We start from the raw sequence: 115,343 nt of genomic DNA, 5'->3' as shown, positions 1-115,343 counted from the left end.
CCGTGCCGGGCAAGCCGGCGGGGGCGGGCGTCGTTTGCTGCGGCGTATCGTTCCTCCGGTGGAACTGATCTTCGAGACGCGCCGATCGCACTCGCCGTGGGTCGACTGTGTGTGGACCTGTACGAGCGAGCAGGTCACGGCGATGACGTCGATCGCGGGGGTGCGATGGGGCCTGGTTTTCTGGGAGCGGGACGGCCGTGCGTACGCGGGCGTCACCGGTCCCGAGACCCGGGCCACGGTGGCGCCGGTGCCCGAGGGCGCGATCTTCACGGGCATCGAGTTTGCCGTGGGCACCTCGTTGCGGGCCCTGCCCACGCCGTCGTTGGTCGACGGCGGTGTCGAGCTCCCCGACACCGCGCGGCGAACGTTCCGCCTGGACGGTGCGCGGTGGGAGACGCCTGATTCCGACGACGCCGAGGCGCTGGTCGAGCGTCTGGTCCGGGTCGGGAGCGTGGTGCGTGACCCGCTCGTCGCGGAGGTGCTGCGGGGGCACCGCCCCGCTGTCTCCACACGCACGGTGGAACGACGGTTCCGCGCCGCGACGGGGCTGACATCGGGCGCCGTTCGACAGATCGAGCGGGCGCGCTCGGCGGCGGCGCTGCTGGTGGCCGGCGAAACGGCCGCCGACGTCGTCGCCGAGCTCGGCTACTTCGACGAGCCGCACTTGGCCCGGGCGCTGCGCACCTACGTCGGGCGCACCGCCGGGCAACTGCGCGAGCGCGTCGGCGGCGCGCTCGCCCTCCTGTCGGATCAGCGCCCGACGTCGTAGATCAGCTTCAGGATCCCGTTCGGGTAGCTCTCCGACTCCCGTAGCTTCAGCATCTGCTTGTCGCGGTCGGCCCGACCGAACAGGCTCTTCCCGGCGCCGAGCAGCACCGGGAAGACGAGCAGGTTGTATTGATCGATCAGGCCCGCGTCCGACAACCGCCGGGCCAGCTCCGCACTCCCGTGGATGAAGATCGCGCCGCCCTCGCTCTCCTTGAGCGCGGCGATGTCCTCGATCGAGCGCAGGATGGTCGTCTGTCCCCACCCGTCGACGAGGGCGTCTTCGGACAACGTGCCGGACACCACGAACTTGGGCAGGTCCTTGTAGCCGGCATGGTCCTCCGAGCCGGGCCAGACCGGCGCGAACGCCTCGTAGCTGCGGCGGCCGAACATCAGCGCCGTAGTATCGGCCAGTTCCTCGTTCTTCAGCGACCAGGCTTCCGGGACGAACTCGAGGTCCTTGAACACCCAGCCGCCGCTGCGGTGCTCCTCTCCCGGCCCGCCGCCGGGCGAGTCGAGAACGCCGTCGAGCGACATGAAACCGGTGTAGACCAGGTTGCGCATGGTGCCGTCTCCTCAAGATCATCGCGAGCTGTCGCAGACACGTTAGGCCGTCGCCGCAGAGGCTGTCTTGGACGGAAACGACATCCGCTCGCAACGGTCCGGGACGTCGGGGCCGCTCGGAGCGTGGAGACGGTGGTTCCGGTCCGAGGCGAAGCGTCGACGGCGGGCGGTCGCGTTTCGTCGAGACGAACATCCGCGAATGCGTCGGCCACCACCCGATGTGTCGTCCTCTCGCCGGCAGGCACAGGGCAGGCCGTGGTCGACGCCGGCCGCTACCGGGCCTCGGTCGCCGGTTCCTCCGGTCGTGGGGCGTCCTCGGCGGCGCCGTCGCGCAGCAGGATCCCGACGAGGAGTGCCGCGCCGGTCAGCAACACCGCGCAGACCACGGCGGTGATCCGCATCTCCCGGGTGAAGGCGTCGAACGCCGCCCGCCGCAACGCGTCGCCGGTGCCTCCCGGGAGGTTCGCGGCGGTGTCGACGGCGGCGCCGAGGGTGTCCCGGGCGGTGTCGAGGTCGCCGGGCGACAGGCCGTCCGGTGCCTTGTCGGTCAGCGTCGTTCGGTAGATCGTGGTGCCGATGCTGCCGAGGATCGCGATGCCGAGGGCACCACCGAACTCGGCGGCGGTCTCGGTGATCGCCGACGCCGATCCGGCCCGTTCGGGCGGCGCGCAGGACAACACCACGTCGGTGACCACCGCGACCATCGCGCCGATACCGAGGGCGACCACGGTCAACGCGGCGACGAGGTGGCCGCTCCCGGAGTCGGTGCCGATCGGCGCGAGCCCGACGAAGCCGAGCACGGACACCGCCAACCCGATGACGATCACGTTCGGCTTGCCGATGCGCGGGGCGAGCGCGGTGGCCGCCGCGATGCCCGCCGGCATCACCAGGAATGTCGGCAAGGACCACACCGCCGACTCCAACGGCCCCATCCCGTGCACGAGTTGCAGGTACTGCGAGGTGAACAGGCTGAAGCCGACCAGGACGAACGAGCCGAGCCCATCGGTCGCCAACGACACGCCGAACCGGCGCGAGCGGAACAACGACAGGTCGATCATCGGGTGCGCGACCACTCGTTGCCGGTACAGGAATCCGCCGCCGACCACGAGCCCGGCGGCGATCCAGCCGACCGGTTCCGCGCCGAGACCGTGCTCCGCGCTCCGCTTGATCCCGTACACCACGGCGACCACGGCGACGAGCGACAGCACCGCGCCCAGCACGTCGAAGCGGCCGGGCACGGGGTCCCGGGACTCGGGGAGCAGCAGCGGCCCGAGCACGAGCAGCAGGACCATCACGGGCACGTTGATCAGGAAGACCGAGCCCCACCAGAAGTGTTCGAGCAGTACGCCGCCGATGATCGGGCCGAGCGCGGCACCGCCCGCGAAACCGGACGTCCACACGCCCACCGCGGTGGCCCGCTCGCGTTCGTCATGGAACATGTTCCGGATCAGGGAGAGCGTGGACGGCGCGAGGGTGGCCCCCGCGACACCGAGCAGCGCGCGGGCCGCGATCAGCATGATCGGACCGGTGGCCAGAGCCGCCAGGACCGAGGCGACGCCGAAGCCGAGCGCACCCGCGAGCAACAACCGGCGCCGGCCGATCCGGTCGCCGAGCGTGCCCATCGTGATGAGCAGTCCGGCCAGGAGGAACCCGTAGGCGTCCATGATCCAGAGCAGTTCCGAACCGCTCGGATCGAGATCGGTGGTCAGGAACGGGAGCGCGATGAACAGGACGGACATGTCCATCGAGACCAGCACACAGGAGAGCACCAAGACCGCGAGTCCGACCCACTCCTTCGTCCCGGCCCTGTTGCGTGTTTCCGTCATGTCCACCGTTCCCGCAGCCGTTCGCATCGTCGATTTCGGCTCGATGCGTACGTGCTACGCATCGGCCGCGTACAAGGTACCCATCACTTCGCCTGACCACCAATCTTTATTCACAGCGGCGTATGACCGGCAGATTTCCACACGGAGCGTTTCTCGATTAGGATTTCGTCACGAAGTTGTGCGTGTGACGAAAAGGAGATCCGTACGATGGCGACCTGCGCCCGCTGCGGCAATGCGCTGGAGTCGGCCGTGCGCGGCAGACCCAGGCGCTACTGCTCGCGGGCCTGCCAAGCGAAGGCGTATCGGGCCCGGACGGCGGGGGAGCCCGTGATCGACCCGACGGCCTCCGGCGCCGAAGTCGCCCCCGCCACGGCCGGCGAGACCGACCCGCCCCACCTGACCGTCGAGCGCATCGTGCGCGCCGGCATCGCGATCGCCGACGCCGAGGGGCTGGACGCGCTCTCGATGCGCGCCGTGGCCTCCCGCCTCGACGCGGGCACCATGTCCCTGTATCGCCACGTGACGTCCAGGGACGAGTTGGTGACCCTGATGGTGGAGGCCGCGCTGACCGAGGCCCCGCCTGCGCAGCCGCCCCCGCTCGACTGGCGCGAGGGGCTGGAGCGGGCCGCGCACCGCGACTGGGAGCTGTACCGCCGGCATCCGTGGATCCTGCCGAACGTGATGATGGGCACCCGGTTGCGCCCCAGCCCCGCGATCGCGGCGGACAACGAGTACACGTTCACGTCCTTCGACGGACTCGACCTCGAACCCGGCGAGGCGTTTCGCTACGTCTTCATGGTCACCGCGTACGCGCAGGGCGTCGCCGTGACGCTGGTCGACGAGATCGAGAACGAGCGTCGGTGGGGCCCGGCCCCGGCACGGCGGCGCACCTCCGCCGACCCCTCCTGGGAAGACCTGTACGCGACCGGCGCGTATCCGCGGCTGACCCGCGCGATGCGTGCCGCGGGCGAACCCTGGGACTTGGACGCCCTGTTCCGGTCGGGCCTGGCCGGCGTCCTGGACGGCATCGCGGCGTCCCTGGCCCGGCGCCGGACGTAGCGACGGCCCGGGGGAGTCCGGTGTGGTGCCGGCTCTCGGGGTCGTCGTCCCGACCGGATGGCCGCCAGGGGCGCGGACGTGGCCGAGGAGATCCAGGACATGGCCGGGGTCGGTCGATTCGGCCGGGTCACCGATCCCGAGGGCAATCGCGTGGAACCGTGGCAGCCCGCCTGATCCCACACCGGATCGGGAGTTCGCACCGGCGACCGACGACGGCGTCGCGGCGTTCGGCCGCGGTGTGCCGCAGGGCCCGTTGACGACCATCTCGGATGGTAAAGTTTTCGCCAAGGGAATCGATCGCGCCCTCCGGGCGGAGGGGAGTGCGTGTGCCGCAGCGAGCGAATCGCCTGTCGGTTCCGGTCGTTGCGTTGCTCTTCGTGTTGTCCCTCGTGTCCGCCTTCGCCGCCGGGTTCGGCCGAGGCGAGGGGGCCGGGGGATCGTTGCCGGTGGCCGCGGCCACCGTGCACGCGACGCCGGTGTCCGGCGGGCCACACGGACTCGAACGCCCCCAGGACTGTCGGCCCGCCTCGTCGACCTCCGCACCGGTGGCGACCGCCGGTGAACTCGATCGCCCCGATCCGCACACGCATGTCGACGCCGCGGGCATCGCCACCGACGAGCGCATTCCGCGCGTGCGGTGTGCGCCGCCGGTGGCCGGGTCGGGGATCGACCCGCTCGCAGGATACGGACCGCGTCCACCGCCCGCACGGGGGCCACCGGAGCGCCCCGGGACCTGACGTTCGGCCCCTGCCGACGTCAGCCGTCCCCGACGACGCCCGGATCCGACCACCGCCCCGGAAGGACGGTGATCTTCGTGCATCTCGCGGAGGCCCTGATCGCGCTCGGCGGCGCATTCCTCGCCGCCGGAATCCTCGCCCGTGCCGGCGCCCGCATCGGGCTGCCCACCATCCCGCTGTTCATGCTGGCCGGCATCCTGTTCGGCCCCAACACCCCCGGTATCGCCCTCGTCGACAACCCCGGCGACCTCAAACTGCTCGGGGCGATCGGCCTGGTGTTCCTGCTGTTCTATCTGGGCCTCGAATTCCACACCGACGACCTGGTCGCCGGTGGGCGCCGACTGGTCGGCGTCGGTGCCCTCTACCTCGCGCTCAACGTGGGTGGCGGCTTCCTGTTCGGGCTCGCGCTCGGCTGGGGGTGGCGCGAGGCGCTCGTGCTCGCGGGCGTCATCGGCATCTCCTCGTCGGCGATCGTCACGAAGGTACTGGTCGACCTGGGGCGACTGGGCAATCCCGAGACCCGGTTGATCCTGGGCGTGATCGTGATCGAGGACGTCTTCCTCGCGCTCTACCTCGCGATCCTGACCCCCGTGCTCGGCGAAGCCGATGGCATCGGTGCGGCGGCGCTCGACGTCGGCAAGGCGTTCGGATTCCTGATCCTGCTCGCCTCGATCGCACGCTGGGGAACGCGGCTGGTCGGCCGGTTGATCGCCACCAAGGACGACGAACTGCTCGTGGTGATCTTCACCGGTCTGGCGATCCTGACCGCCGGAGTGGCCGAGGAACTCGGTGTATCGGACGCGATGGGCGCGTTCATGATCGGTCTGATCCTGGGGGCAACCAAGAGCGCGCCGCGGATCCGGGAGTTGGTGCATCCGCTGCGGGACGCGTTCGCCGCGATCTTCTTCTTCTCCTTCGGTTTGTCGATCGACCCCGGCGACCTGGCGAAGGTGGCCGTGCCGGTGGCGCTCGCGGTGCTGCTCACGTTCGTACTCAACGGCGTCGCCGGCTCGGCCGCCGCGCGGATCTGCGATCTGGACCGATCGCAGGCGTCGAACGTCGTGTTCACGATCTTGTCCCGGGGCGAGTTCGCGTTGGTCCTGGCAGCGCTCGCGGCGAGCGCCGGCGGTCTGGACGCGCGACTCGCGCCGTTCATCGCCGGGTACGTGCTGGTGATGGCGGTGCTCGGGCCGCCGGCGGCGACCCAGGCCCGACGACTCGAACGAGTGTTGCCCGCGCGGTTGTTCCGGGAGCGGGACGAGGACGCGAAGGAGCAGGACGACGCGGGCGTCCCGACGCCGGCGGGGACGCGGGCGCACACCGACTGAACAGCGCAGGACGCGGCTTGTGGCGATCGTCGGCCGACGCCCGCCGGCCGCGTCCGGCGCGCCGACGGGCCGGCCGTGATCGAACACCTCGTCCGAGGTCGACCGCGCCAACCGCCCCCGGGCCGGCCTCCCGTCCTCGCGCCGGCGAAGTGTCGGCGGATGGCGGTACGTTGCGCCGACGTATGCGATGCGACATCGAGGAGCGTTCGTCGTGACTGCCGAGGCGGCTCTGATGACCGGCCCTGCCGACGTGAGCGGGCGCCTCGCCGAGCCCGGCGCCCGCACGAACGGTGGGGGAGACCCGGAGCGCCCTCGCGGCCCTGCGCATACGCGACGGGCATCGCGTACGGCTCGCGACGTGGTTGTGTGACGCATGCTCGGTATCACCGTGTCCCGGGCACTCACCATCGCCGATGTGATGGCCGTTTTCGGGGAGTTGCTCCCGCGCGGCTTGCGGTCGGTGGTGCGGCCTCCGGGAGCCGACGTCCCGGACGACACGGGAAACCTCTGGGCGAGTCTGGAGCCCACCCATGATCCGGCGTGGCCGCTCGGTCTTGTGGTGCATGTGTACGAGTTCGACCTCGGGCCGTACCCCGACCTGCGCCTCGCGGAGCACATCGCGACAAGACTCGGCACGGACGTCCTGTGCGGCGTCGATCCGTCCCTCGCCGACGTCGACCCCTGGGATCCGTACTACGCCCTGGCGCTGGTCGACGGCCGGTGGCATCTGGCGAGCACGGCCGGTTCGCGCCTCATGGGACCGTATACCGTGTGCGACGTCGACGGGGTCCGAGAGGAGCCCGGCGACGAGCCCGTCAGGCTCCTGCGACGGATCGGGGTCGACACGCGCTGAGCCGTGATCGACGGCCTTCCCGGACGTGCGCGGAATACCAACACCCTTTCGCGCCAAGGCGGTTCGATCCGCCTGTGGTTCGCTCGCACCGAGCGGCATCGGATTCAGAACACGTCGCGCAGGGTCTCCAGGAGGCGGGCGATGTTGGCCTCGTCTCGGCGGTAGTAGGTCCACTTGCCCCGCCGGGTGGCGATCACGAGACCCGCCTGTCGCAGAATCGTGAGGTATTGCGAGGTGGTCGACTGACCCACGCCGGTGCGCTGCTGGATGTCGCTTACGCAGACGCCGATCTCGACGTCCTCGGGTTCCTGGCCGGGGAAGCTCATCGGGTCCTTGAGCCACACCAGCATCTGCCGGCGGGTCGGGTTGGACAGGGCTCGGAACACCGCCGACAACTCCGCCTCCGAGAACATGCGGTGATCGTAACGCACGCTCATATTGACGATTCGCGATATGTCAATCTAACGTTGCCGCATGACGACCTCGATGCGTGTGGTGGAACTCGTCCGCTTCGGCGACGCGGACACCTCGTTCGCCGGCCGAGAACTGCCGAAACCCACCCCCGGGCCCGGCCAAGTGTTGGTACGCGTGCTGGCCACGTCCGTGAACCCTCTCGATCTGCAGACCCGGCGCGGCGACTACCGCGAAGAGGTGGCGCTACCGGCCGTGATCGGCAACGACGTGTCCGGCGTGGTGGTCGCCACCGGGCCGGGGGCGGACGACTTCCGGCCGGGCGACGAGGTCTGGTACCTGGCGCCGATCTTCGCCGGACAGGGAACCTACGCCGAGTTCCACGTGGTCGACCAGGCCCTGGTGGCCCGCAAACCCGCGGGGTTGTCGCACACCGAGGCCGCCGCTCTCGCACTCGTGGGCGTGACGGTGTGGGAGGCCCTGGTCGAACGCGCCGGGACGCGGGTCGGGGAACGGGTCCTGGTGCACGGTGGAGCGGGCGGGGTCGGCTCGGTGGCCGTCCAGGTCGCCGCCGCGTTGGGGGCCGAGGTGGTGACCACGGCGCGGGCGGGGGACCACGAGTTCGTCACCGGACTCGGAGCCGACCTCGCGATCGACTTCTCGGCCGGCGACTACGTGCCGCAGGTACGCGCACTGGGTGGCGTCGACGTCGTGTTGGACACGGTGGGCGGGGACACCCTTGCCCGCAGTCCCGAGGTCCTCGCGGACCGGGGCCGGGTGGTGTCCATCGTGGACACCCCCGAGCCCCAGAACCTGCTTGCCGCGTGGGGTGTGAACGCGACCTACCACTTCCTCTTCGTCAGCCCCGGCCGGGCGAAGCTCCAGGCCCTCGGCCGACTGGTCGACCAGGGCAGACTCCGGCCGGTGGTCGGCGCCGTGCTGCCACTGGCCGACGTCGCACGGGCGCACACACTGCTGGAGGGCGGCGGCTCCGCCGGCGAGGGCCGCAGGCGACCGCGCGGCAAGATCGTCATAGACGTGCACTCGTCGGTGGTGGAACCGGTCGCGGGATGAACCCAGTGAGGGCGCGGTGGGTGCGGCGTGGGGCGAGGCACTGCGGCCGATCCGCATATTCCGGCGAACGCCGGACGACGACGGCACCCCGGACGGTGGAGCGCGGACCCGACGCGGGGCGAATCTCCCTCCGCCGCAGAAGAGTTGCCCGGATGATCCGGATCCGGATCCACATGGCGACCGCTCCCCGATGGGCGGCGGGACCCGCGAGAGCAACGACGGGCACGGTGCTGTCGTCGTCAAAAGTCGCATGAGAATAGGGAATTACCTTTCGCCGGGTGGTTGAATTCCACTCCGAAAACGGGCAGGAAATGATTCCCCGGCCCTAGGGTGGGCATCGTGGCGACGCGAGGAAAAGACCATCGGTGGGCGCCACATGCGGTCGGCGCCCTCCTTCTCGGCCTGCTGACCGCCTACCTCGTCACACAGGGATTCAACGCCCTTCCCGATCCCGACTTCGGTGGGGCCATTACGTGCGACGACCGGGTCATGGGTCCGGGTGACGTCTGCCGGACGATCTCATCCCGCGGCAGCGGTGAGCAAACCTACGCGGAACTCTTGGATACGGAACGGCGGGGCGCGCCCGCCCTCGCCGCCGTCATGTTCGGTCTCGGCGCACTGTCGCTCGTGGGGGTGGCATTCCAGGCGCGGAAGGCGTGGAACGCCGCGCCGGTCGACGCCACGGTCGCGATCGGGGTCGGTGTACGCGAGCGGTGGTCGCGGAGCCGCGAGGCTCGCCGCCAACAGTTTGCCCTCGCGGCCCGCATGCGCACCACGACGGCGATCGTGGCCGGAGTGAACCCCTCGCTCGACTGCCCCGTGGAACTGGTGCTCGGGCGCTACTCCGAGCGTGGCGGGACGCTGGGCGTGGCCGCCGTCGTCCCGGTCGACGACCCCGACGACGTCGAAACGCTCACCGGATTGCTCGGCGCCCCTCCTGCGGATCACCCGTGGCGGCCGACCCGGTCCGGGGCGGGGCGGACTCCGCGCGCCGATCCCCGCTTCCGGGTGGATTGCGTCACCGTGAATCCCGACATCGTCGTCGAGATCCGAGTCGACCCGGACACGCTGAGCCGAAGCGGCCGTTGGCAGCACGCGGAATTGGTCAAGCTGCGGCACGATCTCGCCCCCGACCGGGTTCCGAGGGGGAAGCAACTGACCGCCCAGGACCACCCGACCCCACGTTGACGACGACGTCCGCACGACCGGCCATGCGGCCAACCCCGATTCGCCCGATCTTCGGGTGGATCGGGGCTTTTTGACATGAAGACTGTGTCGTGCGCCATTTCGCATGGATATCTGCCCCAACCTGGAGCGCGGGGGTGGTTCCGGGACGAGGGAGACAGGTGCGCGAGGAAGACATCACGGTCGTCGACGCCAAAACCGTGGACACCGCGGTCAAGGCGACCATGCTCGGCAACGCCATGGAGTGGTACGACTTCGGTATCTACGCCTACATGGCGGTCACGATCGGGAAGGTGTTCTTCCCCTCGGGGAACGACACCGCGCAGACGTTGTCCTCGTTCGCGACCTTCGCCGCCGCCTTCCTGGTCCGGCCGCTCGGCGGCTTCTTCTTCGGGCCGCTCGGCGATCGGATCGGGCGCAAGAAGGTGCTCGCGATCACGATGCTGATGATGGCGAGCGGCACGTTGTGCATCGGGCTGATCCCCGGCTACGGCACGATCGGCTTCGTCGCGCCGGTCCTGCTGGTCCTGTTCCGGATGCTCCAGGGATTCTCGGCGGGCGGCGAGTACGGCGGTGCGAGTACGTTCATCGCGGAGTACGCGCCGGACAAGCGGCGCGGGTTCTACGGCAGCTTCCTGGAGTTCGGCACGCTGATCGGCTACATCCTGGCGGCGAGCCTGGTCACGCTGCTGACTGCGGTGCTCAGCGACCACGAGCTGCGCACGTGGGGATGGCGCATCCCGTTCCTGGTGGCCGGCCCGATCGGGGTGATCGGGCTGTATCTGCGGTTGCGGCTGGAGGAGTCGCCGGCGTTCGCGAAGGTGATGGAGCAATCGGCGGCGACCGAGGCGGAAGCACAGGGGGGCGAGCACGGGAACGAGACGGTGCGCGAGTTCAAGCGGATCTTCCTCGGCCAACGGCGGGCGATGGTCATCTGCATCGCGCTGGTCGCGGCGTACAACGTCAACGACTACATGCTGCTGTCGTACATGCCGACCTATCTCTCCGACACCCTCGGCTACGACGAGACGCACGGCCTGCTGCAGATCGTCGTGGTGATGATCGTGCTGCTCACGGTGATCCACCCGCTGGGCGGGCTGACCGACCGGATCGGGCGCAAGCCGGTGATCATCACCGGGTGCGGGGGCTTCATGGTGCTGCCGGTCCCGTGCTTCGTGCTGATCAAGCAGGGCGACCTGGTTCCGATCTTCATCGGCCTGCTGATCCTGGGCCTGGTCCTGGTCTGCTTCCTGGCCACCATGTCCGCCGCGTTGCCCGCCCTGTTCCCGACCGAGATCCGCTCCGGGACGTTGTCCGTCTCGTTCAACATCTCGGTCTCGCTGTTCGGCGGCACCACCCCGTTCGTGGCCGAGGCGCTGGTCGACGGAACGGGCAACGACTACATGCCGGCCTTCTACATGATGCTCGCGGCGGCCGTCGGCCTGGCCGCCGCGCTCGCGATGACCGAGACGGCCCGCAAGCCGCTGATGGGTTCGCCACCGGCGGTGGAGACGGTCGAGGAGGCTCGGGAACTGGTCGCCGCACAGCGGTGACCACGGCCGGCGGCGCCATGCGGTGTGCACGACGTCGCCGCCGACCGCGACGATCTCGCGGACCGTGCCGCAGATGTCGGCCGACGCCGGAGGCGGTGCCGCGCGCCGTCGTCACGGTGCCGGGAGTCGAGGAGTACGGGGCGGCTCCGTTCGGCGATTGCCCGTCGCCTCGAAGGCGGCGGCGAGGGTGAGCAGGGCGTTGTCGTCGTAGGCGCGGCCCGCGAAGGTCAGGCCGACCGGCATGCCGATGTCCGCCATGGTGCCCATCGGCACGGTCACGGTCGGAATGCCGAGGTGACGGGGCACCAGGTTGCCGTTGGCGACCCAGACCCCGTTGCGCCAGCCGAGGTCGGCGGACGCCTCGTCGACGTCCATGTCCGCCGGTCCCACGTCGGCGACCGCCGGGAACACCACCGCGTCCAGACGCAGGTCGTCCATCCAGACCTCCAGGTCGACCCGGCGGGTCTCCTCCAACCCGCGCATGCCCTCCGCCAGGTGCGGCATGTCGGTGAAGGACGTGTACGGGCGCTCCCGCACAAAGCGTGGGTAGTCGCTGATCGAGTCTTCGAACCCGGGGTAGCGGTCCGGGAGTTCGCCCTCGTGCTTGGGCCAGATGCGGTCGCCGTCGACCCGGGTCAGGGTGTCGAGCGCGGGGTCGCCGTTGGCACGCAGGAAGTCGTCCCACGCCCAGGCGGACAGGTCCTCGATCTCGACCGTGAGGAAATCGCGGCCGACCAGCCCTCGGGTGAGCAGGGAGGGCGCGCCGGGGCGGTCGGACTCGTAGTTCGTCACGACGGGGAAGTCGACCTCGACCACCTCGGCGCCGGCAGCCTCCAGATCGCGGCGCGCCGCCTCCCAGAGGGCGATCACCGAGGGGCGGGTGTCGATGGGCTGCCCGGTCTGGCCGCCGATGCCGCCCTCGGGGTTGGTGCCGGCGTCGGGGTCGGCGTTGATGTACATCCTGGGCACCCCGACCCGCTTGCCGGCGAGCGCGGCACGGGCGGCCGTCGCGTCGGCGGGCGCGAGCGCCGGGTAGGAGGCGGGACGGACCTCGGAGGCGGGGGGCAGCGCCACCCAGGGCTGGGCGCGCCACAGGTCACCGCGGGTCTGTGGGTCGTCGGCCACCACGACGTCGAGCAGTTCGAGCAGGTCGGCCATGGTCCGGGTGTGCGGCACCACGACGTCCATGGTCGGCACCAGCGGCCAGTTGCCGCGCACGGAGATCACGCCGCGGCTGGGCGTGTAGGCGCACAGGGCGTTGTTGGAGGCGGGTGCCCGGCCCGACGACCAGGTCTCCTCGCCGAGGCCGAACGCGCCGAACGAGGCAGCGGTCGCGGTGCCGGAGCCGTTGGAGGAGCCGGAGCCGTAGGCGCTGGTGAGCCAGTCGGCGCTGTACGGGCTCTCCGCGCGGCCGTACACGCCGCGCTGCATGCCGCCGTTGGCCATCGGCGGCATGTTGGTCAAGCCGATCAGGACCGCCCCGGCCCCGCGCAGTCGCTCGATCGCGAAGGCGTCGCGCTGGGCCACCAGGTGCTCGAACGCCGGCGAACCGGACGCGGCGGTGAGCCCCTTGGCGAGGTAGCTGTCCTTCGCGGTGTACGGGATGCCGTCCAGCGGGCCGAGCGTCCGGCCGCGCGCGCGGCGGGCGTCGGAGGCCTCGGCCTCGGCACGGGCGTCGGGGTTCATCACGACCATCGCGTTGAGCGCGGTGGGCGTGCCGGGCCGGTCGTAGGCATCGATCCGCGCGAGGTAGGCGTCGAGCAGTTCGACCGCGCTGGTCTCACCCTTCTCCAATGCCGCGCGCAGGTCGGCGATACCGGTCTCCACAACATCGAATCCGCGCGTCATACGGATGCCTCCTGGGTGTTCGGGTGGGCGAGGCGACCCGACGGACGTCGGGCCGTTCCCTCCTCACCCTGCGCTCACGCCTTCGAACGTCCGGAGCGGCACGCCGACGACCGTTGCCGGAACGTTCCGGCGCGGGCATCCTAAACGCAGCCGGAACGATCCGGCAATGTCCGCGTACCACGGACGGGGTAACGCGCGGCCACGCCCCGCCCGCCTCCGGGCCGCGGCCGGCCGCCCCGGGCCCGATCGACGCCGCCCGGGCGGCCGGGGTGTCCACGAGCACTGCCTCCCCTGCGTCGGGCGGCTCCGGCCGGGTCTCCGAGACCACCCGTGAACGCGGCCAGGGCGCGGCACGGGAACCCGGCCACCGAACCGACACCGCGGCGGGGTCGCCGACCGTGCGCACACAGTCCATCCGTGGTCGCGCTCATCGCGTCGGGCAGGGCGGTGACGGCGTCGGATGTCGGGGCGAGTTCGGCGGCGGGGCGGCGTTCGAGGTCACGGGTGAAGACCGGGAGCACGGCGGCGATGCGCACGCCGTGGTCGTCGCACCAGCCGAGCAGGTCGACGACGCGGTCGGCGCCCGCCCGGTCCGCGAGCGCGAGCCCACCGCCGGTTGCCGTCGGCGATGTGCGCGGGCGGCGGGCCGAACCGGCCGTCGTCGTGCCGGGCGACGCGGGGGCGGAGTGCGGGATCGGGCTGCGGCACGCGAGCGACGCCGCCGAACGCGACCCCCTCGGAATGTCACCCGGCCGTCGTTTTGCCGACACCGCGCCGTCTCTCGGACGCGCTCCAACGGATACCGCGCGGCGCCGTCGGGTGGTGGGGCCCTGCGTGCGGACCCGGGCACCGTCGCCGGCGGCAAGAGCATCGGAGCCCTGTCGACGGCGGGCAAACTCGCCCATTCTGCGAGAGCGCTGATCTTCAGCCCGGGCGGCGGGGAACCGGCCGCAGCGTGAGGCATGGCGAGGGTCGAACTGTCGCGCGTTCGACCGTAGTTGAGTCCTGTGCACACCAACAGGCCCGGCCATCGCGGCCACACCCGGCGCAGCGGTAACGCCGTCGGGATCGGACCGTTACGAGAGCCCAAAGGCCCGTGGAGGCCGCGTCTTCGGCCCGGGTGCCTCGGCGGTGCCGCGATGCCGGTCGTGGGCCCGCCGCGCCGTGGTATCCGCGTATGGGCGGGTGGCGCGGCGGGTGTTCGTCGTCAGGGGGCGTACAGGTCGGCGATCAGCGGGGCCAGGTCGGTGTTGATGCCCCGGACCAGGGCGTCGATCGCCTCGCGGGCCCGGCTGTAGACATCGGGGTCCTCCCTTCGGGAGAGCTTCGGCAGGTCCCAGCCGCCCGCGGGGACGACGACGGTCGCGGTCGCCACCACCACCGGGGTCTTGTGGCTCGGTTCGCCGACGGCCCGATACGGCCCGGCTCCGGTATCGTGCGCGTCGACGGCCCAGTCTCCGGCGCGGGGCCGGCGGGCCAGCGCCTGGTGTCGGATGGGCACCACGGCCACCGCGATCGGTCCGCCGTCCTCGTAGTCGACCTCGATGCGGATCTGCGCGATGTCGGGGCGGAGCCGGACGTACCCCGGCTCCATGATCGGCTCGGTGGCCACGCGCCATGCCCAGGCGACGAACTCGCCCGCGTCCTCGACCGCGTCGTCCAGTTCGGGCAGGTTCTCTCGCAGGTACGCGTCGTACCCGAGTCCGTCGGCGGTCCGGACGCGGTCGTCCTCCGCGTCGATGCGCACGATCGTGTGGTCGTTCCACTCGTGGCTGGTCGTCACTTGCTTCCCTTTCCATCGGATGGCTGTTCCGCCTCGGCAGCGTGTGGTGCGGGGCGGATCGTCCGCCGACTCTCGTCGCAAGGCGCCAAGTGTGATGGAACGGAGCCGGGAGGCACAGGAGTTCGGGAGCACAGTCGATTCTTGGCAAGTACGTCATGGCGTCGAGAGAGGCCGTCCCGCGAGCGAAGAAGCGCGGTTCGGCGTCGTCCGCGTGGATGCGCGGGTCGCGGGGGCCACGACCGGCGGCCGACACGAGACACTCCACCGCATCGCCGCGGCCCGGATCCGGCCGCGTCACCGCAATCCGAGCCCCCGGGCCCCGGGCCCGGCCCGAGTGGCGAGACGGCGAGTGGAGTCGACCTGTCGGCGCAGGTGTTGTCGCGGTCACCCGGGTACCCACCGTCCGAGGTGAACGACAAGGCTATTCGTCCGGATCGTCCTCGCCCGGGTCGGCATTCATGAGTGCCAGGTCCGGCGGTGCGAGAGTGGTGGACCCGACCAGCCCCTCGAGCAGGTTGTGCAGCAGGACGTTGTCGCTGGGAACGGTCTCCGAATCCCGGTCGTGCAGCAGGCGATACGGGAATCCCGCCTGGTCGAGTCGGCGGCGTACCAGCTCGACGCGGTACTCGATCCTGCGCGCGTTCCAGCCGTTCTCGGGCCGTAGGTAGGCGAGTTGCTCCGCCGCCCGACGGTACGTCAGAGGTCGAGGGTTGCCCTCGTAGAGTAGATAGTGCTGCCCGAGGACGACCAGCAGCAGGCGTTCGTCGTCCTCCAGCGGCCAGATCCTGGGCGGGCACGTGGGCGCGCCTCGGCGCGGTGTCGACCCCCGTGCGTCCCACCCGGTCACGTGCAACTCGACCACGTGCAGCCGCCGACTCGAACCGTTGACGAACACCGGCGTATAGCCCGTATCCAAAGGGATCGGGTCCGTGCTGTTGTGCATCATCCGCCCACCGGGCAGTCGCACGAGTTGCCGTCCGACGTTGCGCAGCCACCATCGGCGCCTGTGGTAGGTGAGTTCGCCGTGTCGCCGGCTCACCCACTGGTCGTGCTCGCCGACGGGCAGTTCGACCTCGGGTCCACCGCCGCGCCCGAACCGGACGGTCAGGCCACGTTGCGGCGCGGCCTTGAATCCGCCGGTCAGTGAGCGCATGTGGAGTGTCCCGGGCGGATCGCCCTCCGCGTCCTGTGGCCTTCGGCCGACGCCGCCGCCCAACATCGCTTCCCCTTCGCTGTGCCGTGTCCGGTGGTGGTGGAGACAACCGTCAACCGGGCGGAATTCGCAGGGCGGCCGAGCGGGCGAGGGCTTGCGCCAGATCGCAGGACCGGTTTGTCGGCCCGTTGCCGCCGACGGCGATGGAGACCAACTCGACCGCCTTCTTGCCGGATTGGTCGCTATAGGTCGGGCCCGTCACCTCGACGGTGCACGTGCCCTTCCCGTCGTCGTCGGGGAGCACGATGCTCTGGCGTCCGTCGAGCTTGACGACGCGGCCGTCCGCGGCGTCCGGCAGCTCGGGACGGTCGAAGCGCAGACCCACCTGGATGTCGTCGGTCGTGCTTCGCCAGTCGCAACCCCAGCCACCGAACGCGGTATCCGGGTTCCTGGCGTCGATCCCGGGAACGACACCGAGTGCCTTGGCGTCAAGCATGGCGCAGGCGTCCCGATACAGGAGGGAGTTCTCCGGCGGTCGCGGCGAACGCCTGGCGAGTTCGCCGCGATTGAGTCGGTCGACGGCGACCTCGGTGGCCACGTCGGCGATCTCGCACAGGGGAGCCCCGACCGTCTCCAGCAACTTCGCCTCGACGACGATGGTGGTGTCGCGGACACCGTCCACGGTCAGGAGACGATCGCAGTTACGGCTTTCCGCCGGCTGGGGTGTGACCCGGACCCGCCCCGTGGTCCTGGTGGCCGGCACCGGATTCGCCGCGGGCGTGCTCGTGAACAGGATCTCGATGTCCACCGTCTCGGTGTCGTTGGCGGACAGGATGACGTCACAGCGGGCGAACGAGCCGTAGTCCCGGTCCAGTTCGGTACGTCCGAACCGTTGGAAGGCGGAGGCGTCGGTCAGCGCACAGGGGTCCACGGTGCGGTGATCGCCGATGACGGATATCGGCTCGTTCCGTGAAGCGGACTGCGCGGCGGTGGATCCGTTCGGCGTCGCAGCCGGAGTGCCCACCGGGCGAGCGATCGGGGTCCGCGACGTGCCGGTCTCGGTGGATGAGCCCGAGGAGATCGGCCATGTGTCGATCGCCATCACGGTGGCCACAACCGCCGCGAGGAGAACCGCGCTCGTTCGCGCGACGGCCCCCTTCCACCACACAGGGGGGTCTGTCGGAGGGGAGGAGGGCTCCGTCTCCCGGGCCGGAAGTGTCGGGAGCTCACGGGGGTCGCCCGCAACCTCGGCCAAGGCCCGTCGTACCTCACCGAGATCGGGGCGTTGCCGCCAATCCTTGCGAAGCATGGCCTCCAGCAGGTCCTGCAGTGGTCCGACTCGGGCGGTCATCTCGATTCGACCGTGCGTGGCCCGGCGCGCGGCGACGAACGGATCCTCTTCGCACGATTCGGAGCACTCCGACGCTTCCGATGGTTCGCCGGATAAGGACGACGCGGCGGTGTCCTTCGCCACGTTCCCCGCACCTGGCCCGCGGCGGCCGGGTGGCGCCCCGGCGACGAGCGCGTACATCGTGGCGCCGAGGGAGAACACGTCCGAGCGAGGTGTCGGTGGCTTCCCGTCGAGCACCTCGGGGGCGGCGAAGCCCAGGGTGAAGCCGCTCTGCCCCCGAGGCGTCACCGACATCCCGTCGAACCGGTACACGGCCCCGAAGTCCGTCACCTTCACGGACCCGCCCCCGGCGTCGACGACGTTGGCCGGTTTGATGTCGCAGTGCAACAGCCCTTGTGCGTGCAGGGCTTCCAGTGCCTCGGCGATCTGCCCGCCGATGTGCGCGGCGAGTTGCGGAGACATCGGCGCCCGGCGGTCCAGGCTCCCCCCGTCCACGTACTCCATCACGAGCCAGGACTCGGCCCGTCCCCACAGGCGCTTCTCGCGGAACACGTCGTGCATGGTGACCACACGCGGGTGGGTGAACTTCGCCTGAGCGCCGGCCTCGGCCCCCACATCCCCGGCACGTACGCGCTTGAGCGCGACACGGCGGTTCAACTCCTCGTCGTGGGCCACCCAGACCTCGCCCATGCCACCGCTGATGGGCCCCTTTGTCAGCCGATAGCGCCGGCCGATCCGCATGCCTGAGCGCACCGCGCCTCCCTCATCCGCGACCGAACCCCTGGGCGCGGCCGGGTCGCGAGGCCCACGCGTCCCAAACGTAGCGCTCGCGTACCCGCACACGGGGCCGATCCCGACGCCTGCCATGTAGCTCGATCGGGTGAATCACGTGATGCGGCGCGAGGCCGTTGCCACCATCATGCGATTCCGGCTGATCCGACGAACTCCCTTGCCCGCGGCCCAGGCTCGCGCTGGAGCCGGCACACGAGGGAGCCGGGTGGGTGCCCGCCGGCGGTATCGGCACCGCGTCCGGCCGGTTCGGGAGGGGTCCCGACGGGCCTGGCCACAATCCTCGTATGCGTGAGAGCACCAGAACCGAAGTCCGCGACATCGCGGAAGCCGTCGTAAGCCGGATCGTCGTGCGCTACGCCGATGCCCTGGCCAGATCTCCCTACGCCCTGCGAACCATGGAAACGACGGCGCGGAACGTGGCCGCTTCGGTCGCGCGCGCCGTGGCCGACGAACACGTCGCCAACGCCGACGAGATCGTGCGCGCCGCCGAGCTGGCGGCCGGGGAATCGGCCAACGACACCGCGCGTCGGGTCGCCGAGAACACGGCCGCAGAGCTGGCGGAGGCGACGGCGTCCCAGGCGCTGAGGAGCGCGCGGGCGGCGGCCGAGGAGGTGTTGGCGCGGGCGCAGCACGAACTGCGGGCCGTGCTCGGGGCGGCACGGACGGAGCAGGAGGAGACACTGGGGAAACTCCGACGGGAATTCGACAACATGTGCGCGGACGTGGCGCAGTTCGCCCATGACGAGGTGGCCAGGGTGGTCGCCGCGACCGTCGTGCAGCCCGTCGTGGAGGTCACGGTGGCGAGCGCCGACCCGGTACGGCTCACCGGCCACACCCACGCGGTACTGCCGGAGGTACTGCTGGCGCTCGGCGCCGGCTGCCATCTGCTGCTGGTGGGGCCGGCCGGGACCGGCAAGTCGATGATGGCCCGACAGGCGGCGGAGGCGCTCGGCCAGGAGTTCCACGCCCTCTCCCTGGGCCCGACCACACCGATGAGCAAGATCTTCGGCTACTACGACGCGCACGGTCACTACCACGGAACACCCTTTCGCCGCGCCTTCGAGCACGGCGGGCTGATGTTGCTCGACGAGTTGGACAGCGGTCATCCCGGGCTGTTGGCGGAGCTGAACCAGGCGTTGTCCATTCGATCCTGCGCTTTCGCCGACGGCATGGTCAGCGCACACCCCGCCTTCCGGCTGATCGCCACCGCGAACACCTACGGCACCGGCGGGGACCGACAGTACGTGGGCCGCCAGGCCCTGGACGCGGCGACGTTGGACCGCTACGTCTTCATCGACGTACCCGTGGACGAGGGCCTCGAGGAACGTGTCGCCCTCGCGCACGCGCCTTCGCGGCCCGAGGAGGCCCGGTACGTGATCGAGGAGGTGCGGCGGTTGCGCGCCGTCGCGGCCGAGAAGCGACTCCCGGTGATGTTCTCGCCCCGAGCCTGCATCGACGCGGCGAAACTGCTTCAGGCGGGAGCGAGCGTGGAGCAGGCCGTGCAGTGGCGGGTGGTGCGGGGCCTGTCGGCGGCCCACCGTTCGGCGCTGGACCTGGACGTGAGGCGGAGCAGCGGGGAAGGACAGGCATGAGTTCCCGTGACCCCAAGCCGGAGGACACCGTCCTCCGCAAGCCCCCGATGTGGTCCTGGCAGGAGTTCGTGGACCGCGCCACCGAACCCGACACCATCGACGACGGAAGCGGACGCAATGGCGACAACGACTGGCCGGGCGCGTCCTGGGAGGAGGCACTGCGTCTCGCACAGGACGGGTGGACCACCGTGCTGCCGGAAGTGAACGTCGAGTTGGCCGAACTCCGCAAAGGAGGAAGGGATGACGTCCTGGCGACCGTACTGGTTCCGACCTGGGACACGACCGGCAGCGAGGTGGACGTCGGCGCCTACCTGAGCGGTGAACCCGAGTGCATGGTGGACGTGGTGCCCCAGCGCATGTCGAAGCGGGGCCGGGTGGTGACGTTCCTGGTCCCGGCCGCGTACGACCACACGACACCGCACTCCGTCGTCCGCCACCGGGGGGTGGCACTGGCCGCGCTGTGTTCGTCCATCATCGCGACCGGACACAGCGTCGAGATCTGGTCGGGTTACTGCTTCTACCTCGAGGACGACGGTACGGACCGCTTCGCCTGGGCGGCACGCGTGATCTCGGCGGCCGAACCGCTGGACATCGGCCGATTGATGTTCGCCCTGGCGCACCCCGCGATGCTGCGCCGCCTGTGGTTCGGGGCGTGGGACAGTGCCCAGGCGCCACTGGCCCGCCGCGTACACGACCATGCCTACGGCATCCCGACGAGGTGTTTCCCCGAGGACTTGCCGGAGGGCATCAACGATCCCTACATCTTCCCGTATCTGTCGCCGGACGATCCCCAATGGCAGACGGAAAGTACCGCGTTGGCATGGTGCCGGGAGACGTTCGTGGCTCTGGGCCTGCTACGGGACCGCTGAACCGCGCGGCCCGGCGCTCGGCACGGGCGGATCCGGCTTTTCGACCCTGGACGCGCAACACAGCTGGTTCCCCTGCATGGCCCCGCTCGAGCCCGACCAGGAGCCGACCGCCGACCGCCGGGCCCGGCGGGGCCGGTTACGGCGAAGCGCCGGCGACGGCCGAGGTTGCCGACGCGCTCCGCAGCCAGGGCGAGCGCCGCCTACGTGCGGTTCGGTAGCGACGCGCCACCACCTCCGGTGGGCGATCGCCGTCGACGGCCTACTCGTCTGAGTCACCGGAGTCTTCGCCAAGGGAGGGTTGTTCGTCGCCACCGGGCACGCGGTCGCGCGGCTGTTTCGGGCGCGGCCCGGGTGGTTGCCGCGGGGGTGTTCGCGGCGGCGGCCGTGCATACGGCGGTGCCGGACGCCACGGTCGTCCTGCCGAGACCCGTGGTGTTCGCGACGGCGGCGGGGGCGGCGCACGAACTCGGCCGCCCGCCTACGCCTGCGCACACCCGATCGGCTCGCGAGCGGGTTGTCGCTCGGCCGGTTCGGGTGTTGTCGGCGCTGCCGTGGGCGGTGGTCCGCCGCTGCTTCCGGGTCGTCCAGGATCAGGGGTTCCCCGCCGCCGTGACGCGCTTGGCGGTGGGAGCCGGAGGCCCCCACCGCATCCGGTACGCGCGACCTACGGGGCCCTTACCCGAACTGTCGGGTGATGGTCGGATCGGTGATGAGGTCGTCTCGTGCCAGGAGCATCGCCTTGCTCAGGATGATCGACAGGGTTGTGTCCCCTTCATATGGCAGGTAGGTGCCCGCCGGGACGGTTTCCGCGTCGGCCTTCGGAACGATGCACAGGTAGCGGCCGTTCGGGCTCATCAGCACATTTCCCGACCCGAGGTGGATCGCGTAGCTCCGCAGTGTGCCGGTGACGCGGAGGTACCTGCCGTCGATTCGGCACCGCGCGCCGATCGCGAGCCTGGGCAGCAGTCGGGCGAGCACGTCTCGCCGCGCCAATGCGCCGGCGGTGAGTTCGCCCATGTTGTAGGCCACCCAGTAGTCGCGGTGGCGGCCCCGTGGCCCGCCGTCCTCCCAGGTCGGGTCGTTGCCGATGCCGGCCACTCCCACGAACAGGTCGGCGTCGCGCATCACTTCGCTGAACACCACGGGCGGTATGTCGGTCAGCGGCAGCGGCGGCACCTCGCCGGTTCCGAGGCCGCGGTTCTGCTCGTAGCCGCCGGAATCCGCGTGCGCACGGTTGACCGGCGCGTCGATCGGATAGAACCGCACCTGGTCGGTGGCGAGGTGCAGATAGCTGCCCGAGCCGGTCGTGTCGTCGCCGTGGCCGGCGACCCAGAATTCGGCGCGCAGGCCCCACTCGGGCAGGGGCCGCGTGGTGGGCGGAAAGTCGGCGTCGACGGACAGCCGCAACGTGTCCGACCAGCCTCGGACGGCCGCGAGCGCGTGAAACCGGTGCTGATGCAGCACGTGCCCCGCGTACCGGTTGGAGTACGTGCCGGTGGTTTCCTCGGCGACCGTGATCGGGTAGATCTCGCGGTGCGCCTGACGGAACGGCTGGGTGACGAGGTGCCGTTCGAGCCAGTCCCGGGCGGCCACGACCTCCTCGGCGGGACTGTCGATCGGGTGCCAGAGCCCGACCCGCGCATCCGGAGCCGGGGAGGCCGGCGCGTCGTCGAGCGTACGCAGTTCCCCGTCGGCGAACCCGTGGATCCGCCCGTCGACGGTCCACAGCAGGCGGCGCGCGAGAGTGCCCACCAAGGGATGGTCCAGGAAGCGTTCGCGCCATGGGTCGAAGCGCCAGGTGCGCCGGGCGAGGAACAGGCGGTCCAGACGCTCGGACTGCGCGGTGAGCATCTTGGCGACGTCCTTCGCGGCGGCCTTGAACTCGGCGACGCTCTCCGCGTGTTCATGGCGCACCTCGGCCGGCGGCGACTTGACGGTCTTGCCGGCGGCGTTGCGCCAGGAGAGGACCACCGTCCCGGCGGACACCGTGAGTTCCGCGGCGGCGCCACCGAACCGCTCGACACGTCGGCCGACTTCGACCAGACCGTAGGCGGGTATCGCCGTCTCCTCCACCTCGGCACGGCTGACGCCGAGCGCCGAGGCGCGGGCGTCGAGGGCCGCCTCGACCTCCTTCAGAGTGCCGCGGTAGGTCAACCGGGTGGCGAGTCGGGCAAGTTGCGCGACGGACGCCTCGCCACCGAGCCGGGACAGCGCGTACACCGCCGCGTTGGCCACCTTCGGGCTCACCGGGCCGATCCCCGTCACCTTGCGCAGCGCGGTCTCGGCGAGGCGACCCAACGCCCGTGCGGTCTCCGGTGATTCCGGGGTGAATGCCAACAGCCAGGCGATACCGCGCAGGGCCTGCGCGTTGTACGGATCGTACTCGCCGCGGTCCCAGCCCTCCTCCAGCGCGAAGGTACGCGGGCGCCCCACCAGCGCGAGCCACCGCACCAGGACCGCGGAGGCCGCCTCGGCGCCGATCTCGTCGAGGATGTCGCGGCCCGCGCGCTCCCACGTCGCGGTCGGTTTGGACGACTTGGCACTCCGGGCGTGGGCGAGCAGCCGCTCCCACATTTCGCCGCCGGTTTCGGCATCGGCGATGGCCTGGTCGGCCCACGCCTCGCCCGGGCTGAGCAGGGGACGTTCCGTGCGGGCGAGCAGGGCGCGGAGCGGACCCCGTCGCAGGTACGACAGGGTGTCCATGCGTCGGAGCAGGGCGACGACGTGGCCCGATACGGGGCGCCCGTGTGCGAACGACGCCTCGACGGTCTGGAAGACCTGGTTGCTGTATGGGAATGTCCACGTGCGCTCGGCTCGGGCCAGGACATCGTCGAGCAGCGCGAGTGGCGCCTCGAGCTTGAACTCCCAGGCCAGGAAGAGCGCCAGATCCGAGACCAGATTTCGCTCGCGACCCTCCGGAGCCGCGCCGATCACGGCGACCAGGGCTTCGACGAGGCTGCCGCGGTCGGCCTCGGGGAGTTCCTCACGGAGCGCGGCGACGATGTCGGTGGGGCCGAACGTCCAGTCGCCGTGGTCGATTTGCCGGGCCAGGGCCGCGAGGCACCCGGCGAGGCCGCCGGTGTCGCCGGATGCGATGTACGCGCGGACTTCGTCTGTGTGGGCCGGTCCCATCGTGCGTGTCGGTCCCATCGGTATCAGCCACCCACCAGGGCTATAAGCCGCAGGAACACGATCTCCGTGTCGCCGGCCAACGTGACCGGTTCGTCGAGGTCCTCGACTTGCCGGTCGCCGACCAGGACGACGAAGCCGTTGCGTTCGAACGCCTCGATGGCGAGGGCGCACTGCCGTTCCGGGTCCTGGAACCGGGCGGACTTCGGGCCCCGATCCATGTGCTCCTCGCCGGACGCGGGCCGGAACACGCCCTCGAACACGGCTGCGGTTTTCGCGCGACGTTCAGCGTTCATGCCGCCTGCGCCGTCCGCGCCGTCGGAGTCGAGGGCATCGGCCTCGAACCGGGCGACCTCCTGGAACACACGGCGCCGGATGATCTCGCGAAGCGTCGGGCAATCCCCCTCGAAGGAAAGCTCGCCCGCACCGACCCGCGCGCCCGAAGTGGTCTCGTCCACCAGCACTGCCGTTCTCATGCCGGGCAGCGTAGAACACGACTCCGACGCCACCGGGCACCGCGAACCTCGCCTGCTCCAGGTGAACGCCCGCCCCGACACGCGGGTCCGAGTATCCACCTCCGTCGTCGGTCGAACCGGGGCCGTGAAGTGTCTCCGGCTCCGGCAACCCGAACGTTTCCATCGGCGATGGCCCTGCTGGTACCATAGGGGCCATGAGTGATCCGAAGGCCATCAATCTCCGTTTCCCCGACCCGGGGCAGCGGGCCGCGATCGCGGCCGCGGCCAAGGCCGAGGGTGTGAGCATGCAGGAGTACATCCTGGGCGCGGCGTACGCGCGCGCGACCGCCCTCGAAAACCGCTTCCTCGACGCGTTCCGCGCGTCCATGACCCGCAGCGCCGACGCGTTCGCGGCCGAGGCCGGCGACGTCGACCCCACGCCCGAGTACCGCGCCGCCGAACACGAGGCCGCACGCGAACTCGCCGCGCCCGAGCGGGACCACGCCGCGTGAACGACCCGCACCCCCGCGCGTGGACGTGGCGTTCCTGCTCCATGCCGCCGAACTGTTGCCCGGTGATCCACAGGTCGACGACCTCGGTCCGCTCTACGCCGCGCTGTCCCGCGTGCAGGCCCGTGCGATGGACCGGGGCGTGTACGGTTCGGACCACCTCAAGGCGGCGGCGCTCCTTCACACGCTGGTCCGGCTGCCGTGTCTCGAACACTCCAACGAGGCATTCGCCTGGCACGCCACCGAGGCGTTCCTGGCCCTGTACGGACACCGTCTCGACTATCCGCCGAAGGAAGCCGTCATCCTCGTCCGCGAAGCCGCCCGGGGTGTCGTCGGCGTCCGACGCATCGCACGCCGACTCCGCGAATGGACCACGGACTGACCGTCCCGTACATGTACCCGCGGCTGCGACAGCGGCCGTCGGCGGCAACACTCACCGACGCGCGTTCGTCCCACACGGACGCCGCCGGCCTGCAAACAGGTACTCGGCTTGACGCGCCCGCCCACACTCGCGGCCCCGGCAGGCCGGCACCGAGCAGGCCGCGGACCCCATGGGCTCCCGGATCGCTCTTCGAGGCGGCGCACAACGCCTCGGCGACCGCGTCGTTCCGGCACACCCCGGTGCGCTCGACGCACAGTCCCGCCCCCGCGCGCCTGGACGACGGACCCGCATGCGGTGCCCGGGTCGACGGGATCGGGAACTCGCCCGGGGCTCCGGCTCGCAGGCGCTCCGCTGTCGAGCGGTGGCGTCACCGTTGCCGATCTTCTTTCTCCATAGTCGTTTGCCGTATCGGGGTCACGCGAAGGACGCGGGCGACGGGTGCGGGCATCCACCAGTTGAGCCGACCGAACAAGGACACCAGGGCGGGGGCGAGTACTCCTCGGATGAGTGTGGCGTCGAGGATGATGCCGGCGGCCAGCCCGGTGGACAGGATCTTGACGTCGGTCTGTGGGACGCCGCCGAGTGCGACGAACGCGAGGAAGAGGATGAGTGCGCCGGAGGTGACCAGACGGCCGGTGCGCCCGATGCCTCGGATCACCGCCTCGTCGGGGGAATGGCCGTTCTCGTACTCCTCGTTGATCCGGGTCAGGATGAACACCTCGTAGTCCATCGACAATCCGAACAACAACGCGAAGACCGCGAGGGGAACCCACAGGGTGATCGCGCCCGTGGCCGGACTGGAGAACAGTGCCCGGGTGCCGTGCCCTTCCTGCCAGACGAACGTGAGCACCCCGTACGCCGCCGCGAGGGACACGACGTTGAGCAACAGCGCCTTGATCGGCAGCCATACCGAGCGCAGCGCGCGGGTCAGCAGCAGCATCGTGACGATCACGATGGCGGCGACGATGATCAGCAGATCGGGGCCGTAGAGTGCGTGGACGAAGTCGCCGTCCTGGGCGGGCGATCCACCGACCCGGGCCCCCGGTACCCGGCCCGCCGCGTCGCGAATCGCCCGCAACGCGTCCTTGCCGGCGCCGCTGGTGGGCTCGGCCGCCGACCAGGCGTCCACCACGCGGGAGGCGTCGTGTCGCCACGCGTCGGGCGCCGTCGCCGAAATGCCGTCCACGGCGGGCAGGTTCGCGTCGACGGGCAGCAGAAGCTCGGTGGGCCGCAGTACGCCCGGGCCGATTCCCGAATCGGTGAGCGCGCGCAGACCCGCCCGGGCCTCGACGTCGGCGGTGGCCGCCGTCGCACCGGCCTGGGGCTCTCCGAGATTGAGCGAGAACACGGGCACGATCAGCAGCGCGAGCACCGCCAGGGACCCGACGGTTGCCGTGATCCGGTGCCCCACCACCCACCGGGCGACGCCCGTCCACAGCCGGCTCACCGTGCCCGCCGGCTTCTTGCGCGGCCATTCGAGCCGGGGACCGATCGCGTCCAGGATCACCGGCAACAACGTCGTGGACACCGCGACGCTGACCAGCGGAATCAGCAGTCCCGCGTAACCGATGCTGCGCAGGAACGGAACCGGCGTCAGTGCCAACGCGGCCAGACTGACGGTCACCGTGATCCCCGAGAACACCACCGATCTGCCCGCCGTGGCCGACGACTTCAGGACCGCCGCCCGGTTGTCCGCGCCGAGGCCGCGTTCCTCACGCCATCGGGTGACCACCAGCAGGGCGTAGTCGATGGCCACGCCGAGACCGACGAGGGCGACGATGTTGCGGGTGATCGTCGACATGTCGGTGACGTAGGTGAGCGCGTAGATCCCGACGAACGTGGTGGGAATCGCCACCACCGCGATGAGCAGCGGCAACAGCGCCAACAGCGACCCGAATACGATCGCCAACACCACCAGTGCGGCCGCGCCCGCGGCCAGCGTCTCCACCAGCACACCGCTGCCTCCGCTCGCGCCCCCCGACGCCAACACGCTCGCACCGGTGACATGGACGGGGGAGCCGGCGACCGACGCCCCGGCGACGGCTCGGGTCAACGCCGGCAGCGCCTTGGCGTACGGGTCCGAGGAGGTGTACTCGGGAATCGGATAGAAGAGGGCGAACGTGGTGCGGCCGTCGGCCGAAACGAACGCCTTGCCACCGTCGGTGAGCAGCGAGGCCGTACGCGCGCCGGGAACACTCGCCGCGGCCCGGTCGAACACACCGGCGAGTTCGCCGCGGACACCCGGCGAGTCCACCGTGGTGCCCGGCGGCAACCGCACCACGGCGACCAGCGGCGGATTGTCGCCGCCGGATCCGAACCGTTCCACGATCGCGGAGTTGGTCTCGTAGGCGGGCTGCCCGGGCAGATCGAACCTGAAGGACAACCGATCGCCCGCCCGCTCCGCGGCCAAACCGCCGGCAAGGGTCAGCACGACCCATCCCACGACGACGACCCAGCGATGCGCGATCGACCACAGCGCCACGCGCGTGGTCAGGCCCGGCGCCGTCACCGCGGACGTGTCCGTCCTTCCTCGTACATCGGTCGGCTCTGCTTGCATCGGCCCGCCGCTCCCTTCGAGTCCCCCCGAAATTCGCCGTCTCCGGCCGCCCGGGACCGCACCCGCATCGGCTCGGGCACGCCGGTACCGAGTCCCGCGACGTCAATGTTCGTAGCGGTGCCCGCTACGGATGGGTTCGAACTCGCCAACCGCCGCGGTGCCTCCGCCGCGGCGTCGGTGGGACGGGCCCGCGCCGCGTCCATGCTCGCCGCCGGCGTGTTCCGGAGCGTTTCGCAGCCCTGGTTCGAGCAAGGCGTGGGGCGAGGTCCAGCGATGGGCCCGATCGCCGGCTGCGCGCCCCTGGGGGTCGCGTGGTAGGTCCGAGCCGGTAAGTCGCCATGACGGTGCCGAGCGGCATCGGGTCCCGCGAGGGGGCGGTGTCGGTGCGCGCGGCGAAACGATGCGGGGACCGTTCGTTCGGGGTTGCGGCCGGCGGGGGCGGGTAGCGGGCCATGGTCACTCCCCAACCGTTTTTTCGGAAAGAGGTTCGACGATGATGAAGATGCTGCACGACAAAGGTCTGCGTTCCGAGCACGCCTACATGGCGGGATTCGCCTCGATCGGGCTGTCGGTGTTGTCGTGGATGGGTTCGATGAAGGTCGAGCCGCACGGCGTCGATCGCGCGGATCGCTGGGGTTTGTTCGTGGGTGAGTGGGCGCCCACGTTCTTTGCGATCGGTGTGGCCCTCAAACTCGAGGAGGATCGGGACTGAACCGTCGCGAGCGACGAGGCACGCCCGGGGGACGGAATGCTTGCCGAGCACGGCCGGCAGGGTCCCCGTGGCTGTGTCCCGTGATCGCGGGCGTGGGCGTCGTGTCCCGGGCCCGGGGGCGGTCCCTACTTTCGGTTCGTGGTTCCCGAGTGCGCGGATCGCCCCCGAGGAGGAGGACGGGGGTGTCCGGCGCGTGGGCTTTTCAGTCCAAGGTGTGGTCGGGGTGGCCGCGGGTGCGCAGGCGTTGTTTCATCTCCGCTTCGTACAGGTGTCTTCTGCCGCCGACGAGGTCGTCGCGCAGGCGTTGTTCGGCGTCGGCGAACGGCTGGTAGTAGGTGCGGTCGTAGCCTTCGACGATCTGGAACGTCCAGTGTCCGGGGATGACGTTGCGTCCGGCGATCTCGGTCTCCAGAAGGCGGGCGGCGTCGCGGTGACCGGCGCGCCGGAGCATGTCCACCGCGTCGTGGAGGATGCGATCGGCGCTGCCGGTGAGTTGGTGGAACGCGTACAGGTGCCCGCGAGCGCGGGCGGTGTACTCCCATGCCTCCGACACCCGCCCCACGGCGGCCACGGTGGCGTCGTCCACTCCGTCCGGGCGACGGTGGGCGTCGTCGAAGGACGACGGGTTCGAGTCGGGCACGGGGGAGTCCTCTCGCCTGGCGGCTCCGGTGGAGCCGCTGCGGTTCCCGTTCCCTGGAGCGGCGTCGGGTATGAGCGCCGATCCGGTGGTTCCGGCTCGGCCGCGTGTCCGACCCGCGCCTGTGTAGCGGGGTACGCGAACCGCCCCCACGTACGGCTCGACGCGGCACCGCGGCGCGCCTCCGGTCGAGGAAGTGGCCGCGTACGGTGGTCGCCGCCTGATGAGAGAGACGCGGACCCCTGGGCATCCGAATCGGCGTCGCGGTCCGCGTCCGGCGCCGCCGACCACGCGAGCCCCGACCACGCGCCGGCCATCCGACGGCGAATCTCGGCTGGGGTGTGGGCGGTTCGCCCGGAGGAACTCGGTGCGCCCGTGCCGTCGGTCGCCGGGAGAGGGATATACGGCGGCCGGTGGCCGTTCTGGGCGCGTGCCGTTCGAGGTCCCGCCCGAGCCGGCGTGGACGAGCCCGGCGGTGGTTCCGGCCGCGAACCCCGTGCCCCGGTGGCCCGCGACGCATGCTGCCCGCCTTGAATGGCCCCTTGGTCGGCGCGGCCGCCAGGGCCGTCGCCGACCTGCGCAACACCGTCCACCGGGCCGTCCCGGGGGCCTCGTCCGTCCCCGGCGACGCACCGTGCGCCGGGTGTTCGGGGCGTACCCCGTACGAGTGATCCTCGTATGCCCCACTGCGTCGTTGGAGAGGACGCGGCCACGGCTGTCGTCGGTCCCGGTTCGGACGAATCCGAGTACGACGACTACGGCTCCGCCTGGCAGACCCGGGACACGCCGTTTCGGCGATGGTTGATCGACAGACTCACCGAGGCCGGCTCCGAACTCCCTGCCGAGGGCAGTCTCCTGCCCTGCCCCTGCCAACCGCTACAACGGACGAGGCGCGCGTCGCGCACAACGCCGACCTCGAGGACTGGGCGCGAGCGGCGATTGCGAGATCACCCGGATCTCGTCACCCGCGACGCACACTTGGACAGCATCCGACACCGCTCCTCAGCCGCGCCCGGGCGGATCAGAAGGCGTAGCACTTCACGGTGTTCCCCTGACGCGGGGCCTTGCTCAGGTCGCAGGTGACGGTCTTGCGTCGGTTGTGGGTCTCGTCGTGACCATCGATGGTCACGATCACGTCGGAATCCCACCACCACCCCTTGGCCAGGGTCCAGTCGTTGGGGGTGTTCCAGGTGTGCATCACCGGATCTCCGTGCTGGTTCTTGCCCACCACCCGGACCCAGTCCGAGTACTTGGTGTGGATGTTGATCTGGTAAAACCCCTTGGCGGCGCTCGTCCGCGACTCGCCGGTGTGGGCCTCGCTCGCCTGGGCCGACCCCGTGGCGGTCAGCGCCAACGCGGCGCCCGCGGCGAGTGCGCCGGCCCTGGTCATGATGCTTCCCCCGATACGCACGATGCGCTCCTTCCGTTCGCTCTCCGGACGTCTCCTCGGAACGGATTCTCCGAACCGCCTCCCCGGATGCTCCCGAACGCTATGGCGGCGGACGTGTGCCGCGACATCAACCACGGGTCGAGATTCGTCTCCAACGTGCGGTGCAGCGACGCCGGGCCGTGGTACCAGCGCGATAGGCAACCCACGCGCGTCGAGGTCTTTCGGGTCGGACGGACTCGGACGGGCTCGGACGGGCCACCTTGCCTCGGCGGCTCGGCCGGCGCCGCGCAGCGAAGAGCACCTCGGCGGACGTGGACCCGTGGTCCGCGTCATCATGAGACCCCGGAACGGCCACCGTGTCCTGGAGTTGGGCACCGGTACCGGCTGGAACGCGGCGCCCTGATCGCCCACCGTACCGGCTCCCAAGACCGCTCGATTGCCGCCTGCGCCGTCGAACGCGTCCCCCGCGCCTGGACCGAACACACCACACCCTGGCGGTCGGCTGCTCGGACATTCCGTCGCGCGGCGCTATCGTGACGTGTTCGCCGGGGTCCGTTCCGAGCGCGGCGGAGGCCACACGACGTCAATGGCGTCGGTCGGGCGGCGGACGGTTGTGCCGTCGCGACTCGAGGAGTACGTCAGTGGGCACCATTCGCAAGGCGGTTATCGCTGCGGCGGGGTTGGGAACGCGCATGTTCCCGATCACCAAGGTGATCGAGAAGGCGATGCTGCCCATCGGCCGCCGGCCGACGATCGACTACATCGTCCGTGAGTGCGCTGCCGCAGGCGTCCATGAAGTCGCGATCGTGGTACGCCGGGGAAGCACCCAGATCCAGGGGTATTACGGGGACGACACCGAACTGCGCGCGTTGCTCGGACGCCGAGGCTGGGCCGAAAAGGCCCACGCACTCGACGAACTCGCCACGGTTCCGTCGATCACCTTCGTCGAGCAGGACCCGGAGGACCGGTACGGCACCGCCGTCCCGGTGATGCTCGCACGAGACTTCATCGCCGACGACGCCTTCTACTTCCTCTCCAGTGACGACCTCCTCGTCGAGCCTCCGGGGCAATCGACGCTCGCGGAACTGGGCCGCGACGCGGGCGACGGAAGCGGATACGCCCTCGTGGGACAACCGTCGCCGGCGAGTTCCCTCGACCGCTACGGCCGCCTCGAAACTGCCGAAACCGACGGGCGACTGCACCTGACGGACCTCGTCGAGAAGGACGCCGTCGCGGCCCGATTCGACGGGGGAAAGGTCCTGATCAACATCAGCAGGTACGCGTTTCCCGGCCAGTTCCTTCACGTCCTCGCCGCAGTGGGCGAACACGAGGAATCCGGGGAGTACCGCCTCACCGACGGGTTGGTGGAAATCCTCGGGTCCACACCGATCTCCGTCACCGTCGGTCGTGGCAGCTACTTCGACCTCGGCAACGAGCAGGGCTTGGCGGAGGCGTCCCGGCATGTCGTCGTCGGCCGGCAGTAGATTCGCGACATCGGTTTTTCCACGAGGAGCAATCGTGGAGACGGCGTGGTGCCGTTGTCGCGCGCATCGTCCGGTACGGTCGGCGCACCCCGACCGCGCAGCGGCTGCCGGCGCGTGTCGTGCCGGCACTCGGCGACCGGGTCGGTGAGAGGCCGACCACGCACTCGGCGGTCGCGACCAGCGGGTCGACACTGTCGCGGGCCATTCACCGACTCGACGTTCCCGCGGAGCACCCCGAGGAACAAGGTCGTGCCGAGGAGGGCGACGAGCCGGCCTGCCACGCCCTAGCGTTCCGGCAGCGCCGTGCATGCCCGTGCCCACGCCGACCACGAACCGGGGGCGGCCCGGCTCGCGGCCGACCCGCACGCGATGCATCTCCGACACTTGAACCGGCACGCCGCTCTCCAGCCGTCGGCCGAGGGTGCCGGCCGCCCCGGCGGGCACGGCGGAGGTCTTCCACTCCTTCAACCTGGCCCCGGTTTTGGCCGTCGAGGCCGCCGGCGATGACCTGTACGCCCTGGCACGACGCGCGGCCACCGGCGACCGCCCCGAGTACCGCGACGTCCTGGCCCCGGCGGGGCGCCCTGGCGGAGATCACCGCCGGCCGCCCCGGGCGCGCCGCGTGGACCCCGGTCTCCTGCGGACCTGGGCGGCGACCGGCCTGCCGCCGATCGTCCTTCACCACCGCGACGCCCGCGTCCGCATCCTCCGCCGGATCCGACTGCTCTGCGGAGCCCCCAATCGGATGGGTTCGATGCCCGAGCAACTCGTCTATCGGGAATCGTCGGGCCCCGCCCGACATGGACACCAGGATCACCCTCGCCCTCACCGACCCCGACTTCCCCGGACGCCGGCATGTCCGACGGCAGTGGTCGACGGCAACTCCGCCGCACGGGTGCTGTGCAAGGCATCGAGCCGGCGCCGTCGTTCGGCCGGTGGACCCGGGGCGAATGTGTTGTCGGCTTCGGGTGGACGCGTTCGACGCGGGGTCGGGGACGGGTGTCGTGTCGCGGGGGCGTGAGCGCCGTGACGGTTCAGTCCGTCTTTCTGGCGGTGATTCGGATGCTCCATTGATAGGAGTCGAAGTAGCCTCGGCCGCACCAGGTCGTCACCCAACCCTCGTAGAGGGTCTTCCCGTTCTCGAACCATCTCTGGTTCCCGGGAACGAGCTGCACGTAGCAGCCCTCCCATCCGGAATCCTTGATCTCGATGGTGAACGGTTTTCCCCTCCCGTCGGCGGTGAATTCGTGCTTCTTGGTGGGCCAGGTATCCCCGTCGTCCTTGTCGACTTTGTATTCCTCTCCGTCGAAGGAGATCGTGAACGGATTCTGGGTGCTCCAGATGACGGTGTTCGTCCACTGCAGCTCGCGGATTTCGAGTGTGGCGTCGTAGTGGCCCTGGTCCTTGTAGATCCACTGTTCCGCTGCGTATTGGATCTTTTCGCTCATCCGGGCGACCTTCATGGGCTCCAGTTGCTTGAGGACGTAGCCGATGATGGAGTATTCCTCCAGTTTCTGTTTCTCGCCGAAGTATTCGGAGATGTTTCCGTCGACGAGTGCCTTCCGTACGAGCTCGGGTGTTCCGCCGTGGCTCTTGATGGTGATCTCGGACTTCTGGAGGATGCTCTTGTAGTGCGTCTTCAGTTGTCCTTCGATGTTGGCGAATCCTGTCCGGCTCGCCTCGACGGCGGCGCTGAGGTCCGTCTCGCTGCACTCGGCGTTGATGAAGACGGTCAGGACCCGCCCGTAGATCACGGAGGCAACGAGCAGGGGTGGGTTCTCCTTTCCGATGGCCTCGTAGTTCTCCAGCTTCTTGAGTTCTTCCTCGGTGAAGTCGTCGTTGATGAGGGAGTTGGCGTCCTCCAGCCCTGTCGCGGTGGCCGTGAAAGCTCGTTCGCGCATGTAGATGGCGACGCAGTTCTTCGAGTTCTTTCGGTTGAACTCCGACGAGATGCTGCCCGAGAAGCCGCCGAACTTTGCGGACACGCCCATTTCGATGGCGAGATCGTATTCCGAGTACGCGATGGTCTGCCGGAACTCGATGTCGGGCGATTTGTTTTCCTGGCCGGACACGGCTTTCCTGACGGCCGCGAGCACGGATCTCCCGTCCGGTTCCTTGACCGGCTCGATGTCGTGGGCGGACAGGGCGTCGATGGCGAGCTTCACGGGCGCGCGATGTTGGGTTCGGATGCCCACCGGTACCAGGGAGCCGTCCTTGATCGCCTGCTTCGATTGCACGACGGCCCCGGGCCACATGACGTTGACGTCCGGGTCGAACGTGATGATGTCGTGCGGTGTCCGGGTCGAGATCATGGTCTTTTTGATACCTTTGACGAGCGTTTCCTCGTCGTAGATTTCCTCCGAATTCAACTCCTCGTCCTCGGATTTCTCGTGCGGGGCGAGTTGGTCCCAGGTCTTCCAGCTCTCGAGTTTCGCGCGCAGGTCGACCTTGCCTTCGGCCGCACCGGTGCCCAGGATCGAGTGGCGAACGGGTGCGCCGTCGCGGAAGGCGTACACCAGGTACGTGTCGGGGTCCGGCCTGTCGCCGTCCGGGGGGATCACCAGGTCCTCTGGTCGGGCGGCCCGGTCGATCGATTGCGGCTCGGAGGACGGGGAGGTCCGGCGCATCAGCTCGTAGGAGTCCGCGGTGACCTCGGGGCACCACTTCACCCGCCACGTGCCGTCCCCGTCCCGCACGGCCCAGGCGGGCGCCGGCATGCCCTGCCGATCGCCGTCCGAGGACGGGACGGAGGTGGTGGGGGTCGGTTCTGGCGTGGGCGGATGTGCCATGGCGTTTCTCCTTCTTCGGGGTCCTCCGCGCGGGACCGGCGTGCCGGACCGGCGGCGACGGGACACCGCAGATCGTGCCGGCCGAGCGGGCCGAGGCGCCGCACCGCGAACGCGGGGCCGTCGGGGTGGCGACCCACAAGGGCGCCTGACCGCTACTCCTCACTGAAAACGACGAGTTGGGGGCGGTTGGTGGTGCGAGGCTTGCGACGGGCGCGCCCCACGGCGCTCGAATGTGTTCGAGCGCCGCCCGGATCTTGGGAATCACATCCGCGGTCGCACCCGTGGCAGGCCACCATCGCCGGCGTCGGCTCGACGTCGCGCCGGGACCGGCTTCCGCGTCGCGGGTGGTGTGTCGGGTGATCGGGTGCGGCGGTGCGCAGGACGGCCGGCCACTCGGGTGTGGTGTTCACCTGGGCGGGGTCCCGGTGGTCCGGGGCACGGAGGAAGCGGTGGGATATCGCCTGCGAGACCAGACCGACGCGGTGCGCGGTTCGCCGAGCCGATCGCGGCCGAGGCGTGGAGAGGTGGCGAAGGATGGATGGGCGCGTGGTGGACCCGACGACGGACGAAGACCCGCCGCGCCGTCTGTGGCGAGCGTGAGCCGCCGTGTCCGGGACGGGGCGTCAGTGGCCCGGCGGGCCGCGGTCTGCCCGGCCGTGGATCCGTCGGGGTTGAGACCTTGTGCGGATCCTTGCCCTTGTGGGCCCGAGCGGTGGCCGTGATGCAGGGATCCTGGTCGAGCCGCCGGTCAACACGATCTGGTCGAGCTGTTTGGGGTCGACGTCGGCTTCGCTGCAGACCTTGCGCAGCACGGCCGGGCACCGCTCGATCAGGGACTCGGTCAGTTGCTCGAACCGGGCTCGGGTGCGTCGCTCCTGCGGGTGCGGTGCGCCGGGTGCGTTGCCAAGTCGCCCACTTCCCCGTGGACACGAGCCGCTTCCCCGGCGCGGCCCGCCACGTCTCGTGGGCGGAAGACGCGCCGCCTGGTCGGCCGGGGCCGGGCGCTGCCATCGCTGTATCGCTGTGCCGCCTGTCGCAGACGGGACTCGCCGATGTCGGGGTTGCTCCGGGGCGGCCGTTGGTCGGTGTCGACCAGCGTTACAGGTAGACCGGGTGTGGGCGGGCCGACAGGGCCACGTTGAGGCGCTCGTCCCGGCCGGCGCGGGTGACGGCGGTGACCAACTTGCCGTCCACGGCGCCCAGGCACAGGTCGTGGCGCAGGTTCGAGTCGGGCGGGGTGGCGGGTGGGCGTGCGGTGGGGACGTATTCCTGGACGAGCCAGGCGGATTCGAGGGCGTGCTCCACGGCGGCGGTCCACTGGGCGGGTGGGGTCTCGCGGCCGATGAGGACGCCGCGGCCTCGGGTGTCCAACGGCCGTTTGAGCACGTAGCGTTCCCGGTCGCGGGCGATGGCGCGCAAATCGGCGTCGTCGCACAGCGCGATGTTGCGCGACCAGGGGATGGTCGGGTGGACGCGGCGGTGGTCGGCCGCCGGGAACAGATCGGCGAACTGCGGATCGGACAGGACGGCCAGGCAGAGTTTGTTGTCGCCCAGGAATCGGCCGCGGATTCCGTTCTGGACGAACAGGGCCCGCTCGCGCACCGCCCGCAGGTAGGGAAACGCGTCGGCGCCCATGTCCAGCAGGTCGCGGGTCGAGATCTTGGCGTAGGCGTGGCGGATCGACGTGCCCGCGGCGACGACGGTGTCGTCCGGGGCGATGTGCAGGTCGCGGGGGTCGGCGTGCAGCACGCGGAGGCCGATCGCGGTGAGGCCGGCCTCGTAGTCCTCCAGTTCGTTGCGATTGGCTCCCCGCGGGCACAAGAGGGCGATGGTCCGCGGTCGGATCCCGGTGTGACGCCGGGCGAGATCGGTCAACCAAGTGCCGGGCCAGGTGGGGGTGTCCGTGGGTAGCGACGGGGGCAGCGCGATGCCGTGGCGGGTCAGCAGCGGGCGCCAGGCGGCCCGGCCTCGGCCTGCGGTCATGAATCCGCCGGGGCAGTTCGCGTTCGTCTCCAGCACGCGCAGCCCCCCGTCGGGATGGGGCAGCAGATCGAGACGCATCACATGGACGCGGTGGTCGCGGGCCGCCGCGATCTCGCCGCGCAGGGGTTCGGGCACGGTGAGCACGCGGCGCAGGCGAGGATCGTGGTCCCAGGCGCGCAGGATCGTCTCGATCATGCGGTGGTAGGCGGCGACGAACGCGTCCAATTCCCCCCGCAGTCCCGCGCGCAGGCACAACGGCAGGCCCATGGGGAGGCGCCGCTGGGAGGCCCCCTCCTTGAAGGTCAGGGAACGGGTCAGTTCGCGGCCCTGCGGTGTGCGTGCCACGCGCATGACATGCCGGACGAACGATTCGTCGAATCCGGGCCATACGTAGGATCCGGGTGTGTGGTCGAGGGGGCGGGGCGTTGTCGCGGGCATGGTGCCGTTCTCCTGACCTTCGTGGTCCGGGTGCCGTGGTCGGGCATCCGGTGGTCGGGTGTCTGTCGCCGGGGCTGGGCGGCGCGCCGTGACGTCGGCCGTCGTCGTGTCCCCGAGGACGCGAGTCTCTGGTGGCGGTGCGGACGCGGACACGCGCCGGGTGGGGGCTCGGGCGGGAGCCGGCGCTACCGTCAACTGCCCAGCAGGTCACACAGCAGGTCTGCGTACGCGTGGGTGATTCCGTGGGGCGAGCGGTCGTGTTCGGTGCGTTCGATGGAACTCCACGCCGAGAGGCTGGGGTTCACCTCGATGATCACCGGGCCGTCCGGGCCTTCGAGCAGATCCAGGGACGCGACGTCGAGACCGAGGGTCCTGGTCGCCCGGAGCGCCAGTTCCTCGGCCCCGGGCGGGAGTTCGGCCGCGGCCCAACCGTGTGGATAGAGCGGGTGATGGGTGTTGCCGTCGGGCGCGGTGTTGACGTGGTAGTAGCAGGCCACGACCCGCGACCCGATCACCACGATCCGTAGATCGCGGCCGGGGTTGGCGACGTAGCGCTGCACACACAGTGCCCGGTGGCGTTGCAGCAGGTGCCAGACGAGAATGCCCGTTCGGGTGCCGAGCCCACCGGGGTGCGGGCTGTCGGGGCCCGCCGCCCGCAGGCGCAGGATGTCCACCGACGCGTGGCCGTGGGGCGGTTTGACCACGACGTCCCGCCACTGCGCGAGGCAGGCGTCCACGTCCTCGGGGGTTCGTGCCACCCGGGTGGGTGGAACGGGCAGTCCGACCGCGGCCAGTGCGGCGACCTGGCGAATCTTGTTGTGGTAGGCGCCGAGGCCGCGCAGCGGGTTGACCAGGCGGGTGCCGGCTTCGTCCAGAAGTCCCAGCCAGGCGAACTCGTCGGCGAGGTGCCCCGGGGCGTGGCGGGTGAGCACGCGCGAGCACACCACCGCGAGCCGGGGCACCTCGAACCGACCGTCCTGCCGCAGCACGCCGGCGGGAAGGCAACTGGGGGTGAGACTCTCCCAGTCGACCGCCTCGACGCGCAGGCCGCGTTTCGTCAATTCGGCGCCGAGCGCCCGCGTGCCGTCGGTGGTACCGACGCTGTCGGTCCGGTCGAGGATCCACACGTCCGCCGTGCGCGTGACGTTGCCGCCCTCCACCCACGAGGTTCCCGGGTTCACCATCGGCGCGCTTTCCGCATCGACGTCATTCCGCACCCTTCGCGAGACGAGATCGTGTATCGCCGCCGATCGCGACTCACCCGTTCGCGTCGGCCGAGTCCTCGAACATAAGGCGATCCGGTTACTTTACGGGGTCATCGCGTCTCATTCGGTCATGACGGTGCGGACGGGCGCGCGGCTCGGTGCGAAGGGTGGGGCGCTCGGCTCATGGCGGATCGCGGGGAGTACGTCCGGACCTACGCCGAGGAGATCCTCGACGTCCTCGGCGAGCACCCCGAACGGCCGGTTCTCGTGCACGCGGGGCGGCGGGTGACGGCGGGGGAGATGCGCGATCTCGTCCATCGCTCGGCACGGGTGTTGCGCGACCTGGGTCTGGGGTCGGGGTTGTCCGTGACGCTGTTGGGCGGTGGCCCCGAGTTCCTGGTCGCGCGTTGGGCGGCCCACCTCGTGGGCTGTCGCGTGGTGCAGGTCGACCCCCGTCTGTCGGTCGCGTTGCAGGCGGCGATCGTCGACGACGTCGACACCGCCGCGCTGATCGTCGAACCCCGATACGCGGCGCGCGCCGCGGGGATCGCGGCCGTCGCCCCGGTGGGACGGGTGCTGACCCTGGGCCCGGCGGGGATCGGCGACGACCTGCTCGATCAGGCCACGCGCCGCTCCGCCGCTCCCCTCCGCGGCACGGCCCGCCCCCGGGACGTCTGCGCGATCCGATACACCAGCGGCAGCACCGGACGCCCCAGGGGCGTCTGCACCACCTACGCGCAGGAAGCCGCCCTGGGCCCGAAACGATCGCGCTTCGGCGCGCACCGACTGCTCGTGTGCACCACCCTGGCGCACACGGCCGGCCGCATGACGGATCGCACCCTCGCCGCCGGCGGGACCGCGGTCATCCTCGACGACTTCGACCCCGCCGAGGTCCTGGCCACGATCGAACGCGAGCGGATCACCAGGATGTTCCTGCCACCACCGCTGCTCTACCGACTCCTCGACCACCCCGACATCGCACGCCGCGACCTGTCGTCCCTGACCAGCCTGCCCTACGGAGCCTGCCGAGCCTGCCCGCGCCGCCTCGTCGAAGCCGTGCGGAAACTGGGTCCGATCCTGTACCAGGTGTACGGGCAGACCGAGATCGGCGGCATCACGATGCTGACCGCCGACGATCACGACCCCGCACGCCCCGACCGGCTGAGGTCTGTCGGTCGAGCGCTGCCCGGCAGGGAACTCGCCATCCTCGACGAGGACGGCCGAGCGGTCGCCACGGGCGAGGTCGGGGAAGTCTGCGTACGCTCCTCCAAGGTCATGCGCGGGTATTGGAAGCGCCCCGAGGAGACCGCGAAGGCGCTGCGCGGAGGGTGGCTGCACACCCGCGACCTCGGCCGGCTCGACGCCGACGGATACCTGACCCTGGTCGACCGCGTGGAGGGCATCATCCGAGGGATGGACGGTGACGTCTACACCGCCGTCGTGGAACGCGTCCTGGAATCCCACCCTCTCGTGCGCGACGCCGTCGTCCTCGGCGTTCCCGACGCCGACCTCGTCGAACACGTGCATGCCGTGATCGTGCCCGCCCCCGGGGCACGCGTCGGAGTACGGGGATTGCGCGAGCTGGTACGCGCCGAACTCGGCGACGTGTACGTGCCCACCGGGATCACCCTCACCACCGAACTACCGCTCACTCCCACCGGAAAACCGGACAGGACCGAACTGCGCCGCCGGATCGATCGACCACGAAACCCGTCATCTCGCACCGGCCCATGAACCCCCACGCGGATCCGACACGGACCACGCACAGGGCCGCACCACGCGCCACTCTCGAACCATGCGGCCGCGAGATCGGCCTTGCGCAGATGCCGCGTCAACGCCGGCACGAGCGTGCGTGACGCCTCACGCGGCGGCCGGGGACGCGCGCCGCGCGTCGACCCCGCCGGCCAACGCCACCAGCAGGCACGGCAAGGCCCGCACGTCACCGAATCGGGCCAGTGCGCAGACCGCCGCCTGCTCGGCCTGCCGCACCTCCGGGTCGGAAGGGGCCTACACGTCCGGGCCGTGCTCGCCGCGCCGCGCCGTCACCTACGCGGCCAGTGCCTCCCGGGCCGGCTCGGCACCTGTTCGGGACGTCCGCCGCCTCGATGGCCAACTCGCCGTCGCCCGCGCCGAGTGGCGCGCGACCGGCAGCGGGCCGGTGTGATCGCCGCGCCGTCCTCATCAACTCGCCGCTCATGCGGACCGCGTCCGGACGCGTGCCCCGAACCGGACTGCGCAACTGGGCCGCCGAGTCGGGTCGACGGGTCCCGGTGCGGATCGGCGGCCACGGCGGCGAGCCGGCTGCGGGCCCTTCGGCGACGGCCGGCAGCCGCGGGGCCAGGGTTGCGGTTGCCTCGACGACCGCGAGTCGTTCCGGGAGGCCGTCCTCGGCGGCCTCGACGCGGAACGTCTCACGGCGATCCGCGATGCGTTGACGGACGACCGCTGCGCCGGTCCGGGTCGTGCTCCCCGAGCGCCGTTCTGCGTTCCGGGTGAACGGTGGGGCCGCGCTGTTCGTCGCCGGACCCGCCCGCACGGCGAGGTCGGAGGAGCCTGGATTATTGCGCCGTTGCCCGCTGCACCCGGTAGTTCCAGCGTGTGAGCGACCGGACGACGGTCTCGGCGCCGATGGGGTTGGCGCTGTGAACGAAGATCGTGCCGATGCGGAAGGGGTGTCCGTGGAAAGCGGCTTCTTCAAGGAGGGTGACGACGGGCAGGATGGTGTCGTCGCCACCGAGATCGTGGTCGAGCCAAAGTTCGTCGACGAAGCGATCGCGGTACTCCCGCAGGAGCCGGATCCCTTCGCCGCTGGTGCGGGCGATCCGCGTGGCCCTCGGCAGCCTTCGCAGGTCGTCGATGCCCAGGACGACGGGCGTCGGTACGGGCAGGTCTCCATTCACCCGCACATCATCGCGTACCACCTGCGTACCAGTCGCGGTTCATAGGCGCCCGGTTGTTCGCAGCCCCGGCTGCGGGGACAGGATCACCGTCGGGCGGGCGGCCGCACTCTTGGCGATCACGGCGGCCGCAGATCGTGACGGCGTTGCGGCTGGTCGGGTGGTCACACCCCTCCGAGTACAGGTCGTTCCGGAGTTCGGCGTACTGACCCGGGGTCGGGGCGGTGTGAATCCGGTGGGAAGCGGTGCATGAGCGGGTGGGCCTCGAAGTTCTCCGGACCGTGTACGGAGCAGACCAAGGCGACGAGATGCTCGCCCCCGCCGCACCCGCCCCGGGCGTAGGCGCGGTCGTGGGTGAGACACACCCGCACGAACCAACCGCACACGTCCGTCTGCGACGGCTCGTGGAACGACGGATCCCGCACGACCTCCATCACGATGTCCTGGATGTCGAGACGGGGTATCCGCCGAGGTCATCACGCCATAGCAGTCGCGGAGGAAGCATGACGTCATGATTGTGCACGGAGCACAGGGCCGCGAACGGGTGCTTCGGGGGCGGTCCGCGTCGGCGTCGCGGCATTGCGGGAGGCCGGAAGGAGCGGATTTCTTCGAGTGCCCTTCCCGCCGACGGCGTCTCGGTGGCGACCAGGGGGGAGGGTGAGCGGGGACGGACGAAGGGAGGTCTGAGGGTGCCGCTAGCGTGGCCGCATGGAGCGCAGCCCGCTGGACGAATGGCAAGCAATGCGTCGCGTCCTCGAAGGCGTTCGGCGCGACGGCGCGTTCGAAGCGCGGACCTCCACGAAGGCGCTCGCGGTCATTGCCGGCTGCACGGTGCCGTTGCTCGCGGCGATGGCGGGGTCGTTCGCGAGTCCGAATCCGGACATGCCGAAGGTGCTCGTCCCGATGATGGCGGTGCTGCTGGTGCCCGTCGTCGTGTGGATCGTGTGGCTGGTCGTGCCGCGTGTGCGGCTGCGGGTCGACGCGGACGGCATCGCGGTCCGCGGGCGGCGCCTCGTGGCATGGGAGGACGTGGCCGAGTTCCGGACCGGGATCGCCGCAGGGCGGGCACCGCAAAGCTACGTGCTGGTCGAACGCGGCAGCGCCGCCGGTCCGTTGCCGCCCGTGAAGCTGCCGATTCTGCTCGACGTGGACACGGCGATTCTGCGCGCCGCACTGAACACCCTCCTCGCCGAGCAGCGCGAAGGAACACAGCCCGGCCCCGGACCCGTTTGGCCGCGCCCGAGCCGGCCCTGACGCGGCCCACGGCCCTGCCTGCGGTGGTTCCGCCGGGCCGCGATCACCGGCTCGGGGGCGCCGACTCGGCAGCGCCGGTTCGTGCGACAGCGGCAGTCCGGTCGTGTTGGGCAACCGCCCACGTCGGCGACCGCCGGTGCACCGCGTGCGGCGCGGGAGCGGCGGGAGCCGGGGCCGAGCGGCCAACGGTCACCGAGTCGGGGCCGACGTCGAAGCCCGCCTACGGACCGAAGGGGACACAGTGGACCGGCCCCGGGACGCACACGCGTCCCGGGGCCGTTCGCGGCGGATCACCGGCCGGGCCGGCACCGGTCGCGCAGCTTCGACCGGGCGGCGTCGGTGGGGGACGGCGCGGCGAAGTGGTCCCGCGGGTCGGCGAATGTGCCGAACTCGAAGAAGAGGGCCGCGAGTGCCAGATACACCGTCAGGTGCCCCAACCGTTCTCTTGTCTGCGCTGGTCGTCCACCTAGGCTGCTATGCGGTCGATTTGCGTGCCGGTGACGCTGATGGTGTGTCCGCCGGCGGATTACTGTCGGCAGTGGTCATGACCGCGTCATGCTGACCCACACGGGCGCTCGCACGTGTCGTGTCCTCCGCGTCCGGATCGGCGCCACGTTCGCCGCGGTGGGCGGGCCGGGACCCCTAGGCGTACCGCCAAGGGCCGGCGCGATCCCGGATCGGTTTCGTTCGGTGCCATACCGTCGGTTCGACGTTGCCCTCCCCGCGCTGCCGATTCCGCTCGTGCGCCACCGGCCCGCGCGACCCGGCGAGCTGCCTGCGCCTGGCCGCCTGGCGACTCACACCCACCCCGACACCCGTACCGCGGGTGTGTCCACCGACGGCTCTTCCACGCAACGGCTTCGACGTCCCGTCCCGCGCTGCGTCTTCGCTTGCTCACGCGATCTTGTCGGATTCGTGGGACGAGATCAGCTGTCACCGGCCTCCCGCGCCACGCGCTCCAGCCGGCGCCGGTGGTTCTCCCACCATGCCCGATCGCCTGGGGGCATGTCGCCCTGGCCTTGCAGACGGCCGACGGAGCCGTCGATGAGCTCTCGCACGATGTCGGCGTGCCCGGCGTGGCGTTGGGTATCGGAGATCACGCGCACCAGGATGTGGTGCAGTGTCACCTCTTGCCGTTCCTGCGGCCACCACGGAACGCGACCGATCGCGTCGAGCGTCAAGTTTGCGATGGTGCTGTCCGAGTGCTCCCACGCACGGTGATACAGCCCGACGATGTCCGCGCGCGACTCGTCCGCGGTGGCCCACATGTCCGCGTTGGGCTCCGCGTCCTCCGTGTACCACCAGGGCGGCGGCTCCTTGTCGAAGAAAGGCCGTCCGAAGGTGTCGCCGAAGTACCCCAGTTCCACACTGGCGACGTGTTTGACCAGCCCCAGCAGATTCGTGCCGGTGGGGGTCAACGGGCGGCGGATGTCGTATTCCGAGAGGCCGTCCAGCTTCCATACCAAGGCGTCCCGGCCGTCTTGCAGGTAACGAAGAAGATCTGCTTTCGGATTCGATTCGATCATGGCGCAACAGCCTTCCATCCGGCACCGACAGTCGGGCTCGGACACACCCGGGAGGCGAGGCCGCCGTCAAGCCGTGCTGCACCCATGCACCGACGACATCGAGTGAGACGAGCCTGCGGCGGCGCCGAGGACGGCGCGCTCGGCTGCGCGGTCCACCTCGGGGGGCGGTCAAAACGCAGTACCCCTACCGTCGCGATGTCGCTCATCGACGGACACCGCAGAACATTCACCGGACCACGGGGGTGCGGAGCGGCTCGGGTGCCGGGGTCAGGCGCCAGGCTCCGGCCGGGGGGAGGTTGGTCCAGGCGGTTCGGCACGCGGTGGGGTGGTGCCGGCGGTAGGTCGCCAGGACGTCCTCCACCGTGCGATGGCGATGGGCCTCGGCGGGGGAGGACAGCAGCGTCCTGGCATGGCGGGTGGCGCGGTAGGCGAAGTAGGTCAGCGTGCCGTCGGGTTCGAGCAGTTGCAGGTATCGGGTCATGATCGCCTCGACCCGGTCGGCGGTGAAGTTCGTGAACGGAAGGCCGGAGACGATCACGTCGTAGCGTCGATGGATGCCCAATTCCTCGACGAACGCCTCGTGCACGCGCACCCGTTCGTGCCCGCGGACCAGATCGCGCAATCGGCCGACGAAGCGCGGATTGGGCTCGACGATGCCGAGCCGACTGCCGGCCGGCAGTCGCGACAGGAGAACCCGGGTGACCGAGCCGGTGCCCGCACCCACCTCCAGGACGCGCAGCGAACGTGCGCCCCGCTCGGTCAGCGGGTCCGTGAGCAGCCGGGCCAGGGCCGGACCGCTGGGTGCGACAGCGCCGACCGTGCGCAGATCGCGGGCCGCCTCGCGGAGGAACATACGGCCCTCGGCGCCGAGCCGCACGCGGCTGGGGTCGAGACGGGGAGAAGGGGTTCGCTCGTTCATGACGTCGACGTCAGGAACGCCGTCGATTCCGCGAATCCGCTCTTGTACGCCGGTCACTCCCGACGAAAGGAGGGGGTCGGCGTGGCCGAACGTCGAAGGTGCGTGCACGTGCCGCGTGCCTAGATGCGCTGATGAGGGACTGGAGACGAAGTCGGCGATGGACCGCATACGGCCGCTGCGCCCTGGTGGCGATGCTCACCGTGGTGGCCGTGCGCAACGGCGCGGCGAGTGACGACGGCCGGTACTTCGAACCGCGCAGCGCGGCGGTCGTGGTGTGTGCTCTGGCACTGCTCCGGCGCCGCGAGCACGGGTGGGTCGCTCCGGTCCTGACGGCTGTGGCGGCGAGGGTGTGGGGATGGCCGTTGCTTCCACTGCTCCTGGTCGCCCTGTTCGACCTCGCCGTCGAGGAGCGGGTGCCGGCGGCCGTGGTCTGCGCCGCCGCCGCGCTGGGCGGGAACGCCCTCGTGCATCCGGAGATGTCCCTGGGCCGGCCGCAACAGTACGGGTCGAGCCTGTTTTTGGTGCCGGCCGTGGTGGCGGGGTTGTGGATGGGCAACCGCCACCGCCTGGTGGCGGCGCTGCACGCTCAGGTACAACAGCTCCGGGTGGAGCGGGAGTTGCGCGAGCAGGCCGCGCGTACCGCCGAGCGGTTCGCGATCGCCGCGGAGATGCACGACGTACTCGCCCACCGGCTCAGCCTGATCGCACTGCACGCCGGTGTCCTGGCCACCCGCAAGGAGCCTTTGCCGGCTACCGTGATCGATCGGCTCGGACTGCTGCCTACGGCGTCCACCGATGCGTTGACCGACCTGCGCGATGTACTGGGCGCCCTGCGTGACGTCGATGCCGATGCGGATACCGCTCCCGGCGGCGGGAAGACCGAGCCGGCCCTGCGTGACGTGGAGGAGTTGATCGAGCAGGCCCGTACCGTCGGGCAGCACATCGACTCGGTCGTCGAGGGCAAACCCGACCACGCGCCCGCGGCACACCGGCTCGCCGTTGTCCGGGTGATTCTGGAGGCGCTGACCAACGCCCGCAAGCATGCCCCGGAGGCCCGCGTCCGGATCCGGGTCGACTACCGAGCGCCGGCCACGCTGATCGAGGTCACCAACTCCCCCGGCGCTCGCTCCGCTCCCGGGCCGGTGCCCTCCGGCTTCGGTCTGGTCGGCCTCCGCGAGCGGGTGCAGGCACTCGGCGGACACCTCGACGCCGGCCCCGCCGATGTCGGCGGCCGGCGGCTGGCGGCCCGCATCCCGCATCCCGCACCCGGCGGGCGAGACGGGGGAGGGGACCGCAAGCACCGGCGCCTCGGACGCGACCGGGGCCACCGGCACCTCTTGAACCGACCAAAACCGTCGAGACCGTAGAACAGATTGGCTCCTGCCGTGATCCGCGCCATGATCGTCGACGACGACGCCCTCGTCCGCCTCGGCCTGCACGACCTTCTCGACGGCGACGACGGCATCGAGGTCGTCGCCCAGGCCGTCGACGGCCGGCAGGCGGTGGAGCAGGCATCCGCGCGCCGCATCGACGTCGCCCTCGTCGACGTGCGCATGCCGGGCCTGGACGGGATCGCCGCCACCACGTTGCTGCGCGCCTTGCCGCACCCCCCGAAGGTCATCACGCTCACCACCTTCGACCTGGACGAATACGTCTACGACGCACTCGCCGCCGGCACCGACGGCTTCCTGCTCAAGGACACCGACCCGACCGAGATCCTGCGCGCCGTGCACCTCGTCGCAGCCGGATCCGCGATGCTCCACCCGGCCGCCGCCCGGCGATTGATCGACCGTTTCCACCAGGGAAGCGGCCCGCGAACGGCCGCTGCCCGGGCGCGCATCACCGACCTGACCTCGCGGGAGCGGGACGTCCTGGCCCTGCTCGCCGAGGGGGACACCAACGCCGACATCGCGCGGACGCTCGGGATGCGCGAGAGCACGGTCAAGGCCCTCGTCAGTCGCATCCTGACCGCCCTCGGCGTGACCAACCGCGTACAGGCCGCCCTTCTGGCCCGCGACGCGGGACACACTCGGTGACGCAGAGCAGCGGGGCGCCGATCACGGTGCCCTCGCGCACTCGGCGGCTACGTGGGCCGGATCGAGGAGACCGCCCACGGCGACGCGCGGCGATGACCGCCGGGTGCCCTTTGGCGGGAACAGCGGGAACAGCCGGCTCGGCCATCGAGAGTAGACAGTGTCTATGGAAAGCGGGAGCTCCCTGCGGGAGCGGTTGATCGATGCCGGAGTGGACCTGGTAACGACCGAGGGCTCCGCGTCGCTGGGGCTGCGCGAGATCGCCCGCCGGGCGAACGTGCCGCACGGGGCGCCGCGTCGGTACCTCCCCACGCACCACGCCCTGCTCTCCGCGATCGCCCGGCGCGGGTTCGAGGATCTCGCGGCCCGGCCCGCGACCGTGATCGCCGACACGACATCGCCGCGAGCTCGGTTGCAGGCCATCGCGCGGGTGTATGAGGACCCGGCCGCCCGAGCCGACCCGGTGGACGCCTTGGTCCGCGACGCGTTCCTGCTGCCGGGGAACCTGCCCGACCGCGAGCACGGCGGACGCGATCGGCCTGCTCGCGCTCGTCGCGGGGCAGGCCGTGGAGCTTGTGGTCGTGGAACCGAGATGCCCTGTTCACCGCAGTCGCACTCACTCCGGGCTCCGGGATCAGGGCCATGAGGCGAAACGCGACCGGTTTCGCCGCCGACGCGGGGGAACCGGTCCCGAGATTTCGATCGAGCTTCCTGTTCGGCGAACCTGCCTAGCGAAGGCGGTGTTCATCCAGCCAGGAGGAAACGGCTTTGGCGATTGCCTCGGGCTGGTCCTCGGTGGCGTGGTGGCCGGCGGGGCCGATGTGCTCGACCCGGAGAGCGGCGATGTTGTCCCGGCACCAGGCGGCGACCTCGGGGGTGATGAGGAGGGTCGGTGCGGAGTCGAAGGTGAGCAGAAGCTTGGGAACGTCGTGACTGTCGGCCAACCAGGGGCCGTACGCCCGGATTCGGGCGGTCACGTCGGCGGGTTCGCCGTCGATCGGCAGGGAGCGGGTCCAGTTCAACAGCGGACGACGGCTCTCGCGGGTGGTGTACGGGGCCCGGTAGACCTCGATGTCCTCCTCGCCGAGCGGGGTGAGCACACCCCCGGTGTAGGCCGCGTTCACCATGAAGTGCCCGTCGAGGACCAGCGTCTCGCCCTCATCGGAGCGGAGCTTCACCGAGCGGGCACGGGCCTGTTCGGAAAGCTCGGTCGAGGCGATCGGACGGACGATCGTCTCGAAGAAGGCGAGGCCGCGCACCCGGTCCGGGTGTCGGGCCGCCCAGTCGAAGGCGAGCGAGCCGCCCCAGTCGTGGCCGACGAGCACGATCTCGTCGAGGCCGAGCGCATCGAGGAACGCGTCCAGGTAGCGGGCGTGGTCATCGAACCGGTAGTCGCCGACGGGCTTGCCCGAGCGGCCCATGCCGATCAGGTCGGGGGCGATCAACCGGCCCGGTCCGACCAGGGGCAGCACGTTTCGCCACGTGTGGGAGGAGGCGGGGTTGCCGTGCAGGAAGACGACGGCGGCGCCGCTGCCGTGGTCCTCGTAGTGGATGGTCGAGTCGAGGACGTCGATCATGGCCATGCGGTGCTCCTCAAGGGCTGGACGTGACGGGGCCCGAATCGCGCCGTTACCCTGTTCGTTCGTCTGACAAATGTTTATGACACTAACGTTTCTGGCATGAACGAACCTACATCGTTAGTCCGACTAACGCAACGGGGTAGGATCACCGCCATGACCAGCGACGCCGAAGCGATGGACGTTTCCGACCGCGAGAGACGGACGCCGGACAGGCTGCGCAAACAGGCGAGCCGACTGCTGGCACGGCTGTCCACGCAATCGGATCGACTGATCGTCGAGGGCTTGGCCCGCCTCGACGCCCGCAAGTGGCACTACGCGGTGCTGGCCTCGTTGGAGGAGTACGGCCCGGCCAGCCAGGCGACGCTGAGCCGACGCACCGGTATCTACCGCAGCGACATGGTCGGCGTCCTCAACGACCTGGCCGAACGCGATCTCGTCGAGCGCACACCCGATCCCGACGACCGCCGGCGCAACGTCATCACGATCACCGACCGGGGCAACAGCCGCCTCGCCCTCCTCGACCGCACCCTGGACGACCTCCACGAACAACTGCTCGCGCCCCTGGCCCCCGCCGAACGCGACCAGTTCGTCCGCATGCTCACCCGCCTGCTGGACCACCACACCCCACACCCGCCGAGCCTCGACGCGTCGGACGACCACCAGCCCTGACCAGGGGCCTGTACGGAGTTGCGATCGGCTTTGTACGCCACGCCACGATGGGCGCTTTGCGGGCCGGACGCGACCTGGCGGACGCCGTGCTCTGTGCCGACGGCCCGGTGAGGACGCTGGTCGGGCTCGCCCGCACCGGAGCACCGTCGTGGTCACGAAGCGCTCCATACGCGGAGAAGCCGGGTGGCGGGGACAGAGCCGTCCCAACCACTTCGGCGGGACGTGCCCCGCACATCGACACCTCTACCGGTAGGCCCACTTCCGGTTTCGCCGGGCGATGGTGGCGTGCCCTGCCCCGCCGGCGGGCCGAGGCGGGCCCATGATGTGTAGTCAGATGGAGGAGGAGTCGGTGCGGCGGCGATGGCGGATCACGAAGAAGGCGACGGCGCCGCCGAGCGCGAGGGCCCCAACGCCGATACGAGCGGTGACCACAACCCGGCTCTGGGCATCGCCCGCGGCGGCGATGGCATCGGACGGGGTGTTACCCGGTGGCAGGACCATAGCCGCGGCGGGGACGCCTCGAAGCCCGGCGTCGTCGACGTGACGATCGCGCGCCGGAGGTCGCAGTCCACCGACGTTCAGAACGGGGGGCAGTCCGTGTACGTGGTTGCGGCGGGCCAGGTCGGCCTGGGGTGGGGTCGTCGGAGGCGCGCCACGGCTTCCTCGATGCGGCCGAGGTCGATCAGATACCGGTCCAGGAAGGTCGGGTTGGCGGTGGGGTGTCGTTCGAGCTCGGTCACGGCCTCTTCGAGCCGGCCGGCGTCGGCGAGCGTCTCGGCGATGGTCCACGCCGCGTACCAGCTGTCACCCTCGGGGTGTGCGCGCGCTTGGGTGATCGCCTCCTCGTGCAGCCCGCATGCGGCAAGCAGGTCGATCCGGCTGCCGAAGAACTCCCAGTCCTGCTGCCCCGGGAGGATGTCGTCGAGGTGGGCCAGGCCTTCCCGGGCGCGGCCGTGGTCGGCGTACATGGTGCACAGGATGGACACCGTCCAGTCCTCCGGGTCGGCGTCGACGAGTGCGCGCATCACCGCGATCGCCTCGTCGACGCGGCCGTGCCGCTCCAGCAACTGCGCGAGACACACCTCGGGATGGGAGAACCCGGCCCGCGCGTCGACGCGATCCCGGAGCACCGTGATCGCGCCTTCCACGTCGCCGCGTTCCTCGAGCCACTCCACCAGACGCGCCGCCGCGTGGCCGTGGTGTTCGACCGTCGCGTAGGCGCGCAGTTCCTCGAACCGGCCGTGCCGCGCGAGCAGGTCGGCGAGCCGGTCGCGGTTGCCGACCGACGTGATGTCGCGGGTGCGCAGGAGGGCGACGGCGTCGTCGATCCGGCCCTGGCGTTCGCGGATCTCCGCGAGCAGTTCGACCGCGTTCGACGGGGCGACACCGCCGCGGCCGCACGCCGGCAGGCCGCAGCGATCACAGTCGCGCGCGGCCCGGATGCGGGCGGTCAACAGCTCGGCGGCCTCCTCGTCGCGACCGGCGACCGCGGCGACGTCGACCAGCGCCGCTGCGGCGATCCGGTCCGCGATGTGGGGGGCGAGCAGCGAGAACGCCTCGTCGGCGCGATCGTGCCGGGCGAGCAGACGCGCGCAGAACGCCAGTTCCGGCGAGCTCCCGCCCTCGGCGCGCGGGCGCACCAGCGCGATCGCCTCGTCGGCCTTCCCCCACCCCTCCAGCACTTCGGCCGCCGCCTCGGCCGCCGTCCACCACCCCGTAGCCAGGTAGGGGTCGAGCACCCGCACCGCCTCGACGTGGCGGCCCTGCGTGCTCAGCAACCGTGCGTGCTCGCGCGCACAAAACCACTCCCCGCGCGCCGCCCAGGCCGCCACCACCTCGTGGTGCCCGAGGTCGAGAAGGCGGGCGACCAGATGCGGAGGAATACACCCGGACTGGGTCCGGGTCCGATAGTCGAGATCTTCAGCGTCCACGGCGGCGCAGCATAGGCCCCGCCTGCGACACCATCCGGCCACCGAGACCCGCCCGGAACCGGTCATCCCGCGTCCGAGCCGCACCGATCCGGGGCGCACGGCAGGAGGCCGATCGCGGAGGACGACGAGTGCTCGTGATGACCCTCGGGAGAACTCGACGCCGCGCACCCCGCCACGCGCCCACACGCGCCCGATCCGCGCCGGCGCCGCACGAACAGGTCCCGGCAACCCTCGTTCACCCACAGGAGTTGCCCGCCCCCGGATGCTCGGTTCCCCAGCATGGGGGCGTGTCACCCTGGCGGGGGAGTGGCGCGGACGTCGAGGGGACACCCTGGACCAGGATGCCGATTCCGGGCCGCCCCCGATCGACACGAGACCCCCCAGCGTCGCCCGCATGTACGACTACCTCCTCGGCGACACCGACGACCACCCGGGCGGTGCGCGTGCTGGCACGCGAGCACGGGATCCGGCAATCCCTCGACCACGGCTCCTGCCTGTCGACACGCGACAACGTCCACCAGGTCGCCCGGGCCGTCCACCCCGACTGACGTCGGCGTAGCGATGCCACCAGGGTTTTTCGTCGGTTCTGCACAGCAGGTCCTCGACAGTGGCCAGTGTCGCGCCCTCACGCACCCCGTAGGCGCGCAACAGGTCCATCACGTCGTGGTGCTTGGGCGGGCTCTCGCCGCGTTCCAGGCGGAAGATCTTCGACCGCGACCCGCGCACCGCCACCGCACCACCCGTCATCACCCTCAACTCCACGCATTGCCCTGTCGCCGAACTCGTCGCGCTCCGGTCTCATTTCGTCACGCCAGGGCTCACCGCCGGCGCGCCGTTCCCGTCTTTCCGCATGTTTCCTTGACGAGCCGAGCCGCGGTGATGCACGGTCCGGCACCGCGACCGCAGGGCCCCACGCGTGGGACCGGCGTTACCGGAGCCTGTCGACGCCCGCCCCCGCCGAGGCCTCGCGCCGCGCTGCACTCGGGTCGGCTCCTTCGCGCGCCGTCGACCTGTCGGTGCCCTTGCGTGTTCGGCCGAATATGTCGTTCCTGGGAGTTGGGGGTCCTCGATATCGGCAACGTTCGGCGTCACTGGAGGCAACGGTTCCGCGAGGTACTGGGCTTGCGCCGGGCTCGTTCGCCGACCGGCCGTTCTCGCGGTTCGGCCGTCGCAGCAGGGGAGTTCGTGGGTCCCACCCCGCGAGGCGGGCGAGAGACAGAGGATCCTCCATGGAGAAACCAACTACGAGCCCCTGCGCGACCCGTTGCGCCTGCTCGGGTACTCGCTCCGCCGGGCCCGACGCTCGCGCAACATCGATGGCGATCCGCGACGGTGGCGCCTGCCTCACCGCGAGTTCGAGGGCGACGGTCCGCGTGGGCGCCCGTTGGCAAGCGGCTCGTTGCAACTCGCCGCTCCGCACCAAGACCTCGTCGGGGTGGTCTGGCTTTGTCGGCCCGGCAGGGCGATCACAGGACGAGTATGAGCTTGCCGCCGGGTCGGCGGGACCGACTGAGCTCGGCCGCTTCCTGGATCCGGTCGAGCGTGTAGGTGCGGGCGACCGGTACGACCAGGATGCCTTCGCCGGCGAGCCGGGCGAACTCGTCCATCCGGTCGTAGCGGATCTCGGTGGTGATCCGGACGCCCAGCTCGGCCGCGGCGGCGAAGTCCGAGACGGTCAGGACGCGGTCGGGTTCCCCGGTCAGCCCGATCAGGGTCGGCAGCGAGCCGCCGGCCGGGCTGGGCCGGTCGGCGCGGTCGATCCGGCCCCCGGTCGGCGACGTGTCCAGGGCGCGGTCGATCGGGCCCCCGGCCAGTGCGCAGACGCGTTCGGCCATGCCCTCGCCGTAGGCGGCCACCCGGGCGCCGATCCCTTCCAGGGCGGCGGTCCGATTCGGCCCGGCGGTGGCAATCACCCGAATTCCCCGGTGCAGCGCGAAGCGCACCGCCGCCTCACCCACGGTGGTACCCGCGCCGTGGACGAGCAGCAGCTCACCCGGTCGGACGCCGAGGTCGTCGAGCGCGCGCCACGCCGTCTCGGCCGCCATCGGCAGCGCGGCGGCCTGCTCGGCGGTGACGCCTTCGGGGATGCGTGCCCACGCCGGCATCAGCGCGTACTCGGCGGCGCCGGCCGTCGGGCCGTCGAAGGTGGCCGGGCCGAACACGCGCTCGCCGACCCGGACGCCGGTGACGCCCTCACCGAGCGCGTCGACGGTGCCCGCGACCTCCAAGCCGAGCCCGCGCGGCAGCGGCGGCAGACGGTCGGCGAGGAGACCGTCGACGACGTGCCAGTCGGCCGGTGTCAGGCCACACGCCCGCACGGCGATCCGGATCTGACCGGGGCCCGGCTCCGGCTGAGGGACGTCGCGGAGCACGATCACGTCCGGGGAACCGAACCGGTCGAATTGAAGAGCCTTCATGACCATCTCCCAGTGATGACAGCATCTGTTGTCATCGACCCTATCAGTCGATGACAGCTTCTGTTGTCGTATCCTGACGGGCATGCCGAGATGGGAATCCGACGCACAGGGCCGGCTCGAACGCGCGGCACTCGAGCTGTTCGAGACGCAGGGGTTCGAGCGCACCTCGGTCGCGCAGATCGCGGTCGCCGCCGGCCTGAAGGAGCGCTCCTTCTACCGCTACTTCCCCGACAAGCGGGAAGTCCTCTTCGCCGGCAACCAGCTCGAGACCCACCTCGTCGCCCAGTTCGAGGCGACCGACCCGGACCTCACGCCGCTCGAAGCGCTGCTCACCGCGCTGAGAACCACCGAGGAGATCTTTCGCCCGCGCGAGTACCTGCTGCGCCGCGCCAGAGTGATCGCCGCCAACCCGGCACTGGCCGAGCGCGATCTGATCAAGCTCGCCGACATCGCCGACGCGCTGACGCGGGCGCTCGAGCGCCGCGGCGTCGAGCCCGGCAAGGCACGCTTCGTCATCGACGTGGTGCTGGCGATCCACCGGCGCGCCGCGTCCCGCTGGCTGACCGACCCGGACGCCTCCCTCTCACAGCTCATCACCCAGGCCGCCGACGAGCTGCGCGAGACCGTCACGCTGCCGGCTCCGACGGCCCACTGAGCGGGCCCGGGACTCCCGAAGCCGGCCGCGATGGACACGAAGGTGTCCCGTCCCCGGTGGCCGACCGGGCTGTGGCGCGCATTCCGAGACGATTGCTTCCGAACAACCGGTGCCCCGAGTGAGGTCGGGCGTTCAACGTCTTCTGCACGGAGGACGCCGGAGGGTTCAGAGGGTTGGTGTGGCTGGAGGTCCGGGACCCGATGGTGGACGGGGTCCGGGTCGACGCGCACTGTGGGCTCCCGACGGCGCGTTGCCCCGGGTGTGGATGTGAGGGCGGCAAGGTGCACGACGCCCACCCACGACGGCTCGCGGATCGGCCGCTCGGCGACGGTGTGTGTCCGTCCCCGTGCGTGTGCGCCGCTTCGTGTGTGACGAAATCACTTGCGGGAAAGGGGCGTTCGTCGAACGGATCGCGTCCTTGACGAAGTGTCACGGCCGGTCCACGGAGGCCGCGAACACGCTCGCCAGTCCGACTGGGATGCCGTCGTCAACGGCCGCACACTGCAATGGAGTTCGGGAACGGTCGAGGTGTGGCCGCCCGTTTCCAACGGCAGGACCGGCCGGCTGCCCTCGGCCGGTTGATCCCGCCATACGGGGGCGGCGTTCCGGGCAGTTGTAGGTGGCCACGCGGGCGTCGAAGCCGTCGCGGGGCACGAGGTGCGCGGGCGTGCCCAGGGCCGCGTCGGTTGGTCAACTCGGCGTTATAGCCGCCGGATCCCGCCTCGAAACGGTGCCGCGCCTCGCGTAGCCGGGCCACCTCGACGGAGCACCCTCCGCGCCGCTGGACTTGCCGCACCTCGACCGGCCAAGCAAAACCCGGCCGGCGTCGTCGGTGACGACCGTGTCGAGCCGCTGCGCCCTTTCCCAGCCCGCGCAGACCGGGCCGATCTCGTCCTTGTCCCAGGCGATGCGCCGCCGACGAGCGCGCCAGCGTCGCGAAGCCGTCCGCCCGGCCCGTGCATTACGCGAGCGCGGTCCTTCAGGACGGGGTATGTCGGCCGCAGCATGATCAGGTCGTACCCCTCTCCCCGTGCAGCGGCGCCGGGTCGTCCCGCTCGATGTCCAGGCGCAATCAACGCACGCCCTCGAGGTCGGCGTGCTCCTCGCGGGCCGGGCGAGGGAAGTGGGCCGTGCACCCGGCCGATCTCGGCTACGGCGTGAACGCGTGCGATGCGGCATCCCACGTCCAGAACCCGGCCGCCGCCGTCGGGAGCGGGGGGTGCGCTCGGCGAGAGATTCCCGCTCGCGCGCACCCAGCGCCCGGAATCCTTGCCTTCCGCGAAGTCAAGGGTTCGCGCACATCGGGCCGTCGGTGGCGTGGCAGTGTGTGGTGAAGTTCTCCGGCCGGGCGCCGACGGGCGCGGCGGGGCGGGGTTGCGGTGGTTGGGCGTCATGCCGTTTCCTCGGCTTCGGCGCGGTAGCCGGCGGCCTGGAGGGTGAACATGGCGGCGTAGTCGCCGCCGAGGGCCAGCAGTTCCGGGTGGGTGCCGCTCTCGGTGATGCGGCCACCGTCGAAGACGTAGATGCGGTCGCAGGCGACCACGCTCGCCAGGCGGTGGGAGATGAGCACCGTGATCCGATCGGGGCGCGGATTGTCCCGCAATACCGCTTCGTACACGGCGTGTTCGGCGCGGGGGTCCATGCCGGCGGTGGGTTCGTCCAGCAGCAGGACGGGGGCGTTCTTGTACAGGCCGCGGGCGACGGCGATCTTCGCCCACTGGCCGGTGGACAGTTCCTGTCCGCCGCGGAATCGTTTGGACAAGCAGTGCCTCCCATCGGCCGGGCAGTGCGGCGATGACCTGGTCGGCGCCGGAGGCTCGCGCGGCGTCCAGGGCCCGCTGCGGGTCGGACTCGGTGAGGGTGCCGCGCGAGAGTGTCAGGTTGGCCAGCGCGCTGAACGGGAACCGGAGCGGGTCCTGGAGCACGCAGCCGACCCGGGCCTGCAGCGACTCGGCGCCCATGTCCAGCACGTTCACGCCGTCCCAGCACACGGTGCCCGCGTGGGGTTCGTACAGTCCGGCGAGCAGCCGCGCGCAGGTGGACTTGCCGGAGCCGTTGACGCCGACGAACGCCACCGTGCGACCTGCCCGCAGGGTCATGGAGACGCCGTCGAGGGCCGGGGTGTCCTTGCCCGGGTAGGTGAAGGACACCTCGTCCACCCGCGCCGGCGGCCGGCGGCAGCCATCCCGCGATGAGCATCGTGCCGAGCGCCGTGTAGGTGATGCCGATGCCGATCCCGCCGACGGCTCGACCCGCCAGGGCCGGCCGGGCCGCACTTACACCCAGGCGGGTGTCCTCCTCGGCGATCCGTGTCGTCAGCCGTCGGTGCTCCTCCAGGAGCGCTCGCTGGGTGGTGTCCGAGCGAAGTTCGGCGGCGGCGTCCCTCTCCAACAGCAGCCAGGAGAAGACCCGCACCCTGCGCTGCAGGGTGTTCCACCGTTTGAAGGAGTGAAAGCGCGCGCGGGCGCTGTGCACGGCCGCCGCGCCGACCGGCAGGACGGACAGCAAAAGCAGTGGCAACAAGGCGGGATGGAGGACGCCCAGCACGCCGGCGGTGCCTACGAGCGCGAGCAGTGCCGCGGCCAGGGAGACGACCTGGCCGACGATCTGCCGGGCGTAGAACAAGCCGCGGTCGTTGGCGCGGTAGGCCTCGTCGTGCCAGTCGGCGTCGTCGACGACCTCGAGCCGTACGTGCACGGTCAGGGCGAGGAACTCGCACTCCAGAGCGGTGCGGATCTCCGGGGTCACCCTGGCCTGCCCGACGGCGACACCCGCCTCCAGGAGCGCCCGGGCACTCAAGAAGCCGACGACGACCAGGAGTTGGGGGACGGCCGCGCGGACCCTGTCCGGGGTGGGCCCGTGGGCGAACAGCTCCCGCAGTACCGCCACCGAGGCCAGGAGCCCGAAGGCCGTCATCGCGGCGGAGGCGAGCTGCAAGCCCACGACCGCCATGGTCGCGTTCCGATCCGCGTTCCAGGCCAGCCGGCCGATCCGGCGCATGATCCGCGGCACCCGCGCGAGGACTTGTCCCACGGTGGCCGTGGACGCGGCGCCGTCGTAGACGGACCAGTACGCCTCCGTCAGGTCGTCGGCGATGTCACCGTCGCGCGGCCCGCCCGGCACCGCGGCGGGCGGCAGCGGAAGCTCCGCGGCGTGCGGGCCGGGCACCGCGTCCGGGCGGATGCCGTCCACGTCACCGCCGGTGCTCATGCCCCCGACCTCGTCCCCGGTCGTGCCGAGCGACGCGCGTTGCACTGCTGCGTTCCGGAGGGCGGGGAGGCGAGCGGGAACCGCCGTCGCTGTTCGAATCCGGGGCAATGGGCGGGATCGGGCTCGGTGTTCATGGTGTCCTCCGTCTGGGCGGCCGGTAGGTGCTCCGAGAACGCGCCGGATCCGGGGCGGCAACCGCACCGGACGGGCGCATGTGTCGAACCTGGATACGATCCTGGCGTTCGGGGCCGGGTCCGTCCGCCTGGTCGCCTTCGAACTCACACGTTCGAGTGGCGGGCGGCGTGCGGCACCCGATCAGGGGCTTGCCCCGTGTGTCCGACCCGGGGCGGGAATGAGACGGCGTGCGGCACGATCTCCACTCGGACACGGCGTTCGCGTCGACCAAGGGTCGACCCCTACCGGCGCCCGATGAACCGCCGACTCACCGTGCAGGAATTGCGCCACCTTCCGGCCCGCGCGATGTGCCATGGCCGGCGGGGCCGAATCCGGCATGCGTACCGCGAGGGCCGAGAATGGCGGTCGTCTCGGATATGGAAACACCGCATGTTCAAGAACCGGAAAGATCGCATTCCGGATTTCACGGAAATCGCGACAGAACCAGAAAAGGCCGTCAGGCGCATAGCGCATTCACCTGGTTGACCATATGCTGAACCCCTCCTTGCACTCGGGCAAGGTTGACTCCACCCCGGAGGGTAGTAGTGAACATTCGGAAGTCCGCAGCGGCCTCTGCCGCCTTAATGATCGCCAGTCTTGCATTTGCCGGACTGTCGGCAAGCCCTGCCGCCGCGTCTCCCGAACAGTGCAGCAGCAACCGCTTCTGCCTCTTCGAAGACGAAAATTTCCAGGCGGTTTTCGCCGGTTTCACCAGGAGCCAGAGCCAACTGTTCGACCGGGACCTCGACGACAAGACCACCGCGATCATCAACAACACGGATGACGCATGGTGCGTATATTCCGACGGCACGTACACGGGCTCGCGGCGTGAAATCGGGCCTCGCCAGGTCGTTTCGTCCTTGCTGGCCTACGAGTGGCAGTTCAACGACGTCATCAGCTCCATCTCGCGTGGCGGTTGCTGACCTGCGCTGCCGAGAACCCGAACTGGTGGTGCCCTGTCCGCTCGCACGAGCGGACAGGGCACCATCGTGCCGTGGCCGCCCAGGAGTGCCATCCACACGATCTGCCGCATTCCCCGACGAATCTTGGATAATCAGCCCCTGCCGAGTGGAGTGCTCCGCGGTGGAAGATATCGGCACAACGGCAAGAAAAGTGTCATCGCCAATTCCTTTCCCTGAGTACGTACGCATAAGGGAACGAAAGAAGCGATGACACTTTTTCTTTTTATGAGATCCCAACGACCATTGGTGTACCGACTTGTTTCCGAATACCACCCGCCCGACAGGCCGGGAACTCCGCCGGGTTGCCGTTGGAAACTTCACCGCCTGCACGGCGCCGCATCAAGTCCGTCCAGCTGATTCAAACTCGTTCGGAGTGCCGCAGGCGGTCCGGCGCAAATGGCTGTTCCGACGCGAGTCGGTCCCGGCCCAGGCGTCGTCGCGGACCGAGGAAACGAAGGGGAAATCGTGCTGCGCGCACGTTCGCTCTCACGCCCGAGCAATACCTTTCTCCGACCCGAGTTCCTCTCCGGACACCGGGGGTTCCAGGTACCTGGCCCACGCGCTCGCCGCCGACGGCTGCATGCTCGCCTTCACGTCGGTCCGAAGTACTCGGACGCCGGTGCGTCGTGCCTGTACATCGACAACACGCGTGTAGTGCCGAAGGGCGACGCCGGCGCCTCGGGTGCCACGGCCCGGGATCGGTTGATCACATCGATGCCTCCCGTAGTGGGTTCGTTCGCTGATGTCGACCTCGTGCGGCGCCAGGGTCGGGGGTGGTGCGGTGGTGCGGTGGTGCGTTCGGCGAAGTCAGGCCCAAAACGAGGGCCATCGCGACGCGCGGCCGATCGGTCCACGAGTGCCCGTGCGGGTCTCTCATACGCGGTGCGTACGAACGATTACACGATTGCAACGACCGGGCTCACACGGGAACCCGCCAAGGTTGCACGACGCGGCTACGAAAGTAGCTGGTTGTACCGCCGCGCCCGTGCTATGAGCCCACCCCGATCACGAGCCACTTCGCAACGCGCGAGGCGCCGTGGGACGAGCCGGAGGCGCGCGACCGGGAGGAGGAACCGCTCCAACTCGGCAGGCGTGGGTCGAGCTCGGTATGTCTCACGAGACATCCGGCCGACGCACGCCGGGGCCTGGATCCGCAGGTTACCGAGCTTACGTTTCAACCTCCGCCTCCGTCATGCGGCGGCATGGGAAGCCGGTAGTCGGCGTCAAGCCGATTGATGATGATCCTCCGGAGTTCGCGGGCGCCTCGGGGCGACATCGCATGCATCACCGCGTCGAGGAGGGCGCGGGCCTCCCAAGGATTGCCGCAGCAGTACCAGTGGACGTTGGCCCACTCGTAGTCGTGCCACAACTGGCGCTCGGAGCGGTGGACGTGGTCTCTCCACAGGCGCACAGCAGCGGTGACATCCCCTGGTTGCAGGTAGTTCCGGGTGCGTTCGAGGTGAGCGATCTCGGAGAGAGACCGCGCGGAGACCCCGTCGATTATGGGCCTTGAGGCCAGGTGGAGAGGGAAGCAGGCTCGGATGCGAGCCGGCTGTCTACGCGGCATGGGCCCTTCGGTTCGTCGTCACGCGGCCCATGGTGCCACGATCTCGAACGCCTATCGAACGAGTTCACTCGTCCGGGAGTTCGCCGGACGTGGAAACGGCCTTCGCTCGATCACGTGCTCCGACCAAGGACGCATCCGATCGACACGAAGGTCGTGGGTGAATGAGTCTGCTGCACTCTCGACAGTGGGCGGATCGATGCCGGACGACCCGAGTCTGTTTCACCCCCCGTGGTCGGTCGCGGTGGGGATGTAGGGCGCTGCCGCGACCTGGGCCATCGTCCGAAGTTTCGAGAAGTAGGAGGCACAGTACTCCTCGTTGATCAGAGGAACGATCTTGTCGAGGTCGGCGATGCAGCCCCAGATGTAGGCGATGCCACTGTCGTCGAGTCCGCCGTTCAGTTCCGTGTGCACGAGGCCGGCGACGTCGGCGTCCAGGAGGACCAGGTCCACGCCGTCGAAGTCCACGCCGCGGAAGCCGTCGGGGAACAGTGCACGCAGGTGGTCCTCCCACAGCCGGGCGAGTCCCCGTTCGGGCTGTGCTCCGCCCGCGTCGGCGGCTGTCGCCTTTGCCGAGGACGGTGGGCGAAGGAGCAGGGAGACGGCGTCGAAGACGGCACGCACCAGTGCGACGGCCCCCAGCGGGCGGACTGCGGCACTTGACTCGGCGCCCTGCGTGAGCTTGTCGCGCAGCAGCCGGGCGCGGTCGAGTTCGGCGGCGAGTCCGGCCGTGATGAGCCCTGCGTCGGCGGCCCGCTGGATGAGGACGTGGAGCGGTCCGTTCGTGGCCAGGCGCTCGGCGAGGACGTGCTCCAGGGCGAACAGGGAATGCGTGACCGCGACGGTGGCGAACTCGTACCGGTAGTAGGAGTGCCGGATGAGCTCGCGGGAGGTTTCCATCGCGCTCATGACGTACATCGGCGCGTCGCCGGGCAGAACCAGCTCGGCAACCAGGGCGTGCATGCCCGCATAGTCGAGAACGACGTCGCGGGCGCGCGGATCCCGTACCGGCAGGAGGAGCGGGTCGGACGGCGGTGACAGGGGATTCACCGGTGCAGTCTTGTCGCCGGAGGCTGTCGGTGCCACCGGATTTGCTCGGGGCGGTTGGTAGCCCGCTGCCTCATGTCGTCAGTAGCCGACCTTGCAACGGTTCCGACCGTGCGTCGCCACGCAACTCACCGGCCATCGGTCAGGCCACCACGGACATCCACATCACATCAAACGACGATCCCATCCATCAGGCCCCGATCAGTCCGCGAACGCTGATGCCGGCGGCGAGCCGACGCGTTCGCGCCCCCAGCGCACGCGTTCCCGGACCACGGAGTCGTCGAACGCCGCGAAGCGTTCCAGCACGGCAACCGCTCCCGGGCCGCCGATCTTGCACGCCGTCAGGACGACGGCGCGCGCCTGATCGGCGGAGAGACCGTCCGGAGTCGGCAGCAGGGGCAGCGCCATCGGTCCGACCTCCGCCAGTACATCGGCGGCCGCGTCGTCGTCCGGAGGCATCAGCACCTCGACGCGCCGGGAAACGGCCGCGCGCACCGCCGGGTCGACCTGGACCGTGTAGTCGAGGCATGAGGCCGCCAGTACGTGGAGGCGCATCCGGTGAACGGGCTCGCGGTCGCCACGGGCGACCAGCGCCGCCAACAGGGAGTCGGCGTCGCGGCCCTGGCAGTGCCCGGCCGTCATGCGGACGACGTCTTCGTAGGCCGGATCGTGCGCGTTCTTCACCAGAAAACCGACATGGCCGTCTGCCGCGAACGCCCGGCCCGCGAAGTAGTCGCGGAAGGTGCTGTGTTCGAAGGCGAAGCTGTCGTCCCCGACGTCGCGCAGGATTCCGCTGCGCACCACCAGGTGCTGTAGGACTGCCTCGGTGTACTTGGTGCGAAGGCTGCGCGGACCGGCGCGTCTGATGATCTTCCGGGCCCGCGGGTATCCCATGTCCGTTTGGTCGTTGACCACCATCCACGAGGCCAGCGCCTCGAAAAGCAGCCCCTGCTCGGAATGATGCAAGTGGACGCCTTCGGTGGCGGCGAATCCCCGCTGCGCGTCACGTCGGTGCAGCAGGAGGTCCAGAGCGGCTTCGTGGAGCGACAGCGGACTCTCCGGCGGTCTGTGGCCGCTGAGCAGCGCCGTTTTGCAGATCAGCGTGCACAGCCGGGGATTGGCGGCCAGCTGGGCAAGGTTGGGCCGGGTAGCCAGTTGCTCCCGTACTCGGGCGCCGGTTCCCTCGACCTGGTCTCTGGCCCAGTGCCACTCCGGCTTGTCGGCCATGGCGCCGAACCAACGATCGATGAAGCGGTCCACGTCCGCCGGGCTCATGGGCAGCACGCTCAGCGTCGTGAACGCGTACCCCGGTAGCCAGTCGTACGGAATCGCCGAGGTCCGGGACGTCGCCACCACCGCGGTCTCCGGATACAGCGACAGGAAGCCCTCCAGCCACGAGCGCACCCTGGGGCGGTGTTCGCGGAGGATCTCGTCGATGCCGTCCACCAGGAGCAGGCCGCGCCCTTGCCTGAAGAGCCGCGCCGACCAGTTCGGCGGCTGGGCGGCCGCGGCCGGGTACCCCAGGGCGCTCGGCAACTGCTCGGCCTCGGGGCCGCGTCGCATGTCGCCGAGGGCACGCAGGGGGATCACGAAAGGAACTCGGTTCTCCAGCCGACTCAGCTCCGGTGGCAGGTCCCCTTGAGCCGTGCGCACCGCGAGCCACTGCATGAGCGTCGTCTTGCCGGAACCGGCCGCGCCCTGTAGCAGGATGCGCGTGCGGCCGGACATCGCTTCATGCATGCGCTTTCCGACGTCGGTCTCCGCGCCGGGGTCGACCCCGTCCAGGCGAATGCGCGGAGACGTCCGGGCCAACTCGAGAGCCAGAAAAGCGGAGTCGAGCGGCAGCACGATCCGGTCGCTCTCGGTGTCCCCGAGCGTCTCGACATTCGCGTGGCGGCGGGCGATGTATGCCCGATATTCCGTTTCGAACGCGCGGTCACGGCGCTCGTCGTCGGGGACCGGGTCCAGTGTTTCCACGACGACGTCCAGCTCTCCGTACATGCGCACGGCCGCCTGGAAACCGCGGTCGTCGGCGATCACGCGGACCGGGACCGCTTCCACTCGCCCGTGGCCCCACCCGATCGGCGCCTGATCCACCACCGCCACCAACGCCGTGCCGGCGAAGAGAGCGGCACCGGACAGGCCCGACCACGCCGATGCGGAATCCGGTGCCGTGCCGGTCGCCTCCAGTACGTACCGACCGCGAAGCAGCGACGACCCCGGTTTGATCCGCCCCGTCACATGCTCGGTGTCGAGTTGGTTCCGGTCACCGCGCTGCACCTGGGGGAATCCGATGGTCTGGCCGTCGTCCCACGGGCGTAAGGTCGTGAATTCGCCCCAGCGGAGCGGGGCGGCGAAGACGTCCGGCGCGTTGTCCGGCAGGAGATCGGCGCGGGCCATCAGCAACGCCGCGTCGCACTGCGCGTCCTTGCGTCGCCACACGACATCGCAGGACACCTCCCCGGCCCCGCCGATCGCGATCGCGTCGGCAGTCGTGCCGCCCACGACGTGAGCGGACGTGAGGATCAGGCGCGGGCTCAGCAGATATCCGCTGCCCTGGCCGGTACCGAACACGGCGGCAACGCGCGAGCGGTGCGGGTGCATCAGCTGCCGCCGTCGTCGCCCGGATTCTCGTGCGTGAAGCCCGAGGTGCTGCCGCGGTCGGGGTTGCCGATCTCCAGCGCGCGGCCGGTCGTGGTGTCCCTGGCGCTCAGCGCCAGTTTCACGCGGTGCGTGTTCGTCCTGCCCAGCGACGCCTCCGCCCCCGCGGAGATCACCCAGGCCTTGACGCCGGCCTTGCCTGTGGTGTCCTCCCGCAACTCCACGGTGAACTCCAACTCGATGGTCTCCACCGTGAACCGTACGTTCCGGCCGGCGCCCCGGGCCGCAGCCTCGATCAACTCGTCGCGCAACGACTGTACAGCGCTGGCGAGTTCGATACCCGCCTGATCGGCGCCCATGGTTCCCCCGTCCGTCTCGCGGACGCCGAAGGCGGTCCGCGCTCCCCGGAAACCGAGGGTAGCCGCCGCCATTTGGCGTCGTCAGGCGATCAGAGAACTCCGGCCCGGCCGGCGGCGCACGCCGCGGACACGCGCGTGAGGGATCCACCGCGCGATCGTCCGGCGGATCGTCCCGGCTGCTGTACCGCCGGCCACGTCGATGCGCCGCGCCGATAGTCCGGAGACATGGTGGCGACCGTCGCGAATGGCGTGTCGTGCGCGCAACAACGTCAGCAACGGATCCTGACACGAGAGACGGCCGTCCATCGCCGCGCCATCAGCGAGCCGATCGGGTTTGCCGAGTTGTCGGCAGGCGCGGGCGAGGTCGGTGTGCAGGCGTTCGCGGGGCTCGGCGGTGGGGAACCGCCCTGGCGCCAAAGGGCGTCCGGCGTCGAGGGCCGCGCCGAGGCCGGCCGTTCGCTCGTCGGAGTGCGGGTCGCAGGACCGTCGCGGGCGTGGGTCCGGTGGATGGAGCGGATCGGGCGTCGTGCATGGTGTGTTCATGAATCGGTTCGTGGGTCGGGCGCGGCTCGAGTGGTGGGCCAATGGTTCGATGTGCCTGGGGATGTACGACATCGACATCACCGTCACGGTCGACGCGGTCGGCGGGTGGCGGGGAACCGGTCGCCATGTCGAGGGCCTCGGCACGACCGAACGTGAGGGCTGGGATTTCCTCATGGAGATGGATCCCCTCTTCTCCCTTGCGTTTCCCGGCGAGGATCGCGGCGGGATCGTGGTGCGAATCGTCGAGGCGGAGGACGGAGTCCTCACCTTCACGGAGGGGTCGGACGGGGACGGCTCCGTGAACCTCACCTTCGACCTCACCTGAGTCCGGCCCTGCGGCCGGGCTGCGGCGGCACGCCCACGGTCGGGGCGCGTTCGGTATTCCGCGCGCTCGGGGAGCGGGGGCGGAGCGCGTGGCCGACAGCGTCGGTCGGGAGGTCCGACACGGTGTCCCCGACGGCCGGATCGTGCGCGAGCACGGTCACGGCGACGATCGAGGCCCGCGCGTTCAGGCGTTCGCGAGGATGTCGAGGGTTCTCGTGTCGAGTTCGATTACCAGGTCGTCCGTGCGGGCTCTCTGCTCGGTGGCCAGGGCGAGTTCCCCGTCCCGGGCGAGGGCCTCCGGCGTCGCGGGGGCGAATCCTCGCGCGACGGCGCCGAGGGCGTGGCACATCGCCTGCGCTTCGGGGTCGGGATCGCCACCGAGTAACGCCTCGGTGCAGGCGGGGGCCGCGGCCAGGAAACCTTTGACCACGGGTCGGCGCGGGGCGGACCACCCGGGGTCTTCGGCGCCCTGGGCAGCGAAGGGCACCCGCCGTGTCGTCGGCGACCTATCGCAGCCTGCTGCGCACCCCCGGTGCCGCGGCCTTCTTCCTCACCGCCACCCTCGGCCGCATCGGCATCGCGACGACCGGACTGGGCATCGTCTGGCTGGTACACGGCCGAACCGGCTCCTATGCCACGGCCGGCCTGGTCACCGCCGGCTTCGCCGTCGCCGAGGCACTGCGGACCACAACTCGCCCGGTTGATCGACCACTTCGGCCAGACCCGGATACTGCCGCTGCTCCTGCTGGGCCACAGAGTCGCGGTGGGCGCGCTGCCGGTCCTGACCGACAGCGCTCGGCAACGGCCTGTGCTACCTGGCCGGACCGGCCCTGGTCGGCGCGGCCGACGCGGGCGGCCGGGCGGCACACGGCACGGCCTTGGCCGCGACGTTCGTGGTGGCCGGGGGACTGGCCTTCGCCGGGCAGCGCCGCACCGCGCCCGCGCCGGCCGGTGCCGCCGAACGTCGGCGCGCGGGCCGTTCGTCGGCGCGGCCGGGATACCAAATCCGGGCGCTTCGCCGTCGACATCCTGTCCGCTCGCCAGGAACACCTCGCGCTGCGCTTCGCGCCTCGGGGCGAGGACCACTTCGCCGGCCTGGACGTGATCCACGGAAGACACCGGGTACCGGTCGTCCCCGACGCGTTCGCGCATCCGGAGTGCGACGTCGAACGGCACTTTACGGCCGGCGACCACATCGTGGTGATCGGACGCGTGCTGGAGGTGTGCGAACGCGCCGGTGAACCCCTCGGGTTCCTCGGCGGCCGCTTCGGCGACATCGTCGACCGCGGTCACGAACGCGTCGACTGGCGCTTCCGAGCAAGCACCCCCCGGAAACCGCTCCGGCCCGGCCGGCAGCCTCGGTGGCGCACTCTCGCCGGCCACCGAGGCTGTCGGCGTGCCCCGACTCCGGCCCGAAGCCCCGCAGGAGGGGCATTCGCTTCGGCGGTCTACGACGGCGTGTCCGCCCCACCGCGCGACCGGGCGGCGTCGAATGTGCCGGCGGGGAGACCGAGTTCCCGCTCGGTGACGATGTATACGAGTTCGCGGGCCGCGGTGTGGTCCCACGGAGCGCGCATGACCGCCTGGATGCTCAGCCCGTCACACACCGCGAGGATACGGATCGCGCCGGACACCGGATCGGGCGCGCGAAAGGACCCCTCGGCGTTGCCGGCCTCGATCAGCGCGGCCAGTCTGCCGATTTCGGCGTTCATGAGTTCGGTCACCGCGGCGTGCAGTGCCGGGCGGGTGCGGCCGTTGTACCAGGCCCCCAACCACAGCGTGGCCATCCGTTCCCGGTCGCCGGTGACGTAGTCGTCCACGATTTCCAGCACCCGTCGCACCGGATCCGGGTCCGCCTCGGCGGCTGCGTAGACCCGGTCGATCTCCTGGCGCGCGGCGGCGTCGAACGCCTCGGCGAGCAACTCGTCCACCGACGGAAAGTAGTGGCTGACCAGGCTGTTGGCCACGCCCAGCCGTTCGGCGACCCGACGCAGCGTCAGTTGTTCGAGTCCGATCTCCAGCGCCATTCGGGTCGCCGTGGCGACGATCTCCGCGCGACGGTCCTGCGGCGATTTGCGCCGTGCTTTCGACTCGGGTCTTGACGTCATGCCGCACAGCATATTGAATCACCGCTCAACACTATTGAGCACATGCTCTACAGTGCGGCAGGCGCAAGCCTCGTCCGTCCGGAGGCTCCATGTCCACCACTCCCGCCAGACCCGACCCCGTCGACGAGTTCGGTCGGGTCGAAAGCCTCGGCATCGACCACGTCCCGCCGGCGGACCGGCGCGGTCGGCCGCGCGAGCTGCTCGCCGTGTGGGCTTCGTCGAACGTCAACTACCTGTGCCTGCTGCTCGGTGGGCTGCTCGTGCTGCTGGGCCTCGACGCGTGGCAGGGCATCGCGGTCGTCGTCGTGGGCACCTTGTTCTGGGGCCTGATCGGGCTGCTCGCGATCAGCGGGGTGTCCTCCGGTACCCCCAGCAGCGTGGTGACACGAAGCATGTTCGGCACCCGCGGGAACCGGGTGAACGTCGCGGTGTTCAACCTGCCCACCTTCATCGCCTACCAGGCCGTCAACCTGTCCGTCGGCGCGCTGGCCGGCTTCGCCCTCGCCGAGCGGATCGGCCTGTCGGCCGACCGGCCGCTGCGGATCGTCGTCGTCCTGGTCGTCGCCGCGGCCACCCTGTCCCTGAGCACCTACGGGCACGCCACCATCGTGCGCCTGAGCCCGTACTTCACGGCACTGCCGACCACCGTCATGACAGTCCTGGGCGCCTACGTACTCGCTCACGCCCACTGGGACTACTCACCCGAACCGTCGTTCGCGCCGACCGGATGGTCCCTGTGGGCCGTGGCCGTCTCGGGCGTCAGCCTCATCGCCGCCGCACCGTTGTCGTGGAGCATGAGCGCCGACTACGCGCGCTACCTCCCCGAGGACTCCTCCCGTCGCGCCGTTGCCCTGTATACCGCGTTGGGCGGGTTCATTCCCTCGGTCGCGCTCGGCGTGCTCGGCGTCCTCGCCGGAACCGCCGTCGACATGACCGACCCCAGACCTCCCTCCAGACGATCCTGCCCGGCTGGTTCCACCCACTGTTCCTTCTGGTCATCGTGCTCGGCTCGATCACCAACAACGTGATGACCATGTACAGTTCCGGCCTCTGCCTGCAAGCCGCCGGGTTCGCATGGCGCCGCTCCACCGCCGTGGTCGTCGACGGCCTGCTGGGCACCGCCCTCGCCTGCTACGCACTGTTCTACGCGGTATTGACGACCGTGCTCTACCCCCGACCACCCGCCCCACGCGAACGCCCGTCACCCCGCCGGCCCCGGAGAAAGCAGCGAAACCATGAACGAAATCCGTCGAGTGACAACCACGGCGGCGCCCCTGCCCGTGGCCACCCCGTGGTTCACGGCCACCCGTATCGACGAGGCGATCACACTCGTCACCGAGCCGCACGTGCACCCCCTGCTGCGGGCGAACACCTGGCACATCCGGGGCCGCGACCACGACCTGCTGATCGACACCGGGCTGGGAGTGGCGTCCCTGCGGAGCGCGCTCCCCGAGTTGGTCGGCACACACCGCGAGCCCGTCGTCGTACTCACCCACGCCCACCTGGACCACATGGGCTCCGCACACGAGTTCACCCAATGCTGGGCACACGACGCCGAACCGGTCGCCGAGGCGGGCCGCGGGTCGCTGGTCACCGACGAACTGGCGGGCATGGTCGGAATGTCCGCCCTCTACACGGACGACCTGCCGCCGTTGCTCGTCGGCGCGGTACCCGACGCCGACTACGACACCTCCACCTACCGGTTGCTCCCCACCGCCGTGACCAGGGCCCTGGCCGAGGGCGACGAGATCGACCTCGGCGACCGCGTGCTCCACGTACTGCACCTGCCCGGGCACAGCCCCGGAAGCATAGGACTCCACGACCGGGAAAACCGCATCCTCTTCTCCGGCGACGTCGTCTACGACGAGTTCCTCCTCGACGACCTCCTCGGAAGCGACGTCGCCGCCTACCGCTCCAGCATGCACCGACTCCTCGGGATGGACGTCGACGTCGTACACGCCGGACACGAGGGCAGCTTCGACGGCGCCCGCCTCCACGAACTGGTCGACGCCTACCTCTCGCCCCCGAGGTAGCGGGCGCGGCCGTCACGGGACGAATTCCGCGCAGCGGTGATGATCCCGTCCCGGGCGTCGGGCAGTCGGGCCGGCGTGCCGGCGGGCGCGACGTCCAGACCGGCGCGGCGGCGCCGACACAGGCGTTCGAGCGCCTGCACTCCCGGTTCCGCGCCGCGGAGCAGGGAGGGTCCGGAGCCGACGAAGCGCGAGCAGACGCCCACATGGGCATGGTGCACTTCGGTCAGGACCTGGACCAGGCGTCGGTGGGCGGGCCGCAGGGTGGCGGACTTCGTCGGTGCGGCCAGACCCCACTCGCGCAGGCACCGCACCAGGACCCGGTGATCGGCCGACCACAGGCCGGAGAACCCCGTTCGGCGGACATGCGGTGGGGCCATCGAGGGCCGGACGGTCTCGTGGTAGTCGTCGACGCCGAAGGACGCGGTGATCCGCAGGGCGGACGCACAGGCGCGCAGAAAGTGCGCGGCGCTGTCCAGGCCGTGGGCCGTCTCGGCGGGCGAAGGGGCGTTCAGGGCGTGTCGCAGAGCGATGACGGTGGCCTGGGTGAGGGTGAAGAACAGTCGGTGCCCCTGGATCCAGCGAAGTGGTTGCTGACCGGGCCGCCCTGCGACGCCATGTGGGTGGCCGACCGACGCAGCCTGACCGCGGCCATGGACATCCGCCCGGACTTCCTGCGCAACCAGGCCAGCGACTCGGGCCACGTCACCGACTTCCGGGACTGGCAGGTGCCGCTCATGCACCCCTTCCGGGCCTTGAAACTGTGGTTCGTCCTGCGCACCCACGGCATCGAGGGCCTGCGCACGCACATCCGCGAACAGCTCTCGCTCGCCGCTTTGTTCGCCGACCTGGTCCGGGACAGCCCCGGCTTCGAACTCGTCTCGCACACACTCGGACTGGTGTGCTTCCGCCTCGAAGGCGAAAACACGCGCACCGAACGTCTGCGCACGGACCTGGACGCCACCCGGCGAATCCTGCTCACTCCCACCACCGTCGACGGCCGCTACGTCCTGCGCGCCGCCCTGGGCTCACGTCTGGCCTCGCAGACCTCGGTACGCGACGCCTGGGCCTTGGTGCGCGAGGTCGCCGCCGCGATCCCCGACGACCGCCCCGACTCGCCCGAAGCGTCGGCTGCGATGACGACGATCTCGTCGGGCACCCGGTGACCACGAACGCGTCCACACGCCGCCACCGCCTACGCACCCACACCATCACCACACGGACGACACCCACCGGAGAACATCGTGCTCGGGCATGACAAGGGGGCGGCGGCGGGCGAACGCTGGTTCGACTACGCGGCGGCGCACCCGCATTCCAGCATGGAGATCGGCGGGGTGGCCTTGGTCGCCGGCCCCACACCTTCGACCCTCGAACTGCACGCGCTGATCGACCTGGCCCGCGCCGCCCACCCGCCACTGTGCGACCGGGCCCGCCCGCCCGGCGCGAACGCGCGCGGCCCGGCCGAGCCCACCGACCACTTCGACGAAGTGGTGCTGCCCACCCACGGCGGCGACGTTGCGCTGCACGCGGGGATCGAGCGCGTGTGCGCCCGGCCACTCACGGACGTCACCTGGGGTGTGACCCTGCTGCACGGCCACCGGGACAACGAGTTCGCCCTGCTCCTGCGCGCTCACCACGGCCTCCTCGACGGCATGTCGCTGATCGGGGTCATGCTCGCCGCGCTGGGGGAAGCCGGCCTTCCGCGCCGCCGCACACCCCCCGGGTCGTCGCCCTCCTGGACACCCGGCCGGATGCGTGCCCTGCTGGGCGCGGCAGCCGACATCGCGCTGCCGGCGCGCTCGATCACCCTCGGCCCCGCACGCGTCCAGGCACCGACCGGCCCACCACGTCGGCGCTGGGTCCACACCCCGCTGCCTCGGCTGAAGGCCATCGCGCGCGCGAGCCGCACCAGCCTCAACGACGTCTACCTGGCCGCCCTCGCCGGCGCCCTGCGACCGTGGCTGCCCGACGACACCCGCGGCACCGTACGGGCGATGGTCCCCCTCGACGCCCGGCGACGCGACACGAGCAACGCGGTGGGCAATTTCCACCGTGGCGTCCCCGTCGTCCTGCCCTGCCGGCTGCCCACCGCCGGCGAGCGATTGGCCGCCACTCACCTGGCCACCGCGAACATCCGAATCGACCGCCTGGACCCGGACGCGGACGCCCTGTTCGAGACCCTGCCGACCCGTTGGCACGGTCGGGTCCTGGCACGGGCCCTGCACCCGCGACGCATCACCCTGGTCGCCACCCATGTCCCCGGCCCCGCACGCCCCCTCGAACTCCACGGTCATCACATTCACACCCTGTTGCCGCTCATGTTCCTGCCCCCGGGCCACCACTTGTCCGTCTGCCTGGCCGAATACGCCGGAACCGCGCACCTGGCCGTGATCGCCGACCCGAGCCTGCCCGACGTCGACGAACTCCCCGTCCACTGGCTCGCCGAACTCGACGCACTCGAAGCCGCCGTCGACCCCGACCACCCCGACACCACTCCCGCATATAAGCCCGGACGGACCGGCGACCCGTTGCCTGCCCGCCCGACGCCGACCACGACACCGTGACGCCGCCTCGGTCCGGACCCGCGGGGTCGCAGTCCGTATGACGAGCTGGTACAGCTGGACCAACGGTACGGGCGCCTCCCGATGGCGCGTCGCCTACAAGGGCTCCGGCACGGGCAAGCTTGCCATGCCGGCCCTCGCGAACAGATACCGGGAACTCGACGACGGCTCCGACAAGTGGTTCTACTCCCGGCAGGAGCCCGCCGTCGGCCACCTCGCCATCGGCACGGAACCCACGTACAACGACCACTGCGAGGAGTACAGGCACCGGTTCTACCAGGGCCTGCGCTCGGAACACCGGTTCTCCGGACAGGTCGGCTCGAAACTCGGTGGCGTCGGCGCGATCCGATAGGGATGTCGCATGACGCATTCCGCGAACAGGGTGGACGACTACCGCACCGACAGCACGCTGCGACGCTTGATTCGCTGCGGCGAGGACGGGCTCATGCCCGTCCTCGCCGGCATCGAGTCCACCGCCGGCTACCTCACCCGCACGTGGGATCCGCCGGTGGGCACGGGCACGGGTGGTCCTCCGGTGGTCCTGGAGGGGCTGTGGGTCCGCTGCATCGGGCGGATCGGCGTGCTCGCGCTCCGTGCGGCCACACCCGCCGTCCGGCCCGAACGCCGCGAACGGCTCCTCACGCTGCTGGAGTCGTGGGCGGATACGGTCTTCGCCGACCCCGGAGCGCGCCTGCGCATCGGTCGGGTCCGCGAGGGTGTCGGCGCGCGCGACGAGCGTGGGGCGACGGTGGTGGTCGGACCGCCCTACGGCCGCCGTCTCGCGCTCGAACTGCGGACCGGTGACGCCCAGCCGCCCGGCCTGGGCGTTCTGGAGGACGCGGCCGAGCCTTCACGCGGCTGGGGCACCGCACAGCAGTTGCACCGGTTGGTGCATCTCGTGCGCACCCGGGGTCCGATGCCGTGGGACCCCGCCGCGGTGGACGAACTGAGCCGGGCCACCGGGCTCTCCCGCCCCGGCGCCGCAATGCTCTTGGCCGGTAGTCCGGGCGACTTCGACCAAGTGGCCGCGCGGTCCGCGAACCACGAACGCCGGGTCATGTCGCTCAAGGTCGCCGAATGCGAGATCGGATTCGGGGAGTTGGGGTCGCTGCCCGCGCAGGCACAGCTGGAGGTGTTCGCCGACGTCCTGCCGGACGACCCCGAGTCACTGTGGGAGCCCACCGGCCCCCGCGACCTCGCGGGCCGCATCGCCGCCGCGTGGCAGGCCGCATACGGCAAGCACGTCGCCATTCCGCACGAGACCCTGGTACACGTGGGGGGTCTGGGTGGCAGGACGGCGGCGGCCACCCTGTGCGCGGCGTTCGCGAGCCCCGGCGACGAACCGATGCTGACCACCGACCTGGATCTTCCCCTGCGCGACAGCCACAACGGCGTACGCCCCGCGGACCAGTCGAAATCCTTGGACATGCACTGCCTGATCGAGGACATCGCGAACCTCGTCCCGGTGTTGTACGCCGAGCTGCCGGCCGGCGACCCGGTCCGATCCGGCATCCCCGCGGTGATCGCGGCTCTTCGGGAGCGGCTCGAACACCCCGGCGTGCTTTTGTACGAGAGCGCGGACTTCGACGAATCCGTGGTCATGATGGACGGGTTGGAGCAGTTGTTCGGGACGACGCCTTACGAGGGCCCCGAGCCCTTCCAGCGTCCGTCCGTCGACGACGGGCTCACCGTGGCTTTCCTCAACCCGGCGGAGAAGTACACCAATTGGACTCCGAGGCCGACGGCCTACTTCCGACCGGCCCACCTCGGCGACGATGCCCGTTCGCAGGTTTTGCGCCGGCTCGGTTCGAACAGGGTCACCGGCGTCGTGGCGGTCGACCGCATACGCGGCACCTACTTCGACGCCATCGCGGAGCGGGTCGCCTCCGACGCCCTGCCCCCTGGCCGGTACGAGGCGAATCCCGGCGCGTCCGCGCCGGACCTGGTTGCACAGGTCGCCGAGGAACTGGGCCTGGACGCCGACGCGGCCACGCTGTACCTGCAACTCCTCGTGCTGGAGGCGCCCACCGACGCCCATACCCGGCGCTGGAACCAGTGGGGCCCGGCTCGCCATCGCAAGGCACGGGCCGCGCTGGCCGACACCGACCTCGTCGTCCAGGACAAGCGCACCCGTGCCGGACGCACCCTCTTCCTGCCCGGCGCATGGGTGGGGGCCGCGACGGGGGCGATTCCGCTGATGGAGGAATGGAAGGCACACCTTCTCGGGGTCAACCTCACTCCGGGGGGCCACGTGATCACCTCCCGGCCCACGGTAGAACGCACCCTGCCCGATCTGTTCGCCCATGCCTGGTCCCTGACCCGCTCCGGGGAAGGCCCGAAGCCGTCGATCCGCTGATCGGCGAGCCGGGTGCGGAGCTCACCGGGGCTGAGCGGGCGAGGAAGTGCGGCTTTCCGATGCCGTAGTCCCGTGAGAACTCGTGGACGAGAGGTCCGGTGGCGTCGACCGGGGCCACGATGTCACCGGCCGGGGGATTGTCCGGCGCGGGGGAGAGGTGCCGTGTGCGGGCGGGTGTTCGCGGATCGATCGGGACGACGCCACCGCCCGCGGGCCACGGGCCAGGGGATTCGGGGGCCGGCCCCGACCACGCCCAGGACGGTGGACGCCGGCACGTATCCGAAGTGGCGTGAGTCGTGGGAACGCGGCGCGTCCCCGCGCACCACCAGCGAACCCGCGGGCACGACACCGTCGTTCGGGGCGCGTACGACGTCGCGCATCTCGACCGGTACGGGATCGCCGGGCACCGCCGCGACCCGTTTGACCAGCCAGCGCGGATCCCGATCCGCGCCCAGGGCGGCGGTCGGGTTGCGGAACACGACGACGTCCCCCCGACGTACCGGCGCGGCGCAGTCGACCAGCACGCGGTCGCCGTCGGCGAACGTCGGCGCCATGCTCGTGCCGGTCACCCGGACGAGTGCGAGGCGCGAGCGCAACGCGCGTGCTCCGGCCAGCACCAGGATCACCGTCGCGACAACGGCCGACCCCACCATGCCGCCGGGCGCCGCCCGCGCGCTCGTCGTCTCGCGCCGGCTTCCGGTCACCGCGTCTCCTCGACGATCGTCGGCCCCGCGTGGCCCGCGTATCCGGCGGCCTGGAGCGCGAACAGCCGGGCGTAGTGCCCGTCGGGCAATGCCATCAGCTCGTCGTGGCGTCCCGATTCGACGATGCGGCCGTTGTCGAGCACCGCGATCGTGTCGGCGTCGCGCAGTGCGCCGAGGCGGTGCGACACGAGCAGGCTCGTTCGCCCCCGACGATGCCGGCGCAGCGTGCGGTGTACCCGATGTTCGGCCTCCGGGTCCAGGCCCGCGCTCGGTTCGTCGAGGATGAGCAGGTCGGTGTCTCGGCGCATCAGCGAGCGGGCCAGCGCGACCCGCTGCCACTGTCCGCCCGAAAGCGTGACGCCGCCCCTGGCGTCGTCCTCGTCGCGATGGACGCGGCTGAGCTGGGTGTCGTATCCGTCGGGAAGGCGCGCGAGGTCGGCGTCGATGCCGGCGAGGTTCGCGCTCTCGCGCACCCGTGCCCGGTCCTCGCGGTGCGCGACGTCGCCGACGCCGATGTTCTCGGCGGCGGTCAGGTCGTACGCCATGTAGTCCTGGAAGGTCGCGCCGACACGGCGGCGCAGTTCGACCACGCTCATCGTGCGGATGTCGACACCGTCCCAGCGGATCGTGCCGCGTTCGGGGTCGTAGAACCGACACAGCAGTTTGATCAGCGTGCTCTTGCCGGCGCCGTTGCGCCCCACCAGACCGATCGTGTGGCCGGCCGGCACGACGAGATCGACGCCGCGCAGCACCCACGGCCCGTCGGCGTCGTAGCGGAACCACACATCGCGGAACTCGATGCGATCGCGCAGGGCCGGTACCGGATCGGCGCCTCCGGGCAGGTCGTCGGGCGTGTCCATGAGCGCGAGGTAGTGGCCGAGGAGGCGCACTCCCGACGCGGCCAGGCCCGCCTGCATGACCACGCCGGTGAACGCGCCCTGCACGCCCGCCGACGCGGCGACGAAGAGCGTCACGTCCCCGACGCCGAATCGGCCGTCGGCGGCGCCGATCACGACGACGACCATGCCCAGACCCGCGACGAGCGCGTTCAGGGCGGCGAATCCCGATTGCACGAGCGCGGTGCGACGCGCGACCGCGAGTTCGGCGTCGGTGGCGTCGGCGAGTGCGCGCACCAGCCGCGCGTGCAGGAAACCGCCGAGTCCGAACAGCCGGATCTCCTTGGCCGCGCGCGGGTCGATCAGCAGGGATCGGTAGAACAACCGCCGGCGTTGGCGCCCGGACGTCATCTCCCAGACCGCGACCTGGCGCCGTGCCATGGACAGACGTGCCAGGAGCGCGGCGCCGCCGCAGAGCAGGAGCAGCCCCACCATCGGCGGCCACACCGCGAAGAGCACGCCGACGAACGCGCCCAGGGACGCGACCGAGCGCAACACCTCCTGCGTGAACATGGTGATGTTGTGCGGCGCGTCCTGCGATGCCTGCTGCGCGAGCCGCAGGCGATCATGGAACGCGGGGTCCTCGAACCGGCGCAGGCCCCGGAACTCGTCGACCTTGGCGAACAGGTCGCGCTCGACCGTCGCCACCAGTCTGCGTCGCACCAACTCATTGAGATAGCCGGTGAGTTGGACGAGTACCGTCGCGACCGCGCCGATCCCCGCCACCGCGACGGCGAGCGCGACGACACGGCCCTTGTCGATGTGATCGCCGCGCGCGAGTTCGTCGAACAAGAGCTTGGTGAGCCACGCGGCAGCGGCCGGCAGCACGCCGACCGCCACCGTCGCGGCGAACATGAGCGTGGCCCCGACCGGCGCCGCCCGAAACTGGAGGGTCAACGCGACTTTCGCCGCTCGGGGCCGCAGTCGGGCCGCCGGTGACGTGTCACCCTCGCCGGTCCCGGCCGAGGTCGACATCAGCGGGGGAAGCCGGTTCGTACGCAGGTGCCCGGGCGGTCGTGGCGGTCCTCGACGCCGCCCCGACACGCGCATGCCCGGACCATGCCCATGACGCACACGCCGGCCGGCTCCCGTCCCGAGACCAGTCCCGGGAGCCGATCGAACCTTGCCACGATCGCCCTCATCGTGCCGCCTTCAGCAGGGGAAGCGGGTCGGGAGGCAGCGGTCCCAGCAGTCGTAGCGATACTCGTAGCCGTCGACACACGCACACGTTTGGCCCATGTCGTCGTAGCAGGCGCCTGCCTGCCCCCGGCCGAGGGCGAGTTCCAGGAGCCGGTCACCGAGTCTTGCGATGGTGCCCTTCATCGTGAACCTCCGAAGTCCGTCGTCCAGTGGATCGGCGTTGCTGCGCCGATCGTCATCGGGGACGTGCCCGAACGGTCGTTCCGAAAAGCGATCACGCCGATTTCAGCACCCAGGGTTTCGATCACGCGTTCATCGCGGACCTTCCGGCACGGGTGGAACCGGGAAAGCCGTCGAGCGCCTTCACCGGAACGAGACGTTAGGGCGTGCGGTCGACGGACCGCAATAGTGTCGTCCAACGTGTGCTCGCCGATGCCCACTCGGCGCGGGCCGCGTACCGGCGCCGCCCGCCCGGTACCCCGGAGCGGAACGGTTCATGCCGTGAACACGCCTGACACACAACGAAGTTGCCGTATCGCAGGCCGCCTCGGGCGGCGCGCGGACACGGCGTTCGCCGGCTCTGTCGCGAACGCCGGCAACGCGTTACATTGCCTCGATCGGTCGGTCCGGTGGAGGGAAGCGAGGGCGATCGATGGGATACGCGTTACTCGCGTGCCGCGTGCTCCTGGGCCTCGTCCTGGTGGCCTCCGCAGGCGGAAAACTACGTGGTGGCGAGGCATTTCGCGCTTTCGTCGAGGCCACGAGGGAACTGGGAGCGCCGGCCCGGCGGGCGCGCTCGATCGCGATCGCCGTGGTCGTGGGCGAGATCGCCGCGGCACTGTCGCTCGCGGCACCACCGAACGGATTCGTGGGATTCGCCCTCGCCCTGCCGCTGTTGACGGCCTTCACGATCGCCATCCTCGGCGCGCTGCGCCGGGGAACGAACGCGTCGTGCGCGTGCTTCGGCGCGTCCGCGACGCCGATCGGCCGCCGGCACGTGGTGCGCAACGCCGTGCTGATCACGGTCGCCGGAACCGGACTGGCCCTCGGCGCGGCCGGAGCGTCGAACCCGACGCACCTCGCCGGCGCCCTGACGGCGGTGTCGTGCGCGGTGATCGGAGCACTCGTACTGATCTCCACCGACGAACTGGCCGAACTGTTCGATCTCGGTTCCGCCCCTGGCCCCATCGGGAGGTAACGCCATGCCGTTCCTGATCGCCGCCGTCGTGGTCCTCACGGTGTTGTGCCTGCTGAATCTGCTGCTGACCTTCGGGATCGTCCGCAAACTCCGCGCACAGCGCGATCATTCGCGCCCCGGGGCCGCGGATCTCCTGCTGTCCGTCGGTTCGACCGTGCCGCACTTCTCCGCGGTGACCACGACCGGTGAGACGATCACGCGAGAAGGCCTGGGCGAAACGTTGTTCGGGTTCTTCTCGCCGAACTGTCGCGCGTGTACCGAGCGTTTGCCGCGGTTCGTCGAGACGGCCCGACGCGAGAGCGGTCGCAGCGTGCTCGCCGTGCTGCACGGTGACGTCGCGACGACCCGCGCACAGGTGGCGGCCCTTCGCGACATCGCTCGCGTCGTGGTCGAGGCGTCGCCCGAACGCCCGCTGGGTACCGCCTTCGCGATCACGGGGTATCCGGCGTTCGGCGTGATCGACGCGCACGGGACGGTGACCGCGACGGGCCTCGACCCCGAACGACTCACCGCGCCCGCCCGCACGACGACCTGACCGGACCCGCCCCCCGACGCCCGATCCCGGGGCAGCGGTACCCCCGGGGGACGGGCCCGGGATCCGACATGACGAGAGGCCACCGAACGCCCTGCGATCGCTCCCAGTGCCGCGATCGTGTCCCGGGCGGTGTCGTCCGGGTCACTTGTCGTGCACGAACCCCCAGTAGTCGGCGACGATCGAGTCGAGTTGGCGGGCGGCCTCGAGGATGTCCTCGGGGTCCTCGCCGTGCTCCAGCCCGTAGGCGATCGTCTCGGCGGACTTGTCGACGAACTCCGGGGCAGGTTCGCTTCCCCACCACTCCATGTACTCGATGAGCGGTACCGGTATGTTGCCCAACTTGCGCCCCGCGGCGGCGATTCGGCCGTAGAGCGGACACCAGACGGCCAGGTCGCTGTGCACGTACAGCGCCACCCCGCCGGGCTTGCCGAGCATGCCCGGCGCGATCAGACTGCCGACGGCGCGGGCCAGGCGTCCGCTGGTGGAGACGGAGAATTCCTCGGGCCGCAGGTCGACCGACCGAGCCGCCTCGGCCAGCAACAGGCGTGCCTGCGCCAGAGTTTGCACGACGAGGGCGAAGAGGTTCAACGGCGCGTCGTCGTGGTGGCGCGCGACCAGGAGCCCGTAGGTGACCAGTTCGGCCTCCTGGCAGTTGAACTCCGCGATCACCAGGCGCTGGAGCAGTTCCCGGTCCACGTCTCCGGCGCGTACGCGTGCGACGGTCTCGTTGCCCTCGATGCACCGTTCGACATCGGGTCGCATGGTTTCGATCAGCTGCTCGACACTCATCATGGTCCTTTCTGAGGCCGGTGCCCGGCGAGGTCGCCTTCTCGGGAGTTTTGAAATCGAAAAGAGCCGCCGATGGCCGGTCCATGGATCGATTCCCGAACCGATCTTCGGACCGGTCCGCCGATGGCGGTCTCCTGTGCCGGGGCGGCTACCCGGCCGCATCGATACCAATCGAACCCCGGTTGCCCGAGTGTGGGAATTCGATATCGACAGGACGGGTTCCGGTTTCGCCCCGACGCGACGCCCCCGGGGCGGACCCGCCATGTTTCGCACGCCACGGATGGGTCGAAATCCGCAGGTCGGGGTGCTGGCGGATGGATCGACTCCGGGAAAGTTGGATACACCACCGCGGCTGCTCTCGATATTCGATCACATATTTCTCGAAGCGTGCCGCCGGCGTGATTCCGATGATCGAAACCAAGAAATACGACACGCAGGTGAAGGGAGTGGCCGGAGAATCACCAGAGCCGTTTCCACGGATGGATCCCAAGGATTTCCGGACAATATTCGCCGGCAATGCATCGAGTCATGGAAAACGGTGAAGACGTTTCAGCGACCCTCCACCAAAAGACGGGAATCCCCCATGTCAGCCCCCGACCGGGACGACACCTCGCGCGCGCGCCATGTGGCCGTGGTGCGGGAGATCAACGATGTGCACACCGACTATCCGCGCGAGGCGACCGTGCACGAACTGTTCGCCCGCCAGGCGCAGCGCACCCCGGACGCACCCGCGATCGTGCGCGGCGACCGTCGCCTGACCTATCGCGAACTGCGCTCGGACGTGGAGCGGTTGGCCGACCGGCTGGTCGCCGAGGGCGTACGGCCGGGCGACGTGGTGGCGGTGGTACTGCCGCGGTCGATCGAGTGCGTCACCGCGGTCCTGGGCGTGCTCAGCGCCGGCGCGGCCTACCTGCCCCTGGATCCGGACTACCCCGAACGCCGCTTGACCCAGACGCTCACCGACGCCGAGGTGCGGGTCGCGATCAGTGACGAGCGCCACCGCGCGTCGCTGGACGACCTGGCCGAGGGCCCGGCCGTGGTGGACGTACACGATCTGCCGGAGTCCACGGGCGCCGCGCGTTCGGTCCGGGTCGGCCCCGACGACCCCGCCTACGTCATCTACACGTCCGGCTCCACCGGCGAGCCCAAGGGCGTGGTCGTCTCGCACCGGGGTCAGGTGCGGCTGGTGCGCGAGGGCGACCCGCGCCTGCGCCTGTCGTCGCGCGACGTGCTGTTGGCCACCACCAATCCGACGTTCGACGTCTCCTGTTTCGAGATGTTCGCCGCCCTGCTCAACGGGGCGTGCCTGGTCGTGGCGGAGGTCGACGCGCTCCTGGCGGCCGACTCGCTGGCGGAGGTGTTGCGCGCGGAGCACGTGACGGTCATGTGGCTGAGCGCGGGGCTGTTCCACCAGATGGCCATGGTGCGCCCGGCGATGTTCTCCGGTCTGCGCATGCTGATCGCGGGCGGGGATGCGCTCTCGCCGGAAGCGGTGCGTCAGGTCCTGGCCGAGGGCCCTCCCGGGGCGCTGCTCAACGGCTACGGGCCCACCGAGAACGCGTCGCTGTCCACCGTGCACGAGATCACCGAACTCGCCCCGGACGCCCGGACGGTGCCGATCGGCACGCCGGTCGCCAACTCCACCGCGTACGTGCTCACCTCCGACGGCGAACTCGCCGACGCGGGCGAGAGCGGCGAACTGTGGGTCGGCGGCGACGGCGTGGCCCTGGAATACCTCGGCAGGCCGAAGGCGACCGAGGACCACTTCGTGAACGATCCCTTCACCCCGGACGCCACCGGGCGGCTGTACCGCACCGGCGACCTGGCCCGGTGGCGCGAGGACGGTGTCCTGGAATTCCTCGGACGGCGCGACCGCCAGGTCAAGGTCCGCGGCTACCGGATCGAACTCGACGAGATCGAGGCGCACCTGACCAAGCACGACCACGTACGCGAGGCGGCGGCGGTCGCCTCGCACGAAGGCGACCGGGAATCGCTGATCGCCTGGGTCACCGCCGCCGAGGACGCCGACGCCGGCGAACTGCCCGGGGAATTGCGCGACTACCTGCGCGACCGGCTGCCCGAGTACATGGTGCCGCGGCCCATCCTGGTGCGCTCCTCGCTGCCGCTGGCCGACTCGGGCAAGCTCGACCGGCGGCGGCTGCTGCGCGAGGCGCAGGAGCGGGCCGAGGCCGACACCGCCGAGGGCCCCGATCCGCGCACACCCGTGGAAAAGACGACGGCCGAGGTGTGGTCGGAGGTCGTCGGGGTCGAGACCATCGGCCGCGACACGGACTTCTTCGCCCTGGGCGGGAACTCGCTCCAGGCGACCCGCGTCGCGGCGGCCTGTCGTGCCCGTTTCGACCTCGATCCCGGGCACAGCCGGTTCCTGATCCGCGTCCTGCTCGACAACCCGACACTGGGCGCGTTCGCCGCCCGTGTCGCGTCACTGATCGAGGACCCGGGCCAGGACACCGCCGAGGACGCGGTGGACTTCGAGGCCGAGGCGCGGTTGGACCCCGAGCGGCGTTTTCCCTCCGCGCAGGAACCGCCCACCACCGGCCGACTGGTGTTCCTCACCGGCTCCACCGGGTTCCTGGGCACCTACCTGCTCGACGCCCTTCTCGACGACGGACTCGCCGAGAAGGTCGTGTGCCTGGTCCGGGCACCGAACGAAGACCGGGGCCGGCGCCGACTGGCCGCGCGCATGCGTCGCTACGGGCTCGACCCCACACGCCTGGACGAACGCGTCACCCTCGTGCTCGGCGACCTGAAGCAGCCGCGGTTCGGCCTCGACGAGGCCGCGTTCGACGCGCTGAGCGAGTCGGTCGACACGATCCTGCACGCCGGTTCGCAGGTGAACTTCGCCTACCCCTACGCCGCACTGCGCGAGAGCAACGTGGGCGGCACCCGCACCGTGCTGGACCTCGCCTCGCGCGGCACCGCCAAGATCCTGCACTACGTGTCCACCATCGCGGTGATCGCCGGCTTCGGCGTCTCCGGCGTCGACCGGGTGGAGGAGGACGAACCGCTGCGCTTCGGCGACCGGATCTCGCTGGGCTACCCCGAGAGCAAGTGGGTGGCCGAGCGGCTGGTGGCACAGGCCGCGCAACAGGGCCTCGCGACGGCCGTGTACCGACCCTACGAGATCACCGGGACCACCGACGAAGGCATCTGGAACACCGACACGATGATGTGCGCGCTGTTTCGCAGCATCGCCGAGACGGGCCTGGCCCCCGACATCCCGCTGCCGCTGGACTTCGTACCCGTCGACTACACCGCCCGGGCCATCGTGCACATCCTGGCCCGACAGGCCGCGTGGGGACACGCCTACAACATCGCCAACCCGCATGACGCGCGGCTGGGAGCGTTGGTGGAGCGGCTGCGCGCGATGGGCTACCCCATTCGCACCGTCTCCTACGACGAATGGGTCTCGTACATGGCGGCCCTGACCGCACGCGATCCCGACCAGCCGATGGCGCCGTTCATGCCGATGTTCCTGGAGTCCGCGCACGACGCGGACATCTCGGTGAAGGAGATGTACTTCGCCGGCACCTTCCCGGACTTCGGCCGCGCCAATCTCGACGAGGCCCTGGCCGACTCCGGATTGACCTGCCCTCCGGTCGACGCCGACCTGCTGGACATGTATCTGCGCTACTTCGTCTCGTCCGGCTTCCTGCAGCCGCCCGACCACCCGGATCGACCGCACGCGCGCTGACCGCATCCAACACAGGGAGAAGAACATGCGCATCGCCGTCATCGGCGCGGGCATCGCCGGGTTGACCGCCGCCTGGCTGCTCGACGAGGAACATCGAGTCACCGTCCACGAGGCCGCCGACCGGGTCGGCGGCAACATCCACACGATCCCCGTCAAGGGCGCCGGCGACGGCGCCCTGCCCGTCGACCTCGGCGCCCAACTGCTTTCCCCCACCGCATACCCCTGTCACACCGCCCTGCGCCGGGCCCTGGGGCTGGCGGCCGACCACACCCTGAACGTCCCGATGACCGCCACGTTCGCACGGGCGGGACACGCGACACCGACGTTGGTCACCGCGGACTCCCCGGCGGACGGGGCCACCGGCCGTACCCCGGTGGGCGGCCCGGCCGCGGCGACGTTCGCGACACTGCTCGCCGACGTGGTCCGCCTGGACGCCGAGAACGGCCCCGTCACCACCACCGTCGCCGAACTGGCCGCCACACTGCCGCCCGACGAGGTACGGGGCACCTTCCTGGCATGGTGCGCCTCCCTCGTCGGCTGCACACTCGACCAGGCCGCCGAGATGCCCGCCCGGGCGCTCGCCGTCTGGACCACCGGAGCCTCCCCCGAACACCCCGACGCCGCACCCGTGTGGCATCTGCTCGCCACCGGACTGGGGGAGGTCGCCGGCCGGATCGCCGCCTCGCTCCACACCGCCGTCCGCGTCGGCACGCCCGCGCACTCGATCGAGATCCGGGACGGCCGGCCGCACGTACGCGACGCGACCGCAACCACCGGCTACGACGCGGTCGTCGTCGCGACGCAGGCCCCGCAAGCCCGGGACCTGCTCCGCGGCTGCCCCGATCTCCAGGCCCCGGCAACCCACTTGGCGTCGTACGAGTACGTCCCCACGACCGTGGTCCTGCACCGCGACCCCGTCCACATGCCGCCCGACCGGGCGCACTGGTCCACCACCTGCGTCACCGTGGACGATCCGTGGGCCGAGAGCACGGTGTGGCTGGGTCCGGTCCTGGGCGCCGACATCTTCAAAAGTTGGGTCACCCACCGCGACGAGCCGCACGACGTCATCGCCCGCGCCGAATACCGACAACTGCGCCCCACCGTCGCCGGATCGTTGGCGACCCACGCGCTCGGGGTCCATCAGGGCCGCCACGGCGTGTACTTCGCGGGAAGCCACCTCGCGACCGCCGACAGCCAGGAGGGAGCGGTGCGCTCGGCGATCGACGCGGTGTGCCCACTGATCTCCACCGCAGGTCGGTACGCCCTGCTCACCGCCGGTGCCGCCCGACACTGACCGGCCCTCCCGCGCGGCGCCGACGCGGCGTCGACGCGCGGGCCCGGCGGCGGTGGACGCCACCGGGCCCGCGCACATCCCCAGGAATCCCACCATGGCCCTCAAGACCGCCGCCCGTATCTCCACCATCTCCTACGACATCCGCGGCCCGCTGGCCGCTCTCGCCGACGAACTCGAGGCGGAGGGGCGCGACATCATCCGCCTCCACCTGGGCGACCCGGCGGAACACGGCGTCGCCGCGCCGGCGGCCGTGCTCGACGCCGTGCGGCGCAACCTCGACGCCTCGTGCGGATACGCCCACTCCCAGGGCATACCGCAGGCCCGAGACGCGGTCACCGCCTACTACCGGGACCGCGGAATCGACGACATCGACCCCGACGACGTCACCCTCGGCAACGGCGTCTCGGAACTCGTCCAGGTCGCCCTGCACGCCCTGCTCGACCCCGGCGACCAAGTCCTGCTGCCGGCCCCGGGATACCCGCTGTGGGCCGCGGCCGTGACCCTGGCCGGCGGAACACCGGTGCACTACCGCTGTGACGAGAACGCCGACTGGATCCCCGACCTCGCCGACCTGAGCGCCCGGACCGGACCACGGACGGTGGCGCTCGTCGTCAACTCGCCCCACAACCCCACCGGCGCGGTGTGGCCCGCCCCCGTGCTCCACGCCATGGTCGAACACGCCCGCGCACACGGCCTGACGCTGCTGTCCGACGAGATCTACGCCCACATCCTCTACGACGCCCCGCACACCGTCCTCGCCGGCCTCGCGCCCGACCTGGCCTGCCTCACCTTCGGCGGCCTGTCCAAGACCCATCGGGTGCCCGGATTCCGCGTCGGCTGGATGCTGCTCACCGGTCCACGCCGACACACCGCCGAATACGCGCGCGCACTCCACCTGATCGCGTCGCTGCGCCTGTGCCCCAACGTACCCGCGCAACACGCGATCGTGCCCGCCCTGCGCGACATCGAGCAGACCGCGAGGGAGTTGACCGGGCCCGGCGGTGTGCTGCGCGAACGACACCGGAGCGCGTGGCGGGCGCTGCGCGGGCTGCCCGACGTCGGCTGCGTCCGGCCACGAGGGGCGTTCTACCTCTTCCCCCGCCTGCCGCCGGGCCGCCGAGACGGGCCGTTCGCCCGCGAACTCCTGCGCACGCAAGGGGTGTTGGTCGCCCCCGGCAGCGGCCTGCACCACCCGAAGGGCGACCACATCCGCTTGACGAGCCTGGCCGAACCCGCCCGCTTCGCCGAAGCCGTCACCCGGATCGGCCTCCACCTCGCCTCCCCGAACGGACCGCCGACAACCCGCTCGTCCCACCGGTAGGACGCTCCGCCGTACGAGCGTTCGACTTCGTGATCACCGCGACCGGCGCGTGGGTGATGCCGGCGCTGAACCCGTACGGGCAGTCCGGGTTCGTGGAACTGGCCGCTGGGGCGGCATGCGGAACATCACACCCCTCACGCCCCGGACCCACGTTCCCCAGGGCGAAAACGCCTTCGTACCGACGTCGCTCGGCGACCGACAAGATCCCGAGACGCAACCGGAGCGGCGGATGAGCGTCCACGCTAACCAGACACGAACCCGCCGGCCGACATCGAGAGACCCGCCGAGGCCCGACCGACGGACACGCCGAAACAATGCCCGGCCGTCCGACCCCGATCGTCGACCGCACCGGTCGAAGGCCTCGGTCATGTTCGGTCGGCGTGGAAGACGGGGGCTTCGCTACGCTGGGTGTCTGAATGATCCCACAAGGTAAGGGGAGTCTCTTGGTCGAGCGTTTTCACCCGCTCGCTCCGCGCGAGCGGCAGGCCATTGTCGATCTGTTGACGCGGTTCGATTATTGCCTGGACACGAAGGATTTCGAGGGTTACGCCCGCTGCTTCACCTCCGATGGTGTGTTGTCGTTGCCGTCGGGTGAGGTCCGGGCTCCCGATGTGGCGGAGTTCGTGCGTCGGGATCTGGGGCGCTTCGACCGCACCCACCACATGACCGGCAACCACGTCTTCGAGACGGGGGACGAGCGCGTCCGGCTGCGAGCCAACCTGCTCGCGGTCCACCGCCACGGCACCGATACCCGGGTGCACTGGGACGTGGGAGCGGTGTATCACTGCGTGTGCGAACACACCGACCATGGCTGGCGCTTCGCGCGTGTCGAGTTGGAGGTCGTCTGGGAGAACGGCCGGGCGGACCCCTTCTCCTGAAGCTCGGCCCCGGCCGCGACCGGCATCCGATGTCCGCGCGGGCGTGGTTTCTCGTGCCAGGGCCGGGTGTCGTGCGGTTCCCGATCGTCGCGGGTGGTACGCGGACGCGCCCATGGGAGGCACTACGCCGGCGCCCCCGACCGCGACGACGGCATCCCGGTGGCGGACACAGTGGGTTCGGGCTTCCGGGACGGGGAACTCGAAGTCCGGAAACGGGAAGAGCTCGGCCTCGACCCGCGTCATCGGGCACCCTCCGCGATCTGGGCGCCGGTCCGGAGGAGACGCTCGGCGAACCAGTCGACCGTGGTCTCGATCACGGCTGCCGAAACGTCCGTACCCGGGCCGAGGACGTTGAAGATGTGGTCGGCGCCGGCGAACTCCATGACGGTGGCGTCCTGGCTCGCGGCTGCACAGGCGAGCGCAGCGGACGCGGCGGGTGCCACCAGGTCGTCGTCGGTGCCGGCCATGGCGAGGAGCGGTCGGGCGTACGAGGCGAGGGCGGCGGCCAGGTCCATCGCCCGCACCTCGTCCCACCAGGTGCGGGAGAACGTGAACTGCCCGAACCCGAGGTCCACAAGCGTGTGTTCGGCACCGTGTGCGAATGCGGGCGCCAGCGCTCCGAAGGCGCCGTACGGCGAGGCGACGATCCCGGAGGACCAGGTGGCCGGCGCTGCCGCGCGCGGCTCGGAGCCGGCCAGGAGCGTGGCGATCATCCCGCCCTGCGAGAAGTGATGCGCCTGCTGCTCGAGTTGTGCTACGAGCCGAAGATCCATCCGGGCCGGCGGGGCACAGCGTGGCTTGTCGAGGGTGGTATCGAAGCCTGCTTCGACGGCTTGGGAGTGGCGTCGTGGGTGGTGTTGTGTTCGTGGATGAGTCGAAGGGCCTCGTCGCGGTCACGTCGGTCCAGGGCGTCCACCAGGTCGCGGTGCAGTGCGTGGCGGTCGGCGATGTACTCGCCCAGCGGTTGGTCGCCGGTCGGCAGTACCGACAGGGTGTGTGTCTCGATCAGTTCCAGCAGGTGTATGTAGAGCGAACCGAGCAAGGCGTTCGGGCTGATCGCCGCGATGGCCGCGTGCAGGCGCCAGTTGGCGTGTACGAACGCGACCGGGTCGGCCTCGTCCACGGCGTTCTCCATGGCGGTGACGTGGGGGCGCAACGCGGCGATCTCGGCGGGGGAGGCGTACCAGAGCGCGTCTTCGATGAGCAGCGGGTCCAGCGCGTCACGGATGCGCACGGCCTCGGCGACGTCGTTCTGCTGTGCGTCGAGTGCCAGAACGGAGTTGCCGAGGCGGACCATGGGAGATTGCTCGGCGCTGAAGAGCCCGCCGCCCGGCCCGGGTTTCACACCGACCAGCCCTCGGGCCTGGAGAAGTCGCAGAGCCTCGTTGAAGGTTCCCACGGACACCCCGCAGAGAGTGCGTAGTTCCTCCTTCGTGCCGAGCCGCGAACCGGGAGGAGCGGCCTCGATCAACCTCGTGACCTGCTGCGCCGCCCGTTCGGCGAGCCCCGAGCCCGCCGGTCGCGGGGACCTCCCGGCGCTTCGAGCACCTGCCGGTCCGTTGCTCGGGCGCGGGCCGGGCCCGGCGCGGTGGTCACCGAAGTCGGCTCCCGGCTTCCTGGTCGGCACGAAGCCGTCCGGATCGACTGGCACGTCCACTCCCTCTGCTCTCTCGGTCGGACGGTTGTATCGAGCGTGTGCATTCTGCCTCGACGCTTGACGCTGTAGCTGCCGCCGCCGCAAAATCTTGCTAATCATTATGCTCAATTGTTGGACGCGAGTGGACGGGCCGACGCGGCGCCGAACACCCCACTCCGGTTCGCTCCCTTCAGGAGACTCCCCATGCGTATCGCCAACCTCTCCGGCCGGCCGGTCCTGATCGTCGACGGCAAGGCAGTCGACGTCGAACGAGCCTGCAACGGACGCTTCCCCGCCGACACCCAGGCCCTCTACGAGCGGTGGGAGGAGTTTCGTACCTGGGCCGCCGGCGACCTCCCCGCCGGCGTGGCGTTCGAGCAGCGCGAATTGGGCGCGCCCGCCCCGGCGCCGCGACAGACGTTCGCCGTCGGCCTGAACTACCGGGACCACGCCGCCGAGTCGGGCTTCGCCGTGCCGGAGCAACTCCCGCCGGTCTTCACCAAGTTCGCCACCAGCATCAGCGGACCCGTCACCGAGGTGAAGTTGCCGGCGGACGGCCACACCGACTGGGAGGTCGAACTGGTCGCGGTGATCGGACGCGCCGCTCACCATGTCCGCGAAGAGGACGCCTGGAGTCACGTCGCCGGGCTGACGGTCGGCCAGGACATCTCCGAGCGCGTCTCGCAACTGGCCGGCCCGGCACCGCAGTTCAGCCTCGGCAAGTCCTTTCCCGGATTCGCGCCCATGGGTCCGTGGCTGGTGACGCCGGACGAGTTCGACAACCCCGACGACCTCGAACTGCGTTGCGCGATCAACGGGGAACAGGTCCAAAAAGGCCACACCCGTGACCTGATCTTCCCCGTGCCCACCCTCATCGCCCGCCTCTCCGCCGTGCTGCCGCTCCTGCCGGGCGACGTGATCTTCACCGGCACCCCCGCGGGCGTCGGCCTCGGCCGAAACCCGCAACGCTGGTTGGCCCCGGGCGACGAACTCGTCAGCACCATCGAGGGCATCGGTGAACTGCGCCAGACCTTCGTGGCCTGAGCCCGGGCGTCGACGGACGAAGGAGTCCTCTCGTGGCACTGCACCGACTGACCTCCATCATCATGGGGGTGCCCAACGTCGCCGAAACCGCCGCCTACTACGCCGAGTTCGGCCTCACTCCGGAGGGAGACGGCTGGTTCGCCACCCGGGACGGCGGACGCCAACTCGGGATCGTCCACGCGCCCACCCGCCGCCTGGTGGAGGTCAGGATCGGCGTCGACACCGCCGACGACCTGGCGGCCGCCGCCTCCCGCCTGAAGCGGCTCGGCGTCGCCCGCCACATCGACGACGGCGCGCTGACCGCATACGACGGGCCCACGGCCGTGCGCGCCGTCCTCGAGATCGCGCCACGCCCGACGCAGGAACCGGTCGCGGCCACCGCCTACAACGGTCCCGGTCGCGCCGAGCGCACGGACTCGCGTGCGCCCGGCGTCCTGCGTACCGAACGAGTACGCCCGCGCAAGCTGGGACACGCCGTCATCGGCACCACCGATCTCGACGCCACCACGGCCTTCTTCCGCGAGGGGCTCGGCTTCAGGGCCTCGGACTACATCAAGGACCACGGGGCGTTCCTGCGCTGTTCCACCGATCACCACAACATCCTGGTCCTGGCCGCGCCGGTCGCCTTCCTGCACCATTCCTCCTGGCAGGTCGACGACATCGACGAAGTCGGCCGCGGTGCCGCCGCGATGCTGGAGGGCCATCCCGACCGCCACGTCTGGGGTCTGGGCCGGCACTACGCCGGCTCGAACTTCTTCTGGTATCTCAAAGACCCGGCGGGCAACTTCAGCGAGTACTACTCCGACATGGACTGCGTGGTCGACGACCAGCTGTGGACGCCGGAAGTCCTGGAGGGAGCCAGGGGCCTGTTCAACTGGGGCCCGCCACCTCCGCCTTCCTTCCTGGCCCCCGAGGACCTGGCCGCGTTGATGACCGGAATCCACGGCGCATCGAGCTGATCCCACGAGCGGAAGGCGGTTGCCGCCCTGCGCGTCCCCGGGGGCGCGCAGGACTCGCGCGCGACGGCGCGCGCCTACCGGCGAATGGCGCTGACCGGGCACACGGAGGGTGGGCCGCCCCGCTCCCTGGCCGGTTACGCCGTCCCCTCATCCACTCCCGACACCACGGCCCATCGGGTCCGCCGTTGTCGTACGGCGTGGCCATACTGTGCGGCATGGAATTCACGGTCTGGGAAGCGCTGTTGGAGCCGGGAAGCGGCGCGGTGCCGCGTGTCGCCGACGTGGTTGCCGATGACTATCTGCGTACGTGGGATCGGGTGCGGATCGGTGTGCCGGAGGGGGCGTCGGTCACGATGACTCGCAACGGTGATTTTGTGGTGGCCGATGTGTTCCTGCCCGATGGGGCATCGGCGCTGACGGCGGATCAGGAGCAGGCGCTGACGGACTTGGGCTGGTACTACGGGTCGGGGTCGACGGTGATCGATCCGATATGGACCCTTGACTGGCGCTCGTATGCCGACGCGGAGGTCCGCGCGGTGCGGGGTGGGTCGGTGGTCGCCGTGTTGCGTGACGTGTTGGCGTTGCCCGCGGAAGGGGTGACGGTGCGCGGATGGGGTAACGACGGCCCGTTCGAGGTGGGATGGGGGCTGGAGCGGTTCGACGACCGGCCCAGTGCGCTCGGCGCGCCCGAACTGTGTACCGAATGGGACGACTTGCGGCCCCGACTGGACTGGGTGTTGGGGACGTTGCCGACCGATGCCGCGGTGGTGATGCAGGGGCCGGACGAGAGCGTCGTGCAGTTCATGACGTCGGTCGACGGGACGATGGCCACCAGCGCGGTGGATCCCGAGTTGGATCCCGAGAACGTGCCGACACGGGACGCCCCCGGGAGCGAGCGGGCCCGGCGGATGTTCGCGGCCGGCTGGTGGCCGACACATGTCGCCGGGCTGGACCCCGGAGAGTGGGAGTGGACGTTGGGTCGGCCGAACGTCCACGCGGGTGCCGGGTCGCTGGCTCGCAAGGCGGTGGCGGCCTTGCGTACGCTGGGCGCCGAGCGGCCGACGGATGTGCGGGTGAGGTCCTTCCGCAACGGCTCCCGGCCCGATCCGCTGTATGTGCCAGGCGAGTTGGGGCTCGCGAAAGAATAACGGCGCACAGGTACGCCGCAGGGGCTCGAACCGGCGGAGTCCACCCGCGCCCCTGGTGCTGGTGGGGGCGTTGACGAGCGAGGTTGACTTGAGGGACGTTACACAGAATCGACCGGGTCGCACGGTCTGCCGCCAGTCGTGGCGACCTACACCCGGGAGGCCGACGTCCTGCGCGAGCGCTTTGCGACTCTGTCGGTGGAACTCGCGGAAAACGATGCGCAGTTGAAGACCGTTCAGGCCCGGCGCGTGGTCCTGGCGGAAGTCCTCGACGAGATGGACGCGAGGATCTCCGGTCCCGTTGCGACGTCCCCGACGGTTCCCGGTGCCGAATTGTGGAAGGCCGATTCGGTCGGGGGCGAGCCGCCGGACGGGGAGGGTCGGGCGTCGATCATCGAATCGTCCGAGCCGCGGGACCGCTCCGCGGTGGAGCCCGGAGGAACGCGGGCGGGACACGCGAGTTGGGCGACACGATCGCGCGACTGCCGGCGACCCCGGGTCGGTCGATGCGTGCTCGGGGGCGACCGAAAGCCCCGGAGGCGAGACGCCGCGGCGTGACCTGGAGACGACGCGGGTGACGTTGAAGCGCCCGGTGTGCACGGGCGTTCTGGCGATTCGCCAGGGGTTGATGTTCAACAGTTTCGAAGGCGCCGGTGTTCTTGCGGTGCCGGCATCGAAGTGCTCTTCGATTTGAGGGGGCGCCGGTGCCGCGTCAGTCCAAGGTCGAGTTGTACGCGGCGCTGAACCGCGCAAGCCCATGCCGCCGAGAGCGACGTTGCTGGATCCGTACAAGCCGCTGGTCGACGCGATGTTGCGGGCGGACCTGGACGCGCCGCGCAAGCAGCGACACACCGTGAAGCGGGTCTTCGATCGGCTGGTCGACGAGCACGCCGCAGTAGGGATCTCGTATCCCATGGTCCGCCGCCATGTCGCGGCCCGGAAGCCGCAGATCCCGCAGGCCGCAGGCCGGGCGTCGGGGAGTCGTTCGTGCCGCAGACACACCAGCGCGGGATGGAGGCCGAGGTCGATTTCGGGGACGTCAAGGTCCGGCCGGCCGGCTGGCCGGCGAGCTGGTGACCTGCTTCCTGTTCTCGTTGCGGCTGTCGTATTCGGGCAAGGCGGTCCACCGGGTGTTCGCCTCCGGCGGACAGGAAGCCTTCTTCGAGGGCCACGTGCCCGCGCTGAACGTGCTGGGCGGTGTCCCGCACGGGGAGATCCGCTACGACAGCCTCAAGGCCGCGGTCGCCCAGGTGATCGGGTTCGCCCGGCAGCGGATGGAGACGCCGCCGAAGCCGAGCGTGAAGGCCGGCTCGGCGAGGTGGAGGGCCTACAGGTCAGCCTTGCAGGCGCTCAGGACAAGCTTGCGCAACTCGCTGCCGAGTCGCGCCGATTCCATGCGGTCAGCCTCGGCATGCCGGCCTTCGGCCGGGTCGCCCTCGGTACGCGTGAGCCGACAAGGCCCTCTCCAGCGGATGATCAGGCCGGGGCCGGTAGTTCAAGGATCGGTCCTCTGCCTCACCCGGCGCGCTGTCCGACACGCAGGACGCTCAGATAACGGCGTGATGCCCGGTCGCCCATCCGCGTGCGGATGCGCTCGGCGATGGCGTCAAGCAGGGGCTCGCGGACATCACGGTCGAGCCTCCGGTACAGCGACTGCGAGCGTAGGAGATCGGCAAAGCCCTCTCCGTCGAACCACTGAACGGTCGGATACCACCGCACGACAGTCGGGCCGAACAATCCTCCGGGATCGTCGACCGGGCCCCAACCCTCGTCGGTGCCGCGCACGTCTTCTTCGAGTGGCGGATGACCCCAATCAGGGTTCCCAGGGTAGAACCGCTCGTGGAGATCGGCGGTCTCGGCGTACACCTCCGGCTCTCCTGGCCGGCGGACAACGACGTGGCCGAGCAGCGCCATCCAGCCTCCGGGATGGAGCACGTCGTGCGCTCGCCGCCGGCCGATCAACGGGTCCACCCAGTGCCACGACGATGCGGCCACGAGGACATCGAAGCGTCGACCGCGGTTGTCCCACTCCTCGAACGTCGACGTCTCGACTTCGACGTTGTGGAAGGAGGCGAGCCGGTTGCGAGCGAATGCGGCCATGTCCACGCCCGCCTCGACGGCGGTCACTGAGCACCCGCGTGCTGCCAGCGAGCGAGTCGCCTGACCGGTACCACAGCCCACCTCCAGCACCGACGACCTGTGGTCCAAGCCGGTGACAGCGGCAAGATCCGCGAACAGCTCATCGGGGTATCCCGGCCGGACCCGGTCGTAGAGCTCCGGCACCTCGTCGAACACTCGGCCGAGGTCGTATCGATTCGGGCGCGTCTCCGGATCATCAGTCACGAACGCACAAGCTATGAGGCGCGTCCACAGAGACGCCACTGGTTTCCCGCAGCCGCTGACGCGCTGCCGCCGACTGGTCGAGATCCGCGACAACCTGATCGCCCGCATCGCCGAAGCCGAGCGCGAAGGCCGGCTCGGCGAGGTTGAAGGACTGCACGTCAGCTTCGCCGGCGCAGCCGGCCCGGTGGATCACTGTGTTCTGGAAGCACCTGCACCGCGTCGGCGTCCCGTTCGGCGAGTCGGCCTGGGACCACGCCCGCGCCCAGGCCCCGGGCGGAACCGAGGAACAGATCGCGGATGCGGCAGCAGCCCTGCTCGGCCGTGCTCACAACGGCCCCGACGAGGAGAGAGCCCGCCCGTCCAACCGGTCCCGTCGCGGCCGCCGTGTCGCCGCCCGCAACCGGGCCACCGCCACGGACCGGCCGGTCTCCGATCCGCCTGCCATCGAGCCGGCGCCCGACGACGAGGCGGACTCCGACCTCGCCAAGGTCATCCCGCGGGGCCCGTTCGACCCGCTCGCCGACCCCTGGAGGCGCCCGTGACCATCTCCGAGCGGAGATTCGTCGACGGCACGCCCGAACCCACAACCCGGCTGCTGCCCGCTGAGTTGCGGCGGCTTTCTGCGACAGAGCGGGGCCTCTACGACGAGGCCCGCATGGACCACCATGCCCGGATGCTCGTGGTCGCCACGTCCTTCGTCGAGAAGACGGTCACCTGCGGCCGGCGGCTCGTCCTGCTCAACCGGCACGCGATCAGCGCCCGCCGCGGCCTGATCGTCTCCGGCCTGCCCGGTACCGGCAAGACCATCGCCATCACCCAGCTCGGACGGCCCCACGAACTCCTCGACCGAGCCCGGCATCCCCGTGTCCCGGACCGCATCCCGGTGCTCTACATCACCGTCCCGCCTGCCGCGACCGCCCGGATGATCGCTGCGGAGTTCGCCCGATTCCTGGGGCTGCCCATCCGCTCCCGGCTGAACATGACCGACATCATCGAGGCGGTGGTCGGTGTCTGCACCGACACCCGCACCGGCTTGGTTCTGGTCGATGAGATTCACAACATCTCGCAGACCACCCGGTCCGGCGCCGAAGTCTCCGACACCTTGAAGTACTTCTCCGAGCGCATCCCCGCGACGTTCGTCCACGCGGGCATCGGCGTCGAGGAGAGCGAACTTCTGGCCGGCACGCGCGGGGCCCAGATCGCGGGCCGGTTCACACTTGTCCCCACTCGCCCATTCCCCTTCGGCACCGACTGGAAGGGGCTGGTGGCCACCCTGGAGCTTGGTCAGCTCGACCGCTATCTGCCAGCTACCTGCACGGCCTCCTCACCGGCTCATCGAACTGGTTCGGACAGCCCCGCCTCGAACGCCTTGCCGCGTTGGCCCCAGCCGCCCCTTCGAACTCCTTGAACAAGTCCTGCAGATGCCCGACCACCCCGGCGGCAGCGCGCGCGAGCTCCAACCCCTTGTCGCCCAAGAAGATCGACAAGAAGGAGCTCTACCGGCGCATCCGGCGCGACGCCGAACAGGAAGCCCTCCGATGCGAGCTCTGGAAAAGCGCCACAACGTCTCCTGGCGAACCGTCCGGGCCGCGCCCTGGACGGCTCTGAACCCCGCCCCCGCAAACCGCTACCTCGTCGACCGACCGCCATCGATCCTGTCCAGCACCTCGTCGACTCCATGGTCGAAGCGGGGCACCGCCCCACAGAGATCCGGGCGAAGCTCATGGACGAGCACGAGACCTCGATCTCCTACGGGGTCATCAGACGCTACGTGCAGGATAGAACTCGCGGCTGGGTCCTCCGGGAGCTCTGAAAATGGCGCATCACGCGATCTGCCTGCGACTATCGTGCCTCCGTGACGCTGACCGACACCGAGATAGCCGCCCTGATCGCACCTGCCGGGCTTCACTTCGTGCAACGGCGTCAGGACGAGGTCCCCCTGCCGCCACTGCCCGCGGGGTGCTCGCCGGCGAGTGCGCGCCCCGAGCATGGGCGATTCGACTCATATACGGACGAAATCGCCGATGTCGACGCCCCGGACATGGCTGACAAGGTCAACGCGAGTTGGTTTCGGATGGCAACGCAATACGGACTCTTCAATCAGGACCGGGAGTTCCTTCTCGGCGTCGACTACAACCCGCACCCTACGGACGGAGAGCCCGAAGATGACGACTGGGCCTGGGTCCAGGTCCGCCTGCTCGACGACTGGGACCTGGTCACGAGCGAAGTGACCAAGCTACGGAGCGGGTTCGCGACACTGTTCACTACGCACTTCGTGCCGGAATTTACCGCGGTGTCGCTGGACGGACGCATGATGATGAACACCACCGTCTGGGGCAACGGCACAGTCAGTACCATCGTCATCCGCCCCTAGCGATCAACTTCGGAGCTCTACTCCTGCTGACAATGAACTCAGTCGTCGCAGGTCAGAGCATCGTGGTCGACCAACTTCGCTGTCCAAGGACGGTAACGACCGGACAACCGCCGCCCGTTTTCACATCCAAAGCCAGGCGTCCTGACCGAGGTCGAGATGGCCCCAATCGGGTCGCCTCGGTGCGGGTTCGTGTCGGGAAGGGAGCCGCTCGACGCACCGCCGCCGGTCAACAGGAGAACGGCTCTCCCCAAGGGGAGGGCCGCAGCGTCGATCGAGGATTGCGGCCTCGCCGACGCCTTCAAGACGTGGTCCCAACAAGGCCCTCGTTCGCCCCCGAGCCAGGGTCCATATCCGGTTGTGATCGATCTGTGGGATTCGTCGTCAAGGTAGTGTCGGTCCGGTAGACGGTCTTGTTGTGGCGAGAAGCAACTGACGGACGCAGAGTGGGAGTTCATCGGGCCGTACCTGCCGATCGGTGCGTACGGTCCGTATCCGGAGCGGCCGCGGCGGCAGTTCGAGGGTGTGATCCGGAAGTTCGGACGGGTGGGCAGTGGCGTGAGGTGCCGGAGCGGGTCGGTGCGTGGCCGACCGTCCACGATCGTTTCCGGCAGTGGCGGGACGCCCGGTGTCTTCGAGGCCCTGATCGCGGAAGCGGCGAAGCGGGGCGGCGTGGACCTGTCGTTGGTGAGTGTGGACTCGACCACCGTCCGGGCGCACCACGACGCCGCCGGGATGCATCTGGACCCCGACACCGGCCTCTACAAGGAACAGGAATACCGTCGAGCGGTGCATCAACAGGCTCAAGGCTCGGCGCGGCATTGCCGCCAGATGTGACAAGACTCCCGAGAGCTACCTCACCGGCCTCCACCTACGCGCCGCGATGATCTGGATCGGCGACCTCAGCCGGAGCACCTGTCGATCTCAACTGGATACGCGCTCAACTGGATACGCGGCCTAGAGGAAACTTGAGTTCTGCGGGGATGACGTGGCCTGTTTCGTCGTCCCCGGACGCGAGACGCGCCGGGGACGGTAAGGCTGATCCCCATGCCCGATGTGGTCAAAGCCGGACACAACGCCACTCCAGGAAACGCTTCGAGGCGGGCGACGGTGACGACGTCGGGCCAGGCGGTCCCGGCGCTCAGGTCGGCGACGGCCTGCCGGTCGACGAGAAAGCCGAGAACCGCCTGACGCAGGCTCAGTTCCCGCTCGGCCAGGATTCGGTCTGCCTCGTCACACCTCCGACCATGTGGTCGCACTCCCTCGTATGGTGGTGGCGGCCGATCCCTGGTCCGGCCAGTTGACCAGCACCTTTATTCTCGCCATGACGCTCGGCAAGGAGCCTCTCACGGCGGATCGCCGGCGCCCTGTCTCAGGGAAGAGGGAGTGCCATTGGGCGGGCGGTGTCATGGGGCGGAGGCACGCTGCCGCCATGAATATCTCCTACGAAGCGAAACCTGCCCGTCGCGGACTCAGGGTGATGGACTGGGTCGTATCGATGGGCGGGCCGCTCGTCGTCCTTCCTGTATAGGCGCTTCTGGAATGGTGCGGTTGCACCGAAGCCGGATGGTCATCGGCGACACCGACGATCCCGCCGACTACGACCGGGCGTGCGCGGTGGACGTCTCGCTGCGGTGATCGACATGGAGACTGCCGGAGCACGAGCGCTCGTGTTGGGCCACGATGCGGCATCGCGCCGTGTGAGGGTCAAGAGGTCATTGGTGCGCGGGCACCGGTTCGGCCGTCTCGGTCCCGGAGACGGCGGTCGCCGGTCGAGGGGTGTTCATCAGTACGGCGACGATCAACGCGCCGACAGCGAGGATCCCGGCGGCCCAGGTGCCGGCCCTCTGGAAGCCCTCCATCGCCGCGTGCCTGGCCAGGGCCGGGCTCGCGCCCTGCCGGGCATGTGCGGCCAGGTAGTCGGCGGTGGTACCGGCGGCGATCGTGTTGAGCAGTGCGGTTCCGACCGAACTCCCGATCTGCTGCGCGGTGTTGACGCCGGCCGAGGCGATGCCCGCGTCGCCGGGATCGACGCCGTGGGTCGCGTAGTTGTAGGCCGCCGGCATGATCAGCCCGGCTCCGAAACCGGCCAGCAGTCCCGCAACCAGGATGCCACGAGCGTAGGGGGTATCGGTGTCCATGCCGAGCATCCACAGCATGCTCGAAGCGAGGATGAGCATGCCGGGTACGATCAGCGCCCTCGGCGGCACCTTGGGCAGCAGTCGAGAGGCGAGCCCGCCGGCGGAGAGCAGCACCGCCCCGGTCATCGGGAGGAACGCCAAGCCCGTCTTCACCGGCGAGAATCCCTTGATGACCTGCAGGTAGTAGGTCATGAACAAGAACGCGCCGAACATGCCGACGAAGGCCAGGCCCGCGCCCAGGTAGGCACCGCCGCGCGTGCGGTCGGCGATCACCCGCAACGGCAGCAGCGGCTGCGGCACCCGGCTCTCGACCAGGGCGAAGACCACGAGCAGCACCGCCCCGGCGGCCAGGAGGCCGATGACCCGCGCCGAGCCCCATCCGTCGGACTCCGCCCGGCTCGTGCCGTACACGATCGCGACCAGGCCGCCGATCACCAGCAGTACGCCGGGGATGTCGAACCGGGCCCTGCCCGGCGCGCGCGACTCGCTCAGCAGGGCATACCCGCCGACCGCCGCGATCAACGCGATCGGGACACTGATGAACAGGCACCAGCGCCAGTTCAGGTACTCGGTCAACGCGCCGCCCGCGAGCAACCCGATCGCGCCGGCGGTGGCGGTGATGGCGCCCCAGATCCCGAACGCCTTGGCGCGCTCCTCGGGTTCGGTGAACGTCACCGCCAGCAGCGACAGCGCGGACGGGCCGAGCAGCGCGGCGAAAGCGCCCTGTAGAGCCCGGGCGATCAGTACCGCCTCGAAGCCGCCTGCGGCGCCACCGAGCGCGGAGGCGGCGGCGAAGCCCAGCAGACCGATCAGGAAGGCCCGCTTGCGGCCGGTGTAGTCCGCGATCCGGCCGCCGAGCAGCAGCAGGCTGCCGAACGCGAGCGTGTACGCGGTGACGACCCACTGACGATCACCGTCGGATATCCCCAGATCCCGCTGAAGCGTCGGCAGCGCGATATTCACCACCGTGCCGTCCAGAACGATCATGAGTTGCGCCAGCCCGATGAACAGCAGTGCGGACCAGCGGCGTGGATCGGCCGCCGGGGCCGGGGACTTCTCGGTTGCGGGGACTTCCATGAATCGGTCCTCACTCGTGGTACTGGGTGCCGCGCGGATCGTCCGTACGGCACACGGACGACCACAAGACGTCGGCGGCCGGGGCCGCGTAACACGGCCGACGTGTGAGCTACGCCATCGAGGTCCGGTGTCACAACACGGGTGCGGGCAGCGTCGTATGCGGGTAGCGCCGCCAAGGCGGATCACAGCGAACAGGCAGGAGTCGTCAATGGACAAGCGTGGCGAACGGACAGCGGAGACGACCGATCCGACGGGCGGCGACGGCCACATCGACCCGGCCACCGAGGCGTTCGTCGCCCACCGCGCGCTGTTGTTCACTCTCGCCTACGAGATGCTCGGCTCCGCCGCCGACGCCGAAGACGTCCTGCAGGAAACCTGGCTGCGCTGGGTGGGCGTCGATCTCGAGCAGGTACGCGACCGCCGCGCCTTTCTGGTACGCATCGCCACACGGCAGGCCCTCGACCGACTGCGCATGCTGCGTCGGCGTCGCGAGTCCTACATCGGCCCATGGCTGCCCGAGCCGTTGCTGACCGCGCCCGACGTTGCCGACAACGTCGAATTGGCCGAAAGCGTCTCGATGGCGATGCTCCTGGTGTTGGAAACGCTCACCCCGACCGAACGGGCGGTGTTCGTTCTGCGGGAAGTCTTCGTGCTGAGCTACGACGAGATCGCCGAAGCAGTCGACAAGAGCCCCGCAGCCGTGCGCCAGATCGCCTACCGGGCCCGCGCGCACGTCGCCGCCCGCCGACCCCGCGCCGTCGTCTCCCCGGCCGATACCCGGGCCGCGCTGCGCGCGTTCCAACATGCGATCGAGTCCGGTGAATTGCGGAACCTCATCGACATTCTCGCGCCCGACGTGGTTTACCTGGGCGACGGCGGGGGTTCCGTACAGGCCATGCCGCAGCCCGTCGTGGGAGCGGTCGCCGTGGCCCGCCTGCTGTCGCTCGGGCTGAACACCTTCACCGCCGGTGTCTCGACCGAGCCGGTCCAGATCAACGGGTACCCGGCACTGCGCCTTCGACGCAACGACGAAATCGACAGCATCGTGGCGTTGCGAGTCGAGGACGGACTCATCACCGGCTTCTACGCCGTGCGCAACCCCAGGAAACTCTCGCGCGTGGAAACGGAGACCGAACTGGCCCGCTGAGACCGCCTCGCGCGGAGTCGGGCCGGGGCCACGGCCGGGGACGGGTCCGCTTGTGCCCGTCGGGGTCGCGGCCGATGGTGTCGGCGACGGCGGCGCGCCACTTTCGTCTGTCGGGCGGCGCTCGGCTCGGCGGGCCGTCCTGGGCCAGTTGCGCGTCCAGTGCCGGCGGCGTGGTCGCGCCCATCGAGGTTTCCGCCCGGCGCAGCAGTCGATGCAGCGACGTGCGTCCCCCAGCATGGAATACGTCGCGGTGCCCCAGGGGGAATCCCGCTCCAGACGGCCCATTTGCTCCGCGCGGGACGAAAACGGCGCCGCGTCGAGATGACCGCCCACGCAGATCGTCAATCCGTGCAGGCGACTTCAGACGTCGGAGCAGCCGACTTCGGAAACTGACAGGTGCGGTGTTCATGGGGACATCGTGGCACTCGACAAAACCGTCGTCGTGGGTTTTCCACGAACTCGGCTTATTGAAAGGCTTCTTGAAGGCGTTCGAGGGTCTATGCGGCGGGCGGTCCGTCGCGCTCTTCATTTGTCGACCGTCTCTTGAAGATCGCTGTTCCGGTTCGGCGGCCGGCCGCCGAACCGGAACGCGACTGCGCAGGTCGATGTTGCTGTCTTCGTGAGTAGGTTCCGGGACTCTCCGGCGGACTTGGCAAACGTGACCTGATCAGGAGCCTCGTCGTAGGCGATCAGGCCACGCGGACCGCAGCCACCCGGTGACCGGCAAGATCAGGATGGAATGCGCTCAGTGCAGGATTTCGACACGCATCCTCTCCTTCGGCGTGGCGATGTCCCAGTAGCGAACAGTGCCCCGGGCACCATTGAAGGCGCCTGTGCCACCGGTGATGGCCATGTCGAGCGAACTCGCTTCGCTCGTCCGCAGTGATTGCATGGTCAGCGAGCCACGCTCGAGTTCCAGCGTGATCACGGCCTGCGACGTGGTCTTCTCGCCCTCGACGTGAACGACCTGAGATGTTCCGGCCCCATATCCGACTTTGCGGCCGTTCTCTACGGCGGTGGCGCAGTAGGCACTCATATCGCCCAGGCTCGGCCCGGCCGGGCCGAGGTCGATAGGCTTGTACTCAAGGTCCTTGAGCTGGAGTTCGAAGACCTCGACCCGGCCCTTTTTCGAGGTATCGGCATCTGCGCTGCCCACGGCGAAGACGCCGACTGCGGCTGTTACCAGCGACAGAGCGGCGAATTTCAAGAGCAGGGGTCGTGCGTTGTTGTTCCCCATGATGGAACCTCCTCATTGCGATCGTCTTGCGCGAACAACTCGAGGCTATGGCGCACGAGTTATGGCGTCCAAGACCAATACCGTTATGACGTCATTACGTCGCCGTCGATCAGGGTGGATGCGCTCACTTGACCATCGGCGTCCACGGCTTCGACCGAGTCCTTCCTGCAACGACTGCGGCTCGCGGACGTCCGCCTGTTGCTCGACATATGGATCCGCCACACGCACACCAGACGCCGCTCCCCGGCGCCTTGTGACATCCACCAGCGATGACCCACGTCACACGCCCGCGCGGCTACCGAGCATTTCGGCTGGGTGACGGTGGGGCCGGCTGTGGGTGTATGCCGGTGTCATGCGGTACCCGGCGGCGGCGGCCTGACCGCGAAACGGCGGGCCCCGCGGGAGCAAGTGCGGTTACGGGCCGCCGGGATGTTTTGCGCAGGGACTGGCGCCGCCGCTGGTCGCCAAGGCACTGCGAGTGTCGCGCAAGTCCGCTCATGCCTGGCATGCCGAGTGGTGGGTCGGGGGCGTCGAGGCGCGGCGTTCCAAGGGGCCGTCCGGCAGACCGTCCCGGATGAGGCCGGGTTGGCGCGCCTGGTCGGACGCGGAGTCGGAACGGGGTCCGGCCGCGCACGGCCGGGTCGAGGACCGGCGCTGGACCGTGGCGCGGGTGGCGACGGTGATCGCCCATCGCTTCCACGTGCGCTTCGGTGTTTGCGGATCTCGATCGCCGCCCTTGTGTGTTGCAGGCCCGTCCTGCGTACCCGGTTGATCTTTCGGATCCGGGTGCACCGCAGCCGCAAGGGTGCAAGGGCTTCCGCGAGACGTCGACGCCGCGATGCGGGAGTTGATCGAACGCGGGCCTGGCTGACCGTGTTCCGGGTTCCCACCTACGCACCGACCTCACCCCGGCCGAAGGCGTGTGGGCCCGCCTGAAGCACAGCCTTTGAAACCCGGCTGCAGGCACCACCGTCGAAGATTCCGCTCCTGGCGAGAATCCGCGGGTTCTCGACACTTTCGCCACTCCCGGACGAGGCGACGCCGCTCCTACGCTTTCGGCATCCAACCTCGATGAAAAGGCGGACTCTCGTGTTCGAAAGCGTCGATGAGGCGAAGAACATCACCCGGCGCACGGTGTTGGAGCGCGGTGCCGGTGTCGCTGCCATCGGCGCGGCCTCCGCACTCGCCGCCGTGTTGTCAGGTCCGGCCGCCGCTGCCGAGGTTCCGGCGCGCTCGCCGGGCAACTCGGGTTCGCCGGCCGCCACTTTGCCGACGGTCGTGGCCGGGGTGCGCATCCCCGACAGCGAACTGGCCCGGGCTGCGGTGGCGTTCGCTAGAAGGGTCTCCTCTGCGACGCTCTTCAACCATGTCATGCGGACATACCTGTACGGCTCACTCCTGTTCGACCGACGCGGCGTTCGGTATGACCGTGAACTTGCCTTCGTGGCAGCGGTTCTGCACGACCTCGGGTTGGTGAAGGCGTATCAGACCCCGCACGAGCCCTTCGAAGTCGACGGGGCCGACGCCGCCCGGACGTTCCTGCGGGAACGGCGGATGCCGGCCGCACGGGTGGAAGTCGTCTGGGATGCCATCGCCCTGCACACCAACCCGGGTGTCGCGAGCCGAAAGAGGCCGGAGATCGGCATGGTCTGCGTCGGCTCCGGTCTCGATTTCACCGGGAATGGCATCCAGGGGCTCCCGTCCGACGCTCTCACCGAAATCCTGTCCGTGTTCCCCAGGGCCGGGTTCAAACAGGACGCCCTGGAGAACATCCTTTCGCTGTGCCGCACCAAGCCGATGTCGGTACTGATGCACCCCTTCGCCGAAGTCGGCCGCCGTCACCTCTCGGGCTTCCCGGTGCCCACCGTGGAGGATCTCCTGCTCGCCGCACCCTTCGAGGAGTGACGTGACGGCCGGCCGCCCGCGCCCGAGCGACCTGCCGGACGCGGTCGCCTCAAGCCACAATCGCACCGCCGTCGCAGGACGGGGTTCCCGGGCACAGCGGTTGTACGACTACCCGAAGGGGCAGTCGTACCGGACCGGGTGTGGTTCCCGCCGATGGTCTCGAAAAACGCGGGTCACGGTGCGATGCCCGGCCGGGCACTCGTGCCGATTCAGGGTTGGGTGAGCTGTCGGCGACCGGGGCGGACGCGGCCCGGCGAAGGCCGGTCCCGCTGCAGGACCTGCATCGGGGTCAGGGCTCGCGGTCTCGGCGGGGCGTCCGCGCGTGAACCGCGCGCGGGAGCAACATGCCGTCCGCACCGACCTGTTCGTCGTAGGCGTCCAACTCGGCCTTGCTCTTCGGCAGCCGGTCGTATGGGGCGGACCGTCCGTAACGCTCCGCCCACCCCGGCGGTCCGCTGCCGCCCACCAGGCGGCCGAGTCGGTTCGTTGCAGGATCGACTGGAAGTACGCGCTGGGCTTGGAGTCGGACGACCCCGGATTCGACCACTCGGTGCTGCCCGAGTTCCGAAACCGTGTTGCGGAAGGTCATCGCGCGGACTGGCTGTTGGCCGTATTCGGGGAGCGTTTGGTGGCGGCCGAGCTTGCCGGCGTGTCAGGTTCACCGAGAACTGCAACACCACCGCCACCCGACTCCGGAACGCACTCGACATGATCGCGATCATCCGCACGCGACGCGTACACCCTGGTCCGACCGACACCGATTTCGAACGATCGGCTTCAATCCGGCTCCCGACGGCGGGCGTTCACACTTCCCGTGGTTCCGGGTCCAGGGGCGGGAGTGACCTCCGTCCCGGGCCGGGGACCGTGTCCGGGGCGGAGGGTCGGGATCGTCGGTGTCACCGGTCTGCGATGACGATCAGGTTGGGGGACGCGTCCTCGTAGGGTGCGCCATCCCAGCCGCCGTAACAGGTGGTCGACGCGAAACCGGCCTCGCGGCACAGGTCGGTGAACTCGTCGGGGGCGTAGATCCGCACGTCGTAGGGCGTCATGGGTTGTTCGGTGCCCTCGTCGTCGACGATCGCCCATTGGCCGACTTCCCGGCGGGTGTCCGCGTCGAGGCGGCGGCGCGAGACCAGATGGCGTCCGCTGGCGAGTAGGCGTCGTTCCTCGGCCGGGATCCGACCTTCGGTCAACGCGGGGATGGTGACCATCGTGTGCATCAGCAGACGTCCGGTCGGCTTCAACACGGCGTGGAAGCCGCGAAGTACCGCCAGGTCCTCCTCGGGGGTGAAGAACCCGAAGGAGTAGAACATGTTGATCACCGCGTCGACCGGTGCCACGTCCGGCAACTCCCGCATGTCGCCCTCGACGAAGTGGGCCGCGACGTCGGCGTCCGCGGCCTCGCGCCGGGCCGCTTCGAGGAAGCCGGGGTTGATGTCGACGCCGACCACGTCCAGGCCGCGCCGGGCGAGTTCGACGCTGTGGCGACCGTAACCGCACGGACAGTCCAACAGCCGCGAGTTGGCGGTCAGACCGCACAGGCGGGTGACGCCGTCCGCCTCGACGACCGTACGATCGTTCAGCCGTGTCCGGTCTCCGAAGAACGTGCGGAGGGAGTCGTCGGCCTCCCGGTACAGGTCCCCGAAGAAGCCGCCGTCCGGCTCCCACCACGCCTTGTCCGGCCCTTCCGGATCCGTGACCGGCCCCGCCATATCCTTCTCCTCGCCGCGACGCTCCGTGGCACACCTCATGTCATTTGGCATGATATGAGACCTTTTAGTCTTCGTTGGTAATGGTCGGGAGTTGGGCGCGCCGATCGCTTGGCCGGTCGCCGTGCTCGCCTCACCCGAGTTCGCGGTCATTCCGCCGGGGCGGCTGCCGGTGGTGGTCGGCGGTTTCGTGACGGGCGGTCGTCATGTCGGCGTGCCGGCGGGTGAACGTCCCGGTGCAGGCGTGATGCTGGGGCGGGCGATGATGTTTGTTCGTTTCGGGTCGGCGGGATGTGGGGCGAGCGTGTCGGTGTGGGGATCGGACGGGCGGGGGCAGTTGCCGACGCTGGGCGTCGAGGAGGAGTACTTCCTGGTCGACGCCGGTGACGGGGCGGTACGGGAGGCGGGCTCGCGGGTGTTGCGGCGGGCCCGGATCGAGGTGGGCGATCTGGTCTCCGGCGAGTTCAGCGAGTATCAGATCGAGGGCAAGACGCCGCCGTGCTCGGAGACGGGCGAACTCAGGGACCATCTGGCGCGGGTGCGCGCGGCCGTGGCGAGGGCCGCCGCCTCGGAGGATCTTCGGGTGGTGGCGTCGGGCACCCCGGTACTGGGCGCCCGCAGCCCGGTTCCGCTGCGAGAGGACCCGCGCTACGCGGCCGGCGTCGAGGCCTATCGGGGGCTGCAGGACGGTTTCGCGTTCTGCGCGTTGCAGACGCACGTCGCGGTCCCCGACCGTGAGGCGGCGGTGTTGGTGAGCAACCATCTGCGGCCGTGGCTGCCCACCCTGGTGGCGATCGCCGCGAACTCCCCGTTCCGGGCCGGCCGCGACAGCGGGTACGCGAGTTGGCGGGCCGTGGCCCTGAGCCGATGGCCGATCGCCGGGCCGCCGCCGTTCTTTCGCGACGCGAGCGACTACGACCGCCTGGTGGGCCGGCTTCTGGACAGCGGAGCCGCGCTGGACGAGCACAACCTGTTCTGGGACGTACGGCCGTGCGAGCGGCTGTCCACGGTGGAGATCCGGGTGATGGACGTCAACGCCGGACTCGAGGAGACGGTCGCGTTCGCCGTGCTGGTACGGGGGTTGGTGGCGAACGCCCTGGAGCGCGTACGACGCGGCGACCCGGGGCCGACGGTGGAGGAGGCGTGGCTGCGGGCGGCGTACTGGCGCGGTGCGCGCGACGGTTGGCCCGGACACGGCGTCGATCTCGACAGCGGCCGGATCGTGCCCGCGGCGGACATGGCCCGCCGACTCCTGGCGAGGGCCCGTCCCGCGCTCGCGGGGCGGGAGGAGTCCGCGTGGGTGGGGACCGTGTTGGAACGGCTTGCCCGCGAAGGCGGCGGCGCCGGGCGCCAACGATCCGCGTTCGCCCGGGCGAGGTGCCTGCGGGACGTGGTCGAGGACCTGGCCGACCACACCGCGCGGGTACCCGCCCTGTCGCCCCGGACGTGCCGGGCAGTCGGCGACGTGCCCCATCCCGCGGGCGGAAACGTGACGTGACCGGCCGCGGGTACCCCTCGACGGGACACCACCCCGGCAGTGCGCTCGAACACTCGTCGGATACACGTCCGGGCAAGGTTCGCCGTTCGGCCCGAGCATCACCGACAACTGCGACAGGACCGAGTGCTCGAAGCCCGCGTCGGTGCGTTCGAGCCCCGAGCGCGTATGTCCCGCCGACGCGTGCCCGCGCCGCCACCGCGGCCCGCCGCCGGTTGCCCACCGACGTCGGGAACGCCTCGATCAGCCGATCCCGCTCATGTCCCGTCGCTGCGGGGGTGAAAGCGGAAGCCGCTCACGGAAGGCGTCGGGCCCCATGCCGAACTCGCGTTCGAGGACGAGGGAGAAGGCGAACTCCGTATTCGCGCCGTGCTTTCGGTACGACCAGCGAAGGGCGTACACCGGCGATGTGTCCGACAGCGTGCCGATCACCGCGTCGGCGCCCACACCCGGCTGCTCCACCTCCCGGCGGAACAGGCCCAGGACCGCCCGCAGAGGCGGGCCCTGCCCCGAGCCCGTCACGCGGGCCCGACCGCCCCCGGCACCACCCCGACGGCGAGCGCCCACGCGCCGCTGATCCCGCCTCGGCGAAGGGAGATACCCGCACTCGACGCGCCCGGTTATCCGGCGGACGTGGTCTTTTCGGCCGACAACCGCCCCGCCGAAACATAGCCCCGCTCGATTGCGGTGAGTCCGCCGTCCTGCGTCGTCGTTGCGGACGCCGCGCCGCCGTGTCACTCGCTCGTGTCGATCGGCGGCGTTTTCGGAGCCGGCCGCCGCTGTGGAAGTGGTCCGGTCCGGCGCGGCGCGGTCGCCAGGGTGGTGGCGCCCCGATCCATATGGGTGGTTTCGACGAGCGACACCGTGCTCCTCGCCATCGGGTCGGTCACGGTGGGGGACCCTGAGACGGTCGACGAGCGACAACGCGAAGGGCGAAACGATGCAAGAGATGCCAGGGCTTCCCCTGATCCTCACCATCCTCGCGGACGAGGTGGCCGGCCTCGAGGAATGGCGCATGGAGCTTGCCGAGGGAGACACCGACTGACGGTTTCCGTACTGGGGCGGCGGGCCTGCTTGGTTCAGGCTCGCCGCCCGCTCCGTGGAAGGGATGTGAGGCGCGTGAGCGACGGGTGCGTTCGGCGGCAACCCATCCTGGAGAGGATTCACGGCCGGACGGTCGCCGATCCCTATCGATGGTTGGAGAACGGCGGCACGGCCGAATGTGCCCGATGGCTTACCGAGCAGGAGCGCTTGCTCGTCGAACACACGCCCCTCTCACAGGTCCGGACCCGGGCGGCCTTTCGCGCGTTGCTGGACGAGTCGGCCGACGGTGCGGGTGTGGCGGTGTCGGCGCCTGTGGTGCGCGGACAACGAACGTTCTTCGTGCGTCAGCGGATCGGGCAGGAGATGCCCGTGCTGGTCGTCGCCGTCGAAGGAGCAGGTCCCGGCGTCGGGAACGTCCTGCTGGATCCCTTGGAGCTCGATCCGTCCGGCGCGACATCGTTGTTGGCATGGCGCCCCTCGTGGACCGGGCGGTTGTTGGCGTTTCAGACGGCGGTCGGGGGCGCGGAGTCACCGAAACTGCGGGTGCTGGACGTGGCGAGGGGCCGGGTCGTGGACGACCCACTGTTCCTGAACCGGCCGACGGCGGTCGCCTGGCTTCCCGACGACAGCGGCTTCTACTACGTCACCGGCTCGCCCGCCGAACCGCGCCGGGTCAGACTGCACCGTATCGGCGACGACCCCGAGTCCGATCCCGTCGTGTGGGAGACGCACATGCGTCACCTGTCGGTCTCGCTGGGCCCCGAGGGCCGCTGGCTGCTGGTGAGCGCAGCCCCGGGGGCACAGACCGGCAACGTTCTCCGCATGGCGGACCTGCGGGCCACCGCAGCCCGCGGAGGAGACTACGCGAGCCCTGAACTGGTGATCGTCCACGACGGGACGTCCCAGGGCTCCAGCGCTCTGGTCAAGTCGGGTCCACGCGGACTGCTCTACGCCGTCACCGACGCCCAGGCCCCACGCGGCCGGGTCTGCGTCATCGATCCGGCCGACCCCCGGTCCTCGGCCTGGACCACCGTGGTCGAACCGGGCCCGGACGCCGTGTTGTCCGCGTGCACGGCCCTGCACGACCCCCGCAGCCGGCAGGTGAGGCTGCTGGTGGGCACGGTGAGCAACGGTGTACCGCGCTTGACGCTGCACGAGATGTCCGGCCGGCCGCTCACGGACATCCCCACGCCCGGATCCGGGCCGGGCACGATCAACGGCCTCAGCACGCCACCCGGAGACAGCGACCGGATGTGGTTTCGATACACCGACTTCACCACCCCTCCCACCGTCTACCGCCTCGCCCTGCCCGAAGGGCGCTGTCTGCCCGAGGCCCGACCGACGACCGGGACGACGACCGCCCGACCCGGGCCGCGCTCCCGCCGGCAAGAGCCGGTCGTGCGGCACCTCACCTATCCCTCCGAAGACGGCACCCCCATCGGCCTGTACGTCATCTCCCCTCCCGGAGCCCGCGGACCTCGCCCCGCGCTGCTCACCGCCTACGGCGGCTTCGGCGCCTCCGCCGCCCCCGCCTACTCACCCACCATCGCCGCATGGGTGAAAGCCGGCGGCATCTACGCCGTCGCCGGGGTGCGCGGCGGCGGCGAGCAGGGCACCACCTGGCACGCGGCCGGCCGCGGACCCAACAAACCCCACGCCTTCGCCGACTTCGCCTGCGCCGCCCGCCATCTGATCGACCAGGACCTGACCACCGCCCCGCAACTCGCCGTCAAAGGCGCCTCCCACAGCGGTCTGATGGTCGCCGTCGCCATCACCCGCAACCCCGAACTCTACGCCGCCGCCGTCTGCTCCGACGCCGTCACCGACATGGTCCGCTACCCCCAGCTCGGCCTGGGCGCCTGGTGGGCCAACGAGTTCGGCACACCCGACGAACCCGACCAACTCGACACCCTGCTCGGCTACTCCCCCTACCACAACGTCCGATCGGGCGTCCGCTACCCGGCCGTCCTCCTCACCAGCCCCCGCACCGATCCCCGCGTCGACGCCGCCCACATGCGCAAGTTCACCGCCGCCCTCCAACACGCCACCGACTCCGGCAAGCCCGTCCTGCTGCGCACCGAGGACGGAGCCGGCCACGGACCTCGCACCGCAACCCGTCACGCCGACCTGCACAGCGACGTCCTGGCCTTCTGTGCCCAACACACCGGTCTCGTCCTGTGACACCTCGACGGCACACCCGCACCGACGCGTACCGGATCGCCAAGGCGTCGTTCGCGGGCGCGCGGCGCACGGCGATCGTGCCTGCCGCCGCGGACGCCACGATCACGTCGTGGCCCGACGCGGCCTCGGCCGAGCCGTCGGCCCGCCTTGGGCCCGGCTCAGGTCCGGTCGACAGCCACGGAATCAGGGTGCCGAGCCCGGGCGATGCTCACTTCCCTACGACGGCTTCCATGATCGCCTTGGCGATGGGACCGGCGAGTTTACCGCCGCCGATGTCGTCGCGTTCGACGTTGCCGGTGCTGTCGGGCTCGATGGCGACGGCGACGGCGACCTTCTTGCCGTCGGCCTCGGCGAAGGAGACGAACCACGCGAACGGGGGCTTGCTGTTGTCGACGCCCTGCTGCGCCGTGCCGGTCTTGGCACCCACGGTGACGCCCTTGATCGCGCCGGGTGCGCCGGTGGCGCCGGGGTTGGCGACGACGCCCACCATCATGTCCTTGAGTTGTTGCGCGACCTCGGGCGCGATCGCCTGACTGGCCACCTGCGGTTGGGTCTTCTCCAGCACCGAGAGGTTCTGCGCCCGCAACTCGTCCACCACGTACGGCTTCATCACCTTGCCGTTGTTGGCGATCCCGGCGGCGACCATGGCCATCTCGATGGGGGTGGCCGCGACGCTCTGCTGGCCGATCGAGGCCCGCATGAGCTGTCCGCCGTCGTTTCCGCCGGGGAAGAGGCTCGGTTTGGCCCGGGTGGGGATGTCGAGCGGGTTGGTGTTGGCGCCCTTGCCGAAGTTGTTGAAGCCGAACTTCTCGGCCTGCTCCTTGAGCTTCGCCTCGCCGACGTCGGTGCCCAGTTGGGCGAAGACGGTGTTGCAGGACAGTTCGAGCGCCCGCTGCATGGTCGCCTTGACGCAGCCCGGGTGGGCGGACTCGTCCAGACCCTGGTTCGAAGACGGGTAGAACAGGGTGTTCTTGGGCCCTGGAGGTTGACAAAGGGCACGTCGCCCGGCTTGGCCTTGCCCTCGGACAGCGCCGCCGCCGCGGTGATCAGCTTGAAGGTCGACCCGGGCGGATAGGTGTAGCGCAGCGCCCGGTTGTCCATCGGCATCTTCGGGTCGAACTTGGTGTCCGGCTTCTTCAGCTTCGGATTGGTGTCCAGGGTCATCCGGTCGTACGCCTCGGCCACCGCGTTGCGGTCGTTCTGGGCCAGCACGTTCGGGTCGTAGGACGGCGTGCTGACCATCGCCAGCACCTTGCCGGTGTCCGGGTCGAGCGCCACCGCCGCGCCGGTCTTGTCCTTGAGGCCGTTGTACGCGGCCTCCTGCGCCTTGGCGTTGATCGTCAGCGCGACGTTGCCGCCCCGGGTGCCCTTGTTGGTGACCGTGTCGAGCACCTTGCGCACGAACAGCCGGCTGTCCTTGCCGCTGAGGATGTCGTCGTCGAGGTTCTCCAGCAGGTTGCTGCCGACGAACGGCGAGATGTAGCCGGTGACCGGCGCGTACATCGGGCCGAACTCGTATTTGCGCAGGAACTCGTACTGTTTGTCGTCGGTCTTGACCGAGCTGGTGATCGGCTTGTTCTCGACCAGGAAGTCGCCTCGCGGATGCGAGTACTTCTCGTAGATCGCCCGCTTGTTGTGGCTGTTGTTCGCGTAGTCGTCGGCCTTGACGACCTGGACCCAGTTGGCCCGCAGCATCAGTGCCGCGACCAGGACCAGACAGAAGACGGAGACCCGCCTCAACGGCTTGTTCACGGTGTATGTCCTTTCACCGGGTGGGCGTTGCGGTCGTCGTCGATGCGGCCCGCCGGGGTCTTGATCCTTTGGCTCGACGGGCGTGCGCCGAGACGGGTCCACGGCCACCTGGCCCCGGCCGACGAGATTCCATCCGCGACCGGCCGCCGGTGCCCCCGCGTTCAAGCTCGGACGTCTTCACGGAGCGCGTGCGTCACCTTCCGTGGCCGAACGGGCGTCGGCTCATCGGTGGTATCCACGCGAGACATACGGGGCGCAGTTCCCCGGCGCGGGAGAACCCGCCCCGACGGAACCCGCGGTCGAGGGCCGCTCGTCGGGAGCCGGCGTTCGACACCGCCGGGGATGCGCGTTCTCCGCGTGCGTCCCGAACAAAGGTTCCGGCACGAATTCGTGGCGGAACAGCCGCCCCTGGACCGCCTGTTCCTGCCCCATCGGCCTACGCCGTCGCTCAGTGCCCCGGCCTCGGCCCTTCGGTCCGCGCGTGGCCGGTTGCGCCCGGTGGCCCGCTACGCGGTCGCCCGCCGGGCGTACACCTCGATCTCGATCCTCATCCGGGGATCGGCAAGCCCGCACACCAACATCGTGGCCGCCGGTCGCACCGGGCCGAAGCACCGGCGCAGCACCGGCCAACACGGTTCGAAGTCGGCCCGGTCGGGCAGCAGGTATCGCACCCGCACGACGTCGGCGAAGCCGCACCGTGCCTCGGTCAGGGCGGTCTCGATGTTGCGCAGGCATTGTCGTGCCTGTTCCACCACGTCGTCGGGGATCGTCATGGTGGTGTAGTCGAAGCCGGTCGTTCCGGACACGTGTACCCAGTCGCCGTCCATCACGGCTCGGGCGTAGCCGATGTGTTCCTCGAACGTCGAGCCGCCGAGGATCGCGCGTCGTTCTGTCATGCGGCGAAGTTAGGCGAGCGTGGTCGATACGTCCAATACGTCGTCCGCTGGTGTGTGATATCCCTGCGCGTATGGAACGCCCCGAACTTCCCCTGCCGCAGCTGCACGCCTTCGTCGTGCTCGCCGAGGAACTGCACTTCGGCCGTGCCGCCGCCCGCCTGGGCATCGCGCAGCCCCCGCTGAGCCAGCAGATCCGCCGCCTCGAAGACAAGGTCGGCCACGCGCTGTTCAGCCGCGAACCGGGACGCGTGACGCTCACCCCCGCGGGCCGGGAACTCCTGCCCGCCGCACGCCGGATCCTGGCCCACCTCGCGGACGCCCTGGCGGCGGCGCGCGCCGCCGGCAGCGGCCGGGTCGGCCACCTGCGCATCGGCTTCGCCGCCTCCCTCGCCCCGACCGTACTGCCGGGCCTGCTGCGCACCTTCCACGAGCGGTTCCCCGACGTACGTCTGCACATCCGGGAGATGACCACCACACCGCAACTCGCCGCACTCCACGACCGCAGCATCGACATCGGCCTGATGCGCGAACCGCCCACCGACGACGAACCCCGACTCGGCTTCAGGACCGTACTGACCGAACCCTTCGTCGCGGTACTGCCCCGCACCCATCCCCTCGCGACCCGACGAACACTGCGCGTCGCCCAGTTGGCCGACTCGCCCTTCGTACTCCTGCCCCGCCACGTCGGCCCACACCTGCACGACCGCATCATCGACCTGTGCACCACCGCCGGCTTCACCCCACACGTCGTCCAACACGCCGTCGAATGGCAGACCGTCTGCGCCCTGGTGGAAGCCGGCCTCGGCGTGTCCCTCGCCCCGGCAAGCATCCGCCGCATCCGCCTCCAGGGCGTCACCTTCCGCACCATCGACCCCGACGCCCCCCACACCCGCGTCGCCATCGCCTGGCGCACAGACGACCGAAGCCCCCTGGTCGGCAACCTCCTGAAGGCCATCGACCAGGAGTAGACCAGTACGCCGACACCTGCGGACGATCCGGGCATGCGAGCGCCGCCGCAACGCGGCGAAAAACGTCGAAGGCGCGTGTCGTAGAGGTGGCTACGAACCGTGGGGGAAGTCGGCGCCGGCTCCTCGACTACCGGCAGGTCGATTCGCAGTCCCAGGGCGACATGCTGCGTGGCGGGACGCCGGCGTTCGGGATCCCCTCCGTACCCCGGTCGACCCATCGGGTCTCGTCGGAGAGCGTTGGCATCAGCCGACCCTGATGCGCCACGGCTCGTCCCGGCTGCACTGGACGTGCACGAGTCCTGCGGTGATCGCGAAACGGGTGCCGCGGCCGGCCGGCCGGCCGCGGCCTCGGACGGCGGCGTGGTCGAGCGCGGTTCGACCCTCGCCGAGCGCGTTCACCTCGGCGAATCCCACGTACCGCCACGAGCCGACACGCAGTCGGGCGTTCGCGTCGGGGCCGGTGTAGCGCACGATCTCGCTGCCCACGCCGGTAATCGTGCGATCGAAGGTCCTTGCGGCGGCGAGCGGTTCGACCTGTACCTCCCACACGCCCGCGTGCCGGGAGACCACGAAGTCGGGATGTTCGCCCGTGCCGAGCAGGCCGACCACGATCGGGTCACGGCGGGAGGTGCGCGTCGACCAGCGGTAGCCGTCGAGGCCCAGACCCTCGATCGCGCCGCCGAGCCCGTCGAGGCTACGAGCCGACAGCAGCGCCGGTGGCCCGGAGTAGCGCAGTACGTCGTGGCCGTTGCCGCGGACCCTTTCGACCAGGGGGTGGGCCTGGTCGGGATGCATCGTACGAATTTCCCATCGGCCTCCGAAGCCGTCTACCTCGACGTGCGTCGTGCGCCTGGCGTCGACATCGCCATCGATGAGGAAGCGGTGTTCGCGTGCGGTGCCCATGGAGAGGTGGGTGTCGGTGACGCCGCCCGTCGCGTCCAGAAAGGTCGGCCCGAGTGGGATGTTCTTGTCCAAGCGACGGAGTTCGACGAGTGTGGGACCGCTCGGATCCGGCTTGGGCAGCGCGATGGTCTGTCTGCCCAGACCCAGGTGGACGAAGTGGCTTCCGGAGTCCTCGGGTTCGGCGGTCGGGGGCGGTGTGACGGTCAGCGACCAGCGCTGGGCTTCCTCGATCGCGAGCAGGGTGGGACCGGCGAGGAGGAACAAGTGCTCGCCGACGAGTTCCGGCCCGTCATCCGTACACTCGAACTCGCCTACCGTGTCGAGTAGTTCCTCGGGCGGTGCATCGGCGCCGCAGGGATGTCGGACGAGACGGACGCGGGGGTGCTTGCCGCGCGTAGTGATGGTCGCCCAGCCCTCGGGACCTGTGTAGCGGAGCACGTCCGGGCCGTCGCCCGCGATCGTCTCCTCGATCGCGAACTCCCGGGCGCGGTCGTGGTCGAGCAGACGCAGAGACCAGCGGCCCTTACCTTCGACGAGCACTTCGCGCAGCGCGGCGTGGCCGTTCGGACGAACCAGGAAGGTACCCGTCGGGGTCTCCGGTCGCCCCAGCCACAGGTATTCGCGGCTCTCCTTCTCGCGACGGCCTCGACCTCGACCCCGAGTGCGCAGGGAGATCCATTTGCTCGGCTCCTTCTCGAAGCGCAGCAACATGGTCCGTTCAGGGGGCGGATAGGCGAGGTCGACCCACGTGTCCCGGTCCCCGTGCCAGGTCGAGAACTCCGGGGCC

General features: G+C 70.2%; 98 protein-coding genes and 8 pseudogenes (1 of these 106 only partly in view). 55 read left to right on the top strand and 51 right to left on the bottom strand.

What is annotated here, in order from left to right; all coding sequences use genetic code 11:
- Nucleotides 1–58: 58 nt before the first annotated feature.
- Nucleotides 59–769 carry a helix-turn-helix domain-containing protein gene (locus B4N89_RS41555; RefSeq protein ID WP_078981814.1) on the top strand — a complete coding sequence of 237 codons (711 nt, stop codon included), beginning with the start codon at nt 59–61 and terminating at the stop codon, nt 767–769.
- Here the strand turns inward: B4N89_RS41555 and B4N89_RS41550 are convergent.
- Together B4N89_RS41550 and B4N89_RS41545 are read right to left on the bottom strand one after the other, a co-directional pair.
- Nucleotides 751–1,329 (bottom strand): dihydrofolate reductase family protein, encoded by a 579-nt coding sequence (locus tag B4N89_RS41550; RefSeq protein WP_078981813.1) that lies wholly within the window; start codon nt 1,327–1,329, stop codon nt 751–753. The genes B4N89_RS41555 and B4N89_RS41550 overlap by 19 nt on opposite strands.
- Nucleotides 1,330–1,601: 272 nt before the next feature.
- Nucleotides 1,602–3,155 carry an MFS transporter gene (locus tag B4N89_RS41545; protein WP_078981812.1) on the bottom strand — a complete coding sequence of 518 codons (1,554 nt, stop codon included), beginning with the start codon at nt 3,153–3,155 and terminating at the stop codon, nt 1,602–1,604.
- Nucleotides 3,156–3,362: 207 nt separating this feature from the next.
- Here B4N89_RS41545 and B4N89_RS41540 point away from each other — a divergent pair, with 207 nt between their 5' ends.
- From B4N89_RS41540 to B4N89_RS41520, 4 genes and pseudogenes are all read left to right on the top strand, one after another.
- On the top strand, nt 3,363–4,214 hold the full coding sequence (locus tag B4N89_RS41540; protein ID WP_078981811.1) for a TetR/AcrR family transcriptional regulator: 852 nt from the start codon (nt 3,363–3,365) through the stop codon (nt 4,212–4,214).
- Nucleotides 4,215–4,268: 54 nt separating this feature from the next.
- Nucleotides 4,269–4,388, top strand: a pseudogene (locus B4N89_RS53205) (VOC family protein); the annotation flags it as partial.
- A gap of 640 nt (nt 4,389–5,028) precedes the next feature.
- Nucleotides 5,029–6,279, top strand: coding sequence for a cation:proton antiporter (locus tag B4N89_RS41525; RefSeq protein ID WP_101897561.1), 1,251 nt, complete (start codon nt 5,029–5,031; stop codon nt 6,277–6,279).
- Between the two features lie 373 nt (nt 6,280–6,652).
- Entirely contained in the window at nt 6,653–7,132 is a 480-nt protein-coding gene (locus B4N89_RS41520) for a hypothetical protein (RefSeq protein ID WP_078981809.1), read from the top strand.
- A gap of 104 nt (nt 7,133–7,236) precedes the next feature.
- On the opposite strand, the gene B4N89_RS41515 is transcribed toward B4N89_RS41520, so the two are convergent.
- Nucleotides 7,237–7,545, bottom strand: a complete 309-nt coding sequence (locus B4N89_RS41515; RefSeq protein WP_078981808.1) for an ArsR/SmtB family transcription factor — start codon at nt 7,543–7,545, stop codon at nt 7,237–7,239.
- Nucleotides 7,546–7,606: 61 nt separating this feature from the next.
- Here B4N89_RS41515 and B4N89_RS41510 point away from each other — a divergent pair, with 61 nt between their 5' ends.
- From B4N89_RS41510 to B4N89_RS41500, 3 genes are all read left to right on the top strand, one after another.
- Nucleotides 7,607–8,617 carry a zinc-binding dehydrogenase gene (locus tag B4N89_RS41510; protein WP_078981807.1) on the top strand — a complete coding sequence of 337 codons (1,011 nt, stop codon included), beginning with the start codon at nt 7,607–7,609 and terminating at the stop codon, nt 8,615–8,617.
- Nucleotides 8,618–9,175: 558 nt separating this feature from the next.
- Nucleotides 9,176–9,805 (top strand): hypothetical protein, encoded by a 630-nt coding sequence (locus B4N89_RS41505; RefSeq protein ID WP_143658276.1) that lies wholly within the window; start codon nt 9,176–9,178, stop codon nt 9,803–9,805.
- A 107-nt stretch (nt 9,806–9,912) separates the two neighbouring features.
- Nucleotides 9,913–11,355, top strand: a complete 1,443-nt coding sequence (locus B4N89_RS41500) for an MFS transporter (RefSeq protein WP_414646483.1) — start codon at nt 9,913–9,915, stop codon at nt 11,353–11,355.
- A 111-nt stretch (nt 11,356–11,466) separates the two neighbouring features.
- On the opposite strand, the gene B4N89_RS41495 is transcribed toward B4N89_RS41500, so the two are convergent.
- The 4 genes from B4N89_RS41495 to B4N89_RS41475 form a co-directional block, all read right to left on the bottom strand.
- On the bottom strand, nt 11,467–13,203 hold the full coding sequence (locus B4N89_RS41495) for an amidase (protein ID WP_078981805.1): 1,737 nt from the start codon (nt 13,201–13,203) through the stop codon (nt 11,467–11,469).
- 1,207 nt (nt 13,204–14,410) lie between these two features.
- Nucleotides 14,411–14,986, bottom strand: coding sequence for a hypothetical protein (locus B4N89_RS41485; RefSeq protein ID WP_078981804.1), 576 nt, complete (start codon nt 14,984–14,986; stop codon nt 14,411–14,413).
- Nucleotides 14,987–15,407: 421 nt separating this feature from the next.
- The gene (locus B4N89_RS41480; RefSeq protein WP_235619288.1) at nt 15,408–16,139 is read right to left on the bottom strand and encodes an FHA domain-containing protein; all 732 of its coding nucleotides are present in this window, start codon (nt 16,137–16,139) and stop codon (nt 15,408–15,410) included.
- A 112-nt stretch (nt 16,140–16,251) separates the two neighbouring features.
- Nucleotides 16,252–18,243: a serine/threonine-protein kinase gene (locus B4N89_RS41475; protein WP_161501000.1), complete on the bottom strand. Its 1,992-nt coding sequence runs from the start codon at nt 18,241–18,243 to the stop codon at nt 16,252–16,254.
- Nucleotides 18,244–18,566: 323 nt separating this feature from the next.
- Between B4N89_RS41475 and B4N89_RS41470 the strand changes: the two genes are divergently transcribed.
- Together B4N89_RS41470 and B4N89_RS41465 are read left to right on the top strand one after the other, a co-directional pair.
- A complete protein-coding gene (locus B4N89_RS41470) occupies nt 18,567–19,874 on the top strand; it encodes an AAA family ATPase (RefSeq protein ID WP_078981801.1) in 1,308 nt (435 codons plus the stop codon).
- Complete coding sequence (locus B4N89_RS41465) at nt 19,871–20,743, top strand: DUF7192 family protein (RefSeq protein ID WP_078981800.1); 873 nt, start codon at nt 19,871–19,873, stop codon at nt 20,741–20,743. Before B4N89_RS41470 ends, B4N89_RS41465 begins: the two co-directional genes overlap by 4 nt.
- A 675-nt stretch (nt 20,744–21,418) precedes the next feature.
- Here the strand turns inward: B4N89_RS41465 and B4N89_RS41460 are convergent.
- Both B4N89_RS41460 and B4N89_RS41455 read right to left on the bottom strand, forming a co-directional pair.
- Nucleotides 21,419–23,893 carry a DUF4132 domain-containing protein gene (locus B4N89_RS41460; RefSeq protein ID WP_235619287.1) on the bottom strand — a complete coding sequence of 825 codons (2,475 nt, stop codon included), beginning with the start codon at nt 23,891–23,893 and terminating at the stop codon, nt 21,419–21,421.
- Nucleotides 23,894–23,898: 5 nt separating this feature from the next.
- Nucleotides 23,899–24,348: a hypothetical protein gene (locus B4N89_RS41455; RefSeq protein WP_078981798.1), complete on the bottom strand. Its 450-nt coding sequence runs from the start codon at nt 24,346–24,348 to the stop codon at nt 23,899–23,901.
- Between the two features lie 194 nt (nt 24,349–24,542).
- On the opposite strand from B4N89_RS41455, the gene B4N89_RS41450 reads away from it, so the two are divergent.
- Together B4N89_RS41450 and B4N89_RS41445 are read left to right on the top strand one after the other, a co-directional pair.
- Nucleotides 24,543–24,839 carry a hypothetical protein gene (locus B4N89_RS41450; RefSeq protein ID WP_078981797.1) on the top strand — a complete coding sequence of 99 codons (297 nt, stop codon included), beginning with the start codon at nt 24,543–24,545 and terminating at the stop codon, nt 24,837–24,839.
- Between the two features lie 19 nt (nt 24,840–24,858).
- Complete coding sequence (locus B4N89_RS41445) at nt 24,859–25,218, top strand: fic family toxin-antitoxin system, toxin component (RefSeq protein WP_078981796.1); 360 nt, start codon at nt 24,859–24,861, stop codon at nt 25,216–25,218.
- 367 nt (nt 25,219–25,585) lie between these two features.
- On the opposite strand, the gene B4N89_RS41440 is transcribed toward B4N89_RS41445, so the two are convergent.
- On the bottom strand, nt 25,586–27,775 hold the full coding sequence (locus B4N89_RS41440) for an MMPL family transporter (protein ID WP_078981795.1): 2,190 nt from the start codon (nt 27,773–27,775) through the stop codon (nt 25,586–25,588).
- Nucleotides 27,776–28,268: 493 nt separating this feature from the next.
- On the opposite strand from B4N89_RS41440, the gene B4N89_RS41430 reads away from it, so the two are divergent.
- The gene (locus B4N89_RS41430; RefSeq protein ID WP_078981793.1) at nt 28,269–28,487 is read left to right on the top strand and encodes a hypothetical protein; all 219 of its coding nucleotides are present in this window, start codon (nt 28,269–28,271) and stop codon (nt 28,485–28,487) included.
- 202 nt (nt 28,488–28,689) lie between these two features.
- Here B4N89_RS41430 and B4N89_RS41425 read toward each other — a convergent pair whose 3' ends face one another.
- Nucleotides 28,690–29,127 carry a hypothetical protein gene (locus tag B4N89_RS41425; protein WP_078981792.1) on the bottom strand — a complete coding sequence of 146 codons (438 nt, stop codon included), beginning with the start codon at nt 29,125–29,127 and terminating at the stop codon, nt 28,690–28,692.
- A 527-nt stretch (nt 29,128–29,654) separates the two neighbouring features.
- Between B4N89_RS41425 and B4N89_RS50335 the strand changes: the two genes are divergently transcribed.
- The gene (locus tag B4N89_RS50335; protein ID WP_161500999.1) at nt 29,655–29,795 is read left to right on the top strand and encodes a hypothetical protein; all 141 of its coding nucleotides are present in this window, start codon (nt 29,655–29,657) and stop codon (nt 29,793–29,795) included.
- Nucleotides 29,796–30,145: 350 nt separating this feature from the next.
- On the opposite strand, the gene B4N89_RS41420 is transcribed toward B4N89_RS50335, so the two are convergent.
- The gene (locus B4N89_RS41420; protein WP_143658275.1) at nt 30,146–30,535 is read right to left on the bottom strand and encodes a hypothetical protein; all 390 of its coding nucleotides are present in this window, start codon (nt 30,533–30,535) and stop codon (nt 30,146–30,148) included.
- 335 nt (nt 30,536–30,870) lie between these two features.
- Between B4N89_RS41420 and B4N89_RS41415 the strand changes: the two genes are divergently transcribed.
- Nucleotides 30,871–31,998 carry a sugar phosphate nucleotidyltransferase gene (locus B4N89_RS41415; RefSeq protein ID WP_321170755.1) on the top strand — a complete coding sequence of 376 codons (1,128 nt, stop codon included), beginning with the start codon at nt 30,871–30,873 and terminating at the stop codon, nt 31,996–31,998.
- 1,034 nt (nt 31,999–33,032) lie between these two features.
- Here the strand turns inward: B4N89_RS41415 and B4N89_RS41410 are convergent.
- From B4N89_RS41410 to B4N89_RS41395, 4 genes are all read right to left on the bottom strand, one after another.
- Nucleotides 33,033–34,787 carry a thiol-activated cytolysin family protein gene (locus B4N89_RS41410; protein ID WP_078981789.1) on the bottom strand — a complete coding sequence of 585 codons (1,755 nt, stop codon included), beginning with the start codon at nt 34,785–34,787 and terminating at the stop codon, nt 33,033–33,035.
- 623 nt (nt 34,788–35,410) lie between these two features.
- Nucleotides 35,411–35,806 (bottom strand): Hsp70 family protein, encoded by a 396-nt coding sequence (locus B4N89_RS53600; protein ID WP_414646482.1) that lies wholly within the window; start codon nt 35,804–35,806, stop codon nt 35,411–35,413.
- A gap of 79 nt (nt 35,807–35,885) precedes the next feature.
- A complete protein-coding gene (locus B4N89_RS52250; protein ID WP_235619286.1) occupies nt 35,886–37,115 on the bottom strand; it encodes a hypothetical protein in 1,230 nt (409 codons plus the stop codon).
- Between the two features lie 284 nt (nt 37,116–37,399).
- A complete protein-coding gene (locus B4N89_RS41395; protein ID WP_078981786.1) occupies nt 37,400–38,392 on the bottom strand; it encodes an ATP-grasp domain-containing protein in 993 nt (330 codons plus the stop codon).
- A 204-nt stretch (nt 38,393–38,596) separates the two neighbouring features.
- On the opposite strand from B4N89_RS41395, the gene B4N89_RS41390 reads away from it, so the two are divergent.
- The gene (locus tag B4N89_RS41390; protein ID WP_078981785.1) at nt 38,597–40,147 is read left to right on the top strand and encodes an AMP-binding protein; all 1,551 of its coding nucleotides are present in this window, start codon (nt 38,597–38,599) and stop codon (nt 40,145–40,147) included.
- Between the two features lie 118 nt (nt 40,148–40,265).
- Nucleotides 40,266–40,577, top strand: coding sequence for a hypothetical protein (locus B4N89_RS49270; protein WP_143658274.1), 312 nt, complete (start codon nt 40,266–40,268; stop codon nt 40,575–40,577).
- A gap of 394 nt (nt 40,578–40,971) precedes the next feature.
- On the opposite strand, the gene B4N89_RS41385 is transcribed toward B4N89_RS49270, so the two are convergent.
- Nucleotides 40,972–41,334: a cyclic-phosphate processing receiver domain-containing protein gene (locus B4N89_RS41385; RefSeq protein WP_235619285.1), complete on the bottom strand. Its 363-nt coding sequence runs from the start codon at nt 41,332–41,334 to the stop codon at nt 40,972–40,974.
- Between the two features lie 684 nt (nt 41,335–42,018).
- On the opposite strand from B4N89_RS41385, the gene B4N89_RS41380 reads away from it, so the two are divergent.
- Nucleotides 42,019–42,564, top strand: a complete 546-nt coding sequence (locus tag B4N89_RS41380; protein ID WP_107504210.1) for a PH domain-containing protein — start codon at nt 42,019–42,021, stop codon at nt 42,562–42,564.
- 290 nt (nt 42,565–42,854) lie between these two features.
- On the opposite strand, the gene B4N89_RS50330 is transcribed toward B4N89_RS41380, so the two are convergent.
- The 3 genes from B4N89_RS50330 to B4N89_RS41370 all read right to left on the bottom strand — a co-directional run bounded on the left by B4N89_RS50330 (nt 42,855) and on the right by B4N89_RS41370 (nt 45,009).
- Complete coding sequence (locus B4N89_RS50330) at nt 42,855–43,001, bottom strand: hypothetical protein (protein ID WP_161500998.1); 147 nt, start codon at nt 42,999–43,001, stop codon at nt 42,855–42,857.
- A gap of 489 nt (nt 43,002–43,490) precedes the next feature.
- Complete coding sequence (locus tag B4N89_RS41375) at nt 43,491–44,090, bottom strand: DinB family protein (RefSeq protein ID WP_078981783.1); 600 nt, start codon at nt 44,088–44,090, stop codon at nt 43,491–43,493.
- A 226-nt stretch (nt 44,091–44,316) separates the two neighbouring features.
- Entirely contained in the window at nt 44,317–45,009 is a 693-nt protein-coding gene (locus B4N89_RS41370) for a class I SAM-dependent methyltransferase (protein ID WP_078981782.1), read from the bottom strand.
- Between the two features lie 131 nt (nt 45,010–45,140).
- On the opposite strand from B4N89_RS41370, the gene B4N89_RS41365 reads away from it, so the two are divergent.
- From B4N89_RS41365 to B4N89_RS52245, 3 genes and pseudogenes are all read left to right on the top strand, one after another.
- Complete coding sequence (locus B4N89_RS41365) at nt 45,141–46,376, top strand: sensor histidine kinase (RefSeq protein WP_078981781.1); 1,236 nt, start codon at nt 45,141–45,143, stop codon at nt 46,374–46,376.
- An 18-nt stretch (nt 46,377–46,394) separates the two neighbouring features.
- Nucleotides 46,395–47,045: a response regulator gene (locus B4N89_RS41360; protein ID WP_078981780.1), complete on the top strand. Its 651-nt coding sequence runs from the start codon at nt 46,395–46,397 to the stop codon at nt 47,043–47,045.
- A gap of 163 nt (nt 47,046–47,208) precedes the next feature.
- Nucleotides 47,209–47,478 (top strand): annotated as a pseudogene (locus tag B4N89_RS52245) (TetR/AcrR family transcriptional regulator); the annotation flags it as partial.
- 292 nt (nt 47,479–47,770) lie between these two features.
- On the opposite strand, the gene B4N89_RS41350 reads toward B4N89_RS52245, so the two are convergent.
- Nucleotides 47,771–48,625: a haloalkane dehalogenase gene (locus B4N89_RS41350; protein ID WP_078981779.1), complete on the bottom strand. Its 855-nt coding sequence runs from the start codon at nt 48,623–48,625 to the stop codon at nt 47,771–47,773.
- Nucleotides 48,626–48,775: 150 nt separating this feature from the next.
- Here B4N89_RS41350 and B4N89_RS41345 point away from each other — a divergent pair, with 150 nt between their 5' ends.
- On the top strand, nt 48,776–49,291 hold the full coding sequence (locus B4N89_RS41345) for a MarR family winged helix-turn-helix transcriptional regulator (RefSeq protein ID WP_078981778.1): 516 nt from the start codon (nt 48,776–48,778) through the stop codon (nt 49,289–49,291).
- A 330-nt stretch (nt 49,292–49,621) separates the two neighbouring features.
- Here B4N89_RS41345 and B4N89_RS50325 read toward each other — a convergent pair whose 3' ends face one another.
- Together B4N89_RS50325 and B4N89_RS41340 are read right to left on the bottom strand one after the other, a co-directional pair.
- On the bottom strand, nt 49,622–49,792 hold the full coding sequence (locus B4N89_RS50325) for a hypothetical protein (RefSeq protein WP_161500997.1): 171 nt from the start codon (nt 49,790–49,792) through the stop codon (nt 49,622–49,624).
- A 77-nt stretch (nt 49,793–49,869) separates the two neighbouring features.
- Entirely contained in the window at nt 49,870–51,222 is a 1,353-nt protein-coding gene (locus tag B4N89_RS41340; protein ID WP_078981777.1) for a tetratricopeptide repeat protein, read from the bottom strand.
- A 437-nt stretch (nt 51,223–51,659) separates the two neighbouring features.
- Between B4N89_RS41340 and B4N89_RS52240 the strand changes: the two genes are divergently transcribed.
- Nucleotides 51,660–51,770, top strand: coding sequence for an SAM-dependent methyltransferase (locus B4N89_RS52240; RefSeq protein WP_414646471.1), 111 nt, complete (start codon nt 51,660–51,662; stop codon nt 51,768–51,770).
- 918 nt (nt 51,771–52,688) lie between these two features.
- On the opposite strand, the gene B4N89_RS41330 is transcribed toward B4N89_RS52240, so the two are convergent.
- Nucleotides 52,689–53,639, bottom strand: coding sequence for an NADP-dependent oxidoreductase (locus B4N89_RS41330; protein WP_078982357.1), 951 nt, complete (start codon nt 53,637–53,639; stop codon nt 52,689–52,691).
- Nucleotides 53,640–53,721: 82 nt separating this feature from the next.
- On the opposite strand from B4N89_RS41330, the gene B4N89_RS41325 reads away from it, so the two are divergent.
- A complete protein-coding gene (locus tag B4N89_RS41325) occupies nt 53,722–54,294 on the top strand; it encodes a TetR/AcrR family transcriptional regulator (protein ID WP_078981776.1) in 573 nt (190 codons plus the stop codon).
- A gap of 1,390 nt (nt 54,295–55,684) precedes the next feature.
- Here the strand turns inward: B4N89_RS41325 and B4N89_RS52865 are convergent.
- Nucleotides 55,685–56,056, bottom strand: a complete 372-nt coding sequence (locus B4N89_RS52865) for an ATP-binding cassette domain-containing protein (RefSeq protein ID WP_268812598.1) — start codon at nt 56,054–56,056, stop codon at nt 55,685–55,687.
- Nucleotides 56,057–56,201: 145 nt separating this feature from the next.
- Nucleotides 56,202–56,393, bottom strand: a pseudogene (locus B4N89_RS52860) (ATP-binding cassette domain-containing protein); the annotation flags it as partial.
- Between the two features lie 629 nt (nt 56,394–57,022).
- Between B4N89_RS52860 and B4N89_RS52230 the strand changes: the two are divergent.
- The gene (locus B4N89_RS52230; protein WP_235619284.1) at nt 57,023–57,355 is read left to right on the top strand and encodes a hypothetical protein; all 333 of its coding nucleotides are present in this window, start codon (nt 57,023–57,025) and stop codon (nt 57,353–57,355) included.
- 868 nt (nt 57,356–58,223) lie between these two features.
- On the top strand, nt 58,224–58,601 hold the full coding sequence (locus B4N89_RS41315) for a peptidase inhibitor family I36 protein (RefSeq protein ID WP_143658273.1): 378 nt from the start codon (nt 58,224–58,226) through the stop codon (nt 58,599–58,601).
- A 1,213-nt stretch (nt 58,602–59,814) separates the two neighbouring features.
- Here the strand turns inward: B4N89_RS41315 and B4N89_RS52225 are convergent.
- The 4 genes from B4N89_RS52225 to B4N89_RS41295 all read right to left on the bottom strand — a co-directional run bounded on the left by B4N89_RS52225 (nt 59,815) and on the right by B4N89_RS41295 (nt 64,211).
- Nucleotides 59,815–60,051 (bottom strand): hypothetical protein, encoded by a 237-nt coding sequence (locus tag B4N89_RS52225; RefSeq protein WP_235619283.1) that lies wholly within the window; start codon nt 60,049–60,051, stop codon nt 59,815–59,817.
- A gap of 375 nt (nt 60,052–60,426) precedes the next feature.
- Nucleotides 60,427–61,254 carry a hypothetical protein gene (locus tag B4N89_RS41305; RefSeq protein ID WP_235619282.1) on the bottom strand — a complete coding sequence of 276 codons (828 nt, stop codon included), beginning with the start codon at nt 61,252–61,254 and terminating at the stop codon, nt 60,427–60,429.
- 198 nt (nt 61,255–61,452) lie between these two features.
- On the bottom strand, nt 61,453–63,855 hold the full coding sequence (locus tag B4N89_RS41300) for an NACHT domain-containing protein (RefSeq protein ID WP_078981774.1): 2,403 nt from the start codon (nt 63,853–63,855) through the stop codon (nt 61,453–61,455).
- Entirely contained in the window at nt 63,855–64,211 is a 357-nt protein-coding gene (locus B4N89_RS41295; RefSeq protein WP_078982355.1) for a trypco2 family protein, read from the bottom strand. The genes B4N89_RS41300 and B4N89_RS41295 overlap by 1 nt, the downstream gene beginning before the upstream one ends.
- A gap of 541 nt (nt 64,212–64,752) precedes the next feature.
- Here B4N89_RS41295 and B4N89_RS41290 point away from each other — a divergent pair.
- Nucleotides 64,753–65,079, top strand: a complete 327-nt coding sequence (locus B4N89_RS41290; RefSeq protein WP_078981773.1) for a hypothetical protein — start codon at nt 64,753–64,755, stop codon at nt 65,077–65,079.
- A 183-nt stretch (nt 65,080–65,262) separates the two neighbouring features.
- Here the strand turns inward: B4N89_RS41290 and B4N89_RS48405 are convergent, their stop codons facing one another.
- Entirely contained in the window at nt 65,263–65,565 is a 303-nt protein-coding gene (locus B4N89_RS48405; protein WP_143658272.1) for a hypothetical protein, read from the bottom strand.
- Between the two features lie 5 nt (nt 65,566–65,570).
- Here B4N89_RS48405 and B4N89_RS53200 point away from each other — a divergent pair.
- Nucleotides 65,571–66,341 (top strand): annotated as a pseudogene (locus B4N89_RS53200) (flavin reductase family protein); the annotation flags it as partial.
- Nucleotides 66,342–66,526: 185 nt separating this feature from the next.
- On the opposite strand, the gene B4N89_RS41275 reads toward B4N89_RS53200, so the two are convergent.
- Nucleotides 66,527–67,186, bottom strand: coding sequence for a TetR/AcrR family transcriptional regulator (locus B4N89_RS41275; RefSeq protein ID WP_161500996.1), 660 nt, complete (start codon nt 67,184–67,186; stop codon nt 66,527–66,529).
- 89 nt (nt 67,187–67,275) lie between these two features.
- Between B4N89_RS41275 and B4N89_RS41270 the strand changes: the two genes are divergently transcribed.
- Nucleotides 67,276–68,214 (top strand): cytosine permease, encoded by a 939-nt coding sequence (locus B4N89_RS41270; protein WP_078981770.1) that lies wholly within the window; start codon nt 67,276–67,278, stop codon nt 68,212–68,214.
- Nucleotides 68,215–68,421: 207 nt separating this feature from the next.
- Complete coding sequence (locus tag B4N89_RS41265; protein ID WP_078981769.1) at nt 68,422–69,219, top strand: MBL fold metallo-hydrolase; 798 nt, start codon at nt 68,422–68,424, stop codon at nt 69,217–69,219.
- On the opposite strand, the gene B4N89_RS41260 is transcribed toward B4N89_RS41265, so the two are convergent.
- Complete coding sequence (locus tag B4N89_RS41260) at nt 69,198–69,596, bottom strand: hypothetical protein (RefSeq protein ID WP_078981767.1); 399 nt, start codon at nt 69,594–69,596, stop codon at nt 69,198–69,200. The two genes, B4N89_RS41265 and B4N89_RS41260, sit on opposite strands and share 22 nt — an antisense overlap.
- A gap of 186 nt (nt 69,597–69,782) precedes the next feature.
- On the opposite strand from B4N89_RS41260, the gene B4N89_RS41255 reads away from it, so the two are divergent.
- The 4 genes from B4N89_RS41255 to B4N89_RS41240 all read left to right on the top strand — a co-directional run bounded on the left by B4N89_RS41255 (nt 69,783) and on the right by B4N89_RS41240 (nt 74,133).
- On the top strand, nt 69,783–70,382 hold the full coding sequence (locus B4N89_RS41255; RefSeq protein ID WP_235619281.1) for a pyridoxal-dependent decarboxylase: 600 nt from the start codon (nt 69,783–69,785) through the stop codon (nt 70,380–70,382).
- A 78-nt stretch (nt 70,383–70,460) separates the two neighbouring features.
- Nucleotides 70,461–71,780, top strand: a complete 1,320-nt coding sequence (locus B4N89_RS41250; protein WP_078981766.1) for a WS/DGAT domain-containing protein — start codon at nt 70,461–70,463, stop codon at nt 71,778–71,780.
- 37 nt (nt 71,781–71,817) lie between these two features.
- On the top strand, nt 71,818–72,129 hold the full coding sequence (locus tag B4N89_RS41245; RefSeq protein ID WP_078981765.1) for a hypothetical protein: 312 nt from the start codon (nt 71,818–71,820) through the stop codon (nt 72,127–72,129).
- Between the two features lie 9 nt (nt 72,130–72,138).
- On the top strand, nt 72,139–74,133 hold the full coding sequence (locus B4N89_RS41240; protein WP_143658271.1) for a hypothetical protein: 1,995 nt from the start codon (nt 72,139–72,141) through the stop codon (nt 74,131–74,133).
- Nucleotides 74,134–74,255: 122 nt separating this feature from the next.
- Here B4N89_RS41240 and lepB read toward each other — a convergent pair whose 3' ends face one another.
- From lepB to B4N89_RS52855, 4 genes are all read right to left on the bottom strand, one after another.
- The gene (gene lepB / locus B4N89_RS41235; RefSeq protein ID WP_201261153.1) at nt 74,256–74,837 is read right to left on the bottom strand and encodes a signal peptidase I; all 582 of its coding nucleotides are present in this window, start codon (nt 74,835–74,837) and stop codon (nt 74,256–74,258) included.
- Complete coding sequence (locus tag B4N89_RS41230) at nt 74,834–76,783, bottom strand: ABC transporter ATP-binding protein (RefSeq protein WP_235619280.1); 1,950 nt, start codon at nt 76,781–76,783, stop codon at nt 74,834–74,836. Before B4N89_RS41230 ends, lepB begins: the two co-directional genes overlap by 4 nt.
- A 102-nt stretch (nt 76,784–76,885) precedes the next feature.
- Nucleotides 76,886–77,056, bottom strand: coding sequence for a hypothetical protein (locus tag B4N89_RS50985; RefSeq protein WP_201261152.1), 171 nt, complete (start codon nt 77,054–77,056; stop codon nt 76,886–76,888).
- Nucleotides 77,053–77,181, bottom strand: coding sequence for a hypothetical protein (locus B4N89_RS52855; protein ID WP_268812596.1), 129 nt, complete (start codon nt 77,179–77,181; stop codon nt 77,053–77,055). Before B4N89_RS52855 ends, B4N89_RS50985 begins: the two co-directional genes overlap by 4 nt.
- Before the next feature lie 344 nt (nt 77,182–77,525).
- Here B4N89_RS52855 and B4N89_RS41225 point away from each other — a divergent pair, with 344 nt between their 5' ends.
- Together B4N89_RS41225 and B4N89_RS41220 are read left to right on the top strand one after the other, a co-directional pair.
- A complete protein-coding gene (locus B4N89_RS41225; RefSeq protein ID WP_078981762.1) occupies nt 77,526–78,071 on the top strand; it encodes a MauE/DoxX family redox-associated membrane protein in 546 nt (181 codons plus the stop codon).
- A gap of 4 nt (nt 78,072–78,075) precedes the next feature.
- Complete coding sequence (locus B4N89_RS41220) at nt 78,076–78,606, top strand: TlpA family protein disulfide reductase (protein WP_078981761.1); 531 nt, start codon at nt 78,076–78,078, stop codon at nt 78,604–78,606.
- A 141-nt stretch (nt 78,607–78,747) separates the two neighbouring features.
- Here the strand turns inward: B4N89_RS41220 and B4N89_RS41215 are convergent, their stop codons facing one another.
- The gene (locus B4N89_RS41215) at nt 78,748–79,395 is read right to left on the bottom strand and encodes a hypothetical protein (RefSeq protein ID WP_161500995.1); all 648 of its coding nucleotides are present in this window, start codon (nt 79,393–79,395) and stop codon (nt 78,748–78,750) included.
- Nucleotides 79,396–79,978: 583 nt separating this feature from the next.
- On the opposite strand from B4N89_RS41215, the gene B4N89_RS41210 reads away from it, so the two are divergent.
- From B4N89_RS41210 to B4N89_RS41195, 4 genes are all read left to right on the top strand, one after another.
- Nucleotides 79,979–83,110: an amino acid adenylation domain-containing protein gene (locus tag B4N89_RS41210; RefSeq protein ID WP_161500994.1), complete on the top strand. Its 3,132-nt coding sequence runs from the start codon at nt 79,979–79,981 to the stop codon at nt 83,108–83,110.
- 25 nt (nt 83,111–83,135) lie between these two features.
- On the top strand, nt 83,136–84,404 hold the full coding sequence (locus B4N89_RS41205) for an FAD-dependent oxidoreductase (RefSeq protein ID WP_078981758.1): 1,269 nt from the start codon (nt 83,136–83,138) through the stop codon (nt 84,402–84,404).
- 94 nt (nt 84,405–84,498) lie between these two features.
- Complete coding sequence (locus B4N89_RS41200; protein ID WP_078982353.1) at nt 84,499–85,725, top strand: aminotransferase class I/II-fold pyridoxal phosphate-dependent enzyme; 1,227 nt, start codon at nt 84,499–84,501, stop codon at nt 85,723–85,725.
- A gap of 443 nt (nt 85,726–86,168) precedes the next feature.
- Nucleotides 86,169–86,603, top strand: a complete 435-nt coding sequence (locus B4N89_RS41195) for a nuclear transport factor 2 family protein (RefSeq protein WP_161500993.1) — start codon at nt 86,169–86,171, stop codon at nt 86,601–86,603.
- A 239-nt stretch (nt 86,604–86,842) separates the two neighbouring features.
- Here B4N89_RS41195 and B4N89_RS41190 read toward each other — a convergent pair whose 3' ends face one another.
- Entirely contained in the window at nt 86,843–87,376 is a 534-nt protein-coding gene (locus B4N89_RS41190; protein WP_078981756.1) for an alpha/beta hydrolase family protein, read from the bottom strand.
- The gene (locus B4N89_RS41185) at nt 87,358–88,359 is read right to left on the bottom strand and encodes a FadR/GntR family transcriptional regulator (RefSeq protein WP_235619279.1); all 1,002 of its coding nucleotides are present in this window, start codon (nt 88,357–88,359) and stop codon (nt 87,358–87,360) included. Before B4N89_RS41185 ends, B4N89_RS41190 begins: the two co-directional genes overlap by 19 nt.
- A gap of 84 nt (nt 88,360–88,443) precedes the next feature.
- On the opposite strand from B4N89_RS41185, the gene B4N89_RS41180 reads away from it, so the two are divergent.
- The 3 genes from B4N89_RS41180 (at nt 88,444) to B4N89_RS41170 (ending at nt 91,390) form a co-directional block, all read left to right on the top strand.
- Entirely contained in the window at nt 88,444–89,283 is an 840-nt protein-coding gene (locus B4N89_RS41180) for a fumarylacetoacetate hydrolase family protein (protein ID WP_078981755.1), read from the top strand.
- A gap of 32 nt (nt 89,284–89,315) precedes the next feature.
- Nucleotides 89,316–90,242: a VOC family protein gene (locus tag B4N89_RS41175; RefSeq protein WP_078981754.1), complete on the top strand. Its 927-nt coding sequence runs from the start codon at nt 89,316–89,318 to the stop codon at nt 90,240–90,242.
- Nucleotides 90,243–90,457: 215 nt separating this feature from the next.
- On the top strand, nt 90,458–91,390 hold the full coding sequence (locus tag B4N89_RS41170; RefSeq protein ID WP_078981753.1) for a TY-Chap domain-containing protein: 933 nt from the start codon (nt 90,458–90,460) through the stop codon (nt 91,388–91,390).
- 1,512 nt (nt 91,391–92,902) lie between these two features.
- Here the strand turns inward: B4N89_RS41170 and B4N89_RS41155 are convergent.
- Both B4N89_RS41155 and B4N89_RS52215 read right to left on the bottom strand, forming a co-directional pair.
- On the bottom strand, nt 92,903–93,730 hold the full coding sequence (locus B4N89_RS41155; RefSeq protein WP_235619278.1) for a class I SAM-dependent methyltransferase: 828 nt from the start codon (nt 93,728–93,730) through the stop codon (nt 92,903–92,905).
- Nucleotides 93,723–93,887 (bottom strand): hypothetical protein, encoded by a 165-nt coding sequence (locus tag B4N89_RS52215; protein WP_235619277.1) that lies wholly within the window; start codon nt 93,885–93,887, stop codon nt 93,723–93,725. Before B4N89_RS52215 ends, B4N89_RS41155 begins: the two co-directional genes overlap by 8 nt.
- A gap of 37 nt (nt 93,888–93,924) precedes the next feature.
- On the opposite strand from B4N89_RS52215, the gene B4N89_RS41150 reads away from it, so the two are divergent.
- From B4N89_RS41150 to B4N89_RS53590, 5 genes and pseudogenes are all read left to right on the top strand, one after another.
- Nucleotides 93,925–94,272, top strand: coding sequence for a hypothetical protein (locus tag B4N89_RS41150; RefSeq protein WP_235619276.1), 348 nt, complete (start codon nt 93,925–93,927; stop codon nt 94,270–94,272).
- The gene (locus tag B4N89_RS41145) at nt 94,269–95,138 is read left to right on the top strand and encodes an ATP-binding protein (protein WP_414646470.1); all 870 of its coding nucleotides are present in this window, start codon (nt 94,269–94,271) and stop codon (nt 95,136–95,138) included. Before B4N89_RS41150 ends, B4N89_RS41145 begins: the two co-directional genes overlap by 4 nt.
- A 447-nt stretch (nt 95,139–95,585) precedes the next feature.
- On the top strand, nt 95,586–96,104 hold the full coding sequence (locus tag B4N89_RS41140) for a hypothetical protein (RefSeq protein ID WP_078981750.1): 519 nt from the start codon (nt 95,586–95,588) through the stop codon (nt 96,102–96,104).
- 429 nt (nt 96,105–96,533) lie between these two features.
- A pseudogene (locus B4N89_RS53595) lies at nt 96,534–96,839 on the top strand (transposase); the annotation flags it as partial.
- A gap of 12 nt (nt 96,840–96,851) precedes the next feature.
- Nucleotides 96,852–97,062: pseudogene (locus B4N89_RS53590) on the top strand (hypothetical protein); the annotation flags it as partial.
- 754 nt (nt 97,063–97,816) lie between these two features.
- Here the strand turns inward: B4N89_RS53590 and B4N89_RS41125 are convergent.
- A complete protein-coding gene (locus B4N89_RS41125; RefSeq protein WP_078981748.1) occupies nt 97,817–99,319 on the bottom strand; it encodes an MFS transporter in 1,503 nt (500 codons plus the stop codon).
- Between the two features lie 208 nt (nt 99,320–99,527).
- Here B4N89_RS41125 and B4N89_RS41120 point away from each other — a divergent pair, with 208 nt between their 5' ends.
- Nucleotides 99,528–100,466, top strand: coding sequence for an RNA polymerase sigma-70 factor (locus B4N89_RS41120; protein ID WP_078981747.1), 939 nt, complete (start codon nt 99,528–99,530; stop codon nt 100,464–100,466).
- A gap of 745 nt (nt 100,467–101,211) precedes the next feature.
- On the opposite strand, the gene B4N89_RS41115 is transcribed toward B4N89_RS41120, so the two are convergent.
- Nucleotides 101,212–101,703, bottom strand: a complete 492-nt coding sequence (locus tag B4N89_RS41115) for an allene oxide cyclase barrel-like domain-containing protein (protein ID WP_143658270.1) — start codon at nt 101,701–101,703, stop codon at nt 101,212–101,214.
- A 333-nt stretch (nt 101,704–102,036) separates the two neighbouring features.
- On the opposite strand from B4N89_RS41115, the pseudogene B4N89_RS53735 reads away from it, so the two are divergent.
- Nucleotides 102,037–102,650 (top strand): annotated as a pseudogene (locus B4N89_RS53735) (helix-turn-helix domain-containing protein); the annotation flags it as partial.
- A gap of 142 nt (nt 102,651–102,792) precedes the next feature.
- Nucleotides 102,793–103,608 (top strand): HD domain-containing protein, encoded by an 816-nt coding sequence (locus B4N89_RS41110; protein ID WP_235619275.1) that lies wholly within the window; start codon nt 102,793–102,795, stop codon nt 103,606–103,608.
- A 289-nt stretch (nt 103,609–103,897) separates the two neighbouring features.
- On the opposite strand, the gene B4N89_RS53585 is transcribed toward B4N89_RS41110, so the two are convergent.
- On the bottom strand, nt 103,898–104,197 hold the full coding sequence (locus B4N89_RS53585) for a hypothetical protein (protein ID WP_414646488.1): 300 nt from the start codon (nt 104,195–104,197) through the stop codon (nt 103,898–103,900).
- Between B4N89_RS53585 and B4N89_RS53580 the strand changes: the two genes are divergently transcribed.
- Entirely contained in the window at nt 104,126–104,320 is a 195-nt protein-coding gene (locus tag B4N89_RS53580; RefSeq protein WP_414646481.1) for a hypothetical protein, read from the top strand. The two genes, B4N89_RS53585 and B4N89_RS53580, sit on opposite strands and share 72 nt — an antisense overlap.
- A gap of 184 nt (nt 104,321–104,504) precedes the next feature.
- On the opposite strand, the gene B4N89_RS41100 is transcribed toward B4N89_RS53580, so the two are convergent.
- Nucleotides 104,505–105,320 (bottom strand): class I SAM-dependent methyltransferase, encoded by an 816-nt coding sequence (locus tag B4N89_RS41100; protein ID WP_161500992.1) that lies wholly within the window; start codon nt 105,318–105,320, stop codon nt 104,505–104,507.
- 301 nt (nt 105,321–105,621) lie between these two features.
- Between B4N89_RS41100 and B4N89_RS41095 the strand changes: the two genes are divergently transcribed.
- Complete coding sequence (locus B4N89_RS41095) at nt 105,622–106,815, top strand: carboxylate-amine ligase (protein WP_161500991.1); 1,194 nt, start codon at nt 105,622–105,624, stop codon at nt 106,813–106,815.
- 240 nt (nt 106,816–107,055) lie between these two features.
- On the opposite strand, the gene B4N89_RS41090 is transcribed toward B4N89_RS41095, so the two are convergent.
- Nucleotides 107,056–107,334, bottom strand: a complete 279-nt coding sequence (locus B4N89_RS41090) for a hypothetical protein (RefSeq protein WP_078981742.1) — start codon at nt 107,332–107,334, stop codon at nt 107,056–107,058.
- 486 nt (nt 107,335–107,820) lie between these two features.
- Between B4N89_RS41090 and B4N89_RS41085 the strand changes: the two genes are divergently transcribed.
- Nucleotides 107,821–110,037, top strand: a complete 2,217-nt coding sequence (locus B4N89_RS41085) for a prolyl oligopeptidase family serine peptidase (RefSeq protein WP_078981741.1) — start codon at nt 107,821–107,823, stop codon at nt 110,035–110,037.
- 208 nt (nt 110,038–110,245) lie between these two features.
- On the opposite strand, the gene B4N89_RS53195 is transcribed toward B4N89_RS41085, so the two are convergent.
- The 3 genes and pseudogenes from B4N89_RS53195 to B4N89_RS41075 form a co-directional block, all read right to left on the bottom strand.
- Nucleotides 110,246–110,935: a penicillin-binding transpeptidase domain-containing protein gene (locus B4N89_RS53195; protein ID WP_321170754.1), complete on the bottom strand. Its 690-nt coding sequence runs from the start codon at nt 110,933–110,935 to the stop codon at nt 110,246–110,248.
- A gap of 149 nt (nt 110,936–111,084) precedes the next feature.
- Nucleotides 111,085–111,732, bottom strand: a pseudogene (locus B4N89_RS53575) (penicillin-binding transpeptidase domain-containing protein); the annotation flags it as partial.
- Nucleotides 111,733–112,295: 563 nt separating this feature from the next.
- Nucleotides 112,296–112,685: a RidA family protein gene (locus B4N89_RS41075; protein ID WP_078981740.1), complete on the bottom strand. Its 390-nt coding sequence runs from the start codon at nt 112,683–112,685 to the stop codon at nt 112,296–112,298.
- A 71-nt stretch (nt 112,686–112,756) separates the two neighbouring features.
- On the opposite strand from B4N89_RS41075, the gene B4N89_RS41070 reads away from it, so the two are divergent.
- A complete protein-coding gene (locus B4N89_RS41070) occupies nt 112,757–113,653 on the top strand; it encodes a LysR family transcriptional regulator (RefSeq protein ID WP_078981739.1) in 897 nt (298 codons plus the stop codon).
- A gap of 243 nt (nt 113,654–113,896) precedes the next feature.
- On the opposite strand, the gene B4N89_RS41065 is transcribed toward B4N89_RS41070, so the two are convergent.
- On the bottom strand, nt 113,897–115,343 hold the 3' portion of the coding sequence (locus tag B4N89_RS41065; protein ID WP_078981738.1) for a hypothetical protein. The gene runs 23 nt beyond the window's last position; only the last 1,447 of its 1,470 coding nucleotides appear in the window; its start codon lies off the right edge, out of view — the gene reads right to left on this strand; the stop codon is at nt 113,897–113,899.

It is taken from the genome of Embleya scabrispora (assembly GCF_002024165.1).
Classification (GTDB): Bacteria; Actinomycetota; Actinomycetes; order Streptomycetales; family Streptomycetaceae; genus Embleya; species Embleya scabrispora_A.
This window is presented reverse-complemented; position numbering and strand designations above follow the sequence as displayed.

Excerpts from the sequence above, each read along its gene's own strand:
- B4N89_RS41185 (WP_235619279.1), bottom strand. The coding sequence starts at position 88,359 with ATGATTAGCAAGATTTTGCGGCGGCGGCAGCTACAGCGTCAAGCGTCG.
- B4N89_RS50325 (WP_161500997.1), bottom strand. The coding sequence starts at position 49,792 with ATGGTCCTGCCACCGGGTAACACCCCGTCCGATGCCATCGCCGCCGCG.
- B4N89_RS41085 (WP_078981741.1), top strand. The coding sequence starts at position 107,821 with ATGGCGCATGGAGCTTGCCGAGGGAGACACCGACTGACGGTTTCCGTA.
- B4N89_RS50985 (WP_201261152.1), bottom strand. The coding sequence starts at position 77,056 with ATGAAGGGCACCATCGCAAGACTCGGTGACCGGCTCCTGGAACTCGCC.
- B4N89_RS41410 (WP_078981789.1), bottom strand. The coding sequence starts at position 34,787 with ATGGCACATCCGCCCACGCCAGAACCGACCCCCACCACCTCCGTCCCG.
- B4N89_RS41350 (WP_078981779.1), bottom strand. The coding sequence starts at position 48,625 with ATGGCCATGATCGACGTCCTCGACTCGACCATCCACTACGAGGACCAC.
- B4N89_RS41480 (WP_235619288.1), bottom strand. The coding sequence starts at position 16,139 with ATGCGCTCACTGACCGGCGGATTCAAGGCCGCGCCGCAACGTGGCCTG.
- B4N89_RS41240 (WP_143658271.1), top strand. The coding sequence starts at position 72,139 with ATGACGCATTCCGCGAACAGGGTGGACGACTACCGCACCGACAGCACG.
- B4N89_RS41295 (WP_078982355.1), bottom strand. The coding sequence starts at position 64,211 with ATGGGCGCCGATCAGGCGGGTATCGAACTCGCCAGCGCTGTACAGTCG.
- B4N89_RS41495 (WP_078981805.1), bottom strand. The coding sequence starts at position 13,203 with ATGACGCGCGGATTCGATGTTGTGGAGACCGGTATCGCCGACCTGCGC.
- B4N89_RS41275 (WP_161500996.1), bottom strand. The coding sequence starts at position 67,186 with ATGACGTCAAGACCCGAGTCGAAAGCACGGCGCAAATCGCCGCAGGAC.
- B4N89_RS41215 (WP_161500995.1), bottom strand. The coding sequence starts at position 79,395 with ATGAGTGTCGAGCAGCTGATCGAAACCATGCGACCCGATGTCGAACGG.
- B4N89_RS41190 (WP_078981756.1), bottom strand. The coding sequence starts at position 87,376 with ATGGATCTTCGGCTCGTAGCACAACTCGAGCAGCAGGCGCATCACTTC.
- B4N89_RS41260 (WP_078981767.1), bottom strand. The coding sequence starts at position 69,596 with ATGGCCCCACCGCATGTCCGCCGAACGGGGTTCTCCGGCCTGTGGTCG.
- B4N89_RS41245 (WP_078981765.1), top strand. The coding sequence starts at position 71,818 with ATGACGAGCTGGTACAGCTGGACCAACGGTACGGGCGCCTCCCGATGG.
- B4N89_RS41465 (WP_078981800.1), top strand. The coding sequence starts at position 19,871 with ATGAGTTCCCGTGACCCCAAGCCGGAGGACACCGTCCTCCGCAAGCCC.
- B4N89_RS41180 (WP_078981755.1), top strand. The coding sequence starts at position 88,444 with ATGCGTATCGCCAACCTCTCCGGCCGGCCGGTCCTGATCGTCGACGGC.
- B4N89_RS41325 (WP_078981776.1), top strand. The coding sequence starts at position 53,722 with ATGCCGAGATGGGAATCCGACGCACAGGGCCGGCTCGAACGCGCGGCA.
- B4N89_RS41200 (WP_078982353.1), top strand. The coding sequence starts at position 84,499 with ATGGCCCTCAAGACCGCCGCCCGTATCTCCACCATCTCCTACGACATC.
- B4N89_RS53585 (WP_414646488.1), bottom strand. The coding sequence starts at position 104,197 with ATGACCTTCCGCAACACGGTTTCGGAACTCGGGCAGCACCGAGTGGTC.
- B4N89_RS41330 (WP_078982357.1), bottom strand. The coding sequence starts at position 53,639 with ATGAAGGCTCTTCAATTCGACCGGTTCGGTTCCCCGGACGTGATCGTG.
- B4N89_RS41460 (WP_235619287.1), bottom strand. The coding sequence starts at position 23,893 with ATGGGACCGACACGCACGATGGGACCGGCCCACACAGACGAAGTCCGC.
- B4N89_RS41550 (WP_078981813.1), bottom strand. The coding sequence starts at position 1,329 with ATGCGCAACCTGGTCTACACCGGTTTCATGTCGCTCGACGGCGTTCTC.
- B4N89_RS41210 (WP_161500994.1), top strand. The coding sequence starts at position 79,979 with ATGTCAGCCCCCGACCGGGACGACACCTCGCGCGCGCGCCATGTGGCC.
- B4N89_RS41070 (WP_078981739.1), top strand. The coding sequence starts at position 112,757 with ATGGAACGCCCCGAACTTCCCCTGCCGCAGCTGCACGCCTTCGTCGTG.
- B4N89_RS41290 (WP_078981773.1), top strand. The coding sequence starts at position 64,753 with ATGAATCGGTTCGTGGGTCGGGCGCGGCTCGAGTGGTGGGCCAATGGT.
- B4N89_RS41370 (WP_078981782.1), bottom strand. The coding sequence starts at position 45,009 with ATGAACGAGCGAACCCCTTCTCCCCGTCTCGACCCCAGCCGCGTGCGG.
- B4N89_RS53195 (WP_321170754.1), bottom strand. The coding sequence starts at position 110,935 with ATGCAGCGGGCGCTCGAACTGTCCTGCAACACCGTCTTCGCCCAACTG.
- B4N89_RS41120 (WP_078981747.1), top strand. The coding sequence starts at position 99,528 with ATGGACAAGCGTGGCGAACGGACAGCGGAGACGACCGATCCGACGGGC.
- B4N89_RS41220 (WP_078981761.1), top strand. The coding sequence starts at position 78,076 with ATGCCGTTCCTGATCGCCGCCGTCGTGGTCCTCACGGTGTTGTGCCTG.
- B4N89_RS41375 (WP_078981783.1), bottom strand. The coding sequence starts at position 44,090 with ATGATCGAATCGAATCCGAAAGCAGATCTTCTTCGTTACCTGCAAGAC.
- B4N89_RS41170 (WP_078981753.1), top strand. The coding sequence starts at position 90,458 with ATGGAATTCACGGTCTGGGAAGCGCTGTTGGAGCCGGGAAGCGGCGCG.
- B4N89_RS41430 (WP_078981793.1), top strand. The coding sequence starts at position 28,269 with ATGATGAAGATGCTGCACGACAAAGGTCTGCGTTCCGAGCACGCCTAC.
- B4N89_RS41345 (WP_078981778.1), top strand. The coding sequence starts at position 48,776 with ATGACCAGCGACGCCGAAGCGATGGACGTTTCCGACCGCGAGAGACGG.
- B4N89_RS41075 (WP_078981740.1), bottom strand. The coding sequence starts at position 112,685 with ATGACAGAACGACGCGCGATCCTCGGCGGCTCGACGTTCGAGGAACAC.
- B4N89_RS41100 (WP_161500992.1), bottom strand. The coding sequence starts at position 105,320 with ATGGCGGGGCCGGTCACGGATCCGGAAGGGCCGGACAAGGCGTGGTGG.
- B4N89_RS41540 (WP_078981811.1), top strand. The coding sequence starts at position 3,363 with ATGGCGACCTGCGCCCGCTGCGGCAATGCGCTGGAGTCGGCCGTGCGC.
- B4N89_RS41265 (WP_078981769.1), top strand. The coding sequence starts at position 68,422 with ATGAACGAAATCCGTCGAGTGACAACCACGGCGGCGCCCCTGCCCGTG.
- B4N89_RS41515 (WP_078981808.1), bottom strand. The coding sequence starts at position 7,545 with ATGTTCTCGGAGGCGGAGTTGTCGGCGGTGTTCCGAGCCCTGTCCAAC.
- B4N89_RS41470 (WP_078981801.1), top strand. The coding sequence starts at position 18,567 with ATGCGTGAGAGCACCAGAACCGAAGTCCGCGACATCGCGGAAGCCGTC.
- B4N89_RS41115 (WP_143658270.1), bottom strand. The coding sequence starts at position 101,703 with ATGGGGAACAACAACGCACGACCCCTGCTCTTGAAATTCGCCGCTCTG.
- B4N89_RS41440 (WP_078981795.1), bottom strand. The coding sequence starts at position 27,775 with ATGCAAGCAGAGCCGACCGATGTACGAGGAAGGACGGACACGTCCGCG.
- B4N89_RS41125 (WP_078981748.1), bottom strand. The coding sequence starts at position 99,319 with ATGGAAGTCCCCGCAACCGAGAAGTCCCCGGCCCCGGCGGCCGATCCA.
- B4N89_RS41365 (WP_078981781.1), top strand. The coding sequence starts at position 45,141 with ATGAGGGACTGGAGACGAAGTCGGCGATGGACCGCATACGGCCGCTGC.
- B4N89_RS41450 (WP_078981797.1), top strand. The coding sequence starts at position 24,543 with ATGAGTGATCCGAAGGCCATCAATCTCCGTTTCCCCGACCCGGGGCAG.
- B4N89_RS41545 (WP_078981812.1), bottom strand. The coding sequence starts at position 3,155 with ATGACGGAAACACGCAACAGGGCCGGGACGAAGGAGTGGGTCGGACTC.
- B4N89_RS41270 (WP_078981770.1), top strand. The coding sequence starts at position 67,276 with ATGTCCACCACTCCCGCCAGACCCGACCCCGTCGACGAGTTCGGTCGG.
- B4N89_RS41205 (WP_078981758.1), top strand. The coding sequence starts at position 83,136 with ATGCGCATCGCCGTCATCGGCGCGGGCATCGCCGGGTTGACCGCCGCC.
- B4N89_RS41390 (WP_078981785.1), top strand. The coding sequence starts at position 38,597 with ATGGCGGATCGCGGGGAGTACGTCCGGACCTACGCCGAGGAGATCCTC.
- B4N89_RS41395 (WP_078981786.1), bottom strand. The coding sequence starts at position 38,392 with ATGGTGAACCCGGGAACCTCGTGGGTGGAGGGCGGCAACGTCACGCGC.
- B4N89_RS41455 (WP_078981798.1), bottom strand. The coding sequence starts at position 24,348 with ATGAGAACGGCAGTGCTGGTGGACGAGACCACTTCGGGCGCGCGGGTC.
- B4N89_RS41225 (WP_078981762.1), top strand. The coding sequence starts at position 77,526 with ATGGGATACGCGTTACTCGCGTGCCGCGTGCTCCTGGGCCTCGTCCTG.
- B4N89_RS41380 (WP_107504210.1), top strand. The coding sequence starts at position 42,019 with ATGGAGCGCAGCCCGCTGGACGAATGGCAAGCAATGCGTCGCGTCCTC.
- B4N89_RS41300 (WP_078981774.1), bottom strand. The coding sequence starts at position 63,855 with ATGCACCCGCACCGCTCGCGCGTTGCCGCCGTGTTCGGTACCGGCCAG.
- B4N89_RS41230 (WP_235619280.1), bottom strand. The coding sequence starts at position 76,783 with ATGCGCGTGTCGGGGCGGCGTCGAGGACCGCCACGACCGCCCGGGCAC.
- B4N89_RS41510 (WP_078981807.1), top strand. The coding sequence starts at position 7,607 with ATGACGACCTCGATGCGTGTGGTGGAACTCGTCCGCTTCGGCGACGCG.
- B4N89_RS41520 (WP_078981809.1), top strand. The coding sequence starts at position 6,653 with ATGCTCGGTATCACCGTGTCCCGGGCACTCACCATCGCCGATGTGATG.